We start from the raw sequence: 115,343 nt of genomic DNA, 5'->3' as shown, positions 1-115,343 counted from the left end.
GATCGAGAGCAGTACCTGCGCAGTATTGTGCAAACAGTGGCGGATGTGAACCAGATCATTATCACCTCGACCCATCGGCTGGAGATGCTCAAGTCTGCCTGTGATCGTCTGGTTTCCCACCCGGAGTATCGCTTTGCCTGGGTTGCGATGTTACGCACAACTGAGCAGGGCAAGTGTATTGAACGCCTGGTCAGTTCTTATGGCTCGACTGAGCAATTGGTTGCACTGACTCAGGCACCTGAAGTACTGGCCCAGATTCAACACGCGATTGAGTCTAACAGCCTGACACGTCTGTCACCCGAACAGTTTTCTGATCAGAACCTGAGCAGTCTGGCACTGACATCTGCTGTCCTGTTGCCGCTCAGGTCCGATGCCTTTTCAAGTGCTGACAGCATGCTCTGTGTGTATACCCATCGGCCCGAGGGTTTTGATGAAGATGAAATAGACATGCTCGATCAATTGGCGGGCGATCTCGGGTTTGCCATGCATGCCTTCATGCATCGGGAAGAAAGTGAACAGGCGGAGGCATCACGAATTCGCAATTATGAAGAAACCATTCAGGCGATGGTGGACATGATTGAAAAACGTGACACCTACACAGCCGGTCATACCCGTCGGGTCGCTCAGTATGCCGAGCTGATCGCCCGGAAAATGCAGCTGCCAGAAGAGCAGGTGCAGCAACTGGTTAAAGCATCCACCCTGCATGATATTGGCAAGATTATTATTCCGGATGCTGTGCTGCTCAAGCCCGGTAGTCTGACACCGCTGGAATATGAGTTAATTAAACAGCATGTTACCGTCGGCTATGAAACCCTCTCTGCAATCAAGATGTATCGTGATCTGGCTGAGCTGATGCGCCATCATCATGAACGTCTGGATGGCAGTGGCTATCCTCAGGGACTCAGAAATGGAGATATTCCATTGCCGGCACGTATTATGGCCGTGGCCGATTCCTTTGATGCCATGACATCCAATCGTATCTACAAGCCCCGCAAGTCAGTCGACAATGCCTTGCAGGAACTGCAACAGCTGGCCGGTAGCCACTATGATCCGGAAGTCGTCGATGCCGCTGTTACTGTCTTGAAAGATCTGGATCTGGAAAACCTGTACCAGGCCGAGCAACTGCCTGACTCAGATCTGGAACGCCAGCGTTTTGCCTACTTTTTCAATGATCAGCTGACAGGGCTGTATAACGCTGAGTATCTGAGATTCATGTTGCAACGAGACATGCATGTCCACTTTCAATCGCTGCAAATACTATTGCTGCAGGGATTTGCAGAATTTAACCATCGGCATGGATGGCATGCAGGTAATCAGCTGCTGAAAGACTTTGCTCAATGGCTGGAAAAACGCTGCTCTGGAGCTATGCTTTTTCGGGTGATGGGAGATGATTTTGTGGTAATCAATGCACCGGACGGCTGGCTCGATGGCTGCAATCTGTTAACCGATTCCCCCTTGCAGGGAACCGCTGTCGGTGTGCAGCAACAGCGCTTCAGTTGTGACCCTGCAGGGCTTGCCGCCCTGCAGGATTTCCTCAAGTAAACCGGAGGTTACAACAAGGCTTCCGCTTCTGCTTCGATTTCCTCTGCCGCAGCCATCATTTTGTAAGGATGGTCGGAGGCCAGCAGCTGCTTGCCTTTTTCGGTCGGAAACTCCACATCCAGATCCACCACTCGGCCATCACGGCATACGTTGATGATGGTATCCATACAGGAGCTGAGCAGCGAGTACTTCTCATCCGGTGCAGCGATGATGGTCTGCAGACCCAGGTCGGTCATAAAGCCGAGCGAGGTCACGGTGTTTTCAGAGTCCAGTTTGTTAAAGGCCTCGTCAAACACTGACAGGCTCATGCCCCCCACCGGTTTGCCATCACTGCCCTCTTTCAGGCGATAGGTGGCACCCAGCGCTGCTGCCATGGCAACATAGAAAGGCACCTGATGCTCACCACCGGAGCCGGTTTTGATACGCTGGGTCAGGGTGGTTTTGCGATTACCCTGAAGGTCTTTCACCACCAGCTCGAAGTTGTAGAAGTTACGATAGTCCTGCAACAGCGTGCTTTCGCCTTCGTTTTTCAGTACTTCGTGAATCTTGGCCAGCGCATCACGGTGACCCGAATCCTGCTCATGGTGAATGTCAAACAGTGAACCCACATTCGCCTGATCCATGCGCGTATAGGCTTCTACCAGCTCCAGAATATCTTTCAGTTCCGGGTTGGGCATCATCTCGAAACTGTACATTTCCTTGTGGAATGGACGGTTCTTCAGATGGCTGTTCAGCTCACGGATCAGTTCTTTGATCTTGTCGATCTGATCATTCAGATGCGCAACAAAGTCAGAACGGAATGCCGTTTCCGCTTCCAGACGCGCCCGCTCGGCTTTCTGGGTGTAAAGCGCCAGTTCCGATTCCTGCAAGGCTGTCACGGTTTCGTTAACGTAACGCTCCAGATCCTCATGAGTGGAGTCGGCACTGATGTTATCCAGTCCCTGATGGGTCATGCCACCGCCATGGTAACGTGCCTTGTACTGGGCAACCGCGTCACGGACTGCATTTTTCTTTTTCTCATGCAGCTGCAGCTCGCTTTGAGCTTTTTTTGCCGCTTCAAAAATCACACGCTCCAGTTCACCGTCACAACTCTCATCCAGGTAATCACGTTTTTCCTGGGCAGACTGTGCATCAAAGTTGGGATTTTCCTCACAACGGCTGCGTGCCTGCGCATGCTCGGACAACTCACGGTCCAGCACTTCGAGTGAGGCATTATCCTTGATCATGCCAGTACGGACTTTCTGCAGCTTGTCCATCAGCGACTTTTGACGTGCTTCCGTGGTTTTCTGCTGCTCGGCCAGTTCCGCAATACGGGTCTGAATACCGGAATCATCGTGATTGCGCATATCCACAATCGCCTGATGATAGCCTTCAATTTCGCTGTTGAGCTGGTCGCGCTGGTTAACCAGATCAAACACCCGCTCATTAACCTGCAACAGCCCTGAACCTAACTGAATCAGCGCATCACGCAACTTCTCCAGGGTTTCATGCTGCTTGCCCAGCGTGGTGAACTCCGCAATCATTTCATCGACCTGCTTGCCCTGCTGGGCCAGCTGATCACCACGGCGCCGGATACCCATGATCGGGCTGAGTTCATTGATTGCCGTGGTCGAACCTTCAGACTGCAGCATGCAGTCGTAGGTCAATGCGCGTTCATGACGCAGCAGTTCATTTTCAGTTTCGACAGCCATGACACCGCCCAGCGCGCGGTTCATGTAGGCGCGGGCATGCTCGTTGTCAGTTTCAATAAATTCCACCAGCGTGCCACGTTTGGCCCGATTCAGCCACTCATCGGTTTTGGTGGTGTTGATAATTCGGCAGCCTTTCAGGTGGCGGCCTTTACGACGGTAAAGTGTGATCGCTTCCTTGACGCGGTCTGGCGAAACCACCAATGCCTCGCGACGTGCGCCCAGGAAAGATTCAATGGCAATACGCCACTTGTCTTCGGTAATATCGACCAGCTCACAAATAGGCGTCGATTCAATACCATACTCCTGCAGCAGGCTGATCAGTTCCCGTGTGGCATGACGAACCGGCGCGCGGCCTTGCTGCAGCTGTTCAACGGCACTTTTCTGGCTCTGTATCTGGGTACGCAGCTCATTGATGCGAATCACGGACTCTTCATAACGTCGTGCAATCGCCTTGCGAACCGGATCAACCATTTCCCGCAGCTTGCCCAGTGCGTTATCCACCTCGACAGGGGACTCCGGCCACATACCGCTCAGGGTATTCTCACCCGAGCGCCAGAGCTGTACCGACTGCTCTACGACAGGACGGAAGTTGTCCGGCAGCACTGCCATCTGCTCGGAAAAGCCGACAGTGGTGCGCATCAGGTTATATACCTGCTGGATCTTTTCACGCACAACCGATACTTCATGCTGTCGTGCGGCAATACGCGACTCCAGCGCATTCACCTTGTGTGCCGAATCAGTGTTATTCAGTTCAGCACGGGCATTTGCCAGATCCTGCAGGGTGTTGTTCAACGCTTCACTGTTGGCTTCCAGTTCTGCCTGCAGCGTCGATTCCTGTTCGGTGAAACTTTCCAGCCGCTCTGCCGCTTCCTCTTTCTTCAGGTCCGCATGCTCAAAACGGCCTTCGTGAACGACCCATTCATACTCAACCGAGTTTTTGACGTTACGCGCAATGCCCTGACACAGCTCCTGAACCTTTTCCAGCTCAGCGATACGGTTCGCCACTTCCCGGGTCTTCTGCTCCATCGCCCGATATTCATCCAGCGATTTACGGAAAGCACCAACATGAACAATATTTTCGTCGAGTACAAACTCACGAATGAAGCGGGTTGGGCTGTCAATCGGCACAAATTTCAGTGCATTCTTGAAGTTTTTGACGAACTTTTCATCATCATTCGGCATCTGGGCATCATGGCTCAGGTGCGTCACCATTTCTTTGACAAAACGGCTGGCACGTTTTTCCAGCACCATATCCGGACACTGCTTCAGCAGGTTTTCACGCACTTCCGGCCAGGGCTTGGGCATCCGCCCTTCACCCTGTTTGACAGAAAAGTCATCCAGGGTCACGGAGAAGTCCGGCAGAATAAAACGGCCCAGAATATCTTCATCTGCACTGGCTGTGGATGCACTGATGGCGATACCGACGCAGCTTTCCTTGGCTGTTTCCGTATCGAAGAAGCTCAATGCCATATAGGTCAGCGAGTCTTCACGCGCATTGACCTTTTTGCCGAGATCATCGAGGAAACCCAGGCAGTAAGTCCGCAGCGAACGCTCGGATTTCTCTCCGGCTGACGCGTTGAAGCTGAGGTTGCGCTTGTGGCCGCCCATCAGAATGGTCTGAATCGCATCCAGCAGTGAAGATTTACCCGAACCGTTCGGGCCGACAATGGCAACATTTCCTTTGATCGGAATTTCGATCGCACCCAGTACGTACCAGTTCACCAGCACAATGCGATTAAGCTGTTTCATGGCTGTTCTCCTTCGTACCTGTGTCGGTCTCAGTGCTGGCACTTGCAGCAGAGGTATCTTCTACCTCGGGCTCAGCATCTGCCGTGTCATCTGACAGATCATCACTGGAATCGATATCACACAGAGCTTCCAGCTGACCGATATAGTCCTCAACCACTACCTGACGTATCACCGGGCTGATTTTTAACGGTATATTCTTGGGATCGGTTTCATCCGCCTTGCCGCGCTCCACAATGCCGTGGCGCGTAAACAGCGACAGTATTTCCTTCATGCGGGTTTCGTTGGGAATCTCTTTGCCGGTCAGGTTTTCATACAAACGCAGCAAGGCATCGGTGGTTATAAACGCTTTACCATCCTGGATTTCGAACTCTTCCAGCTTTTGTTCGTACATCTGTCGCAAACACAGCAGCAGCAAGGATTCATCCAGACGCAGCTTCAGCACCCGCTCATCACCCTGAGGAACCACACCCAGGTAGGCCTCATCCGGCTGATAGATCAGACTCCAGCCAATCGCCTCAAACAGATTGCGAAAGTAATCAACATGCGCAGAAATCAAAAAATAACTGTCGCGATGCAAGGGTCGGTCAGCATAGAGAAACTGGCTGACCAGCAACAGGTTGGCAGCACGTGTAAAGTCTTCGGCCTCATATTTTTCGGCACGCGACAATGCTTTTTGCAGATCACCTAACATCATGAATTCCTGTGAATTTCAAAACCACGACACTCCACCACATCGGCGACACACACATAGGTATCATCAAACTCAATGCGGTACTGGCTGGCCACCTGGCGGGCTTTCTTACCCAGCGACGGCAGATGGCGGATGTAACTGAAACAGATATAGTCTTCTACCGAGTCGATCGAAAACTCGGTGGCCTTCAGTGTCTGTCGTCCATCAAAGTGACGTGACAGATAGGCTTCGATTCGATCAATTTTTACTTCCCGGCGCTCTTTGTATTCCTTGAACAGGCGGCGCAGTTCCAGCACTTTCGGATCGATGCTGGTTCGGGTAATAACACGCGGTTTGGCTTCAACCCGACGACGTATTGGCGAACGCACACTGGACGGCGAAATAAAGGCCACCTCTTCCAGTGTTTTGGGTAACGGCAATTTGCCACGCTTTCGCTGCCCCAGCTCGGCAATCAGTCGAGACAGACGCGCCGCCATACCTGGCGTGGTCTTGTCCATGTAGCGAACGGTATCCGCCACACGTTTTTCCAGCTGGTAGCGGAAATCATCAATCGCAGCCAGGCGCTGATCAACTGATTCAAAAATACGGATAATACGGTTGATATGCTGATGCACCATGGCTTCAGCGCTGTCGTAGTCCAGCTCGTACTGCAACTGATAGTGCTGGCTGAGCTGCTCGATACGCAACAGATCAAACTGCAAGTCACGCAGCATGGAGATAATCTGGCGCCGGTAGCGGAACGGGTTATTGCGGGTCTTCAGCGTTTTATAGTCAGATACCAGAATCTGCTCTACAAACCTGTCAAAGAAACCACGCACAATCTCCTGCGGGTTTTTGCTCTCTGACAGGGTAATCTTCATCTCACGCAGACCCAGCAGCATATCGGTCAGGTGGGCGCTGAACTCTGCTGCCGTCTGAGCGGCCTCAGCCAGCGTAATACCTCGACCCACCGGGTCATTAATGGCGGCTTCCAGTGAGCTGAGTACGTTCAGTACCGCACCACCATAACTGCGCTTTTCCAACCGCGCAATCGAGACCAGCGCACGCAGCATGTAACTGACTGAAGGCGACAGCAGCACATATTGTCGATAGATGCGCTGTTCTTCTTCAAGCCAGCCACATTCGACCAGGCGCCGGTATATACGGTTAGTGTAGTCTGCACTGGAACGTGGTGGCTCGGCGTCGTCATCGCCTTCGGCTTCCCAGCGTCGAACCCCTATACGTACCACCGCATTCTCAATACTGGAACGCACCAGATCACGCGGGATAAATGGATCGATGAGATCTTCATCAAAGAACAGATCGGCCAGTTCCAGCAGAACCACCTGATATATCTGGCGATTCTGGCCGGATAATGGCAAGAATATGGCATCGGGTAATTTATTGAAGAGCATGCAGATCCCTGATTTATCAACTGACAGCCCCTGTTCGGAGCTGACAACCCAAGGGCTGATTCTAGCGGAATTTTGGTCGGGTTCCTAACCTTTCATTGCCACTTGAAGGCGTGCGTAGGCATCCAGCATTTTCTGATGACTGATAAAGCCTTTCAGCGATTCATCATGCGTGCCGAAATCGTCAAACAGCCCTTCGCCCTGCAAAAAGCCCTGTACCCGCACCAGCGTGTCTGTTCCATAGATACGCTCAAACACTGGCAGGAAGTCATCCAGCTCCCGCGTTTCATCCAGCTCAACAGACAGCACCTGATGCAAACAGCGATAGGTTTTCAGGGCATGTGCCGGAATATGAGCGAAGCCCAGCACCCACTCACAGAGTTCCAGACCTGATTGACGATCACCGGATGCCAGTGCCAAACGCATTTTCAGCTCACCCACACGCAACCAGGACCAGACCGTACCGGAATCCGGCACCACACCTATCAGTTCAGCCACCAGTTGCGGTTCTTCAAAGCCGGCATCGTCCAGCGCATCCAGCAGATCGGCACAGCCTTCCTGATCCAGATCACTGAGCGCCAGCAAGGCCGGACGTAAGGGCGTGGCTGCACTGTTGTTGTGCCAGATCAGCTCATCCACGGGATAGACTTCAGACATACCCGGCACCAGAATACGGCAGGTATAGATACCCAGGTGTTCATAGTCGGCAATATAGATATCCATATCAACGCGATGAATGCGGAAACACAGCTCTTCAAACTCGGCCTGCGTATCCCCTTCGATATTCCAGGGCGTATAAGGATAATCGGTTGTTGCCGAGAACATATCCCAGGCCACCACACCACTGGAGTCAACAAAATGGGTGACCAGGTTATCCGGATCTGCGGCTTCTTCGATATCCAGTGTCGGAATCGGAAAGTCCTGCAACTGGTCCAGTTCACGTCCCTGCAACATCTGCGTAATCGCACGCTCCAGAGCCATGGCAAATTTCGGGTGCGCACCAAATGAGGCATAACAACCGCCATCCTCCGGATTGATCAGGGTGACATTGACCAGCGGAAACTTGCCGCCCAGAGAGGCATCGCGCACCTCCACTACAAATCCCTTGCTGCGCAACGCGCGGATAGATGCCTTCACTTTGGGATGCTTGGCAATTTCCGATTCAGGAATCAACGGCAGGCTGATCCCTGAGGAGATAATGGTGTTCTTGATATGACGCTCGAAAATTTCCGACAAGGCCTGCACACGCGCTTCCCAGATAGTGTTACCCGCAGCCATGCCGTTGCAGTCGTAGAGATTACCGATGATATTCACCGGGAACCAGACAGTTTCACGCGTACGCTGCTTGACGAAAGGCAGTGCGCAGATTCCACGTGCAGCATGGCCTGAATTCAGATCAATCAGCGCTTCCGGGTGGATTTCGTTATTCAGGTCATAATGGTTACGTGTTCCTTCATCAAGCAAACCCTCTGGCCAGTCTGCACTTTTGACCGGAAACCAGCGCTCCTGCGGGTAATGCACAAACTCACCACTGGCGATCCGGGATCCCAGAAAGTAGTCAGCAAAGAAGTAATTGGTACTCAACCGCTCGATAAACTCACCCAGCGCGCTGGCCAGGGCGGCTTCACGGGTCGAACCTTTGCCACTGGTATAGAAGAGTGGACAGTGACGATCATGAATATGTACCGACCAGACATGAGGAAGCGGATTCAGCCAGTGGGTTTCTGCTATCTCGAACCCCAGTGCCTGCAGCGCGGAGGTCATTCGCTCGATAGACTCTTCCAGTGGCGCATCTTTTCCAAGAATCTGCGTCATTCATACTCTCCCAAGGGCAAATCGGGCCGCATAAACTGCCCATCACAGTCGTTACGGCTTCATCTTATTGATTGATCAAAGATTATACTGTAGTCAGGCACAACAAAAAAATGATAATTTTTTTGCATTGAGTGTTGACGACCACCCCTCTGATCATTAATATACGCGGCCTGAGTTGAGCGATTCCCCGATAGCTCAGTTGGTAGAGCAGTAGACTGTTAATCTATTGGTCGCTGGTTCGAGTCCAGCTCGGGGAGCCACAATGCAGATATGTCGGAGTGTAGCGCAGTTTGGTAGCGCATCTGGTTTGGGACCAGAGGGTCGGGGGTTCGAATCCCTCCACTCCGACCACTTTTCTGAAATACCCTTTCGATCTATCCAAACAACATTAGATTGTATTCTAAAATTTTGATAAACATATGTTTATTAAAGCGTATTAATTCATATCTGCATGCACAACTGGTAACTATCAATCCTTAATAGAGCCACCAGTGAAGCACAGCACACAGCATCAATAAAGCGCCTAATAAGAACCAAGCCCTTGCAACAAATCGATCTACAGACCTCACATAAGGATAGACAAGAGTCGTTGTTAAAAAAACACCTGATCTCTCTGTCAAACCAAGAGCATTTTCTTTTTCCAATGATTTCAAACTTGACTTGTGCGAACTGACTAAAACAGCAAAATAAAATGTCAGGTTTAATAAATGCAGCACCGGTGGTTTTTTTTCATCACGCTTAATTGCAAAGTGAATCCGTACAATCGAAAACGCAAGAGCAACCATCAATACGAATACAGGGACCGCCACAAACAGTGCAGAGTAAAGTATTAACTCTTCCGATATATAATTACGAGCAATGTCGGATAAACGCATGAATCAGCATCCCATTCAATTTTATATGCTAAAAATCATCAACACGCACATTCAATATCGTAGGTTATAAATTATCTCACCAATTCTTTCGCCTAATCCTCCACCGGCCTTGGACGAGGCATAGCCTACACCTGCAATTACCACAACAATACAACCAATCAATGCCCAACTAATAGGCCCCCCTAAAACACTTAGCCCCGTAATCGTTCCTTTAAATGCTAAGCCAGCTGTACCAGCACCAATACCACCAAACATAGCACCCATTATAAATCCACTTATCTGCCGATAACTTTCACGATGCCAATCACCATCGGCTTGACTGACGCTCTTTACCTTACCAGCCCGGATCGTTGCATCTGCAGCCAATGCTAAAGGTGTTGCCCCTTTCGCCATAAACTGTGTGAATCGTTTTAGTGTATGCGCCTGAAAAAGATCGGCCACTAACAGGCGAGGATCTATTTTGGCTCCCCGGCTTCTTAATGCCAGGGTAATACCCCGCTGTGAATTGTTGATTGCACTACCACGATTTCTGGCACGCAGGGCCGCAGGAGCCAACTGCTGCATTGCGGTTCGATATTCGGTAATCAAAACATCATACGCACGTATTGCATTACGCTGTGCTTCAGTTCCATCGATCAGATCAGAAGCGTGGCAGGCATGAGCAGAAAAATAGATAGCCGTCATGTTGTTACATCCCTTTAACTTAGTATTCTCCGTAAGGAGTCAAACTGATAACTTGGTCAGGTTGACTCATTTGTCTTAGGGTACGGTTATTTCGTACTTGATGCAAAAAAAAAACAGCCTCAAAGTGACCGTTCACCCAATATGAATGAGTAAGACTCCATCAAATCAAATATCATTATTCTGCTCCACTGGCTCATCAATCGGCTCTGCAATCAACGCCAGGCGTTCAGTTTCAAAATCCATGTGCACGGCTTCCAGATGCGGTAAACTCTTGCTGACTTTGGCGGACAGCTGACTGAAACGATCCACTTTGCCATACAGGCCCTGCTGGCCTGCCAGCGCTTTGACGGTGCTGTTGTAGTGGTTGCTGACCGTACTGAGCGTACCACCCAGCTTGCCAAGACGCTCAGCAACCAGACAGACCTGATTAAAGATATCACCGGCTCTTTCACTGATTTCACGCGCCTCTGCATTGCTGCGCTCGATCATCCACAGATTGGAGACCGTACGCAGAATCGGGATCAGGGTCGTATGAGAAACCAGCACGATGCCTTTCTTGTAGCCATACTCGAACAGGTCTTTATTGCTTTTCAGTGCTTCTATATAGGCGGGTTCTACCGGCATAAACATCAGCACAAAGCTGGGGCTGCGCATGCCAACCAGATTGGTGTAATCCTTGGAAGCCAGGTCATCAATATGCTTACGAACGGCTTTAACATGCTCGGCCATCGCAAGTTGATACTCTTCGGGTGTTTCTGCACTGATCGCACGATCATAGGCAACCAGCGCCACTTTGCTATCGATGATGATGTGCTTGCCATCCGGCAGTTTGATCAGATAGTCAGTCTGCTTCTGTTTGCCTTCTGCGTCCTTGAAAGCGCTTTGCACTTCATAATGCGCATCTTCTACCAGTCCGCTCATTTCCAGGGTACGGCGTAACTGCGCCTCTCCCCATGCACCCCGTTGCTGAGAATCACCTTTCAGGGCAGACGTGAGGTTATTGGCCTCTTTACTCATCTGCAGGCCTATCTCGAGCACTTTTTTAATCTCGGCATTCAGCGTGCTGTTTCCCTGAAGCGAAACATCATGCACTTCGTTAATACGCTTCTGGAAGCTCTCAATCTGCTCACGGAAGGGTTTGAGCATGCCATCAATGCTGGTTTGACTGGTTTGGGTGAAGGTTCTGCCCTTCTCCTCAAAAATTTTATTGGCGAGGTTTTCAAACTCTTTAGTCAAGGACTGACGTGTTTCACCCAGCTGTTTCAACTGCTCCTGGAAATGCTCTTCCCGGCGCTCAAGCGTGGTTTTCAGCTCGGTATAGTCTTTATTCAAGGCAAGATAGCGATCCTGCTGGCTGGACAGCTCCTGCTTTAACTCTTTCAATTGCATGACAGCATCGGCACTGGTTGCCTGCAGGCGATCACGCAGTTCCTGAACCTGCTCTTTCAGGGCACGGTTATCTGCACCAGCGCCCTCCAGCTGTTTTTCCGTCGCATGATACTGTCGCTGGGCATCGCTCAACTGCTGATCAAGCACTGTCAGTTCATTTTTCCGCTCCGTGACTTCATCCTGCAAACGCTGTTCTGATGCCCGGGCGGCGGCGTGACGCCCATACAAAAAAGCGGCCAGCAGATAACCCGCCAGCGCCACAATCACATAAACTACTGTTGTCCATTCAAATGTCTGCATACTGAATCCTGTTAACTTGTTCCCGTAAGCTCTTTACCAGCACTTCCGGCTCCTGCGCACCCGAAATCAGATACTGCTGATTGATAATGAATGCAGGAACGGAAGTAATGTCCAGCTCATGCCAACGTGCTTCATCATCCCGCACCTGCTGTGCATATTGACTGGAGACGAGCAACTGTCGGGCAAGGTGAGCATCCAGGCCGATGCTGTCAGCGCATCCTACCAGAACATCGATATCACTGATCACCGCATCAAAGCCGAAGTAGGCCTCAAACAAGGCCTTTTTCATTTCCGTTTGTTTGCCCCACTCTGCAGCCCATTTCACCAGTCTGTGTGCATCGAACGTATTGCGGGTATGGCGTTGCTGTAATGCCGAGAAATTCAATCCCAACTGCTCGGCAATTTGTTGCATCTGCGACTGTATCCGTTCCATTTCATCTGCACTACGGCCATATTTTCGACTCAATGCCTGCAGAATAGGCTCACCATCACCTTCTGGATCCGGGTTCAGCTCAAACGCATGCCACTGCACATTGAATGTCATTTCTTCCTGCAGTTGCTGCATTGCCAGCTCCAGGCGCGCAAAACCTATGGCACACCAGGGGCATGCGATGTCTGAGATAATATCGATTGAGACTGATTGCATAGCCGTTTTTCCTGTAGAATAAATGATTATCAGTATTGCGATAAAATACAGGAGGGACTTCTGCCATGATCCGCATACTGTTTGTCATCTCTATACTTGTCATTGGTGGTTGTGCGTCGACCCCTGATGACCTGCGCACCACACCGGAGCAGACCTTACTGCCTTTTGCGGCAACAGTCACTAGTGAACCCAACAATCAAACAGCCCGCTGGGGCGGTGAAATTGCACAGGTCCGCAATCTGGCACAAAGCAGCCTGATCGAAGTTGTCGAGTTTTCCCTGAACAGCCGTGGTCGCCCCATCAAAGCGGATACCAGTGGTGGACGCTTTCAGGTACAGGTTCCCGGCTTTATTGATCCGGCAATTTACGCCCCTGGACGGATGATTACTGCACTGGGCAGCTTTGCTGAAATCAATAATGGACTGGTGGGTGAGCAACCTTACCGTTTCCCGGTTCTGCACACTGACCAGGTACACCTCTGGCCGGAAGTTCAGGAACCCTCAACACGTGACTGTCACTGCGATCCCTTCTTTTTGCACCGCAGCTTTATGATGCGGCCTATTATTATAGTGCCTGCAAATTGATCAGGCCTGTGCAGGTGTGTCACCCAACAGGGTGCTGAACACACCTGCCCTTTTGTGTCTTGATTCCAGGATAAGGCTTGTCTAGAGTTCGACTCAGTTACCAGTTACCGACCGGGCGCACCCTGTTCACCAACATCAGCTGCACCCTGAATGCACAGCTTACCGGGCTAGTCGGCCATAACGGCATTGGCAAATCCATGCTGGTACGCAATATTCGCTGGATAGTTGAATACAGACTCTGTCGTCCCCACTCTTTACTTAAACAGACATCAAGGAGCCCACACATGAGTCGACATTTTGAGCAGGCAACGGGCCTGTGTGAATCACGTGATCCAGCCACAGAAGGGTTTGTGTTTAATCAGACAATGTTACGCATCAAAGACCCGGCAACCTCACTGGATTTTTACACCCGGGTGATGGGAATGACACTGGTACGCCGTCTGGATTTCCCGGAGATGCAGTTCAGCCTGTATTTTCTGGCGGCTGTTGACAGCGATCAGTTGCAGCAATGGTCCAAAGATATCACTGAACGTACCGTTCAGACCTTCAGTCGTCCGGCGATGCTGGAGTTGACGCATAACTGGGGTACAGAGTCTGATCCGGAACAGCAGTACCACAATGGCAATCAGGAACCACGCGGCTTTGGTCATATCGGTTTTGCCGTACCTGACCTGGCTGCCGCCTGTGAACGTTTTGAAGCGCTTGGCGTTACTTTTGTGAAGCGCCCTGCCGATGGCAAAATGAAGAATATTGCGTTTATTCAGGACCCGGATGGCTACTGGATTGAAATATTCCAGGGTTCCCAGGTGCCCGATGCACTGGCCGGTCATACGGCAGAGGTATAACCGACCCGACGGGAGGCACTCAGCCTCCCTTGAAGCCCTTGGCGACCACAAACACTTCCCGCGAACGCGAACGTGACGCCTCCGGCTTGCGAATAACCACTGTGTCAAAATGCTCTCTCAGACTTTTGATATAAGCCTCATAACCTTCACCATGGAACACTTTAGCCACAAAACTGCCTTTAGGCTTGAGCACCTGACAAGCCATATCCAACGCTAATTCAACCAGATACATGGAGGCCGCCTGATCAGCTGCCGCAACACCACTGATATTCGGCGCCATATCGGAGATAACCACATCCATGACCCCACCCTCAATGGCTTCCATAATGGCATCAAATACGCTCTGCTCAGTAAAGTCACCCTGAATAAAGGTCACGCCTGCCAGGCTGTCCATTGGCAGAATATCTGAAGCAATCACCTGGCCTTTGTCCCCAACCAGTTTGCTGGCCACCTGCGACCAGCCACCCGGTGCAGAACCAAGATCGAGGACTCGCATGCCGGGACGAATCAGCTTGTCTTTTTCATTGATCCCCAGCAGTTTATAGCTGGCCCGGGAACGATAGCCATCGACCTGCGCCTGTTTCACATAGGGATCGTTGACATGCTCATCTAACCAGCGGTTGCTGCTTTTTGATCGCGCCATGGTTACTGCTTCACCTTTACCGTCTTGAAAATGGCATTGTACGTGTCATCGCAAGGCAGGCCAATGCTCTGTTCACGACAACTGACTTTGAAGGGCGTCACAGGTATACTGCTGCTTTTAGATAACGATGAATCCCCACCGCCCGGAACTCCTGAATGATTCGCCTTACTCAACTGTCGCTGCCCCTTGATCATCCTGAATCGGCACTGCGCCAGGCCATTCTTGAACGTTTGTCACTGAAGAGTGAAGAACTGCTGGATTTCACGGTATTCAAGCGCAGCTATGATGCGCGTAAAAAGAATACTGAAATCACCTTTGTCTACATCATTCATTTGCACACGCAAGATGATGAAGCAGTCCTGACTCGCTTCAAGGATGACTCTCAGGTGATGCCTGCACCGGACACACGCTATCACCCGGTTGCCACAGCACCCGAAGGTTTGCAGGAGCGCCCGATTGTCATCGGCTTTGGCCCCTGCGGCCTGTTTGCGGCCATGATTCTGGCGCAAATGGGGTTTCGTCCAATCGTGCTCGAGCGTGGCCGGAATGTGCGTCAACGGACTCAGGACACCTGGGCACTCTGGCGTCAACACGTACTGTCTCCAGAATCCAACGTACAGTTTGGTGAAGGCGGTGCCGGGCTGTTCTCTGATGGCAAGCTCTACAGCCAGGTAAAAGACCCGAAATTCTATGGCCGCAAGGTCATGCAGGAGTTTGTAAAAGCCGGGGCACCGGATAACATCCTGTATGTCAGCAAACCCCATATCGGCACCTTCCGCCTGACCAGTGTAGTTGCCAAAATGCGCGCCGAAATTATTGAGCTGGGTGGTGAAATCCGCTTTGAATCCAAGGTCAGTGACCTGCTGATCGACCAGGATCAGATACAGGGCGTGGTGCTGGAAGACGGTACCCAGCTGCTCAGTCGCCATGTCGTGCTGGCTCTCGGTCATAGCGCCCGGGACACCTTCCGCATGCTGCATCGAAACGGTGTTTTCATTGAACCAAAACCCTTTGCCATTGGCTTCCGGATTGAACATCCACAAACCATGATCAACCAGGCCCGTCTGGGTAAATATGCCGGACATGACGCCCTGGGCGCAGCGGATTACAAGCTGGTTTACCATGCCAGTAATGGCCGGGCAGTCTACAGTTTCTGTATGTGCCCTGGCGGCCAGGTGGTTGCGGCGACCTCTGAAGAGGGTCGCGTGGTCACCAACGGTATGAGCCAGTACTCAAGGAAAGAACGTAACGCCAACGCCGGTATCGTGGTGGGAATCCACCCCGAGCAGGACTTTCCCGGCGGACCACTGGCGGGTGTTGAGCTGCAGGAGAAACTTGAATCCCTGGCGTATCAGTTGGGTGGGTGCAACTACAATGCTCCGGCTCAGTTGGTTGGTGATTTTATCAAAAACCAGCCCTCTACCGCGTTGGGCGAAGTTCAGCCCTCCTACCAGCCAGGTATTCAGTTGTGCAATTTGGCCGAAGCGCTGCCTGACTATGTGATTGAGGCGATTCGTGAAGCGCTGCCAGCTTTCGGCAAGCAGATTCGTGGCTTTGACCGTGAGGATGCGCTGCTGACAGGTATAGAATCACGGACATCCTCTCCGGTACGCATTACCCGGCATGCAGAAACCCTGCAAAGCCTGAATATTCGTGGGCTCTACCCTGCGGGTGAAGGTGCCGGTTATGCGGGGGGCATCCTGTCTGCCGGGATTGACGGGATCAAAGTCGCTGAAGCGGTCGCACTGGATATGCTGGATCAACAGGACTGAATGGCATGAAGCTGGATCTGGTAAAAAAGCTGCAGCAGAAAAAGTATCGTCAATCCCTGGGCTATTGTCTGGTCGAGGGCGAACACCTGATTCTGGAATTACAGCGAGCTGCCACGACCCACACAGCGTTACAAGCGTCCTGTCTGTATGTGACAGAGCGTTATGCCGATTGGCAGAGTCCCTTTGAAACACACCTGATCAGCGACAAACAGATGGCCAGCATCTCGGATACCGAAACACCTCAGGGTATCCTGGCGCGCGTACCGCTTGCGGCACTGCAAACACCGGGATCAGGTACTGAAACGGCTATTTATCTGCATGAGATTCAGGACCCCGGCAATCTCGGTACTATTTTACGGACACTGGGATGGTTTGGCGGGTTTCGCTGCCTGCTCAGCCCGGGTAGCGTCGATCCGTTTAATCCCAAAGTGATACGGGCCAGCATGGGCGCTATTTTTCATGTCCCGCTGGAACTGGATGTACCCCTGACCTCCCTTTCCTCACGTTTCAGCCGAATTGGCTGTCTGGATATGCAGGGGCACTCACTGACATCAGAGGCCTTCCAGTCCATAGACTGCTATCTGTTTGGTAATGAAGCACGCGGCGTTCCACCTGATGCCTTACAGACACTGAATGCTCAGGCCTTTACCATTCCGGGAGCCGGTCTGATCGAATCGCTGAATCTGGCGTCAGCTGTGAATATCTGTATTTACGAACGAAGACGCTAGGGTTTGCCATTCTGAACGAGCAGGTTACACTGAGATGACAGGAAGTATTTACTTGTCATTAAAGGCCTGCACCGAAGCCTATGGGATTCTCTTCACCGACTCGACATCGTTTGCGGTTACTGTCTTTTGCCGTACTGGCACACCTGCTGGGTGCTTATTCATCGCTTGATGCCTTGATGTCAACGCGCACCTCTCAAGGCACAATAGCCTGGATCGTTTCCCTGAACACCTTTCCCTATATCGCCGTACCTGCCTACTGGGTTTTTGGTCGTGACCGCTTTCAGGGCTATGTCATTTCCCGTCGTGATGATGATTCCAACCTGGCCATTACCATGGCGCCAAAGCTGCATGAGCTCTGGTCTCATCAGTTTGAGCCACCTGAAGAAAACAGCCAGCTGTCTGCGGTGGAACGCCTGGCCAAACTGCCTTTTCTGGCACACAACCGGGCTGAGCTGCTGATTGATGGCGAAGCCGCTTTTGACAGTATTTTTGAGGGCATCAGAACCGCCGAACGCTATCTGCTGGTACAGTTTTACATTGTTCGCGATGATCAGCTGGGTCGCAAACTTCACGACCATCTGGTCGAGCGCGCCCAGGCCGGTGTTGAGGTTTACTTCCTCTATGATGAGATCGGCAGTTACCAGCTGCCCTCCAGCTATGTACAAAGCCTGCGCGAAGCCGGTGTCGAGGTGCATCATTTCCACTCCACACGTGGACTGAGAAACCGCTTTCAGCTGAACTTTCGCAATCACCGCAAAATTGTAGTCGCCGATGGTGAGCGTGCCTGGATGGGTGGCATGAATGTGGGTGATGAATACCTGGGCATCAATATGGACCTGGGTCCCTGGCGAGATACCCATCTGAAACTGGAAGGTCCGGCGGCGCTAGCGCTGCAAATGGTCTTTGTGGAAGACTGGTATTGGGCAACCGAGCAGATCCCTGATCTGGACTGGCAACCGGCACCCCAGAACAGTCACAAGACGCTGCCAGTATTGATTCTGCCGAGTGGACCCGCTGACCGCTTTGAAACTGCCAGCCTGATGATGCAACAGGCAATTCAATCGGCCCAACAGCGCATCTGGATCGCCAGCCCCTATTTTGTGCCGGATGAAGGGGTACTGAATACCCTCAAGCTCGCCGCTCTGCGTGGTGTGGATGTCCGCATTCTGATACCGGAAGTTCCGGATAATCCGCTGCTCTATTACGCCGCCTATGCCTTTATCGGCCCACTACTGGATGCTGGCGTCGAGGTGTTCCGCTATCAGAATGGTTTCCTGCATGGCAAAGCCTTTCTGGTGGATCATCATGGTGCCGGGGTGGGCACCGTGAATCTGGATAACCGCTCATTCCGATTGAACTTTGAGGTGACTGCCATCGTGCTGGATGCAGACTTTGCTGCCGAAGTCGAAGCGATGTTTATTCAGGACTTCACCCTGTCCCGGCGTATGCTGATGGAAGATCTTGAGAATCTGTCGTTACGTCACCGGGTATTTTCACGTGGTGCCTATCTGTTTGCACCGGTGCTCTGATCACTTCAGCTGCTGTTGCATAAAGGCTTGCAACTGCGGCTCATGCACTTCACCCAGATGCTCATTCAACAGACGCCCCTGAGCATCGAAAAACAGCGTGGTTGGCAAACCACGTACTTGCATGGCTTGCAAGGCTGTCTGACGCGGGTCCAGCAACATATGCTCAAAGTTCAAGCCGGCCTGATCCAGATAGGTCTGAATGGTCTCAACGTTTTCACCCTGATTAATCAATACCACCGTCACCCCATCCTGTTGCGCATATTCAGCCAGCAAGGGCATTTCACGCACACACGGCGGACACCAGGTAGCCCAGAAATTGATCACCAGCGGCTGACCTTGATAGGTCTGCAGGTTGACCGGTTGACCGGTGATATCAGACAACACCAGATCCGTCGGCAAGGCTCTGGCAGCTTCGGACTCCTTTAACCCCCAGAGCACTGCACTCCCTAACAGCGCAGCTGCAACCAGACTCAATGGCAAACGCCATTTACGCACACGTCACCTCCAGTATCCAGGCAAGACAACAGACTCCGGCGGCCCGTCCCGCCGGAGTCTGTATTGTGACAGTTACGCAGCCGCCTGTCTCCTGGATGTACTTAACCCGAAATAAAGCTTGGCGCGATCCCCAGATCCCACAATACAACGGTAGACGCCAGCATGCTCACCAACACCACCATACCGACTGTCAGAATGGAGGTTGAGAACATGAAGCCTCTGTCTACAGGAATATTCATTAATTCAGGCACGCCTGAATAGAGAATATACACGGTATAGGCTAACGCCAGCAGACCTACGCCAACCACAAACCAGAGCATCGGCCAGAGGCCGGTAATACCAGCCAGCAGCAGCGGAGTCGCTGTACAGGTAGCCAGCACCATGCAGTGTTCCAGATCTGAATCCGCGCCGTAGGTTTTTTCCATCCAGTGGATGACATGTGCAATAAATGCCACACCCACCAATAGCGCGATATAAAACACAATGGCGATCATCAAGGCACTGGATGTCGTCAGTCGTACCGCATCCCCCATACCAATACTCCAGCCCACCTGGGTCGTACCGATAAAGAAAGACACTGGCGCGATGGCACACAGCCAGATTAACGCATGGGTATAACACTCGAGAATAGTGTAGTTACGCTCACGGATCGTTTTCCAGATACTTTGTTGGTGAAACATCACACCACTGATTTGATGCAATAACATAGTGTTTCTCCTTGGTGGCCAGGCCACCGTTTGTCCAGATACCCGATCTGGTTATAGTTATTTTGACAGCACGAACCCTGATAGTTTCAAAGCACTCCTTTCAGATAATGATCAATCAGTAACCAGGCAAACAGATAGAGTATGTAGCGTATGGAGAACCAGAATGCCGACAGCGGTGCAGCAGGATCCTGACCTCGCCAGACTTTCCAGTTCCAGTACATAAAACGAATATTCAGCAGCACCGCACCGAAGAGGTACACCAGGCCGCTCATGCCGGTTGCGAACGGCAGCAGGGTTGCAGCCACCGTCAGCCAGCCATACAGCCAGATTTGCAAGCGGGTAAAATCAACACCATGTGTCACCGGCAGCATGGGTACACCCGCACGGGCATACTCATCCCGTTTGTGTAATGCCAGTGCCCAGAAATGCGGAGGTGTCCAGGCGAAAATAATCAGCACCAACAGCAGGGCATCCGGTGCAATCTGTCCACTCATGGCGGTCCACCCCAGCAAAGGAGGAGCCGCACCAGCCAGACCGCCGATGGTGATATTTTGCGGGGTGGCATGTTTCAGGAACGCGGTATAGATCACTGCGTATCCCAATAACGCAGCAGCTGTCAGTTGAGCTGTCAGAGGATTTACACTCCACCATAACAGTGACAAGCCACAGGCTGACAGCAGGCTGGCGAACAGTGCTGCCTGCCAGGCCTGAATGCGTCCATCGGCCAAAGGGCGACGTGACGTTCTGAGCATCAGTTTGTCCAGACGCTGATCCAGCAAATGATTAAATGCTGCAGCACCCATCGCAGACAGACCAATCCCGCTCAGTCCCAGCAGCATAATGATCGGATCGGGCAGACCCGGTACAGCCAATGCCATACCAACCGCCGCACAGACCAGCATCACCAGGACCACACGTGGCTTACCTAATTCCAGATAGTCTTGAATCATCACCGTATAGCGATTCAATTCCTGTCGGGATGACAACAGCAGTTCTGAATTACGCATGGGCCACCTTCCTGTAAAGCATCGTTGTGGATCGGGATTCAAGGCAACCCAGTTGCCAGCCACTGCGAAGCAGTAACAACATCAGCGCGGCAGCACCGGCGGTATGCAACAGCGCCACCGACATGGGCAACGCATTCAGTACCAGAATGATGCCGAGTGATACCTGAAGCAACCAGGTCAATACTGATGCCAGTAGCCAGGGACGTGCTACTGGCTGGTGTCGGTAGATATAAAACAGCCACAAAAGCCCCAGACCCAACACCAGTGCACCTAGCCGGTGGGTGTAGTGAATAGCCGTACGCGCTCCCGCGTGCAGCTGTCCGTGCAGATAATTTGGCCCCACTTCCTGGGTCAGATGAAAGCCTTCTGCAAAGTCCATATAGCCTGGCCACCATTCATTATTGCAGGTCGGGAACCCGGTACAGGCAATGCCGGCATAGTTACTGGATGTCCAGCCGCCCAACGCCACCTGCCAAACCAGCATTCCGGCGACCACCCACCACAACCGGGGAGCCGAGCGAGGCACCGCAGCTGATTGTCGATAAGCTCGCAACCTGAGAAATAACCAGAAGAACAGCGCCAATACGCTGAATCCACCCAACAAATGCAATGTCACTACCTGAGGCCAAAGCTTCAGCGTGACAGTCCAGGCGCCAAAGGCACCCTGCAGACAGATAACACCCAGCAGAATAAAGCTGATCGCGGTGGGATAACCTGCCAGTCGACGATGCTTCCAGCCCAGCCAGGCCAGCACCAGCGCCAGCAAGCCCAGAGCTGAGGCGATATAACGGTGCGTCATTTCAACCCAGGCCTTGAACGGGTCCAGTGGTTTGTGAGGCGCAAAACCGGCCGCGCGCTCTGCATCCGGAACCACCCAGGCTCCATAACACCCCGGCCAGTCTGGACATCCCAGACCTGCATCAACCAGACGGGTCCAGACACCCACCAGAATCACAATCAGCGTGAAAACCACCCCTGAGCCCGCCAGGAGCATAGCCCGGTTAACAGATGGTGGCAGACTCTGATGTTGAGTTGTTTGCATGGTTTACCCCTGTGCTAGCCCGCTAAAGTATCCATCTATACACGCTCACGATTCAGGATTGCGCTTGAGCAAATGCTCAAGGTCCTTGTGCACTGCTCTAAGATCCACACCGGCCGGATAGCGTGTGACGATATTTCCCTGAGGATCCGCCAGCCAGACCTGATAGTCTTCAACACCCGGCAGTCTGGCTGACTGCCACAATGCCAGTGTTTCACCCGGCAGCAGTGTCTGCTCCTGTTCACTTAAACGTACTCTTTCCACCCGTGCCGCCTGACGCCCCATGGCCCGGTGCATACGCCACCAGCGATCGGCTTCGGCCTGACACGTCACATCACAAACGGCTGGAGCACTCCAGATTAACAGCCAGCGCCCCTCGGGATGATCTTGTAACGGCCATGCAGACAAGGGTGGCAGGTTATGCTGTAACTCGCCGCGCGCCACATGCCCTTCAGGAATGCCGACCTGCCAGTGCAACATTGCCCAGGCAACCGGCATAGGTGCCCCCAGAATCATGATCAATAACAGCAGCTGAATACGCGACTTCATCACCGAGCCTCCTGTTGTGCTGAACGTCCCCAGAGCTTGCGCTGCCCTGCAACGGCCACAATCAACGCCATCAATGCAAGGCTGAGCCACTGTACGGCATAGGCAATATGACGCTCCGGTGGCATTTGGCTGGGCTGCCACCAGGACACTGTATGGCCAGCCCCCTCTGTCTGATGCACGACGCCCTGAAACACTTCACCTGGCAGATGGGACCAGGGGCTTAAATCCAGTGACTGCAACCGGTTACCCTCAAGGTTGTCGCCCAGCACCCAGTACCCTGTTTCCAGTCGCTGCCATATACCGGAGAGTTGCACGTCACCGGCAGGTGTCTCGACCACAGGTTCAATGCGTCGATCCACCGCTGTGGGAATGAAACCGCGCTGAATAAGCCACCAGTGTCCGGTATCTGTTTGCAGCGGGGTCAAGACCGCAACGCCAACCTGCCCCTGATAAATACGGTTATCCAGCCACAGCGTCTGGTCTGCCAAATACTGCCCGGTTAATGTAAGGCGCGAGAGGTTCTCTGGCAGGTCTGTTGGGTTGGTCAGATGCTCAGCCGCTGCTTGCTGAGCCAGCAATTGAGTTTTTTCATCGGCGCGTTGCCACTGCCAGTGAGCCAGTACCAGACCCAGCAGTATCAGACTGATCCATAGGCTCCACCAAAACCATAACCCTGAGCGGGACCGGAAAGACTTGACCTGTGAACGCAATTTTGATCGACTGGCGTTCTGTTGATAAACCTCTTGGCTGGAGTGCTCTGTGCTCAAACTGGCGATTGCGGTAACTTTTCTGGCCATGCTGATCAGCCTGGCGGCAGGTGCAGGTTTTATGCTGAAGGATGCGTCACGCTCCCGACGTACGCTGACCTCTCTGACATTCCGTGTCATCCTGGCAGTTCTGCTGATGGCGCTCTTGCTGTACGGCTTCACCCAGGGCATTTTGACCTGACCTCAGAAGACATAAACAAACAGAAATAAACCAATCCACACGACATCCACAAAGTGCCAGTACCAGGCACCTGCTTCGAATGCAAAGTGATTGTCTGCGCTGAAATGGCCTTTCAACACACGTACCAGCAAGACTGCCAGCACAATGGCTCCAATGGTGACATGCAGTCCGTGAAATCCGGTCAACAGGAAGAAGGTTGATCCATAAATACCGGCCTGCAGAGTCAAACCCAGCTGAGTCCAGGCTTCGACGTATTCAATTCCCTGAATCACCAGAAATACCAGGCCTAACACCAGCGTGGCGATCAGCCAGTTACGCAGTTTCACGCGCTCACCGGCTTTCAGAGCGTGATGTGCAATGGTCAGGGTGACACTGGAGGAAACCAGTAACAGGGTATTAATAAGCGGCAGTGTCCAGGGATTGATGATCGCCTGAGGTCCTCCGATGGATGGATCCGGTGTTTGCATCAGTGGCCAGCTGGCACTGAAGTCTGGCCAGAGCAAGGCGGTGATACCCTTGGCCCCCTGCCCGTCCAGCCAGGGCAAGGCAAATACACGTATGTAGAAGAGTGCACCAAAAAAGGCTGCAAAAAACATGACTTCAGAAAAAATGAACCATCCCATACCCTGTCGAAATGAGCGGTCCATTTGACTGTCATACAAGCCCCCCATGGATTCATTCACCACATCACGGAACCAGCCATACATGACAAAGGCAATCCCGACCAGTCCGGCCAGCAGAAACGGCAGCCCACTGCCATAACTCATTAAGGCACCGGCACCTACCGCAGTACTGCCAAGTACCACTACTGCAATAATCGGCCATTTACTGGTTGGCGGAACATAATATTGACTAGTCACGGAAACCTCCCAGGGCTACCACTTCGTCCATCGGATAGAGGGTATAGGCCAGTGTCAGGGTACGGATATCTTTGGGCAGATCCGGGTCCACCTGAAACACCAGCGGCAACTGCATCGACTCACCCGGCTGAAGCCATTGCTGTTCGAAGCAGAAACACTCCATTTTGCGAAAATGCCGGGCACCGGCAGACGGGCTGACACTGGGTACAGCTCGGCCCGAACTCTGCTGTTCACCCACATTGGTAAACTCAAAACGCACCTGTGAAATTTGTCCCGGATGTACCGTAACCACCGGGTCCAGCGCTACCAGTCTCCAGGGCAATCCATTACCGGAACGTGTCACCAGTTGAACCCTGACTTCTCGCGAGTCGTCAACTCCCTGTGCGCTGATCACCTGTGCCGAATCAGCCGTTTTGCCATTCAGACCGGTAATCTCACAAAACACGTCGTACAAGGGCACTAACGCAACCGTAAAGCCCACCATGCCCAACAGCACCCAGAGCGTACGGATGACAGTGCGCTGAACCCCGGCCTGTCGCTGTTGCTGATCCATATCCCCCTCCTGTGCTCAATGACGGCTTGGTGAATCTGTTTGCGGGTCATAGGCTGGCGGTGTATCAAAAGTATGCAGAGGTGCCGGACTGGGTACCGTCCACTCCAGCCCTTCCGCGCCCTCCCAGGCTTTTGCAGGGGCTTTGCGTCCACCACGAACAGCCTTGATCACCACCCAGACAAAAATCAGTTGCGAGAAACCAAACAGAAAGCCGCCGATCGACGAAATCATATTGAAGTCGGCAAACTGCAGTGCATAGTCAGGAATACGCCGAGGCATCCCGGCCAGACCCGAGAAATGCATCGGAAAAAAGGTCAGATTCACACCTATCACCGATAACCAGAAATGCCATTTGCCCAGCGTTTCACTGGCATAGTGACCCGTCCACTTCGGCAGCCAGAAATACACCGCAGCCATAATGGCAAACAGGGCTCCCGGAACCAGCACATAGTGAAAATGTGCCACCACAAAATAGGTATCGTGATACTGGAAGTCTGCCGGGACAATTGCCAGCATGACCCCGGACAACCCGCCAATGGTAAACATCACAATAAAACCCAGTGCAAACAGCATCGGTACTTCAAATGTGATAGATCCCCGGAACAGGGTCGCAATCCAGTTAAACACTTTGACCCCGGTAGGCACCGCGATCAGCATGGTTGAGTACATAAAGAACAGCTCAGCCGTAAGCGGCAAGCCAACGGTAAACATGTGATGCGCCCACACCACAAATGACAGCAGTGCGATTGAAGCGGTGGCGTATACCATGGAGGCGTAGCCAAACAGGCGCTTGCGTGCGAACGTAGGGACAATCAGGGAGACAATACCAAAGGCCGGCAGAATCATGATGTACACTTCAGGGTGACCGAAAAACCAGAACAGATGCTGGAACAGCACCGGATCGCCACCACCTGCGGCATCAAAGAAACTGGTGCCAAAGTTAATATCCATCAGCATCATGGTCACCACCCCGGCCAGTACCGGCATGACGGCAATCAGCAGGAAGGCCGTGATCAGCCAGGTCCAGACAAACAGGGACATATCCATCAAGCGCATGCCCGGGGTACGCAGGTTGAGGATGGTCGCAATAATATTGATCGCACCCAGGATCGAGCTGATACCCGCCAGATGGATCGACATGATAAAGAAGCTGGTTGAGGGCGGCGCAAAGGTGGTCGACAGAGGTGCATAGAAGGTCCAGCCAAAGTTAGGCCCACCCCCTTCCATAAACAGTGTTGATAACAGAATGCCGAAGGCAACCGGCAGCAACCAGAAACTGAAGTTATTCAGGCGCGGCAAGGCCATATCCGGCGCACCGATCTGCATCGGTATCATCCAGTTGGCCAACCCGACAAAGGCTGGCATGATCGCACCAAACACCATGATCAGACCATGCATGGTGGTCATCTGGTTAAAGAATTCCGGCTGCACATACTGCATACCCGGCTGGAAAAGTTCAGCCCGAATCACCAGGGCCATGCTGCCACCGATAAACAGCATTACCAGTGAGAAAATCAGATAGAGCGAGCCGATCTCTTTGTGATTGGTGGTCACCAGCCAGCGCAACAGCCCGGTAGGCCCATGACTGGCGTGTGCTGCACCGCCTGCGGCGACATCACTGACACTGGAGTGAAGAGTTGCCTGTGAAGTTTCAGATGCCATCGTCCAGTCCTCTTGTTATTGTGATTCCAGCATGGCACGTATCGCCGATGGCTGAATCAGGTCACCGGTATCATTGCCCCAGGCATTACGTTCATAGGTAATAACTGCTGCCAGCTCTGCCGCAGACAGCGTACTGCCAAACGCTGGCATCGCTGTGCCTGTTTTGCCATACAGAACGATCTCCTTATGAGCCCGCAACCCGTCCGGATCCACTGACATACCAACACCAGCCAGTGCCGGGAACATCGGCGGCAAGCCTTGTCCCTGAGGCTGATGACAGGCAGCACAGTAGGTGTTGTATGTACCGGCACCACGCTCCATCAACTCATCCAGGGACCATTCACGGTCGGCACCCGCCACTTCCGCCTCTGCCGCTTCACGGCGACTGGCTAACCACAGCTGATACTCATCTGGTGATACCGCCTTCACCTCGATCGGCATAAAGGCATGATCCCGACCACAGAGTTCGGCACATTGCCCACGGTAAATACCTGGCTCATCCACCTTGAACCAGGTTTCATTGATAAAACCGGGAATGGCATCTTTTTTAACTGCCAGATCAGGCACCCACCAGGAGTGAATGACATCATTGGCCGTGAGCAACAAGCGGACTTTGACACCGGTGGGTACCACCATGGGTTCATCCACTTCAACCAGGTAAAAATCGCCTTTTTCTTCAGCTTCATAGATCTGCTCACGCGGTGTCGCCAGGTTGCTGAAGAAGCTGACATCCTCCTCCAGATACTCATAGCGCCAACGCCACTGGTAGCCGGTCACCAATACATCCAGTTCGGCATCCGAGGTGTCATACATTTTTTTCAGTGTTGCCGTGGCAGGAACCGCCATCAGCACCAGAATCACCAGTGGAACAGCTGTCCAGATAATCTCCACCGTGGTGTTTTCATGAAAGTGGGCCGGTTTGGCACCTTTGGATTTGCGGTACACGATCAGTGAATAGAACATCACCCCGAATACCACGACCGCAATTGCCACACAGATCCACAGAATGGTCATATGCAGGCTATAGACTTCGCGGCTGATTTCGGTGACACCCGGTGGCATATTAAAGCCGGATGAGGTGTTGATTGATGATGCCTGCGCCGTTGTCGATAGAACTATCAGACAGATAGACGCAGCATATAAATATGCATAAAGAATCCGGCCCATCAATCCCCTCCTTTATTTTTATATATCAGGATTCGAACCAAGTCGTTTGTAAACTGAGTATAGACAGGAAATAAAAAGGTGCAAAAATTTAATTAATTAGCGGCTAACCAGGCAACAAAACCCACCAGAAACACAAACACCAACGTCATGAATACTCCCACAACAATAAACTTCCAGGGCGATGTAGACTGGAAATCCTGCTGGCGGTTTGCCTCGGACTGGACACCAAAAAATGCCGCCAATACTGAGCGTATGACTTTCAACATAGATCACCTCAATATTATCCATATAATATGTGCAAGAAATAACATTAGCTAATTTAAATTATGCAGCGCAGCAATAATTATTGCACAAAACAGAAGGCTATTTCTGTTTTACATTTTTTAATCAATCAGATAAGCATAGTTTAAATATAAAAAAAGCCCGAATATTTATATTCAGGCTTTATAAATCAAACGACTGTGGTAATCAGCTGAATTTTTTAATAAAAAATGGTGCTATTACTCTGTAAAACGTGGGTTTTTTCGATGAACAACAGCATGTAACGCCGTATTAAATTCGAAGTACACCGTGAAGTCATCGTACACCCATCGACTGATCGGCGGCTGACCAACCGGTGCCAAACGCTCACGAGGTTCACCAAAACGTGCCAGCACCGCCTGCTCCGACAAGCCGTTCACAAACAGTCTGTCACCCGTTCGCACTTCAGGCTGAAACGTATTGATGGTCAACACCTCTGCCATCAGCGGTGTACTCACAAATACCAGCCATAACAACCCCAGCATCCCTGCGTGTCTGATCCGATTCATGTGCAGCTCCTTTATCAGTCAACATTCAGATTCTTGTTACCTGATTAGAACTCTAGCCTTAGGGTCAGAGCTTGACAACTTCAACTGCGCTGAGGTTGATACAGCTCAGACTTTTACTCCGGTAACGCCGCAACAACCATGATTTCAACCTTCCATTGAGGCCCTGCCAACTGTGCTTCAACGCAGGCGCGTACGGGAGGGCGACCGGGTGTCACCCAGGCATCCCAGGCCGCATTCATTTCAGCAAATTCAGCCATATCGGTAACCCATACTGTCGCAGACAAGAGGTTTTCCCTGGATGTACCTGCTTCAGCCAGCAGCTGATCAATATTTGCCAGAATCTGCTCCGTCTGTCCCCGCATTCCAGCGCTAGTATCGCTGGCCACCTGTCCTGCCAGATACACGGTATCCTTGTGGATCGTCACCTGACTCATACGCTGGTTACTGTGCAGATAGGTAATACTCATGCTGTTATTCTCCTGAAAGTAAATAAAACACAGGGATCATCCCTGTGTGAACCCTGATAAGAATGCGGCCAGATTATGGCCAAGTGAGGCCGTAGGATAGCCCCCTTCCTGTACCACCACTGTGGGCAGTTGCAATGCCGACAAGAGCTGCCCAATGGTTTGAAAATCATCTGTTTCCAAAGCCAGCCCGGCCAGAGGGTCATCCTTGTGTGCATCCAGCCCCAGCGCCACCACTACTGCCTGTGGCTGAAAGCTTTGCATGGACACCAGTAACCGCTGCAGTGTTTCCATAAACGCCTGCCCGCCAGCACCCAACGGCAAGGGCATATTTACATTGTACCCCATTCCATCGCCCGTACCCTGTTCATTCGGGCCACCCCAGAAAAAAGGATAAAACTCGGTGGTATCAGCGTGCAGCGATCCCGTCCACACATCAGCCCGATGGTAGAAAATATCCTGGGTACCATTACCATGGTGAAGATCAACATCGATGATGGCAACACGTTCATAACGCTCGCGTAAAACCGTCGCCGCCAGTGCTGAATTATTCAGAAAACAGAAGCCTCCCGCACTTTCAGGACCGGCATGATGCCCCGGTGGACGGCACAGGGCATAGGCGGCCTGGCTACCGGCATTAACGCTTTCAGCGGCTGCCGCCGCACTGGCGGCACTGGCCAGAATCCCGCTGAAGCTATCGGCAGTCATTGGCGTAGCCATATCACTGAGATGCCACCCGGCCAATCCGACCGGGTGGGAGGGATACTGGCTGGCCAGACCTGTTGGATGGGTATTGGGCGTCACTCGCTCCGAAGCGCCGGGCAACGCTGTCCAGCGAGCATAAATGGTTTGCAGAAATTCGAGATAACGCGGTGTATGAATCAGTGACAGTCTGGAGAGCAACTGTTCCCGCCATTCAGAATCCTGTAACCGCGGTGGCTCCTGTATGGATCTTCCCTGCTGTTGCAATACCTGACACAAAATATCCGCACGCAACGGCCCTTCAGGCGAGTCAATCACCTGACCCCGCATCAACATGGTTGCGGGTGCATGTAGCGCCTGATCTTCAGCATAATAACAGTGCATCCTGATTCTCCTCTGCCAAGGGCTTAGCCCGGGTTTTCCAACAACAGTGCAATCCCCTGACCGCCACCGATACAGGCAGCCGCTATACCATAGCGCCCACTCCGTGCAGCCAGAGTCCGTGCCAGCGTACCCGCCAAGCGAATTCCGGTGGCCCCCAGTGGGTGCCCCAATGCCAAAGCGCCGCCCTGAACATTAACCCTTTCAGGATCAATACCGAGCTTCTGGATTGCATAGAGTGGCACCACACTGAAGGCCTCATTTATCTCCCAGAAATCTATCTGATCAACCGTCAATTGATGCAGTTGCAACAAACGCTCCACCGCTGGCACTACACCCTGCCCCATCAGCTCAGGACGCGTACCGCGATCCATACATCCGAGTACTCTGGCTAATGGATCTTGTCCCAGAGTCTGTTGAGCGTCTTCAGACATCAACATCAGCAGCCCGGCACCACTGGTCAGCGGTGAGCTGTTCCCAGCGGTAATACTGCCCTGTTCCTCAAAAACCGGATTCAGGGCGGTCAGTGCATCAAAGGTCGTCGCCTCACGAATACAGGCATCCAGGTGATATGCGGGTTGATCCGGTGTATCGATTGGTAAAATTTCGCCAGCTGTAAATTCCGATTCACGCGCCTCAGCCGCCAGTCTATGTGATCGACAGGCAAACCGGTCCATCGCTTCGCGACTGATCTGACCCGCCTGGGCCAGTGATTCGGCGGTCAATCCCATGTTCATCAGTCGTGGTGCTTCATATCCTGATTGAAATCGGGGCTGGGTCAGAACGCCTTCCTGAAACAATCCAGGCCCCATGGGGACTCGCGTCATGTGTTCATAGCCACCGGCCAATGCAATATTGACCTGTCCTGAGGCGATACCAAAACTGGCAAGGCGTATCGCTGCCAAACCCGAACCACACTGCTGGTCCAGCATGCGGGTTGCACACTGATCTCCCAGCGCTGTCTGCAGTAACGGATAGCGCCCGCCAAAGCTCCACTGCTCTTTGACACCCAACGCGCACCCCAGCGTCAGCTCATCCGGTTGATCCGGCGCTACCTGAGTCTCTGCGAACAGGTTTTCCAGCAATGCATTCAGCAGCTCGGGGCCTGAAAGATCAGCAAATGCATCCAGATGTGGTTTTTTAGGGTTGGCACGACTGAATGCCGTGCGTCGATAGTGACTCAAATAGACAGGCTTCATAGTGGCTCCAGTGTGCACCAGCGGCTGATAAACAGTGCATAGGCTTTCAGTGTATGGCGGATAGATTCAATATCGACGCACTCGTCAACGCCGTGAATATTGCGTGCGACAGGGCCATAGCAGGTACCTGCCGTCCGGCTGTAAAAATGGAAAGCTCGCAAGTCGGTGGTACAGGTCGACAGATACTGATCCGGAGACTCAAGGGTCAGGCTACGATGACAATCAGCCAGAAGCCCGATCCCGCCATGCTGCAGATCTACCAGATGTCCCTCAGAACGAAAACCATGAAAGCGCAACAGGGGCTTGGCATGTGCAGCAGCACTTTTTTTAACATCCACACTTTCAACAGCATCATGCACTTTTTGCATGATTTCATTGACCGACATACCCGGCGGGAAACCGATACGCCCTTCCATTTCAGCATGCGACGGAACGCTTGAGGGCCAATTTCCGCCCTGAATACGGCCAATATTCAGGTTAAAAGGACGGGAAATTGCATCATAAGGCGGTGCTTTATAATGCGTGTTCAGTTCGTCTTCGAGTCGCTTCAATGCCGGGATATACCGCTGCAACTTCTCAATCGCATTTTCACCCGCCGCAGTATCGAGCACATGTACCGGCTTACCTTTAACCGTTAACTTGAACCACAGCACTCCGACTTGTCCGGCATAGATCTGTGGTCCGAAGGGCTCGGGAATCAGGACAAAATCTCCTCCATAGCCCTGCTGCAGGCAGGAAAGAGCTCCATTACCTGAACACTCTTCTTCAACCACCGCCTGCAAGGTAATCGGTGAGGTAATCTTGTAACCGGCTCGCTGTACCGCATGAACAGCATAGATCATGGCCGCCACGCCCGACTGCATGTCTCCGGCCCCACGACCATACAGCCAGCCATCCTGAATCCAGGGTTCATGGGGTGGACGGGTCCACATATCAGCGGGATCTGCGCTGACAACATCCAGATGACCATTGAATACCAGTGACTGGCCTCTGGCCCCCGGATTCATCTGCGATACCAGGTTATATTTATCCTCGTGGTTCCATGGCACCGGAGCATAGAGTGGATGATCACATAATGCGGCATGTTTCATGGCAACACGTGTTACGGGCAACTGTAGCTCACGCAACTGACGTTCAACCACGTCCAGCACGCCCTGCTCCTGATTCAGCACACTGTATTGCTTTACCATCGACTGGGTGAAATCCAGCACATCAGCAAAAACAGCATCACAACTTTGCAAAATAGCGGTTTCATGAGCGGGCAACATCAGGCGACCTCCTCCGGAAAAATCAGATCGGCATCGGTTACGCTGCGTAAATAGTCGGGTGTGACCCCTTCCGCCAGCTCCTGTACGCTGAGCCCATTCGTGGTGACGTCGAGCACAGCCAGATCAGTGATAATCCGGGAGACACAGTGATGCGCGGTTACAGGTAGACGGCAATGACGCAAAATTTTGGACCGTCCCTGCTTGTCACAGTGAGTCATCAACACCACGATACGTGGCGTTTTCTGAGCCAATTCCATTGCGCCCCCTATGCCGGGTGAAAACTTACCGGGTATTTTCCAGTTCGCCAGGCTGCCCTGCTGATCCACCTCAAAGGCACCGATCATGGTCAGGTCAATTTTGCTGCGCCGAATCATGGCAAAAGACACCGAGCTGTCGAAAAAGCTGCTACCGGGTACAGTAGAAATATAGGCACCGGCAGCATCAATGAGCGCCGGGTTCATCTGTTCACGCGGCGCTTGTTTCCAGGCACCCAGCACACCGTTTTCTGAATGGATCAGGACATCCAGGTTATCCGGCAGGTAATCCAGCAATTGTGTTGGCAAGCCGATTCCGAGATTCAGAATGCTGCCGGGCAGCACTTCACGAGTGGCACGCTTCAGCAGGGTTTCAATGTTTGACATGATGCTCCATGACTGCGTATTCAGACGTTAATCGGGGCAGTACCACCAGGTGGTCTACAAAGGCGCAAGCTGTATGTATCTGGTTGGGTGGCAGTGCTCCCGGATCAAGGCACTCCGGTGTTTCCACGATGACCTGATCGGCAGCCATTGCCATCAGCGGATTAAAGTTCATGGCACTGCCGTCATACACCAGATTGCCAAAGCGGTCAGCACGCGCTGCATGTAACAGTGCCACATCTGCTTTCAGTGCCATTTCCACTTTATATTGCTGCCCCTGCCAGTTCAGTAACTGCTCTGGCCGGGTAATCTCGGTATCCAGTCCTATATCGGTCAGAAAGCCAAAACTGCCTGCACCTGCGGTACGAATTTTCTCGGCAAGCATCCCTTGTGGATGAAACTCGACCTGCAGTCGACCTGCATTCATCCATTCAATCGCTGTTTTGTTGAGCCCGATATGGGTTGTGATCAAGCGTTCTACCTGTCCCTGCTCAATCAACTTGCTGATACCGATTCCGGCCTCATTGGCATCGTTTTTGATCAGCGTCAGCTGCCGCTGCCCTTGGCGCAGCAACTCGTCAATCAGACTGAATGGTGTACCAGGACTGCCAAAACCACCGATCATAATGACCGCTCCGGAAGGAATCGCAGCTATGGCGTCTTCTATTTTTTTGATTTTGTTCACAAGCATTTCCCTGGGGCTGTTGGGTACGCGATATTTGAATCTGATTAAAGCTGCTGGCTGAAATCCTTCAGTGCCTGGTCCAGGCATTCCATCATTTCATCCAGCTCCACTCGTGTCGTGATCAAAGGCGGTGTCACCAGGAAATGGTCACCGGCCATACCATTCAGGCAGCGACGGGGGTAGATCAGCAAGCCGCGTTTTTTGGCGCATTCAGTGATCCTGCTGAAGGCATTAAAACTGGCAGGAAACGGAGTTTTGCCAGCATCAGGCTGAACCAGCTCGACACCCTGCAGGAAACCTATACCGCGCACATCACCAATCACCGGATAGCGGACTTTCATTTGCTCCAGACACTCACGCAAGTAACGGCCTTGTTCACGAACATTGTCGAGAATATTTTCGTCCTGCATGGCCTGGATAACGGCCAGTCCGGTGGCGCAGGCCAGTGGATTACCGGCATAGGTATGGCCGTGCATAAAGCCTCCCGCAGACTGCACTGTATCCACCAGATCAGCTTTCGCCATGATGGCGGCAACCGGGTAGTAACCAGCCCCCATTCCTTTGGCCAATGCCAGAATATCCGGGCAAATGCCCCAATGCTGCCAGGCAAACCACTCTCCGGTTCGACCGATACCACTGAGCACTTCATCCATGATCAGCAGGCAACCAAAGCGATCACAGAGTGCACGAATTCCTTGCAGATACTCGCGATTCAACATGCGGGCACCGGTACTGGCCCCGCCAACAGGTTCCAGTACAAATGCCGCGATACTGCCCTCAGGTGCAGCCGCCATCGCGGCTTCGGTCTGCTGCAGCAGCCGGGTGACATGAGTGCTGATGTCCACCTCGGTATATCGGTAAAAGTCGGGCGATGGCACCTTGATGGAGGGAATCAACAAATCTTCAAATGGCTGTTCAAGGGGTTGATACCCGGTGAGTCCGAGTGCTCCCAGCGTACTGCCATGATAGGAAGGTCGCAGCGATACAAAGTGCTTGCGTTGTGTTTCTCCACGCACATAAAAATACTGACGGGCCAGTTTCATTGCGCTCTCGACAGCCTCTGAACCGCTACCGACCAGAAAGACGCGCTGCAACCGGTCTTCGGTCAACGCCACCATGACATCCCCCAGGTCAACCGCAACCTGACTCTCAAACTGGGTACGGTAGCTGAAGGCCACCTTATCCAGCTGAGCTTTCATGGCCGCAGTCACACTTGGGTGCTGATGCCCAAGACTGCAGGTAATCGCACCTGAGCAGGCATCGATATAGCGTTTTCCCTGGGTATCCCACAAATAAATGCCTTTTCCATGACTGACCAGTGGCAAGGTCACGCCGGCCTGATAAAACAATGCGCTGTTGCTCATAATATCTCGACTCATCCAGTCTCAGTGTTGTGAACTCAAATGCTTTCTGAGGAAGTTGCGTGTGCGTTCATGGTCCGGGTTGGAAAAAAACTTATCCGGTGTTCCCTCTTCAACAACCACACCGCCTTCCATAAACATGGCCCAGTCTGATACATCACGGGCGAATGCCATTTCATGCGTCACTATCAACATGGTCATGTGCTCTTTTGCCAGATCACGCATGACCAGGTTGACTTCCTCCACCAGCTCCGGGTCCAGCGCTGAGGTGGCTTCATCAAACAGCATCACTTTGGGCTGCATCGCTAACGCTCTGGCAATGGCTACACGCTGCTTTTGCCCACCGGAAAGACGCGACGGATAGACATCAGCCTTGTCTGCCAATCCCACCCGGTTCAGGTATTCCCGACCCAGCTCTTCAGCCTCTTTTCTGGCCATACCTTTCAGTTTGCGTGGTGCCAGGGTGACGTTATCCAGCGTTGACAGATGGGGGAAAAGATTAAAATGCTGAAAAACCATGCCCATATTCTGACGGATATGATTGATATGACGCTCAAACGCCAACCCCTTCATATCGGGTCGGTTAACCTGCACACCATCAAGACGGATTACGCCATCATCAATCACTTCCAGGTGGTTTACAGATCGCAGCAACGTGCTCTTACCCGATCCTGAAGAGCCGATAATCGACACGATTTTGCCTTTAGGCACAGTCAGGTTGATTCCCTTGAGTACTTCCAGATCGCCAAACTTTTTATGTACATTGACGATCTCAACCATGGGTGTATCTGTTTTTGTCTCAATAGTCATAAGTGTTCCAATCGCTCAAATTGTTGAATTCAACGCCGATCTGCCGTCATCCGCTCAAAACGTGCCTGTCCGAACTCCATGATCAAATTGAGGAGGTAGTAGACAATCGCAATGACAATGAAAAACTCAAACGGCCGGAACGAGACACTGATAGCGTACTGTGAGGCATACACCAGTTCTGCAACACCTATCGCCGAGAGCACAGAGGTATCCTTGACCATCAGAATCAGGTTATTACCGATCTGTGGGACCGAACGAATAAATGCCTGAGGTACGATGATGTAAAACAGCGTGCGCAGATGACCAAACCCCAAAGAGCGGGATGCTTCATATTGACCGGCACTCACTGAACGAATGGTGGCGATAAAGATGTCTGCGTTATAGGCCATGTAATGGAACCCCAGACCGAGCACACCTACCATGAGTGCAGGAATCAGTATCCATTCGCCAAGGCCGAAATAGAGAAAATACAGCTGCAACAACAGCGGCGTTGTCATAAAGAGCCAGATCAGGAATCTGATTGGCCAGCTCACTACTTTATTGGTATAGACTGAAATCACAGCAACCAGTAAACCACCCAGCACTGAGAACAACGCCACCACCAAAGCGATCAATGAGGTCACTCCCACACCAGAGAGCAGTGTCGGTGCATAGGCAATGACCGGTGAAAAATCCAATTCCATCACTGAACCCTCTTCACGAGTGTGGTGTAACGGGTGGCACGTCGGTAAGCCAGCTCAACAATACCCATCACGGCATAGACAATGCAGATATACATCACCGCAGTCAGGGTAAATATTTCAAAGGGTTTGTAGGTTGAACCGATGAGTCGTTGCGCCTGATAGGTCAATTCCACCACTGAGATAATCGATACCAGCGAAGAGTTTTTTACCAGTACTATTGCCAGCACACCGACTGAGCGGATCATCAACCCGGCAGCCTGGGGTAACACAACGTATGTCAGGGTCTGCAACCGCCCAAAACCTAATGAACGGGAAGCTTCATTCTGGCCACTCTCAACGGACTCCAGTGCGCCACGAATTGCTTCGCTCATATAAGCACCAATATTGAAGGCACCGACCATGACACCACAGGTAAAGGGGTCCATCGTCAGACCGATGGTTGGCCCTCCGTAAAACACCAGCAGCAGTTGTACAAAGTAGGGCGTACCACGAATGACACTGACATAGCCGCGTGAAAACCACTGTAAGGGTTTGATCTGCAAACTACGCAGAAACACCAGAACACATGCCACGCCAAAGCCCAGAATAATGGCGCGGATGGAGATATCAATTGTGATCCAGGCTGCTTTAATCAGCAGCGGAGTCACCTCAACCATCAGGTTAACGTCCATCAGGCGGTCCTTTCAGAAGATCCAGTTTTACATACACTGAGGAAAAACAGGGGCAGGCTGCTGCCCCTCTGCGGTTTAATCGATATCCGCGCCTTCACCGATCCACTTATCAACAATACTCTGATAGGTGCCATCAGCCTTGATCTCTTCCAGAGCCGTATTCAGGGCTGCCAGAAGTTCAGGTTTGTTTTTCTGAATGGAAATTGCTGCAGGCCAGCGTGGCAGCTCACCTACATCAACCATTTTGATTGCCAGATCACTTTCAGCCAGCGCAACATATACCGGTACATCATCAGCAATAATGGCATCTACACGTCCGGTAGTGAGGCCGGTCAACATATCCGGTAATCCCTGAAACGTCTGATTACGCCACTTGCCCTGCCCGTTTTCGACAGCCCACTGGTTACCCGTTTCACCGATAGTTGAGCCAACACGCTTGCCTTGCAGATCATCCAGACTGTTAACATCGTCATTGTCACTACGCACCCAGACTGACAAGCCTGAGCTGTAGTAAGAATCTGTAAAATCCACTGCACGCTGGCGCTCTTCGGTCACGCTCATGCTGCAGATACAGGCATCGAAGCGCCCGCCTGCCAACGCCGCCACGATGCCACTCCAGGGAGACGTCTGAATATCCACATCGACGCCCATACGTTCAGCCAGTGCTTTAGCAATATCAACATCAAAACCCACCACATTGCCGCTGGTATCAACAAAACTGAAAGGCGGATAGGCTCCGGAGTTGGCAACCTTGAAAACATCGTTACGAATTTCCGGAAGATCACGTGCGCTGGCATGCGTTGACAGAAAAGCGGTTGAACCCAGTACCAGCGCAGCGGCCAGTAGCGATTTACCCAAGTGCTGTTTGATCATCTTCATTTTTCTATCCTGTATTTTTACTGTTTTCATGCTCTCCATCCTTCATAGAATTCAGGCTAACACGTTGATGTTTATGAAGTTTCACCCAGAGCCATAAAAATGACATAAGTTGAGTGTAGGTAAATTAATATTAATTTCAATATATAATGTTTTTTCATTAAACTATGATTATTAATCATGGCTATAGTCAAAAATGACCCGCTGGAGATTTGGCAAATGAAAGAGATCAATCTCAACTCACTGAAATCTCTTATGGTTTTTAAAACGCTCTATGAATCTGATACCGCGACCCGTGCAGCCAAAGCACTTGGACTGACTCAGTCGGGTGTCAGCCGGTCACTGGCACAGCTGGAAGAAAATATTGGTATGCCGCTGTTCATGCGGCATAAAAATCGCTTGATCAAACTTCCTGAAGCAGACGAGTTGTATCAGGAAATCATGCAATTGATGGGTAACCTGGATGAGATGAAACACACCATTGTGGCACTGCGTGAATTTGGGGTCTCCAGAATGCGGCTGGCATCTGCGCCAGCACTGGGGTTTGCATTTATTCCAGAGGCCATTGCACGGATATTGCGCATCAATCCAAAGTACAGCATCTACTTTGATATTATGCCCAGCCCGGATGTCGTACGTGCTATCGAATCAGGGCATTTTGATGCTGGTTTTGTGACTCTGCCAATTAACAGCGAGCGCCTGATCGTCGATGAACTCTTTGAAGTTGAAGCTGTGTGCCTGGTACCTGCAAACCACCCACTCGCCTCAGCAGAGCAGATAGAGATAACTGACTTCCGCAATCAGCATCTGGTTATCCCCAATCAGCCCAATCTTGCTGCCGATCAGGTACTGCGACTGATTTCACAACACAAAATACGTATTGCCGGAAAAACCGAAGCCAATATTGCGGCAATCTGCAGTCTGGTTGCCAATGGTGTGGGGTTAAGCCTGATCAATCCCATCACCGCGTATGACACGGTGGCAGTGCAACGCGATATAGTCGTCAAACCTTTTCGCCCGGCCCTGCATTACCGCTTTGGCCTGGCTTATCGACGCAGCTGGGCCGATACACAACTGATTCACCTGCTCAAGGAGAATCTACCAGAAACCCCCAGATACCTGGGTCCAACACCTGGCTAGTCTGTGTTTCAGACCAGCCACCGGGAGATATCAACGGTATCAATCTGCTCAGGCCGCATATATTCGCGGGCATAATCGAGGTAAACCCCTGAACGCAGAAACAGCTCGAAGACACTCGCATCAAGATGTTTTTCCGCCACCATATTGGCCATGATGCCCAGTGACTGGGACAGGGTTTTACCCTGTTTGTAGGGCCTATCGATGGCGGTAAGTGCTTCAAACACATCAGCAACGGCCATGATGCGCTCCTGCAGAGTCAACTCAGACGCCGGTAAACGTCGGGGATAACCCGTGCCATCGACTTTTTCATGATGATTCCCGGCAATGGCAGGCACACGAGCCAGATAATCAGGTAAAGGCAGAGCCTCCAGCATAATAATGGTCTGTACGATATGTTCGTTGATCTTGAAACGTTCCTCTTCGGTCAGGGTCCCCTTGCGAATCGTCAGATTGTGTAACTCGCCCTGATTATAGGCTACCTCCGGTACCTTCATGTCGAAGCCCCAACGGTTCCGGGGATCATCTGCTGCAACCGGCGGCGTACGTCCACTCCAGGGGAAGACCTGTTCAGGTCGATCACTCAACAATCGCTCTTCAACCGGCAAATGCTCTGCGGGTTGGTCTGCCAGGCGATTCTGCTCATCCTGGGACAGGCCTGAACGGCTGCTGAAATGTCGGGTCCAGCGGCGCTCAGCTATCTGATGCAAACGTTGTATCGCATCATCCGACATAAATTCACCGCCCTGGTTGGCCTGAGCGATATATTCAAAATCCTCTTGTAATCGCTGCTGCAAGCTGTCGCGTTGCTGCATCAGCTCTTCTCGATCACCTCCAGCCAGGCAACCTCGTAAGAAAGTGATTTCGGCATCACGGTGCAGTACTTCGAAACGGGTGCGGATTTCATGAATGCGGTTATAGATGGTTTCCAGCTTCGTGGCTTTGTCTACAACATATTCCGGACTGGTGATTTTGCCGCAGTCGTGCAGCCAGGCGGCAATGCGGAAGGCTTCCAGCTCAGCATCATTCATCTGATAGTCACTGAATTCAGGCAGATCACTGGCTTGTGCTGCATCAGACAGGCGAATCGCCAGCTCAGGAACCCGTTCACAGTGACCACTGGTGTAAGGTGATTTGGCATCAATAGCATCTGCAATCAGGCGGATAATGCCATCGATCAGTGCTTTTTGCTCTCGGAGCATCTGACGCGTCTCCACAGCAACCGCAGCCGCCCCGGAGATATCATCAATAAATGCCCGCAACCCTTCAATATCACGTAATGTCCCCGTATCAGCATCAATCAGCAACACACCTAACAGGCGGTCATAACGATCCTGCAAGATCGAGCAGACATGAAAATCACACCCTGCCTCACGCACTTTGGCACGGACGTCATCAGCCTGCTGATGACGGTCCGAAACTTCAATCCAGTCAGGTAATGACTGATTACCCATGCTGTTAGTCAATTTAAGCACCTGACTTTCGGCATCATACAGGTAGATACTGCCAGACCTGTGACCCACCGCCTTGACGAGCTCTTCAAGCACTGACTGTAACAAGCGCTCCGGATCGCGTTCACGATTGAGTGTCATCGACAGTGATTTGAAATGACGTATTGTCGAAGACATATCATCCAGTACCCGTGCCAGCGCATCAACCTCGCTGATTCGGGTACGCACGGTCACTGGATTGGAGAAATTCAGATTCGCAAACGCCCGTACCTGATCAGCCAATGCCGCGATGGGATTACCAATACGCTGACCTATTGCCCAGCCAGATAACAACAGTACGAAAGCCAACGCAAAAGCCCACTGTACCTGGCTGAGAAAACTTTTCTCCACTTCTCCCAATAATTCTGGACCGGGTATCGCAATCAGGATCTGCAAGTCATCATCACCCAACGCAACCAGGGGCGAGATCAATCCATACCAGTCCACGCCCTCATGCACAAACCTGACCAGACCTTGCTCCGATATATCCTGCGCCACCAGTTGCTGCAGAACAGGAACATTGATTTCATGCAAGTAAGCCAAACGTGCTTCTCGGGTATCCGTCAGGATAAAACGGTCAATATCAGGATAGGCAAGCAACAGCGCATCCTGATTGATAATCGCTATTTCGGTACCGGGTGTCAGTCTGAGGGCATCCATCTGTTCGCTCAGATCCATTGCAGTCGCATCAATACCCAGTACTACTCCATCAGCGGCAGCATAGGACATGGTCACACCGACTTCCTGAGTGGTATAGAACAGATAGGGTGGCGTCAAGGTTACCTGATCATCGATCAACGATTGCTGATACCACAAGCGTGAGTGTGGATCAAAGGTATAGAAGGGCATGGATCGACGCTCTACCAGTCTGAGCCGGTCATCATAGAATCGCCAGACACCCTCACGTTGCCCTGAATCATTGAGAAACACTGTCTGCAACAGATAGGCACTGTGTTCAGGAGCCGTAAAAAACTCAGGCAAAGCGGGATTGCGCAGATGTCGCAGGAGTAAAAAATCCCGATTCTCATAACCGATATAGGCAGCGCTGAGCAGTGGATTGGCATTCAGGACTTCGGCCAGTGCAGGTACACGCTGCAAACGTGATGGCTCATCTGTCAAACCGACCAGCGGATCATGCTGAAGCATCCGGATCAGCATCTGATTGGGTTCCATGAGCCGCTGGATACGCTCATTCACTGTTGCGGTGAGTTGCCGGCTGGCCTGATCCGCAACCGCCAGTATACCGGCCTGCATACCACGATAGCCCTGAAAGATCAGTACCGTTGCCAACAACACCATACTCAGTGTAATGGTTGTCGCGATCAATATCCTGAGTGAAATTCGCTGCATTGCCCATCCCTTCTGCATAAGCACCCCTTGAAAACTAAACGATTGCTTTCAATCGGTTTCAGGCGGGGGCAGTTGCAGTATAGACAGGTTTAGGACAAGTGTTGCCAGGATGGTAAATGTTGGCTTTATCCTGCCAGCATATTCACAAAACCGTCATAGATAAACTGAATAGCCAAGGCAGCAAGAATCACACCCAAAAAGCGACGCAGGATCTCATCACCTGTTTTGCCGATGACGCGTTTTACATAGGCTGACAACAACATTAGCACCAGTGTTAAGGTATAGATACTGATCACTGCAGCCAGCACTGAAACTTCCTGAGCGGCCGTTTCGGTATTGGAAAACAGCAGGATCGACAGTGTTAACGCCCCCGGCCCGGCCAGCAGCGGAATCGACAAAGGATACACGGATACATCCTTTTTCTCTTCCGACTGAGCCATTTTTACTTCACGCGTAATCAGGTTAAACGCCGTAAAGAACAGCAGCAAGCCACCTGAGATACGCAGGGCATTGATATTGATTCCCAGGCTATCGAGAATCGCTTCGCCAAAGTTACCAAAAACAATCAGCAACGTAGCACTGATCAGCGTCGCCTTGACGGCCATCACCACCCGATGACGACGATCACCTTCCGGTAGCAAGGCATGAAAAATCAATGCGGTCCCGATCGGATCGATGATGACGAAAAAGCCGGTAAAGGCGTTTAGAAAAACGGTCAGTTCCATGTATCAGAATACTCTTTTAGTCAGATGATCGGTGATCAGGTTGAACATAGACCTGGGCAGCCCCTTTCCAGCCACAGAACAACTGTACCCACTGTAAACACATCAGCAATAACAGCGCATGCAACCAGTGGCCGCTTAAATCATGGACCCAGGCCAGTACCACAGGACCAGTGGATGCCAGCAGGTAACCCAGGCTCTGCGCCATGGCAGACAGGGCTGTGGCCTGTACGCCATCCTGGGTCCGTAATACAAAGAAAGACAGCGCCAGACTCAAGGCACCACCGGCTCCCATGCCAACCAAGGAGGCCCAGAGCATCGGTGCCCATTCGGGTGCCGCCCAGAGCCCTGCCAGTCCTGCAAAGGATAGCAGGAAAATCAGCACTACCAGACTGCGCTGATCACGCATACGAGCAGCCAGAATGGGAATAAACAGGTTAAACGGGATACTGACCAGATTGATCATTGCCGTTGCCGTACCGGCCTGCAACGGATCCAGACCACTTTCCATCAGAATTTTGGGTAGCCAGGTGACCACCGCATAAAAAAAGAAAGACTGTAACCCCATGTAGAGTGTCACTGCCCAGGCAGTACCACTGCGCCAGAGTGTGACACGGGCACCGGTGACTGGCTTGACCCGCTCGCGCAACTGCAACAGAGGCAACCAGAACAGACAGGTCAACAAGGGCAAGATAGCCCAGATCATCACCGGCGCTTTCCAGTCGCCAAACCATTGCATCATGGGCACCGCAACAAACAGCCCCATACCGGCACCCAGACTGAGCGTAATCGAATAGAGCCCGGTCATCAGTCCGACCCGCTGGGGAAAAAATACCTTGACCAGTACCGGAATCAGCACGTTCAGCAACGCAATCGCAGACCCCAGCAACAGGGTTCCCACTATCACCCAGCTGTAGTGTGGTACCAGACGTAATACCACCCCCAGCGCAATCAGCAACAGCCCTGCAATGACCAGCGTAATGGATGAGAACAGCCGGGTTAGTGCCGGAACCAGAATGGAAATGACGGCAAAGCAGATCAGTGGCAGAGTCGTCAATAAACCAAATTCACCGGCAGTCAGCCCCAGCGCTGTACGTACTTCCAGAACCAACGGCGCAAAAACGACCAGACCGCCGCGAAGATTGGCTGCTGCAAGCAACAGCGCCAGCAACGCCAACACGACGATCACGGGTCGGGTATTCTGCAAGGGTGAAGTGAATCGATTGATCGGTGACATGCTCTGTTCGCCAAAAAAGCTCAATCCTACCCAAAAGCCGGACACGCGCCCAGTGCTATTTTGTCTCCCTTACACCTCGCAACCACCCTGCAAGAGTGATTGATTTTGCTCCATGAAAGTGTCATAAAAGCGGTAATTGCCACTGTCTGGGCAAATGTTCAACCGGCTCAGGCACAGGTTTACTCACACTGCTTGAAAACACACGGGAGTTACAATGATTAAAAAAACACTACTGTGCAGTGCTATTGTTGCTGCGACGGCCATGACCAGTCTTGCACATGCAGAAGTTAAACTGGGTTTCCTGGGCGGTTTTACAGGGCCTATCGAAAGTCTGGCACCTCCGATTTATCAAGGTGCCCAACTGGCGATCAGTCAAATCAATGAACAGGGTGGTATTCTGGGTGGACAGACACTGACCATCTCATCTGCTGATACCACCTGTACAGACGCCTCCGCTGCAATCAACGCGGCTGACCGCATGATCAATACCGAGAATGTAGTGGCGATTGTTGGAGCACTTTGCTCAGGTGCAACTATTGCGGCAGCAAACAATGTTGCGGTACCGGCCGGAGTGGTGATGGTTTCTCCAGCCTCTACATCCCCGGCAATTGCAGAAATCAACGACAATGATCTGGTATTCCGTACCACTCCATCCGATTCTTATCAGGGTGAAGTACTCGCACGTCTGCTGCTCTCCAAAGGCATCAAGGAAGTGGTTGTAACCTATGTGAACAACGATTATGGCCAGGGTCTGGCCAATGCTTTCTCAGCCACCTATGAGGCCGAGGGCGGCTTCATCGCAGCCAATGCGGCGCATGAAGACGGTAAAGCAGATTATCGTTCAGAGCTGGGCAGCCTGGCTTCCAGCGGCGTCGACAACCTGCTGGTGCTTGCCTATGCCGATACATCGGGACAAACCATCCTGCGTCAGGCCTATGAAAGTGGCAACTTCACTCAATATATCGGGGCAGACGGCATGGTCGGCGACGCACTGGTCAATGCAGTGGGCGCTGACGTTCTGGAAGGCATGATCGCCACCCGTCCAGGCAAACCGGATATTCCCGGTACGGAAGCCTATGCTGAAGCGGCCAGAGCAATCGGCATGGACCCCAATGCCGTGTTTGCCAGCCAGGCCTATGACGCAGCCTTCCTGTTAGCCTTGGCGATTGAGAAAAACGGCTCAGCCGAACGTGCTGGCTTGAATGAAGCCCTGCGTGCTGTCGCACTGCCACCAGGCGAAGTGATTCTGCCGGGTGAGTGGGAAAAGGCCGTGCAGCTGCTGGCTGAAGGCAAGGAAATTAACTACGAAGGAGCGGCCGGAACCCAGGATTTCGATGAGCGCGGTAACGTACCGGGTGTAATTGAAGAGATGGTGGTCCGTGACGGCAGCTTCCAGACCGTAGGACTGATTGAGTAATCCGTCTTACCGGGCCCACTGATGTGATGCATCAGCGGGCCCTCTTCACATTTCAGTGGTGATGCTGCACCTTCTCCGGAAACAAGCCATTCGGCGCGTAACGCAGTACCAGTGTAATAATCAGACCAATCGTAAACACCCTCGCCTGTAGTGCTCGACTGGTGAAATCAGAAGGTGCCTCCCAGGCAAACCAGAGATCTCCCAGATAGCTGATGCTGTTCAAAATAAACAGGGCCACCGGCTCTGACATCACCCAGATCACATAGACAAACACGGCTCCAAACAGGGTACCCAGATTATTTCCCGGGCCACCCAGTATCACCATCACCCAGACCAGGAAGGTGTGATTCAGTGGCAAATAGCCATTCGGATCAAAAATACCGTTGAACGTCGCCAGTGCAGCCCCGCCAATACCCATCAGCACACACCCCAGAATGAACACTTCCAGGCGACGCTGATTCACATCCTTGCCCATGGCAGAAGAAGACAGCTCGTTGTCTCGGATCGCACGCATCATACGGCCCCAGGGACCGTTATAGGCGCGGTGCAGCAGGTAGAAAATGATTGCAATCAGTACCGCTGTCACCGACAGATACAGGGATCGAGCCATGACAAAGCCCACCTCTCCGGCCCCCGGAACAGGCCAGGGCAAAGGTGACACGGTTAAGGTACCGCGCGTCAGCCAATCAGAGTTTTTCAGAAAGGCTTTGATGATTTCAGCCACCCCAAGTGTGGCAATCGCCAGATAGTCGCTGCGCAGTCCCAGACAGATATGACCGATAAAATAGGCAACACCGCCTGCCAGCACACCTCCAACCAGCCAGCCAGCCCAGACAGGCAGACCAAAGCCACCGATAAAGCCATACTGGGACACGATACTTTGCGACACGGGTGCAAAACCGTTCACCACCCAGAGATACAGTGTTGCCAACACCATCAAAATAATGGGCACCCGGATACTGCGCGGCACCGACAGGCGGTGCAGCTGCAAGACAGCCGCTACCAGAGCAATGGCCGCGAAGAGTTTCAGGAACGCCATACCCAGCTCACCAGAAAGCTCTGACTCCCAGAAACTCTGATTGACCGGGAAGGTCAGCAACATGGCCGAAAAGCCTCCCAGCGCGACAAACCCCATAATACCGGCATTAAACAAGCCGGCATAACCCCACTGAATCGTTAAACCGAGTGCGATAATGGCGTAACAACTGGCTTCCACCAGCACACGCACACCATAAGCCGTTCCCATTACCTGTATCAACAGCAATACGGCAACAGCCAGCGCCACCATCAGCAGGGTTTCTTTCATTGGCAGTTTCATCAGCATCAGAGCACCTTCCCTTTAAACAGGCCGGTTGGACGCCAGACCAGAATGGCCAGCAGGATAAAGAAAGGTACGGTAATTTTGTATTCACTGGACACAAATGCCATGTTGGCAGGCAGATCGAACCAGAGATAATCGCGCCAGGGACGCAGTATTACCGCCCAATTGAACACTGACAGGGTTTCTGCAAATCCTATGACAAAACCGCCTGCCAGGGCACCATAGGGATGCCCGACTCCACCGACGATTGCCGCCGCAAAGATAGGCAGCAACAGATGGAAGCTGAGATCGGGTTTGAGAGACACATCCAATGACAAGAGAGTACCAGCAATCGCCGCCAGTGAACCGGCAATAATCCAGGTCACTTTGACCACGGTATCCGTGTTAATCCCCGACACCCGCGCCAGATCCGGGTTGTCCGACATGGCACGCATGGCCTTGCCCAGCCGGGTGCGAGTCAAAAACAGATGCAGTGCAATGACAATGACGATCAGCAACAGGATCAACAGAATCTGAGGATCGGTCAGTACCACTGGTCGATTGGCCAACTCAAACGGCAACTCTATACGATGAATCCCTTTACGGTCATCTATGTACATACTGCGTGCGCTGGTGCCCATAAACATGCGGATCAAGCCTTGCAGCATCAGGGTAACACCCAGTGAGGCCATCACGATAACAATCGGTTTGACACCATGACTGCGCAACGGTTTGTAGAACGCCTTGTCTATATACACGGCTGACAAGGCGGTCAGTGCCATGGCCAACGGCAGCATCACAAAGGCGGTAGGCAGGCCAATCGCAGGCCCCGCTGCCGGAAACAGGCTGGTCAGAAAAAAAGCGAAGAAGGCTCCCAGGGTCATCAGATCGGCATGGGCAAAGTGAGCAAACCGCAGGATACTGAAAATCAGGGTGATACCCACCGCCCCAAGCGCGTAGATCGAGCCAATGGTCAGCCCGGAGATCACCACATTATTAATGAAAAAAACCAGTTCGTTCAAATTTGTATCCTCAACTAGCCGCCCAGGAAGGCTTTAGCCACTTCAGGGTTATTGATCAGATTTTCACCCGTATCGGTGAAGCGATTTTGTCCGGCGACCAGAACAAATCCCTTGTGCGCTATTTTTAATGCCTGCTTGGCATGCTGCTCAACCATCAGCACACCCACGCCGGCTTTATTGATAGAGATGATGCGTTCAAAGATTTCCGCCATGTACAAGGGAGACAGACCGGCGGTCGGCTCATCCAGCAAAATCAGGCTCGGCTCTGTCATCAGCGCACGCCCCATCGCAACCATCTGGCGCTGACCACCGGATAACTCTCCGGCAGGTTGACGGCGCTTGTCCGCCAGGGGCGGGAAAAAGCTGTAAACCTGCTCCAGCATGTGGACAAAATTATCCCGCCGGATAAAGGCCCCCATCTCCAGATTTTCCTCGACTGACAGCGAAGGAAAAATGTTTTTTTCCTGAGGCACAAAGGCCATCTTGCGTTTGACCAGCTCGACAGGATCGGCGTTGGTAATTGACTCACCACGCAGACAAATCTCTCCTTCACTGACCCGTAACAGGCCAAAAATTGCTTTGAGCATGGTCGATTTACCTGCCCCGTTCGGGCCGACAATCACACCAATTTCATCTGCTTCCAGTGACATGTTCACACCATTGAGGATATTCATCCCGCCATAGCCGCCATGCACATTCGTTGCTTCAAATAATGCCATGTGTTCAGTCTGCCTGCTCAGTGTGCGTCATTACCAAAATAGGCTTCAATGACCGCCTCATTCTGCTGAATCTCTTCAATCGTGCCCTGCACCATGACACTGCCTTGTGCCAGGACAATCACCGGATCACAGAGCTGGGCAATCATATCCATATCATGCTCGATCACTAAAAAGGTGTAGCCCAGCTCCTGGTTCAAACGCTGGATATTGCGAATCAGGTCCTGCAACAACGTCCGGTTAACCCCGGCGGCAATTTCATCTAACAGCACGACCCGGGCATCCACCATCATGGTACGCCCTAATTCGAGCAGTTTTTTCTGTCCACCCGACAGGTTGCCTGCCAACTCATTGCGCACATGTTTCAGGCCGATAAACTCAATCACATCCATCGCTTTCTGACGTACCTGAGCCTCCTCCTGCTGCACACGAGCCGGGCGCAGCCAGGTATTCAGCAGACTTTCACCTGCCTGAGGAGGTACCATCATCAGGTTTTCCAGCGCCGTCATATGGGAAAATTCCTGAGCGATCTGGAAGGTACGTAACAGACCACGATGGAATAGCTGGTCAGAGGGAATAGCGGTGATATCTTCACCATCAAAAATGATCTGGCCCGTATCAGGCGCGAAAGTACCTGCAATCAGATTAAACAGGGTCGACTTACCTGCCCCATTGGGACCGATCAGTCCGGTAATGGAACCCTTGGCCACTTCAATCGAGCAGTTGTTGATCACCTGCAGAGCACCAAAGGCCTTATTGACCTGACGCACCTCGATAATAGATCCCATTTATACTCCGGCAAGTTGTCATTAATCCCGAGTATAATACGTCAGAGCGAAATTGACTTAAAGCATCCCGGCATGCGGCCGTACTGAGTTTCAAACATACTGGCCAGCACACCATCCGCTGCTCCAGGCCCACTGAAAATTGAATCCTCCCAGCCAGCCTGTTACATCAAGGACTTCGCCGATGAAGAACAGTCCTGGCTGTGTTTTGACTTCAAAGGTTTTGGAAGACAACTGATCAGTACAGACTCCACCACGTGTGACTTCAGCGGTCTTATAGCCTTCAGTCCCCGCCGGGACACAGGACCAGTTCTGGAACATCTGTACCAGACTGTTAATATCTGCACGACTCAGTTCAGCCACTGGCCGTCCTTCAAGCTGCTGTAGTTCCGGCAATGCTAACCAGGCCGTCACAAAGCGTTTTGGCAGCAGGCGACTCAGCAGCGTTTTTAATTCCGCTTTCACGCCGCCCTGTTGCCAGGTGCGTAACTCGGTTTCCAGATCCGTATCTGGCAGAAAGTTAATGCACAATGCATCGCCCGGATACCAGTAATTGCTGATTTGCAGCGCAGCAGGCCCACTCAGACCCTTGTGCGTAAACAGCAGCGCTTCACGGAACAGCTGCTGACGACATTCGATAGTGACAGGCATGGAAACACCCGCCAGCGATTGAGCCAGGGTCAGCCAGGAACCTTTCAGTGTGAAAGGCACCAGGGCGGCCTGTAATTCAGTCACCTTGAGGCCAAACTGACATGCCACTTCATAGCCATACCCTGTGGCACCCAGGGTCGGAATTGAAGGCCCCCCCGTGGCAATCACCAATGACTCGCAATACACCGGCCCAAGACTGGTCAGCAGCTCAAATCTGGCGGTTTCAGGCAGCTCAGGCGGACTATCAGTATCAGTTACACGCCGAATTCGACTTACGGCACAGCGGGTCTGAATCTCTACCTGTCCAAGTTCACACTCAGCCAGCAGGATTTCCAGCACGTCCTTGGCTCGATTATCACAGAATAATTGCCCCAGTGTTTTTTCGTGGTAAGCCAACTGATAGCGCTGAACCAGCTCAATGAAGTCCTGTTGGGTATAGCGCTTCAGTGCAGAAATACAGAAGTGCGGATTAGCGGATAAGTATTGAGCAGGAGTCACCTGAAGGTTGGTGAAGTTACACCGGCCACCACCAGACATCAGGATTTTTTTACCCACCTTGTTGGCGTGATCCACAACCAGTACCTGACGGCCCCGTTGTCCGGCAGTGGCTGCGCACATCAGACCCGCAGCTCCCGCCCCTATGATCACTGTATCCACATAACGCATCACTTACCCGCCACTGTCGCCGAAAAGACGGCATCATAGCATGACTCTCCGGCGGTTAGGATCGACCCGCCCACCAGAGACGGGCCTTCAGTCCCCAGCGGCTGGTCAGACCCACTTCTGTGAAGCGAATCATGCCGTCAGCATCAATGATATACATCACCGGCACACCGCGAACGCCCAGTTCCGCAGCTAGCTCGCCCTGTGCATCATTCAGAACAGGCAACTGTAATCCCTGGGCCGCCAGAAACTCCCGAACGTCCTGATCATTGCCGGACTGTATTGCCAGTGTCAGCACCTGATGTCGCTCAGCCAGAGGCTCAATCATCGGCAATTCAATACGGCAGATCCGACACCACTCGGCCCAGACCACCAGCAACAGCGGCTCGCCGCGATACCCCTCCAGAGACACCTGGTCACCCTGCAGCGTCACACCTTGAAAATCAGGTGCCGGACCGCTGGCAACACCAGGCGACTGCCAGCTGCGAATGACGATAAACAGCAGCACAACCAGCAGTATTTCCAGCCCCCAGCGTAATGCTCGTGGCAAGGCTTTATAAGACTTCAGCATCTGTTTTCCAGTTATCCATCGATTATCCCGGTATGAGTGAGATCGCCACCAGACATAAAAGTGCCGCCATTCCTGAATCAAATATTCGCCAATGTTTCGGTGAACGTAAATAGGCTGCCAGCCGTGGAGCCAATCCGGTCAACAGGGAGAACCACACCAGTGATGCCATGCAGGCACCGATCACAAATGCCAGTTTATGCTGTTGTGCCGAACCAACACTGCCGATCAGCACCACGGTGTCGAGATACACATGCGGATTCAGCAAGGTAATTGCCAGAGCGGTCAATCCGATCTGCCAGGCACTTTGTCGCTGTACCGACTGATTACCTTGCAACCCGCTACTGCCCTTCAGCGCACGCTGTGCCGCACGGAAGGCAAGCCACAGCAGCAGGACTACACCCGCCCAGGTCAATACCGGCACCAGCGGCGGCATCCACTCGCGTAAATGGTGCACACTGTAAACGCCCAGAATGATCAACACCGAATCGCACAGAATACAGACCGATGCGATCACGGCACGATGTTGCCCACGCATGGATTGACTCAGCACCCAGGCATTCTGGGCACCAATGGCAACGATGAGTCCCAACGCGACAATAAATCCGGTGGCCCAGGCCATCATACACTTTAGCTCCAACTGAATGTTTTAATAAGACTGGGCAAGCCTAACGAAGCGGCGTATCATTAATCAAACGAATTATTTTAAAGGATTATTAAATTTACTTATGATCGACTACCGACTTCTGCAAGCCATGGCGGCAGTACTTGAACAGGGGGGATTTGAAAAAGCAGCCCAGGCACTCAATCTGACGCAATCCGCCGTCAGTCAGCGCATCAAACAACTGGAGCAGCAACTTGGCCAGCCGGTTCTGATTCGCAGCCTGCCACCACGCGCAACCGCTCTGGGACAACGCCTGCATAACCATTTGCAACAGGTGCGGCAACTGGAAGCCGGGCTGGAACTGTCTGCCAACCCGGACGACCTGATTATCCGTATTACAGTTAATGCCGACTCACTGGATACCTGGTTACCCGCAGCACTGGTACTGAATACCTACCCGCTGCTGCGCTTTGAAGTATCGGTAGAGGATCAGGCGGTCGGACTCCGGCGCATGAAGCAAGGGGAAGTCATGGCCTGCCTGTGCGCCAGTGCTGATCCGGTCAACGGTGGTGCAGTGATTCCGCTGGGTGTGATGCGCTACCGGGCACTGGCCAGTCCGGAATTTATACAGCGCTACCAGCTGTCTGCCGGTGAGTCCGCTCATCTGCAACAGGCCCCCTGTCTGGTATATAGTCGCGATGACCGCTTACAGCATCAGTTTCTGGCAGATGTTGCCGGTATCGAACCCCTCTATACCCATCATTTACCCTCATCGGAAGGATTTATTCGGGCCGCCTGTGCGGGGCTGGGCTATGGCATGATGCCAGAGCTGCAGGTTCGACCGGAACTGGAGCAAGGTCTACTGGTTGACCTGGTACCGGGCTACAGTCTGGATGTGCCGCTCTACTGGCACTACTGGCAAATGGAAAGCCCGGTGATGGAAACCCTGCGTCACTCCGTGGTCACAGCGGCACGTCAGGCGCTTTACTGAGCCTCGCGACATGCCTGAAGCAGGTCCTGAAACAGGCGTCGCTGCCGCGACATAAAGATCAAAAACTCCGGATGCCACTGTACGCCTAACAGGTAGCGTTGATGTGGATCTTCGATGGCCTGCACAATGCCATCCAGATCCCGCGCAACCACCTGCAGCCCCATCCCGACCCGGTCGATAGCCTGATTATGCAGACTGTTAATACGACAAGGACCGGTGCCCAGCAAGCGGGACAACAAGCCGGGCTGTTCCAGTATCAGCGTTTTCAGCGGCAGCAGTGTACGCCGGTTGGATGTGCGCCGACGGCGACGCTGTATATCCTGATGCAAGGAGCCACCGAGACAGGCATTCAACAATTGGGCACCACGACAAATACCCAACAGAGGGATGCCCCGATTCAACGCATGATCAATAACCGCACTCTCGAGCGTATCCCGGGCAGTATCATACTTGGGGACCACCTCTGGCTCGGCAGCATACAGAACCGGATCGATATCATGCCCCCCTGTCACCACCACACCGTCAAAAACCATATGCGACAGCCGCGCATGCTGACTGGGCCGCAACTGCAATGGTGTACCGCCATACCAGCGGACCATCAACGCCACCAGGCTACGCGGTCCAAACGCACCCTTTTCAGGCCCGGTAATCGCTATAACAGGTTTACCCAAACTCAGTTCCTCTCCTTTAGACGTTTCAGGTTACAACGGCCAGAAAATCAGCAATAAAGGCAAACTGACAGCACAAACACACAGTTCTATCGGCAAGCCCAGTCGCCAATAGTCACCAAAGCGAAACCCGCCAGGTCCCAGAATCAAGGTGTTGTTCTGATGACCAACGGGGGTCAGGAATGCGCAGGAAGCACCGATCGCCACCGCCATCAGGAACGCATCTGCATTCAACCCCAGTACAGCTGCGGTTCCCATCGCGACAGGACACATCACTGCTGCGGTTGCCGCATTATTCATCAGATCCGAAAGGAACATGGTCACCAGCAGGATCAGCCCCAGTGCAATCACCGCATGCCCCTGTGCCAGATAATCCAGCAAGCCTGCAGCAATCAACTCCGCCGTTCCGGTAGACTCCATGGCACCTGCCACGGGTATCAACGCTCCCAGCAGTACAATCACCGGCCAGTCCACGGCTGTGTAGACTGAACGTAAGGGCAAGGTACGCAATAACATCGACAGCAGCACACCCAAAGCAAACGCAATGGCTGTCGGGACAACACTGAAAACGGCCAGCCCGATCACCAGTACAAAAATGCCACAGGCCAACAGAGCTTTCTGTCGATCCGGCAGATTGAGATCTCGTTCAGCCAAGGGAATACAGCCATAATCAGCGGCAAACTCATTCAAAGCATCATCCGGGCCCTGCATCAGCAGCAGATCACCCGCCTTGATTGTCATGGTACGCAAGCGCGCATGCGAGCGTGACCCTTCACGTGAGACGGCCAGCAGGTTAATACCATAACGGGTTCGGAGACGAATGGCCTTGGCTGAGCGCCCCACCAAGGAGGACTCTTCACGCACGACCAGCTCAATCAGACGTATCTCGGAAGCTTCTGCTGCGCCTGACTCGGCCTCGGCATCCGCCGTTGCCGGGTCAACTGACTGCGCCGCAGATTCCGGCGGTGTTGTGGATGGATCCGTTTCAGAGTTTTCCGGCACTGACGTGATATCCACGGCTTCTTCCAATGCCAACCCCAATTCACCAAGTACATCCGGCAAAGATTCCAGATCGGCTTCTACGATCAGAATATCGCCCGCCTGCAACTTGCGGCCATCACCAGGCGCATTGATTTTGACCTCATGACGGACCAGTGCCAGAACCTGTGCATCAGCCGCATCCAGCGCCTGCTCAAAGGCGCGTATGCGCATCCCCTCAGCCTTGCTCTTCTCGGTTACCCGCACTTCAGTCACATAGGCGCCTGTATCAAAGCTGTCGTTGGCTGCCGTTTTCCGAACCGGCACCAGGCGCCAGCCCAGTAAGGCCACAAAGGCGACGCACACCACAGCAACAGGCAGCCCGACCCAGGCAAAGTCAAACATCGCGAAGGCTTGTGCATCCGCCATATCTGCACGAAAGCCGGATACGATCAAATTGGGCGGAGTTCCGATCAGCGTAGTCATCCCTCCCAGGATGGTACCGAACGCCAGAGGCATCAGGACTTGTCCCGGAGATAACTCGAGTCGTTTGGCAACCTGCAGTGCCACCGGCATCAGCAATGCCATGGCACCGACATTATTCATAAAACCGGACAAGCAGGCGCCCAGTCCCGTCAGCGCGGCAATACTCAGGGTCACACCAGACTGTTGAGGCAACAGATGCCGGGTGAGCCAGTCGACGGCACCGGATATCTGCAATGCCCGGCTAAGCACCAGCACACAGGCCACGGTAATGACAGCCGGGTGGGCAAAACCACTGAAAGCGTCGTTGGCATCCACCAGACCGGCCAGAACACATGCCAGCAGAGTGCCACCAGCAACGATATCGTGACGCCAACGCCCCCAGAGAAACAGCGTCAGGGTCATCAGCAAGATGAGTAAGATCAGGCTCTGATCCTGAGTCATGCTGAAGTGATCGACCACGCCTTACAAGCGTGGGTCCGTAGCCTGCAGGATTTTGCGCCCCTGATGCCGCTGGTGAAATGCCTGCAGCTCAGGAAATTCAGCAAAATCATTCATTTGTCGAAAGAGTACCCAGTCAACCAGGCAATAGAGGCAGATGGCGGGAAAGTGCCAATACTCGAAAGCACCCAGCTTGACCTGCTCTTCCAGCACCTGCAGCGTTGACTGGATACGCTCACGCTGTAAGTTAAAAAACAGAGCATCCTGTTGAACATCTATCCCGGAACGCGACAGTAACAGCAACTCGACATAGGAGTCATTGGCAGCATTGATCAAGGTAATGGCATTCTCGTCATCAGCCGTTGTGACCTCTTTGCCCAGCTTGTGATTCAGGTAGTTATAAATCACTCTGGAATCAAATACTGCCTGCCAATCATCCACCAGCATCGGCACTTTCAACGCCGGGTTGATGCTTTTTAGCGTAGCTCGACCTTGCTCACTGAAGATATCGATATGAATAAATTCATGTGGCACATTTTCCAACCAAACGCGTAAACGCCGAACATAGGGTGAGGTGGTTGAACCATAGAGCTTCATGTTTGACATCCTGTTGTTGTCACAGAGGTTATTTGCTCTCAGCTTAGTTGCTGAAAGCATCGCTTGACAAGTTTTTGACCACGGAAGGGTTTCTTTAATCCGAATGCCTGACGAAACGGCTGCATTCCGCTAAGATGCTGTTTTTACGTTCAGGCTGGAGCTTTACCATGGCACACCGTCCACTCATTCAGTGGGTACTTCTGTTTTCACTGGCCATCATCTGGGGCAGCTCCTTTGCGCTCACCAGCCTGGTGGTTCAGGAGCTCAGCCCGGCCTCAGTGGTATTTCTGCGCAACCTGCTGGCCTGTCTGCTGCTGTTTCCATTAGCCCTGCTATTGCGCCGCCCACAAGCCCGTGGTCTGCGCCTGTGGTTATTCCTGCTCGCCATGGCACTGATCGGCAACGCCCTGCCCTTTACTCTGATCAGTTGGGGTCAACAACGTATCGACAGTGCACTGGCTGGTATTCTGATGGCTGTAATGCCACTGGTGACGGTTGTTCTGGCGCATTTTTTCATACCCGAGGAACCACTGAGCCGTCAGAAACTGGGCGGTTTCATGATAGGTTTTTGCGGCATCCTGGTGCTGATCGGCCCCAGTGCAATCAGCGCTTTCCGCTTCAGTGGCGAAACACTGATGGCACAGCTGGCCGTCCTGATGGCTGCTGTCTGCTATGGCATGAATACCATTATTGCCCGCCGTAAACCTCACAGTGATCCCTGGAGTTCGTCTGCTTCAATTCTGCTGCTGTCCTCCATGACCCTATGGCCTCTGGCCTCATTTACATCCGGTTTCAGCCAGCATACAGACCTGCAAGGGCTGCCCAATCTCAGTAATCTATCCGGCTTTTCTCAATCCACCTGGATAGCCATTGCCCTGCTGGGCTTTATCTGTACCGGGATCGCCACCGTTATCTATATGAAACTGATCAGTCTTGCAGGTCCCAGTTTTGTTTCCCTGATCAACTATCTGATTCCGGTCTGGGCACTGTTACTCGGTGTCACCTTTATGAATGAGACACCGCAATGGAACCACCTGCTGGCACTGGTTCTGATTCTGGCGGGTATCGCATTGTCCCAACGACGTCAGTTGCGTTCTGCCATACAGCCCGAATAACACCTAAACCTTTACTTCCAGAGTTCACTGACCGGTGTATCGGGGCTGAAACGGTAACTGATCTGTGCCATTAACAACTCAGCAGTCGCCATGGCATCGGTCAGCGCATGGTGCTGTCGGTAATAGGGCAAATGATAACGTTGGCGACTGTCGACCAGACGGATTGAAGGCGGCTCAACCCCTTTCAGTCGCTGCCAGAAACTTAGTGGTTTGGCTCGATGTACGCGCGCCTCCAGTTCCATGGTATCAATCACAGGAAAGAGAATGCCCTCATGCAGGCGTTTTTCCAACGCAGCATTCAGAAAGGGCCGTTCGATACTGCGGAAATGCACGACCACCACACGTCCAGCCAGCGCTTTTAACAGATACTCGAGAATACGCATCAGGTCAGGCGCACTCTGGATATCTGAATGGGTAATGCCGTGCACCACCACTGACTCCTGAGGCAACACAGTGCGCGGCCTGACTATCCAGTGGCGAGCACCCTTGCAATGAATGCGCTGCAGGTCAAAAGGCACCAGACCTATGCTGACAATACCGTCACGCTGAGGATCAAAACCCGTGGTTTCAAAGTCCAGCGCCACCATGGGCACCGCCTTTAACGGTGTATCCGGCGACACCACTCCGGCAGCATAAAAAGCTTTGAGACGCTCATCCTGCGTATCCAGCATCCTCTTCCGGTAAACTGCCTGCCAATCGACAGGAACAGATTCGGATGACTTTCGGGAGCCAAGGTAAAACATGACCTGCCTCCCCTAACGCCCGGCCTGGTAGCGAAACTTCATGAATTTTTGAGCATTACTGAGGATCTGGAATGCATCCTTGAGATTTTTGCGTTCAAACTCGGACAGGTCTTCCGGTGCAATACTGTTATCCGGAGTATCCCCCTGCTCCAGCGACAATGCCTGATGGCGTATGCGCACCATTGAAATCAACTCCAGTGCATCGCGCAGATCCTGCCCTCGTCCACGTGGCAAGATATCCGCCTCAATCACATCATCAAGACGCAAAAAGGAATTACGTGCCTTGGAGCCAATCGCCAGTGCATGGACTCGTACCAGGTCAGCCAGAGGTGCAGTACCCCGGCGTTTCATATTAATGGTGTTGTTTTGTCGACCATCCTGCTCCATGACAAAATCTTTGAAGAACCCCAGCGGCGGGGTACGATTCAGGGCATTGCGCGCCATACACGCGAGAAAACGCTGGCTTTGTCGCGCCTTGCGCAGAATATGCTGATTCAGCTGTTCAGCCCACTCTGTTGCCCCCCACACACCTTCCAGGTCAAAGAAGATAGAGCTGTGCAGCAGCCCTTCAGGAGAGGGACTGTCGATCCATTGATCAAAGTATTCCTGCCACACGCGCCGCGGCTGACGCCATTGCGGATTCGTGGCCATGATATTTCCGCTGCAATAAGGATAGCCACAGGCAGCCAGTCCATCACTGACAAATTTGGCCAAGGCGGCAAAGTAGGCGTCATGCTGCTCCGGATCAAAGCGATCATCCAGAATCATGGCATTGTCCTGGTCTGTGACAATCAGCATTTCATCCCGAGCCATGGACCCCAGTGCCAGAAAACAATAGGGAATCGGTGGCGGGCCCAGTTCTGCCTCGCCCAGCTCCAGTAAACGCTGCTTGAAGCTGCGGCCAATAACGGCCATGGCACTCCCCACCATTCGGGAGTTAGCATCCTCGTTTACCATGCGCACGAAGCATGCCTGAACATCCGTGACCAGCGTCGCCAGCTCTGCCACAGTCTGCTGACGAAAGATATTACTGACCACAAACAGGCTGTTCTGCGATTCGTAACGAATAATGTCAGAAATTGCAATCACACCGACCGGCCGCTCTCGCTGCATCACCGGCAGATGGTGCAGGTTATTGCGCAGCATCGCCAGCATGGCTTCAAACACATACTGCGTCGACTCAACGGTGATCAACTCTTCAGTCATGATCTCTGCCACCGGCGTTGAATAGGATAAACCTTCGGAAACAACCCGGGTACGCAAATCACGGTCAGTAATAATGCCGGCAATACAGCCAGCCTTTGCATGTTCAGGCGGGTGCAAGATCAATAATGAGGAAATAGACGCTTTGGTCATGCAGCGTGCGGCATCCTGCACACTGGCAGTCGTCAAGATGGACACTGGATCACGTGTGATCAGAGCGGTGACAGGCGATGTCATCAGCTCATTGGCATCCTCTCGGCTGGAAACCGCCTGACGCAAACGCGTCCGGTCCTCAATCTCAACAGCATCTGCAAAGGACTCATACTCATCAAACAGCTGGTGAAATACCGCTGCCGGAATAAAATAGATCAGCGTATCTTCAATTGCTTTGACCGGAAAGCGTATCTTCCCGTCACGCAACAGTCCGAACTCACCAAAGAAGCCGCCTTCGGACAAGCGATTATAGAGTTCACCGTTGCGACGAAACACTTCGACAGCACCGGAACGTATCACATGCAGGGCATCAACAGCCTGTCCCAACGCCAGAATTTGGGTATTTGCCTTGAAATAACCGATTTCCACCTCACTGACCACACGCGTCAGTGCTTCTTCAGGCAAGCTGTCAAACGGTGGATAGCGCTGCAAAAACTCAAGCACTTCAAGCGGTTCAACCTGCATAAGACCTCAATAACTCAGTCAAGCGAATGGATTTGAGAGCATCCACACCCGATTCAATCGATCCGTGGATGCTCTCTGATGGATTATCTTAGCCTCGCGGCTCAGATGACAAGCCTTTCAACATCGCCACACAGGCCACCAGCAGCACAATGGTGAAGGGGAAACCTGTAGAAACGGCCATGGCCTGCAACGCCGCCAGACCACCACCCAACAGGAGTGCCGCAGCAATCAGGCCCTCAAAGGTACACCAAAAGACACGCTGTGGTGTTGGAGCATTGACCTTGCCGCCAGCCGCAATCGTGTCAATAACCAGCGAACCGGAGTCCGATGAGGTCACAAAGAACACCACCACCAGAATAATCGCAACAAATGACGTAATCTGCGCCAATGGCAATACATCCAGCATATTAAACAGCTGCAAAGGCAGTGCAGCATCAGCGGCAGCTGTGTAGCCACTCAGGTACTGGCTGATAGCGGTACTACCAAATACGGTCATCCAGAGCACGCAGGCTGCGGATGGAATCAGCAAAACTGAAATCATGAACTCACGTACCGTGCGGCCACGGGATACCCGGGCAATAAACATCCCGACAAAAGGTGACCAGGAGATCCACCAAGCCCAGTAGAAGGCAGTCCAGCCAGAGGCAAAGTTGCTGTCTTCACGACCCACCGGATTCGCCAGAGCAGGTAAATGCTGGAAATAGGCTGCCAGATTGGCAAAAAAGCCTGTCAGTATCGCCAGAGTCGGTCCAGCCACTATCACAAACAGCATCAGCAACAGTGCCAGTGTCATATTGATTTCTGACAAGCGTTTGACACCCGCCTCCAGACCCGCAACCACAGACACTAATGCAATCAGCGTAATACCGAAAATAAGCAGAATCTGAGTTGTCGTGCTTTCCGGCACACCAAACAGATAATTCAAACCGGCGGCAGCCTGCGAGGCACCCAACCCTAGTGATGTTGCCAAACCAAACAGGGTGGCAAAGACGGCAAGGATATCGATGATATGGCCTGGCCATCCCCAGACACGTTCACCCAGCAAGGGATAGAAAACTGAACGTATCGTCAGTGGCAGTCCCTTGTTAAAGGAAAACAACGCCAGTCCCAGCGCCAGCACTGCGTAAATCGCCCAGGGATGCAGTGCCCAGTGATAAATTGTAGCGGCCATGGCCAAACGTTCGGCTGCCTGCGGATCACCGGCAGCAGCGCCCAGAGGTGCCCAGTCAGTTCTTGCGCCTACTTCACCGCTGATTCCGCCCATTGATGAAGAGAAGTGCGACAGAGGTTCGGAAACACCAAAAAACATCAGCCCGATGCCCATGCCTGCAGCAAACAGCATGGAGAACCAGCCCAGATACGAAAAGTCAGGTTTTGCTTCTGTACCACCCAGGCGCACCTTGCCCAGCGGGGAGACAATCAGAAACAGACACAGCAGAACAAAAATATTGCCTGCACTGATAAAAAACCAGTCCAGGTTTGTGGTCAACCAGTTACGCAGACTTGTGAAGCTGGGCTCCAGATAACCTTGAAACGTTAATGTCAGCACAACAAATGCGATAACGGTGAGACCGGAGATTAAAAAGACACGGTTATGAATATCGAGTCCGAAAGGGCCAATTTTCAGCGCGATATTATCCTGCCCAATCTGATAATCAGTATTGATCGGATTGACCTCGCCATCAGGCACCATCGGATCTTTTGGGTCATGTTCACTCATGGTGACAGGCACTCCATTTAAGGTTATTGCGTTTTCCCGTTGCCCGCTCGAACACGCAACTCGTGCAATGCAACAGAATCGGAAGCGGGCACTCGGTCATTACTGGACAAAGACTTACACCCTTTTTTACCCTAACAGCTTGAGCCTTCACATGCCACCTGACAGCGCCCTGCACATGCTTATTTCCGACAGGTCAACTCAACTTTAAAGCCCTGCCCCGAACCGATTATTCTTTACGGAACTTTCTACTTATGTAGAATGTCACTGAGTATTCATACAATAAGAGTGGCCTGCTATCTGGCAAGGGCACGTTAAAACGACCGGAATCTAAACAGGATAAACCATGCAATTAAGCGTCTTGGTTATTTACCTTCTGGCCGCGCTGACACCCTGGCTGTACAGCAAACACAAGGCCCGTACCCCGAACCTGCTGGCATTATTGCCTGCAGCACTGACTCTGTGGTTCGCATCACATATCCCACTGATTGCCAGTGGTGAAATACTGGTACACGAGTACGCCTGGATACCGGGTCTGGATATTTCCCTGACCATGGTACTGGACGGACTCTCGTTAATGTTCGCCCTGCTTATCTGCGGCATCGGTACATTTATTGTGCTGTACGCTGGCAGCTATCTGAAAGGGCATCAGGATCTGCCACGCTTTCTGGTGGTACTGCTGTCATTCATGGCCTCCATGCTGGGCCTGGTACTGGCGGACAACCTGATTACCCTGTTTGTATTCTGGGAACTCACCAGCATCACCTCATACATGTTGATCGGCTTCAACCATCAGAATGCAGAGGCTCGCAAGGCCGCACTGCAGGGTCTGATCGTGACCGTCGGTGGCGGACTGGCACTATTGGCGGGTCTGATCATGCTGGCCGGTGCCGGTGGCAGCTATTCGCTGCAGGAAATTTTCAACAGCACCGAGGTACTGAGTGAGCATCCTCTGTATGTCGGCATGATGGTCTGTCTGTTACTGGGTGCGTTCACCAAATCGGCCCAGTTCCCGTTCCACTTCTGGTTACCCAATGCGATGGCGGCCCCCACGCCGGTCAGTGCGTACCTGCACTCAGCAACCATGGTCAAAGCCGGTGTTTACCTGATGGCACGTCTCTATCCGGAACTGGGAGGTACAGACCTCTGGATCAATACCCTGACCAGCTTCGGTGCACTGACCATGCTGACAGGTGCCTTTATGGCGATTCGCAGCACGGACCTGAAAAAACTGCTCGCCTATTCCACGGTGATGGCCCTGGGTACGCTGACGTTGCTGCTGGGGCTGAGCACTGAACTGGCGATGCTGGCCTTTGCTGCCTATCTGCTGGCCCATTCACTGTACAAAGGCGCATTGTTCATGCTGGCCGGAATCGTCGATCATGAAACCGGTACCCGCGATGTCACACAGCTGGGCGGACTGCGCAAGCTCATGCCGGTAACGGCACTCTGTACGCTGATTGCCGCGTTCTCACTGGCTGGTCTACCACCCATGTTTGGCTTCGTTGCCAAAGAGTTACTGCTGGAATCCTTGCTGGAAGGTCCTGTAGGCTTGCTGATTGTACTAATGGTCATCACTTCGGCAATTCTGGTGGTGGCCGTGGCCGCCGTGATCGCCTTGCGCCCATTCTTCGGTCGATTCATTCCTCAGGCACGTACCGTACACGAAGCGCCGAAGCTGATGCTGGCGGGCCCGGTGGTGCTGACCACCCTGTCGCTGCTGGCCGGACTCTTGCCCGGCTATGCGGGTCACTACATTACCCTGCCTGCCTCAATGGCCGTTGCCGGTCAGCCGGTCGATGGCTACCTGTCGCTTTGGCATGGCTTTAATCTGCCGCTCTTGCTGTCGGTCATCAGTCTGGCGACGGGGTACTTCCTCTACCGCTACTGGGATACCCTGCGCGATACGCTGCGCCTGTTCAACCCGCTGATTGAACGTGGACCCGAAGCTGGCTACTTCCGTTTTATGCAAGGCATCGTGCTGATTTCCGAATGGCAAACACGGGTACTGCAAAATGGCTCCATGCGTAATTATTTGCGCACCATTTTGCTGACATTTATCGGTATCACAGGCTACACCCTGTTCTGGCGTTACGAAGTTCACTGGAACTGGGACCTGAGCCTCTATCTGCATGAAGTTGTCGTGGCACTGATACTGGTTTCAGCAGCGGCAGCAGCCAGCATTACCCGTTCACGACTGGGTGCGGTAGCATCCATGGGTGCGGTGGGCTTTTCGGTTGCCCTGATCTTTATTCTGTTCAGCGCGCCGGATCTGGGTATTACACAGATACTGGTGGAAACCCTGACCGTGATTCTGCTGGTACTGGTGCTGTTCCGCTTGCCCGGTTTCTCCAGCACCTCCACGCCGGCAGAACGAGGCCGTGATGCCTTTGTTGCCCTGCTGACCGGCGCACTGATGACGCTGCTGATCATGATCACCATTGACGTCCAGCTGTTCCCGTCGATTTCTGATTACATGATCGAAAACAGCCAGCCACTGGCGTATGGTCGCAATATCGTCAACGTCATTCTGGTGGACTACCGTGCTCTGGATACGCTGGGTGAGATTTTTGTTCTGGCCCTGGCCGCTCTGGGTGTCTATGCCATGATCAAATTCCGTCCTGATACCCAGCCGGGTGCCAACCATTACGCTGGCACACTGATCCTGCCGCCCAAACAGGTTCCGGAAAAGGACATAGTGCATTCACTGGATGAACGCCAGCAGATGAAAGCCCAGCAACAAAAAGCCCAGGCACAAATGGATAGCCAGACCAAGGAGACTCACTGACATGATGAAACCCGGCACGCTTATCCTGCATGTTGCAGCACGTTTTCTGGTGCCGCTACAGCTGCTGTTCTCAGTGTTTCTGCTTTTGCGTGGTCATAATGAACCCGGCGGTGGCTTTATCGCCGGCCTGGTCGCCTCAGGTGCCTTTGCGCTGTATCTGTTCACCTTCGGAGCAGTGATGACACGCGATCTGATGCGCATAGATCCACGCAATCTGATCGGCATAGGTTTATTCCTGGCCATGATATCTGTCTTTCCGGCCTGGTTTCAGGATCAGGCCTTCCTGACATCCCAATGGTGGCCGGTGATGCTGCCTGGAGGTACGGAAATCAAACTGTCAACGCCCCTTATTTTTGATATCGGGGTGTATTTCACGGTGTTCGGTTCGGTGATGCTGATGCTTGTCGCCCTGACTGAAACCGAAGAACGCTGAGATAAGGAGCGACTATGGAACCGATTATGGCCATTGTGGCCGGTTGTCTGTATGCCGCCGCCATTTACATGATGCTCAGACGCAGCATCGTCAAACTGGTGATCGGTCTGATGCTGCTGTCGAATGCAGCCAACCTGCTGATTTTCACGTCCGCAGGTATGACACGCGGCGCCCCACCGCTGATCCCGGTTGGCGCCATGCAGCCTGAAGGCATCATTGCCGACCCGCTGCCACAAGCGCTGATTCTGACAGCGATCGTTATAGCCTTTGGTGTACTGGCCTTTGCCGTTGTACTGATTCACCGCGCCTATAACATTATCCACACCGACAACCTGGATCAGATGAAGGATACCGACACGTGAGCCCTGAAGTCGCACTGCCGATTATTATCCCCCTGCTGACAGGCACGCTGACTTTGCTGGCCTGGCGCTCTAACAGTGTTCAGAAAATACTCTCGGTTATTGGCAGTATCGCCCTGCTGATAGCCAGTATCTGGCTGCTGGCCAGTGTGCGTGAAACCGGCCATGTGGTCATGTATATGGGTGGATGGGTCGCGCCCTATGGTATTACCTTGGTCGCTGACATGCTCAGTGCCATCATGGTGGTACTGACCGGCATGATGGCAGTGGCCATCGCCATTTTCTCACTGTCGTCTGCCTCTGCAAGTCACGAGCGTTTCGGTTACTACCCACTCATGCATCTGCTGCTGGCCGGTGTCGCAGGCTCCTTCCTGACAGGCGATATTTTCAATCTCTATGTCTGGTTTGAGGTGATGCTGGTCGCATCTTTTGCGCTGCTGATACTCGGTGGTGAACGTGCGCAGATGGAGGGTGCGGTCAAGTATGTTACCCTGAACCTGCTTTCTTCCGCCATTTTCCTCAGCGCCATCGGTCTGCTCTATGGTCTGGTAGGCACGCTGAACATGGCAGATATCGCACTGAAGCTGTCTCAGGCTGAAAATTCGGGCCTGGTGGATGTTATCGCAGTCATGTTTATGGTGGCCTTTGGCATCAAAGCAGCAGCCTTCCCGCTGTTTTTCTGGCTGCCTGCATCCTACCACACTGGCCCGGTTGCCGTTTCTGCGCTATTCGCCGGTCTGCTGACCAAGGTAGGTGTCTATGCGCTGTTCCGGGTATTCACGCTGATTTTCAACCAGAGCCCGGAATTCACTCATCAGTTGCTGCTTTGGGTCGCCGCACTGACCATGATTACCGGGGTTCTGGGTGCAGCGGCCCAGTTTGAATTCCGACGGATACTGTCTTTCCACATTGTCAGCCAGATCGGCTATATGATTCTGGGGCTGGCGCTGTTTACACCGTTGGCCATTATCGGTGGTGTGTTCTATATCATGCACCACATCATCGTGAAGACCAATCTGTTCCTGATCAGTGGTATCGCACACCGACTGCTGGGCACCTACGACCTGAAAAAACTCGGTGGGCTGTACAAAACCCGCCCCTTTCTCAGCGTCATGTTCCTGGTACCCGCGCTGTCACTGGCCGGACTACCCCCGCTGTCCGGATTCTTTGCCAAGTTCATTGTCATCCGTGCCGGGGTTGAAGCTGAGGCCTGGGTGGTCACAGGCGTGGCACTGCTGGTTGGTCTGCTGACACTCTACTCAATGATCAAAATCTGGGCTGAAGCCTTCTGGAAAAAGCTGCCGGAAGAAACCGATGGCAGTGGCCTGCAGCAAGCGATGACACCCTCTCTGGCAGCACTCTACCTGCCGGTCATTCTGCTGGCAGCCTGCACCCTGTTTATCGGTCTGAACGGCCAACCCATCTATCTGATGGCTGAATTTTCAGCACAACAACTGATGAATCCAGCCGGTTACATTGAAGCGGTGCTGGGGGTGAAACCATGATGGCATTTATGTGGAACCTGTTGCTGGCACTGATCTGGGTGGTACTGACAGGTGACCTGAGTGGTATTAACCTGTTTGCCGGCTTGATTGTGGGCTATCTGGTACTGGGATTAATGCAACGCCAGGTACCAATGTTGCGGGGTTACACCAGTCGACTGCCACGACTGATTCGCTTCATTTTCTTCTTTTTCAAGGAGTTGATTGTCGCAAATCTGAAAGTGGCTTTTGATATCGTCACCCCTATCTGGCATATGAAGCCGGGTGTAATCGCCATGCCCCTGGAAGCACGAACAGAAATGGAGATCACCATGGTCGCCAATCTGATCTCCCTGACGCCAGGTACCCTCAGTCTCGATGTTTCAGATGATCGCCGGGTACTGTTTATTCATGCGATGTTCCTCGATGATGAGCAAGCTGTCCGTGACAGCCTCAAAGAGATGGAGCGTCGGGTTCTGGAAATCCTGCGCTGACGGTTTTACAGGAGGAACTGTGCAATTTGTTATCTATTTGACCTTTGCCACACTGAGTCTGGCAATGATTCTGATCTTTATCCGGTTGATCCTGGGTCCGACATTACCGGACCGTGTGGTCGCACTGGAGTTGCTGGCATCTGTGATTGTCGCCATGATCGGTGCCTATGCCATTTATACCGATACCGCCAGCTTTATTGATGTTGCGATTGTCGCAGCCTTGACGGCATTTTTGGCAGCCATAGGCTTTGCCCGCTTTCTGGAACGAGGAGGTCCACGTGATGATTGAGTGGATTATCAAATTTTTGATGTTGACCAGCTCTATTTTCATTCTGCTGGCAGCGATAGGTGTGCTCAGACTACCGGATCTGCTCACCCGCATGCACGCCAGTACCAAAGCCGGTGCACTGGGTATCACGCTGATGATGATTGCCGCCAGCTTTCACTTTTTCGATACCGTCGTCATGGCCAAAAGCCTGGCTGTCATCATCTTTATTCTGATCACAGCCCCGATTGCCGCTCACGCCATAGGACGTGCGGGTTACTTTGTCGGCGTACCTGTCTGGTCAAAAACGGTCAAAGATGAATTGATCAACTGTTATGATCCAGACTCTCACCGCTTGCTGAGCGGCCTGGAAACTGAGGAAGAGCTGGAAATCTATCGCCAGAACCTAGACTACAAACCTCGTATCCGGGTTACACGGCGGGAAAAGAACGACTGATCCCGCCGTAACTTGTCGGCATCAGGACTGATACAGCTCCATCAGTATCCGGGTCAGGCCGATCGCATCTTCTGCACCGGCAGTCTCGCGAATGGAGTGCATGGCAAACTGCGGCACACCGACATCCACTGTCGGGATGCCCGTTTCAGTTGCTACAATTGGGCCTATGGTGCTGCCGCACCCCTGATCACTGCGTACGACGAAGCTCTGAACCGGCACTCCCGCACGGTATGCCAGGTCGCGGAAGCGGGCACTGGTTTCACTGTTGCTGGCATAGCGCTGATTGGAATTGATCTTGATCACCGGCCCCTGATTCAGGCGAGGCCCATGATTATCATCATGACGATCGGCAAAGTTCGGGTGTATTCCATGTGCGTTATCTGCTGACACAAACAAGGAGTTCGCCAATACTGCATAGCGGTTACAATCAGCCGGTAATACCCGATCCAGCCACTGTGTCAGCATCGGTCCCTGAGCACCACAGGCACTGGCACTCCCTACCTCTTCATGATCATTACAGATCAGTACCTGTCCGTTACCCGGCCGGGACTCAATCAACGCCTGCAAACCAATAAAGCAGCTCAGCAGATTATCCAGCCTGGCTGAGCACACCAGCGCATCATCCAGCCCGACCAGCGCCGCTTTCTGGCAATCATAAAAGGCCAGTTCATAATCCAGTACTGCCGCCACATCAACCTGTTCGGCCAGCAGCTTCTGCTGCAAGAGTGCACGGAAGTCCGGCTTTTCAGTCGCCTGACCCAGAATCGGCGGCAGATAGGTCTGTGCATTGATGCTGCGAGCCGCATTGGCTTCACGATCCAGATGAATAGCCAGACTCGGAATCACGGCAATCGGTTTTTTGAAATCAATCAAGTGACTGCTGAGTTGCCCTGAAGACTGACGGACAGTGACCCGCCCTGCCAGCGAAAGGTCACGGTCAAACCAGGGGTTCAACAACACGCCACCATAGACCTCCACGCCGAGCTGAAAGTAGCCCTGACGCAACAGTTCCGGCTGTGGTTTGACCTTGAGGCACGGTGAGTCTGTATGCGCACCGGTTAACCGCAAGCCCGCGGCAAAGCCCTGAGCTTCAACCGGCTGACGCCAGGCGATAATTGACGAGCCATTACGTGTTGTATAATACCCCTGGCCAGGTTGCAGCACCCAGGGATCACTTTCTTTGAGGGACATAAAGCCTGCCTGATCCAGTCGCGCGGCGATACTGGCGACTGCATGAAAAGGCGTAGGTGACTGGTCGAGAAAATTCAGTAGTGCCTGATTAAAATCAGCCGTGTTCAATCGGGTATTCACAGGGTACTCCTGCCGAAAATCAATATTTCTCTTAATTTTACATTACTCCTGCCGATGACTACACTGGCAAATCCTGTAATATAAGAACCATTTGACAAGGAACCACGTATCTTCACTGATGTCTTACTCCGAAGATGGAACAATCAGGAATTATCCAGACCATGACCAGATTTAGACTCAAAACCCTGCTGACCGGCATTACCCTGGCAGTTTTACTCGCCATCAGCCCGGTGCATGCACGTTATGCTGCAGAGCCTCAACATGAAGAGGCACTTCTGGATGTTATTTCAGCCCTGCAGTACAACCACTACAGTGGCAAAAAGATGGACGAGCAACTCTCTTCCGATATTTTTGACCGTTATCTCAAAGACCTGGATCCATCCCGTATCTATTTCTACGCTGCCGATGTACGTGAATATGAGCATGCACGCGAAGCGATCGGGCTGGAAATACTCATGGGCAACAGCCAGACTGGCTTTGCTATCTATAATCGATTTCACCAGCGCCAGCTGGAACGCCTGACCTTCATGCTGGACCTGCTGGGCGATGAAAACCATATTTTTGATTTCAACTCTGATCTCACCATCGAAACAGACCGTTCCGAAGCCAGCTGGATTCAGACACCTGAAGAGATGGACAGGCTCTGGTACAAGCGTCTGAAAAATGCCCTGATCAGCCTGAAACTGGCAGACCAGACTCTGGCTGAAGCACGTGAGACATTGATTCAACGTTACGAAAGCCAGAAAAGCCGCCTGCAGCAAACCAACAATGAAGATGTGTTCGAGCGCTATGCCAATGCCATTGCGCACGAATTCGACCCGCACAGCCAGTACCTGTCTCCACGTAATCAGGAAAATTTCCAGATCAATATGAGCCTGTCACTGGAAGGCATCGGTGCCGTACTTCAAGGTGAAGACGAACACACCAAGGTTGTGCGTCTGGTACCTGGCGGTCCAGCTGATCTGGCTGGCCAGCTGCGCCCTTCTGATATTATTGTCGGTGTCGGGCAGGATACAGAAGGCCCGATTCAGGATGTTGTTGGCTGGCGTCTGGACGAAGTGGTCAACCTGATCCGAGGCCCCAGAGAGAGTGTTGTCCGCCTGCAGATTATTCCTGCCGACTCCATTGACCGCAGTGCACGCCGTGTTATTACCATTGTCCGGGACAAAGTGCGCCTGGAAGAACAGGCCGCACAAAAGCGCATCATTGACATCACTCGCAATGAACAGCCCTACCGTATCGGTGTCATAGAGATTCCGGCCTTTTACATCGACTTTGCCGCGATGCAGGCGGGTGACCCTGAGTACAAGAGCACCACGCGTGATGTTGAGCGACTGATCGAAGAGCTGAAACAGGAAAATATCGATTCACTGATTGTCGATCTGCGTAATAACGGTGGCGGCTCGCTGCGTGAAGCCAATGAACTGACCGGTCTGTTCATCAGCCGGGGACCCACCGTACAGATTCGTGATGCCAGTGGACGTGTCGATATTCTTGGCGACTTTGATCCAAAAGTAGCCTGGAGCGGTCCCATGGCCGTGATTGTCAACCGACTCAGCGCCTCTGCTTCCGAAATCTTTGCCGGTGCCATTCAGGACTATAATCGTGGTTTGGTCGTTGGCAGCCGCACTTTCGGTAAAGGTACTGTTCAAACTTTGCTGCCACTTGAACATGGCCAGATGAAGCTGACACATGCCAAGTTCTACCGTATTTCTGGTGAAAGTACACAGAACAAAGGTGTGGAGCCTCATATCCACTTCCCGACACTGTTCGATGAAAAGGAAATCGGTGAGAGTGCGCTGGAAGGTGCACTGCCTTGGGATACAGTTCACCCGGTACGCCATGGCCGCTTCCCCAGCCTGGCGCCCTTCCTGGATGATCTGACTCACCGGCATGAAAACCGTATTGCCAACAATCCGGATTTCATCTTTATGCAACAGCATATCGAGCGCAGTCGCGAACAACGCCAACAAACCAGTGTTCCACTGAATATCAGTGAGGTCCGCGCCCAGCGGGATGAAGTGGAACAATGGCAGATCAATACCGAGAATGAACGGCGTATGGCTAAAGGCGAACCACCTATTCGCCAGCTCAGTGAACTGGATGACCTGCTACCCAAGGACAGCCAGGGCCGTCCGGTTAACCCCGAAGCAGAATCGATACTCCATGAAACCGCTGAAATCATGGTCGACTTTATCGATCTGCACCTGTCACATACCGCTCAGACATCCGGCAAAGTTGTGAATGGCAACTGACGAAAAAGACCAGTCACCCGCTGAATCAGCGGGTGGCAAGCAAGCGAACAAAAAAAAGCTGATGCTGTTCATCACAGCCCCTGTTGCTGTGATCTTAGTTGGCACTCTCGGCTTTTTCGCCTTTGGTGCGCTACAGAGCCAACATGAACGCAACCAGGTCGACCTGGAAAAATTCGGCTTTGATCTGCGCGGCACCTCCCAGTTCGAAAGGTCTGAAGGCATACTTGGGGAAACCCAGCTGCCATCTACATTCGGGACTGAAAACCTCACGCCCGCTGAGCGAGTGGTCCACAGTCTGGTTCGGGATCGGGAAAATCTGATTATAGAAAACCGCACACTCAGACAACAGATTGAAGCGCTGGAAGCACAGCTGCAAAGCTATGAAGAAGATCGCCGTATGGCCGAATACTTCATGCCGGAAAATTTCAATCAGGAACTGCAGCGTGTCGAGCGCATGCTGTTGACCTACCTGCGTCAATCTGCAGATGCACAACGCTTCAGCAATTTTCGTCTGGAAATCATGGCTGCCGCCGGACGCATGGAGTATCAACGCTTTGTTGAAGCCAATATGCTGATGCTGGATGCCGTGCAACGCACTGAAATCGTTGTCGATTTCCTGCCTGCATTCATGTTCTGTGTGGGTGATGCCATCGACCTGGCTGCCAACAGCTTCAATGAGGAACGCGAGATTCGTGACTTCTTCGGCAACCCTGAGCAACAACGTCTGTCACCCGAGATACAGGAAGATCTGGATATTGTACTTCCTCCCTGTCAGCGCGAGTTGCGACAAGGACTGAACACACACATGGCACACCTGCTCGACTGAGCATTTTTTATCCAGGTGCTGTTCACCCGAGACAATCCCCTGTATAATTTGACCTCTTTTTTCGTAGTCCTGATACTTCACCAGTAGCGTATCAGGAAAGCGATTATTGCTAACCGACCCTGTATAACTGGTGATACAGGCTGGAAGCTGCAACCGCAGCGAACTATAGGACAATTTCATGAGCGAAAGCTTTGCTGATCTTTTTGAAGAATCCCTGCAATCTCTGGATATGACTCCGGGCACACTGGTTACCGGTGAAGTTGTCGATATCGACAGCGACTGGGTGACCATCAACGCCGGTCTGAAATCTGAAGCGATCATTCCACGCGCTCAGTTTCTGAACGACAACAACGAGCTCGAAATCAAACTGGGTGACACTGTCAAGGTTGCACTGGAAGCCGTTGAAGACGGTTTCGGTGAAACTCGCCTGTCACGCGAAAAAGCCAAGCGTTCAGAAGCCTGGGAAGTTCTTCAGAGCAAATTTGACGCCGAAGAGACCGTTAAAGGTTATATCTCTGGCAAGGTCAAAGGCGGTTTCACTGTCAGCATCAACAATATCCAAGGCTTCCTGCCAGGCTCTCTGGTTGACGTGCGTCCAGTACGCGATGTCGATCACCTGGAAGGCAAAGAGCTGGAATTCAAACTGATCAAGCTGGATCCTAAGCGTAACAACATCGTCGTTTCACGTCGTGCCGTTATGCAGGAAGCCAACAGCGCACAGCGCGATGAACTGCTCGCGACTCTGGATGAAGGCCAGGTGGTTAAAGGTTTCGTTAAGAACCTGACCAACTACGGTGCCTTTATCGATCTGGGCGGTGTTGATGGCCTGCTGCACATCACTGACATGGCGTGGAAGCGTATTTCTCACCCAAGCGAAATGCTGAATCCAGGTGATGAAATCTCTGTTCGCATCATCAAGTTCGACAAAGACTCTGGCCGTATCTCTCTGGGCCTGAAGCAGCTGTCTGAAGATCCATGGGAAGCGATCAAAAACCGTTACCCAGCTGGCTCTAAAGTCGCTGCACGTGTAACCAACCTGACTGACTACGGCTGCTTTGCTTCTATCGAAGACGGCGTTGAAGGTCTGGTACACGTTTCTGAAATGTCCTGGACCAACAAGAACATCCACCCATCCAAGATCGTACAGATCGGTGATGAAGTGGAAGTGATGATCCTGGATGTTGATGAAGAGCGTCGCCGTATCTCCCTGGGTATCAAGCAGTGCACCGTGAATCCTTGGATCGCCTTCTCTGAGAAGTATGCGGCCAACGACAAGGTTCAGGGCACCATCAAAACCATCACTGATTTCGGTATCTTTGTCGGCCTCGACAACGATCTGGACGGTCTGGTTCACATGTCTGATATCTCTTGGGAAGCCGATGCTGAAGCAGCTCTGCGTCAGTACAAGAAAGGCGACGAAGTTGAAGCGGTCATTCTGTCTATCGATGCTGAGAAAGAGCGTATCTCTCTGGGTATCAAGCAGCTGGAAAGCGATCCGTTTGCTGAGTTTGCTGCCGCTAACGACAAAGGCACTATCGTCACTGGTACAGTTACCAGCGTTGATGCCAAAGGTGCTGTTGTTGAACTGGCCGAAGGCATTGAAGCTCAACTGAAAGTATCTGAACTGTCTGCTGATCGTGTCGAAGACGCTACCAGCGTACTGAAAGAAGGTGATTCAGTTGAAGCCAAGATCATCAACGTTGATCGTCGCAACCGCGTCATCAGCCTGTCGATCAAGGCTAAAGACCAGGCTGATGAGAAAGCCGCTATCAGCGCTGTTCGCAACCAGGAAGTCGAAGTAGCCGGTCCGACCACTATCGGTGATCTGATCAAGCAGCAGATGGCTAACCAGAACAACTAATCAGCCCTTCCAGGCTGTGCCGTTAAAAAAAGCACCTTCGGGTGCTTTTTTTGTAATATCGGCCCGGCAAGGGACAAACAGAGCAGAGACAGCTCAATCAGCCTCGGAAAATAATCCCCTCTTCCATGACAAAATCCACCAGATCATCTTCCTCAATCTCGTCATCCTTCACCTGAAAAACATTCAGTACAGACAGACCTGATGAAATCATGGAATCAGCTGAACCACTCATCAGTGGATGCCTTTCCGGCAAAGGCTTGCCTTCATACACCAGCCGATAGGCGCAACTGGGTGGCAGCCAGTGAAATGCAGGAACATCTTCAGGGCGCAACTGCACACAGGAAGGAACCAGCACCGTACGCTCCGAGTAACGCGTACAGCGACAGGTATCTTCATCGAGGAGGTGACAGACGACTGAGGTATAAAACACCTCATCGGTATCCTCATCTTCTATCTTGTGCAGGCAGCAAAGCGCACAACCGTCACACAAGGACTCCCACTCGTCCTGTGTCATCTCATGCAGCTGCTTACGCTGCCAGAACACCTGCTGAGCCACCGTCAGCGTACCCCTGTTTCCGGACGTTCACGATACAGGTCCAGCAGGTAATCCTCTTTCGGTGGCGGCATCTGCAAAAAGAAGCCTTTGTCACGGATAGCCTCAAGGACCTTTGCCGCATCAACACGCGCCAGAGTACGGCCCGGCGTCATCGGCATATCCATCACATGAACAGCCTTGCCAAATCGCTCCATCAAGGCTTCCGGAACAGGTTTCAAGCCATCACGCTTATCCACGTACAGATACATTTCATCCTTGCGGGCACTACGGTATATCGAACAAATCAGCATGCATTTTCCTGCGTTTGAGTCTGGGTATTTTCAGGCGTTGCCACTGCGGCAAGCAGACGGTCTCCAATCAGGGCCTTGCGCCAGCCTTGAAGGGTTTCCGGTAAATGATGACGTCCCTGCGCATCCTTGGAGTTGATCAGCTTTTCCAGATCACGGCGACGAATCAGTAATTCAGGCATGATCTGTTCCTGTTTGGCCACATCCCGTCCGATCGCCTTGAGACGTTTCAATGTCTGACTGTGGTAAACATGCAAAGGCAGATGAATTGGTGCAGGGGGGGCCTGCTCTGCAGACCGCTCTGCATTCGCCAGGATATCAAGAATACGCTGACCATCCTGCTTCAGATTTTGCCGACGCAAAACACCCAGCGCATCCAGTGCAGCCAGACTGGTTGGCCAGGCCTCAATCACCTTGAGTAACGCTTCGTTTTTCAGCACCAAAGGGCGACAGAGATTACGCTGACGGCAGGCCTGTTCTCTCCAGGCAGTCAAATCACGTACACCCGCAAGTTTTACGGGTGAACTGATATTCAACTGGGTAAATCGCTGATAATAATGCGTGCCTTGCGGATCACTGTCGCGTGACGACGCACTCAACAGATGACATTCATCCAGCGCCCAGTCATAACGACCCAACTGCTCAAGTTCAGCCTTGAGCTGCCAGGCAATCGCAGGCAAATAAGCCACATCCAGCGCAGCATAGTGAATCTGCTCTTCACTCAAAGGACGTTGCAACCAGTCTGAGCGCGTATGACCTTTTCCCAGACTGATCTGCAAGGCTTTCTCAACTATGCGCTGCAAGCCCATACTGAACCCCCAGCCAGCAAAAGCGGCTGCAACCTGGGTATCCAGCAATGGCTCAGGCACGACACCATAATGGTGACGAAACAGCTCCAGATCCTCACTGGAAGCATGCAGCACCTTGAGTATACGGGTGTCGGCCAACAAAGCGGCAAACGGAGCCATCTGCGTCACACTGAGCGGATCGATCAGGTAGCAGGCATGATCATCTGCGACCTGAATCAAACCTGGAATCGGATAGAAGGTATCTACCCGCATAAATTCGGTATCCAGCGCAATCAGTGGCAACTCCGCCCACTGCTGACAGTAGTGAGCCAGTTGATCGTTATCGGCAATCCAGACAGGCTGACGCGCGCTGGCTTCAAGTTGGCTCAACAGATAACCTGGCACATTTGCAGTCATGATACGTCCCGATTGATCACACGTCGGCCCGCCAGTGCGTGCGCCAGTGTACCACCATCAACAAACTCCAGCTCGCCACCCACAGGGACACCATGTGCAATCCGCGTAATACGAATATCCTCACGAGCAATTTGTCCCGTAATGTAGTGTGCTGTCGCCTCACCTTCGACTGTCGGATTGGTTGCCAGAATCAACTCGCGTATTCCGCCCTGCTCAATACGATCCAGCAGTTGCGGAATCCCCAGATCTTCCGGCCCGATGCCATCAATCGGTGACAGATGCCCCTTGAGTACAAAGTACACCCCCTGAAACCCGCCACTCTGCTCGATAGCGAGCAAATCCACCGGGGATTCCAGTACGCAGACCAGCCCCGCATCTCGCTCGCTATCGCTGCAAATATCGCAGACCGGCGTTTCTGACAGGGTACGGCACTGCTGGCACTCACCTATCTGCTCAACAGCTTGCAGCAGGGCTCCCGCCAGTTGACGGGCATTATCACGCTCACGCTCCAACAGGTGCAATGCCATGCGCTGGGCTGACTTTGGGCCCACGCCCGGCAAGCAGCGCAACGCATTAATCAGTTGCTGTAACAGTGGACTGAATGACATTAGAAAGGCATCTTGAAACCAGGAGGCATCTGCATACCACCTGTAATTTTAGCCATACGCTGCTGCGAATCTGCCTCCACTTTGCGCACAGCATCATTTACTGCAGCGGCAATCAGATCTTCCAGAATTTCTTTATCTTCTTCCATCAGACTGCTGTCGATGGCGACACTTTTAACATCATGACGGCCAGTCATCACGATACTGACCAACCCTGCACCAGACTCACCACGTACTTCAGCATTAGCAATTTCCTGCTGTACGCGCTGCATCTCTTCCTGCATTTTCTGGGCTTGCTTCATGATATCGCCCATACCTTTCATCATATTCTGTTCCTCACTTAATCTATGGGTCTGACTGAGGCGGTATCCAACTCAGCAGAAAACTGTTCTATTATACGCTGAACCAAAGGGTCCTTCTGCATCGCCACTACCGCTTCAGCCTGACGCTCTGCTTTTTTACGATTACTGTATTGGGCTGGTGTTTCGCGGGTTTGTTCCGCCTGGACAAAACTGATCTGCAACTCAACACCCAGATGCTGCTGCAAGGCATCCTGAATACGGGACTGCTGGGTGGCATTCATCAATGCACCCTGCTCTGAGGTGAAATGAAAGATCAGTTGCTCGGCATCACTCAGCTCCAGCGACAGGTTCCGGCAGATACTGGCTGTCATACCCACCAACGGCAGCTCAGGCGCAACCGTAACCCAGTCATGCAGTGCCAGTTTCGCCAGCGTTGCTGCTGGGCGCACCTCAGCAGCTTCATGCTTTTTTGGCTGGGGATCTGCCTCAGGTGCCGGGTGTTCGGTCTCAAGCGGGGGCTCAGCCTCAAGATAAGGCGGTGCATCTTCCCAGGGCGGGACATCATCGACCGCCACAGGCTCTTTTGTAGGCACAGCCGCAACGACAGGCTCAGCAGCCCTGGGCGCCTCTGAAACGGCCGCTGGCACGGATTCAACCACTGATTCGACCACGGGGACGGCAACAGCTGCCGGGACAGCAGGCTGCGCTGCAACAACGTCAGGCCCGGAAGACGCAGTAGGCACTACCGATGCTGGCCGGAACGCCAACATCCGCAACAACACCATCTCCAGCCCCTCTCGCAGATCCGGTGCATAAGGCAAATCTTTCCGCCCCATCAAGCCGATCTGATAAAACAGCTGTACATCTTCAGGCCGCAACAATCCAGCCAGCTCCATGATCTGCTGCTGATCACCGAGACTGTTATCTATCGCGCCCGGCAACACCTGTGCCAGCGCGACACGGTGCAACAGGCTCACCAGATCAGCCAGAACAGCGGCATAGTCCGGACTGAATTCAGATAAAGACTGCACAGCGTCCATGACACCCTGGGCATTCTGCTGAGCCAGTGCAACCAGTAACTGGTACACCAGCCGCTGGTCAATACTGCCCAGCATACTGCGCACATCACTCTCACTGACACTGCCGGAACCAAAGGCAATTGCCTGATCCGTGAGACTCAAGGCATCACGCATCGAGCCATCGGCACTTCGCGCCAACAACCACAAGGCAGGCTCATCAAAACTGATCTGCTCTTCAGTCAGGACATAATTCAGATGTTCAACAATGCGTTGCGGGCTGAGATTTTTCAGGTTGAACTGCAGGCAACGTGATAACACTGTCACCGGCAGTTTTTGAGGATCTGTCGTGGCCAGCAGGAACTTGACGTGCGGTGGTGGCTCTTCCAGTGTTTTCAACAACGCGTTAAACGAGCTGCTGGAGAGCATATGCACCTCGTCGATGAGATACACTTTGTAGCGTCCGTGGCTGGGTGCATACTGAACATTTTCCAGCAGTTCACGCGTGTCCTCGACCTTGGTGCGTGAGGCAGCATCCACTTCAATCAGATCGACAAACCGACCTTCAGCGATCTCTCGACAGGCTGTGCACACACCACAAGGCTCAGAGGAGACACCAACCTCACAATTCAATGCCTTGGCAAACAGTCGCGCAATGGAGGTCTTGCCAACACCTCGCGTCCCTGTAAAGAGATAAGCATGGTGCAAACGGTCATTGTCCAGTGCATTGACCAGCGCGCGCAGAACATGCTCCTGCCCTGCCATTTCACTGAATTTTCGTGGACGCCATTTGCGCGCCAATACCTGATAGCTCATAGAGGGTCCGGCTCTCTCTCAAGTCACCCTGATAAAGGCGCTATCCTAGCACGATTTTGCTAATCACGTCCTGCCAATCAGCGGTTCAATATACGCTGAACAGTGACTCATTCAGCCACAGGTGCAACAGTACACTGGCGATATACCCCAACAGAATCACAGGCATCCAGCGCAAATGCCCCATAAAGGTATAGATTCCACGCGCCTGCCCCATCAGAGCAACCCCGGCCGCTGAGCCGACCGACAGCAAACTGCCTCCGACTCCGGCTGTCAACGTAATCAACAACCAGTGGCCATGCGACATATGCGGCTCCATAGTGATCACCGCAAACATCACCGGAATGTTATCGATCACAGCCGAAATGATTCCCAGCGCTATATTGGCATAGGTTGCATCCCACTGATCGTAGAGCACTTCGGACATCATCGCGAGGTAGCCCATAAAGCCGAGGCCACCCACACACATAATGACACCATAAAAAAACAGCAGAGTATCCCACTCAGCGCGCGCCACACGGCTGAACACATCGAACGGCACCACACTGCCCAGACGCTCAAGACGCTTCTTATCGCCCGCATGCTCAGCCATCAAACGCTTTTTCGCCAGCGAGCTGGGTAATGTCATGCGCAGGAAATAACCGAAGAACTGCAGGTATCCCAAGCCTGCCATCATGCCAAGTACAGGCGGCAAATGCAGCAGTGTGTGACAGGCAACGGCAGTCGCAACAGTGAGCAAAAACAGACACAGGATACGACGGGCACCACGCTTCAACTCTACCTCTTCATCCACCACGCTGGGCTTCTGATTGCCAACAAAGATGCTCATGATGATAGCGGGAATAAGGAAGTTCACCATGGATGGCAAGAACAACACCAAAAACTCGTCAAAACGTACCAGACCAGCCTGCCATACCATCAAGGTAGTAATATCCCCGAACGGACTGAAAGCACCACCGGCATTGGCGGCAACAACAATGTTGATACAACAGAGATTGATAAAACGGTTATCCCCCTCTCCCACCTTCATCACTACCGCGCACATCAACAACGCAGTAGTCAGGTTATCGGCAATTGGAGAGATGAAAAAAGACAGAAATCCGGTCATCCAGAACAGAGTGCGGTAACTGAACCCTTGTCGCACCATCCAGGAACGCAATGCATCAAACACACGACGCTCTTCCAGTGCGTTGATATAAGTCATCGCCACCAGCAGAAACAACATTAACTCGGAAAATTCCAGCAGCGTCACTTTGAAAGCGTCTTCCGGCACCCCTACCAAATCTGCCTGAACATATACCCAGCCGGCAATCGCCCAGATAATACCTGCAGCAACCAATACAGGTTTGGATTTGCGCAGATGCAGCTTTTCCTCCCCCATCACCAATATGTACGCCAGCACAAATACCACCAACGCAACATAGCCTGCTGTAGAGGCAGTCAGATCCAAAGGACCTGTTGCGGCAAAGACGGGAGAAATAGATAAAACTGCAATTAAAAACAGAGAGATAGAGAGGGTAATGCGTCTGAAATTCATGGTCTGTCACATCGCATTGCGTTAGGTCGACTGTACCGAATGCACTGTCGGGATGGCTGCTCAGTATAGTGCAACGCACAACAGACCACTATGCGCCAAAAGGGTTATTTTTATAGTTCTTTAGACCATAAATGCATAATACAAGATAGATTTGAACAACACATAAATAACACAGCATTACATCTGAAAAGCGACAAACTGATACAGAAATGAAGTAAAGGCAGGCTTGTGAATGGAGGCGGCTCCACCAGCCACATCCCGGCACACGAGTCGACCGCTGTGGCTGCTCCCTTCCGGGCCTGACCAGGTTCACGGTGTATCGTTGCGAGAGGACCGGCAGAGCCACCATAACGCGCTGACTGAATGAATCAGTCGGCGCGAAGTATAAGCAGGCCTGCGGCGGATTGCAAATGCTTTCAGGTCCCGTCACTGCCATCAGCATTGTCATCAAACTGCATTTCAGCCCGGCACCATCATGTTACACTACCCCTTTGAGCTCATCAGTTTTATCAGGGTTTACATATCATGGCGGGATCACTGAAAGATCAGTTATTCAAAGCGGGCCTGGCTAGCAAAAAACAGGTCAAGCAGGTCGAGCTGGATCAACGCAAACAGTCCAAGCAAGGCAAGAAAAACAAAGCACAAGATGACAATCACACTGCAGCAGCCATCGAGGCCGCACGGTTGGAAAAGCAACAGAAAGACCGCGCACTGAATGAAGCGCGCCAGCTTGAGCAGGCGCAACGCGCAGCACAGGCAGAGATACGCCAACTGGTTGAACAGCATCGCATCGCGCTTCCGGCCCAAGGCGATATTCGGTATCAATTTTTGAGTCTGGGCAAGGTTAAACAACTCTGGATTAATGCCGAACTTCAGCGGCAGCTGGCAAACAAGACGCTGGTACTGGTCTGCGTCAACAACCGCTTTGAACTGGTTCCCCAGGCTATTGGTGAACGTATTATTCAGCGCGATCCAGATGCAGTCATCCAGGAAGATACCGAACGACGTGATAAAATCGCCGCAGAAGAAGCAGAATATGCTGAATATCAAATACCTGACGATTTAGACTGGTAAAAAATACCCATACTGCTATGGTTGACTTAAAGGTCCGGCATTCATGAGGTCAGCATGCGGTCATTGTCTGCAGCTCAACTCAACCTGCTACTGGTTGAGCCATCGCAACTACAGCGTAAAATCATCACTCAGCAGCTGAATGCTGCTGGCGTAATGGCCATTGATGGTGTCGACTCGGTTGCAACCGCAATCGAGTCAATCCGCCGGATCAAGCCCGACCTGATTGTCAGTGCACTGCATTTCAGTGATGGCACGGCTTTGGATCTGCTCAGCTGGATTCGTCATACGCCCGGATTTACCGAACTGCCCTTCATGCTGGTTTCCAGCGAAACCCGCCGGGAACAACTGGAAACCTTCCGTCAATCCGGTGTCATCGCCATCCTGCCCAAACCCTTCACCAGTCAACACCTGAGTTCAGCTATTGCCGCTACGCTGGACCTGCTGTCGGCAGATGAGCTGTCACTGGAATACTATGATACTGAAAAGCTAAGGGTACTGATTGTCGATGATAGCCGCATGGCTCGCAATCTGATCCGGCGCGTACTCACCAACCTGGGAATTCATCATTTTGCCGAAGCAGCAGATGGCTCAGAAGCCATCAGCATTCTCAGCCAGGAAGGTTTTGATCTGGTGGTGACAGATTACAACATGCCGGAAGTCAACGGATTGCAGCTCACCGAACATATACGCGGTCATGAAGAGCTGGCACACCTGCCTATTTTGATGGTGACTTCTGAATCCAATCAGACGCACTTGAGCAATGTTGCACAATGCGGTGTCAATGCCATGGTCGACAAGCCTTTTGAACCAACGCTGGTGAAACGGTTACTCCAGCGCATGCTGGAGTAACCTGAGCACTCATTCAGATGTATAACGACGCTTGACGCGCCGTGTCAGACCACTGAGCAGTGTATAAGGTATGGTGCCGCAGTAATCTGCGACTTCATTAACCGGGATGTTGGCACCCCAAAGCTCAACACGATCACCCACACGCGCTTCCGGATGCAGTGAAAGATCTACCGTGGCCATATCCATGGATACACGCCCGGCCAGGGCTGCACGACGTCCGTTTAACCAGACCGGCGTACCACTGGGAGCATGCCTGGAATAGCCATCCGCATACCCCACTGCCAGGGTTGCGATCCGCGTGGGTACTTCCGCTATCCAGCTGGCACCGTAACCCACGGCATCACCCGCAGGCACCTCGCGAATGGCAATAATCTCGGTGCTCAGGGTCATACCAGGTTTGAGCTGCGCAGCCACCGGCTGAGGCTCAGCGAAAGGACTGGCACCATACAGCATAATACCTGGCCGCAACCACTGATGATGCGCCTGAGGCCAGTGCATCACACCTGCCGAATTACACAGACTGCGAGCGATATTCATGCCGCTCAACGACCGATCTATCTGCTGCAGCTGACGCAGGGTATCCGGTCGCTGCGGCTCATCTGCGCAGGCAAAATGACTCATTGCGACCACGGACTCGACTGCAGTCAGCGCTTGCAGGCGCTCCAAAGCGCTCTGCACATCATCCGGGTGAACCCCCAGACGATGCATTCCTGAATCTATTTTTAACCAGACATGCAAACCGCTGACATCAGTACGCTGCTGCAGAAAACGCTCCAGCAGCGCAAGCTGTTCCAGACTGTGCATGGCCGTCCAGAGCTGATGTTGACAGATCAGCTCCAGTTCTTCCGCTTCAAAAAAGCCTTCCAGTAACAGAATGGGGCGGGTAATCCCGCCTTCACGCAACTCTAACGCCTCTTCTATGGCTGCCACGCCAAAAGCATCAGCCTCAGTTTCCAGTGCTCGGGCAACCCTGACGGCACCGTGACCATAGGCATCCGCCTTGATAATAGCCACAGCATGCGCATGTGCCGCCTGAGCGCGGGCCAGACAATAGTTATGACGTATAGCGGACAAATCCACGTCAGCGATCAAATTACGTGCCATTTCTGCTCCTGAACACTCAACAGCCCGACGCTATCAGTCTGCCAATACCATCACAGCTTCTACTTCAATATCTGCATCCTTTGGCAACGCCTTCACTGCATAGGCAGCACGCGCCGGGAAAGGTGCACTGAAATAACGCTGCATGACTTCATTCACCAATGCAAAGTTACCCAGATCACTCAACAAAATGGTAAGCTTGACACAATCAGACAATGAACCACCTGCCGCCTCAGCTACCGCTTTCAGGTTTTCAAATACCTGAACTGCCTGAGCTTCAAAAGACTCAGTCACCATTTCCATGGTGGCAGGTACCAGCGGGATCTGACCCGACAGGTAAACAGTGTTACCTGCCTTGACTGCCTGGGAATAGGGACCAATAGCAGCGGGGGCTTTGTCTGTATTGATAATAGTTTTAACGGTCATAACACACTCCTGAGAATTAAACATGGATAGTACTGCCAAGCAGCCAAGGGTTAGCCTAGCAAAGGCACACGAAAAATACTGCCTCAAAAACGACATAAGCCGAAAGATGCACTATACTAATGCATCTTCATCAGAGATATAATTCAAAATTTGATGCATAATAGATTTTTTCTTCGAAAAAAGAATTTAAATAGGAAATCTCCCTGTGTCCAGAACACTCAGAACCGGCCAGAGAAAACTTGATCGAATTGATCGTAATATACTGAATATATTACAAAAAGAAGGCAGGATCTCTTACACAGATCTGGCTGATCGGGTCGGCTTGTCCACCACGCCCTGCATGGAACGTGTCAAGCGACTTGAACGCGACGGCCTGATCACAGGCTATCACGCACAGGTCAACCCGGCACTACTGGGTTTTGACCTGCTGGTATTTGTGGAAATTTCGCTCTCCTATCAGTCAGCCGATGCCTTCGAGCGTTTCAGCAAAGCCGTTTCAGAACTTCCTTATATCCTCGAATGCCATCTGGTATCCGGCGATGCCGACTACCTGCTGAAAGCGCGCCTGCAGGACATGACCCAGTATCGCGCCTTGCTCGGTGATATGCTGCTGAAATTACCCGGCGTAAAGAACTCCAAAAGCTATATAGTCATGGAGAGTGTCAAAGAGGGACTCGCACTGCCGATCGAACACCCTCATACACTCCTGTAACAGCCCCTGTAATAGCGCAGAGACGACATGGACGTAATAACCTTACACTTTACATTTGGCAATTTCCGCCCATACGGGGATAATAGTCGGCTTATTTTACAGTTGCGCCGTCAGCTTCAATGGCTGGCAGCTCCGATATGCATTAAGACACCATGAGATCCCATATGAATGCCCGCGCAGAAATGCCCGATGTCGCCGCCCACACAGCTCCGGTGACTCGTGAAACCCTGGATTGGGTCGGCATGAGCCACATTACCCTTCCTTTAAATGTCGCACAGCCTGACGGTCGATTACAGCCGGTAATTGCTCATCTGGACATTCATGTCGATATTGTCAATCCCGAAGTAAAAGGGATTCACATGTCGCGCCTGTATCTGCTGCTGAACCGCTTTGCCGCAGAACAGACACTGACGCCTGCCGCCATGGAAACACTTCTGACTGAGGTCTGCGACAGCCATGAAGGGATCAGCGAATCAGCCATTTTACGCCTGACCTTCGATTACCCGCTGAACCGCCCTGCGTTAAAGAGCGACTACAGCGGCTGGAAGCCCTATCCCACGACCATTGAAGCTATCAAGCGCAATAATGAGTTCAGTCTGGAGCTATCTGTCTCTGTACCCTATTCATCAACCTGCCCTTGTTCTGCAGCGCTGTCACGGCAACTGCTACAGGAAGCCTTCAGGGACGACTTTGCCAACGAAGAGCAGATTAGCCGCGAACGCGTGGAAACCTGGCTTCGATCTGAACGCGGCAGTGTTGCCACACCCCATAGCCAGCGTAGCTATGCGCGCATACGTGCCCGAATAAACCCTGTCGATCACACCCTGCTGCCATTACTGGACCTGATCGACCGCACCGAACAGGCGCTGAAAACCCCCGTACAGACAGCCGTTAAACGTGAAGATGAGCAGGAATTCGCTCGCCTTAACGGCGCCAATATGATGTTCTGTGAAGATGCCGCACGACGACTCAAGTCCGCCTTCAATCAGGCCGAGCAGTACCTGGATTTCTGGATTCGTGTAGAGCATCACGAAAGCCTGCACGATCATGACGCCGTAGCGATTGTCAGCAAAGGCATTCCAGGCGGATACACACCGCTACTGCAACGCTGATCGACACAGACAATGGCTCTGGAACTGCGCCACACCGTCACTGCGGAAGAAGCTGGCACCGATGCGGCCAGCCTGCTGTGCCAGCTCAGCCAGCTACCCAAGCAGCGCATCAAGGACGCCATGGCCAAAGGCGCCGTTCAGCTTCAGCGACGGCAACGCAAACGCTTGCGGCGGGCAACAGAAACGCTACAAACCGGTGATCAACTCTCACTCAGTTATGATACTGACATTCTGGCACGCAAGCCACCTGAAGGGACACGTTGCATTGCACGCCAGAAACACTACAGCGTCTGGTTCAAGCCAGCAGGACTCATGTCTCAGGGGACCGCTTTTGGAGATCACCTGTCACTGCTACGCCTGGCCGAGCAACAGCTCAATCGCCCGGTTTTTCTGGTACATCGACTGGACAGAGAAACCGCTGGACTGATGCTGATTGCACACACCTCTGTAGCTGCCGCCACGCTGTCGCGACTGTTTGAACAACACCAGATCGAGAAAATCTATCAGGCACGCGTTCGCGGTGAAACACCCGCAGAAGGCCGCATTGATCTGCCTCTGGATGGTAAAACAGCCATCACACACTATCAGCGCCTAAGCTATGACGCCTCACTGAATCAGAGCTGCTTGCGCATTCGACTGGAAACCGGCAGAACCCACCAGATACGCCGACATCTCGACGCCATAGAGCACCCGATTATCGGTGACCCTCGCTATGGTCGTGGAAACAAGAATAATGAAGGCCTGCAACTGCTGGCAACCGAACTGCATTTCCAGTGCCCGGAGCGTAAACAGCAGATCAAGTATTGCCTGGACGGTTACAACAAATGAAAAAAACCGCCTCCCGAAACCGGGCAGGCGGCAACCTGGATGGTTTAAAAAAAGCTGCGTATCAGTCTGCCTGACGACGCAAAAATGCCGGAATATCCAGAAAATCCATATCATCCGTTCCGGTTCTCTTCATCTCTTCAGGTAATGGCGCCATCACCTCAGGCTTTTTCACAGCCTTGGCAACAACGGCAGGCTTGTCATCACGACGCCCGCGAACACTTGGAAACTCCAACTGCCCATAATCAGCACCCTTGCGAACCGAGCTCACAGTACTGCGTGTATCACCACCTGATACCTGTGCAACTTCCTGAGCCTTGCACAGACCAGTTGCCACAACAGTTACCTTGATCTCATCGCTCATTTCCGGATCGATTACAGTACCGACAACGACTGTTGCACCATCGGAGGCATAACCTTCAACGATATCCCCCACCTCGGAAAACTCGCCGAGACTGAGATCCAGACCACCGGTAATGTTGACCAGAATGCCGCTGGCACCTTTCAGGTCTATATCTTCCAACAGCGGGCTGTTGATTGCTGCTTCAGTTGCCGTTACCGCACGCGATTCACCACGACCATAACCTGTACCCATCATGGCCATACCCATTTCAGACATCACCGTCCGCACATCCGCGAAGTCGACGTTGATCATGCCTGGACGGATAATCAGATCAGCAATCCCCTGAACTGCGCCCTTCAGCACATCATTGGCTGCCTTGAAAGCATCAATCAGACTGGTGTTACGCCCCAGAACAGGCAGCAGCTTTTCATTTGGAATAATGATCAGTGAATCAACATTTTCCTGCAGCTCACGAATACCTTCCTCGGCAACACGCTGACGCTTGCGCCCTTCGAAGGCAAACGGCTTGGTTACAACCGCCACCGTCAGGATACCCATTTCTTTGGCCACCTCTGCCACTACAGGTGCCGCACCTGTTCCAGTACCGCCCCCCATTCCGGCAGTAATGAACACCATGTCGGCCCCTTCCAGTGCCTCGGCAATACGCTCACGATCTTCCTGAGCCGCCTGGCGTCCAACATCCGGGTTGGCACCCGCGCCAAGCCCCTTGGTCAAACCACCGCCGATATGCAACGCGGTACGGGTTGCCGATTTCGCCAGCGCCTGTGCATCAGTATTCGCGCAGATGAAGTCAACACCCTCAACATCAGTTGTCAGCATATGTTCAACTGCGTTACCACCGCCACCACCGACTCCGATAACTTTAATCACCGCGCTTTGCGGCAAACTCTCTACCAGTTCAAACATAGTCATCCCTCCAGGAAATTCCCCGTTCTATGACGGGTTTGCCAAATCAAAAATTACTTTGCAACCAGCTTTTCATACGACCCAACACATTACCGACCGGTACCGTCGCCTTCGGGTGTCTGGCTGCCTCCGGCACTGTCAGTCCAGATTCATTCAAATTACTTTGCGCCTGACGCGCATAGTGGAGCAAGCCGATACTGGTGGCATAAATGGGATTGTGCAGCAGTGTTTCCATCCCGCGAACACCATCCGGTACAGCCAGACGCACCGGCATATGGAATATCTCTTCAGCCAGCTCCACCGCGCCTTCCATACGCGCACATCCACCGGTGAGCACCAGCCCGGCGGCAACCAGCTCTTCATAACCTGAACGGCGCAGCTCCGCCTGAATCAAACCCAGCATCTCTTCATAACGTGGCTCAATGACCTCGGCCAGCGCCTGACGGGACAGATTGCGTGCAGGCCGGTCACCAACACTGGGGACACGAATCATCTCATCGGCACGTGATAACTGAGACAAGGCACAGGCATACTTGATTTTGATCTGCTCAGCATGCTGAGTCGGCGTACGCAGCGCCATGGCAATATCACCGGTAATCTGATCACCACCAATAGGGATAACTGCTGTATGACGAATAGCCCCCCTGGTAAAGACAGCAATATCAGCCGTACCTGCACCGATATCGACCAGACAAACACCCAGATCCTTTTCATCCTCAGTCAGCACGGCATAACCCGAAGCCAGCTGCTCCAGTACCACACCATCCACTTCCAGCTCACAGCGACGGATACATTTTTCCAGGTTGTGCACAGCATTGCTGGCCCCCGTCACCAAATGTACTTTGGCTTCCAGACGAACACCTGACATGCCCAGCGGTTCTTTGATACCGTCCTGGTTATCGATCATGTATTCCTGCGGCAGGATATGCAGCAGTTTCTGATCAGCAGGCACGGCAACCGCGCGAGCAGCTTCGATAACCCGTTCAAGATCCTGCTCAGTGACTTCACGATCACGTACGGCAACAATACCGTTGGAATTAAGACTGCTGATATGACCGGCGGCCATCCCGACTGTAACTGAGTGCACCTTGCACCCCGCCATTAATTCGGCTTCTTCAACCGCACGTCGAATCGCACTGACCGTGGATTCGATATTTACGACTACACCACGTTTCATTCCAGTGGTTGGATGATTGCCCACACCGACAATTTCAATGCTGCCGTCGACACGCAACTCACCGACCAGGCACACCACTTTTGATGTTCCGATATCCAGCGCCACGATCATATTGTTGGCAGTCAACATAGTGCTTACAGATTCCTGATAGTTCGCTCAAAAAATACGGCGAGGTCTACTAACCATCCTTCCGAATATTAGACTGCAAATCACAGACCAACTTTTCAAGCGATGATGATAAACATCTTATCGGCTTATTATCGCTGAGCTTTAATCACTCTTTCAAGATTTTTTTATATGAACAGAACGGCAATTTTTTGCCGCCAAAAACTGCATTTTTATGTAATTTCAATCAGATAAGGCAAGGCAATGTGAATGTTATTGCCGCTCAAAAAATAAACAGCGGCATTTTTTTCATCATCGAAATCTTAATTTAAATCAAGATTAAATTTTGAATAAAAGGCGATATTTCAAGATTAAGTTTTGATTTGTCGCTATTATATCAAAAATTAATCTTGATTTTTCATCAAATATCATGATGGAGTTTTGATTTTAGAGAGCTCACGAAATATGATTTAAAGCAAGAAAAAAATGGATCAAAAAATCCAGTGAGCCGTAAAAACTCACTGGAGAAAACGTTTTTTACCAGTACCACCAAAGCACCGGAATAGAGATCATCGTCAGTCCGCCACAGACAAACACATTGGTCAGATCACCCAAGAGGCGCTTGATAATGACCAGATGCACCACCGGGAACGTAATAAAGACACAACTCAATGGAATCCACCAGTCCAGACGGGAGAAACCATACGCCAGCGAACCAATCAAGGTCAGTGCTGCCAGATTACCCAACACCATGACGATCACCAGACCATTGGCATTCTGCAAAAATGAGGGCTTGTCAGCCTCAGGCAATTTATTCAGCGCACCCGCGCTCAAGGCCGCTGACATGGACACCAGTCCGGTCAGCAGGAAAATCAACAATGCATCAGTCATGAAGGCTCCCGTGTAAGATCCAATTTTGTCAGCCGGTTATTGTACGACAAAGCGGGATGAAACCCGAAAAAATGCTACACTGCGCGTTTACCCTTCGGTTCAACCTCCTGAGTGATCGGAACACACCATGCCTGAATTTCTCGTCGATGAAGCTGTTGAAGACTATGCCTATGTCAGCACCCAAGCCGAACCTCCACTACTTCAGGAGCTCATTGATGCAACAAATGAACAGATGGGCTGGCCACAGAAGCTTTCCGGACGCCTGGTCGGACGCACATTGAAAATGCTGGCTGCGCTGACACGCCCCAAACACGCATTGGAGATCGGCATGTTCACCGGCTACTCCGCGCTCTCCATTGCCGAGGGTATGCCTGATGACGGCAAACTCATCTGCTGCGAAACCAATCCAAGAGCCATCGAAATGGCACAGCGGTTCTTTGATCGCAGTGAACACGGGCATAAAATCGAAGTCATTTTTGGTCGTGCTGCCGATACACTGGAACAGCTGGATATGGAGCTGGACTTCACCTTTATTGACGCGGATAAACGCAGTTATCTGCACTACTATCAGGCGGTCAAACAACGAACCCGCTCCGGTGGACTGATTATTCTGGACAATGTGCTCTGGTCGGGTAAGGTATTACAACCCGAGTCTGAGCTGGATGACATCCTGGTTGAAACCAATCGCCTGATCGCCGCCGACCCGGAGGTGGAAAACGTGTTTCTCACCGTGCGAGATGGCATGAACATTGTCAGAAAACGCTAAACACACATCGCTTTCAGCCTGAGAGGGAGCTGCTGTGGCAAAAAAACTGCTACTGTTATCTGGCCTGATACTGATACTGCTGGCAGGATCACTGGTGGCAGCCTACATGCTGACGCCACAGCTGTCCCGCTGGCTTATCAGTCAATGGCTGGAGCAGCAGGGGTTCGATGCCATTGAGTTTCAGATGCAGCCTCCTCACGGCAATCGACTGATCATAAACCAGCTGCAACTCACTCATCTGGATGGCCAGCGACTGACCCATCTGTATATCCATCAGGCAGAACTGAGGTATACACTGGCAGAGCTGCTCAAAACAGCACAGCTCTCAAGCATAGCGATTGACCAGCTTCAGATTGCCATTCAGATTGACACGACCCTGCCGCAACGCCTGCAAACACTTCAGCGTGAAACACTGGACCTGCCCGCGCAACAGCTGGAGACGTTTTTTGACAGGCTCCCGACTGAGCAGCTACACATTGCCGAGGTCACCGTTCACTATCAGGCAGATGACAGCCCGGCACTGGGCGCAACCGGCACCCTGCAGTTGAATAGTCAGACGCTGGACTCAAGCTGGTATCTCACCCTGGATCAGCAACGTCTGGCGGATTTAACGCTACGCGTTCACCGCGACGCCTCTCTATCTCTGCATTTGACCGACACACAACACAGCCTGTATCAGGCCTCTGGCAGCCTCGCCTATCAGGAGCAGCAGTGGCAACTCAACCTTGGCCATCAAGTGTTCAGCACGCCACTGCTGAGATGGTTACAACAACACTTCAACCTGAGCTACAACTGGCACCCGGGACTGCAAGACCCACTCTCCTTTACCACCGAGTTTCGCCTGCCTCGTCAGCTACCGCTAGCACCTGCGGCACTGCTGCAGACACTGACCGGTGATCTCACCCTGGCCACCCGACTGGAACCACGCTGGATTGACCAACCACACCCTCTCGCACTCAATCTGTTGGCGCAGATAACTCTGCAGCAGGGACAACTTTCTGGAGAGTTCAGGGTTGATAACCCCTTAGCACCAATTACCTTTCGTGGAACCATGACACCCGACGGCAAGGCAGATATACAGTGGCGTATTCCAGAAACATCTGCCCCTGAATTACTGGATGGGCTGCGCCCCTATCTGGCCGATCTGCCACCACAAATCCGCCTGCACACGGGTCGTTTCTCGGCTACAGGTACGGCCAGGATAGAACCGGAGAGCTGGCAAATCAGCGGTCAGGCACAACTCGCTGATGCCAACCTGAGCCACGCCAACACACAGATTGAAGGGGTAAACTGGAACAGTCGATGGCAGTGGGATCATCGTGGTCACTGGCACAGTACCGGTGATGTTCAGCTGCAGCGCCTGAATATCGGCCTGCCTGTCAGCCTGACCCCGTTGAACTATCGACTGGAACATCGCGCGCAACAACTGACGCTGCAACTGTCCGCATTCAATGCTCGGCTGTTAGGCGGCCAAGTGTATGTGCCTGCGCTGAGCTTTGACCCTCGCGCACCGGAGCTGTTATTTCTGGTCAGCCTGAGACAATTTAATCTCGGTGCAATTCTGGAACTTTATGCCGAGCAGGGGCTCTATGGTGAAGGCTTGATTGACGGGCAACTACCGGTGCGTTACAACGCCGAAGGACTTAGCATTCAGGGCGGGAATATCGGCACGGTCGCTCCAGGCGTGATACGCTATCAGCCGAATGAAAGTCTGGATGCCATGGCCCAGGGCAATATAGGCTTGCGTCTGGCACTGGATGCACTCAGCGACTTGCAATACCAGTTACTGGATCTGGATGTGTACTACCAGCCGAATGGCGATCTGACGCTGCGTTCACGTCTGCAAGGGCATAACCCTGAATGGCAACAGGGCCGGCCAATTGACCTGACGCTGACAATTGAAGACAACATACCGGATTTGCTGCGCGCCCTGCAGATTACCGGCAGAATTACCGACGCGCTTGACCAGCATTTTCAACGCCAGTAACACCTACTGTTTGGTTCAGGTTAAGGCGCACCGCGTCAGAATAGGACATTCAATGATATGACGACAGACAACGAGGCCTCTATGACCGCTTTCTTATCACGATCAGTGCTGCTGATGCTGCTGATCCCCTTAGTGGCAGCCTGTACGCCAACGGTACAAGTAGCCGCACCCAAGGACCCGATCACAATCAATCTGAACGTCAAAATTCAGCATGAGATTCTGGTCAAAGTCGATCGGGAAATTGATACCTTATTGCAAGAAAACAGCGACCTGTTCTAGGAGATTACCATGTTACATTCAAGCCAACGTTATCTATGGGTTCTGTTGCTCCTGTTGCTGTCGCTTCCCGCCTGGGCTCAGTCACTGGACCAGGCCAAGTCACAGGGACTGGTAGGTGAACAACTGAACGGCTATGTCGGCATTGTTACCCGCAGCCCCAGCAATGAATTGCGGGCACTGGTCACCGATGTGAACCAGAAACGTCGAGCGCTCTATCAACGCTCGGCACAGGATGCGTCCGTCGCACTGGATGTCTTTGAAGCCCGTGCTGGACAGCGCCTGCAAGAACGCGCCAGACCCGGCGAATACATTCAGGATGCCAATGGTCAATGGCGTCGTAAATAACCCCAACCCTGTATCAAGGAGTCCGACTTGCTAAGCTATCGCCAACTCAACCTGCTGGGACTGATGACCTGTATCACCGCGATGGCGTTTGCGGTCGGATATCTGCAGAACCACCTTGAACTCGATCCCTGCCCTCTGTGTGTACTGACCCGTATTGTGGTTATGAGTATGGCGGTGGTCTTTTTCATTGCCCTGATTCATAACCCGGGACAACTGGGACAGCGTATTTATGGCGGTATCAACCTGCTGATTGGCCTGACAGGTTTTGCCATTCAGCTACGTCATATCTGGCTCCAAAACCTGCCACCTGATGAGGTGCCTGCCTGTGGACCCGGGCTGGAGTTTTTACTGCAAACCCAGCCCGTCTTTGGAGCACTGCGGCAAGTGCTGCAAGGTTCTGGTGACTGTGCTGAAATTGACTGGGTATTTCTCGGGATGACCATCCCGATGCAAACAGCCCTGCTGTTCATCTTCCTGTTGCTGCTGGTAGGTATACAGCTGAAAAAGCGCCAGCGTAAACTGTTCAACTGAGCAGATGCTGAATAGCCTGCGCCACCCGGCGGTACGTGATCTCTACTGGGCAATCAACAGCCCGAGCCTGATCAACACCACAGGCGTGACGCACTGGCAGGATCACAGTGATGCGTTTCGACAACTCCTGCAACAGCTGGATCAACAACCAGCCCCCCTGTTAGACCATCTGCAACAGGGGCACGCTGCAGGGCGTCCACTCAGATTAGGACTCTATTTTGAGCGCCTTTGGCATTTTTACCTTCATCAGCATCCCGACTACCAACTCCTCGCCCATAACCTGCAAATCCGGGATGCCGATCAACGCACCCTGGGCGAGCTGGACCTGCTCATCCAGCGTCAGCATCCACCCTGCACGCTGCATCTGGAACTGGCTGTCAAATTTTACCTCGCCCTGCCCGATCCCGATACTGCAAACGCATTGGCCCGATACATTGGTCCAGGCCTGAAAGATCTGCTGATTCGAAAATACCAGCATACCTGTCAGCACCAGTTGCCCCTGTCATCCCGGCAGGAAGCACAGCCACCACTGGCACATCTGAACATACAGGTCGATCAGGCTCAGGCACTGTTCAGAGGGCGTTTGTTTCAGCCCTGGGCAGAAGATTCCGGCCTGCAACCTGCCTGGCTGGCTCAACACCAACTGCCTCGATTACCCGGGGATTCAATCTACCTGCGCCTGGAGCGACGCCAATGGTTTGCTGAACAGCTCCTGCCAGATGCCCCACTGACATCGCTGTCGCATCAACTCGACACACTACTTGAGCGCCCTGTACAGGTCGCACGAATAGATCCGGCCACAGGTCAGGAAAGGCAGCGTCTGTTTATCGTACCGGATGACTGGGAAGCACGGGCGCGCCAATGTCTGACTCACTGATGCATTAACCCCTGCAAGCGGTCCAGCGCAGCTTCATGTGCTGCAGTACAGGGCTGAGCAAAACTCAACCTCAGCGCCTGGCGAAAATCACCGCTGGCGGAAAAGAGTGGCCCGGGCGTGAGTGCCACATTCTGCTGCAGCGCACGTGGATAGAGGGCCAGCGTATCAATCGGGCACTGCCAGGTTACCCAGAGACACAAGCCCCCCTGAGGTCGGTCAAACACTATTTGATCCTGCCAGCGCCTCTGAATTGCCGAAATCCAGTCTTGCGCCTGACCATAGAGTTCAGTGACCCGATGACGCAAGTAACGGTCATACTCGCCAGAGTTAAGATAATCATACAATCCCTGCTGCACATAGTGACTGCTGGCCAGCTGTGTCATCAACTTCAGATAGACGATGCGTGCATGCCAACGTTTACTGATAGCCCAACCCAGACGCAGATCACGTGACAGCGTCTTGGAGTAGGAGCCACACAGAATTACACGATCCTGAGTATCCCGTGCTTTCAGGGGAGAAAGGCGCCCGGCAAAGCTTAATTCTCGATAGATATCATCCTCAATCACCACCAGATCATAACGCTCAGCCAGCTCCAGCAAGCATTGTTGCTCACCCGCCGGCATGAGCGTGCCCCCCGGTGTTGCAAAGCTGGGAGTCACCACACAGGCACGTATCGGCCAGTGCATCAAGGCACGCTCCAAGGCTTTCAAGTCCATACCCACACCGGACTTGACCGGAATTTCAATCACTTTCAACTGTAAAGTCTCCAGCAATTGAATCACCCCATAAAATCCAGGACTCTCTACCGCCACCAGATCTCCCGGCTGACAACTGGCTTTCAGTGCCAGATAAAGGGCATTCTGACAGCCACTGGTAATGCACAGTTGGTCTGCAGTCACCTGACAGGCATCTCGCTGATAACGCTGTGCCAATAACTGGCGCAAGGGTAAAAAGCCTGCTGGTTCTTCGTAACTCTGGTGAGAAACACCGCGGGACTGGCGCAATGCGCGGGCAATAGCCCGGTTAAGCAACAAGAGTCCGGCAGGCAGATAGGGTGCCTGCTGCCCCGGCAGCAGATCAAATGCGGCGCCCTGCATCATGATATCCGTCAGCAGCTCACTGCTGGTCACCGGTACAGGCTGCGGAATCAGTGTCGACTCATCTGACCTGTCGGATACCCGCACAGCAGCAAGCGGGGCACAGACAAAATAGCCGGAACGGGGACGTGCCTCGATACGCCCTTGTGCTTCCAGACGCTGGTAGGCATGTATGACCGTTGCCTTGGAGACACCGCGCTCCCGGCATAGCATGCGTACTGAAGGCAATCGTTCTCCCACCTGCCAGCGCCCTGTCTGCAACTGCTGTAACAACCAGGATTCCAGTGCCAGATAGGCATACTCTTGATTCATACCGAGGCTCCACACATCACATCTGTACCTATTATTTATTATTTTTTTGTGCCTGTCCTTATTTTTACTTAACCCCTAAGATTTCTGCGGTATCTGAGGAGGCACTCCATGTCAAAACATTCCCTAATTCCACTCTACCCCGTGGCCGATGCATCCGGACTTGAAGGAGGTAAAATTCATGTTCGTCTCACCGAAGGCCGCTTTCAGACACTCAGACGACTGATCAGTTGGCCGCTTCTGGCGCTGTTTTTTGGCCTGGTTTGGGTTGAAGCCGATGGCACACCCTGGCTGCTGTTTGACTTTCCACAACGTCGGATTCTCTTGTTTGGCACGGCTTTTTCCTGGTATGACCTGCATATTCTCACCGGATTAATGATCAGCGGAGCCAGTTTGCTGTTTTTCGTTTCCATGCTCTGGGGGCGTGTCTGGTGCGGCTTTGCCTGCCCACAAACAATCTGGACCTGGATTTTCATCCGCATTGAACGCTGGACAGAAGGACGTGCATCAGTACGCCAGCGTCAGGACGCACTGCCGTTGCGTGGCAAGCGCCTGCTGCGCAAAATCCTCAAGCACAGTATCTGGCTGCTTGTCGCCCTGCTGACAGCAGTCACCTTTACCGGCTACTTTGTACCGGTTCGGGACATACTGCCCGCTCTGACCGGGTCGGAAGTCTCGCTGCCACTGCTGACCTGGCTGGTCATCATGACCCTGCTGACCTACACCAATGCGGGTCTGGTCCGTGAGAAGATCTGCCTGCATGCCTGCCCTTATTCACGCTTTCAAGCGGTGATGATGGATAATCAATCTCTGAAAGTCAGTTATGACAGTAATCGAGGTGAACCTCGCGGTGCACTGAAACAGTCTTCCAGTCAGACGGGGGACTGTGTCGATTGCAGGATTTGCGTACAGGTATGCCCAACCGGAATCGATATACGTGATGGTCTGCAGGCCGCCTGTATCGATTGCGCCGCCTGTATCGATGCCTGTGATCAGATCATGCACAAACTGCACAAGCCAATAGGCCTGATTCGCTTTGCCAGTGCTGAAGCTGCCAACAAAAAGCCATCAGGTCTGTGGCGTCCACGGCTGTTCGGCTATCTGGCGGTATTGCTTATCGCATTCAGCGCAACAGGCTATGCCTTTTTTGAGAAGAAGGATCTGGTTATTGAAGTACGTCGGGACCGGGACAGCCTGTATCGTGAGTTCAGCGATGGCCTGGTGTGTAACTTTTATCAGATCAAAGCAGACAGTTTTCAACCGTCACTGACTCAGGTCAGGGTCGAGGTCCGCGGACAGGATGACCTGATTCTTCAGGGGCCGGCCAACCTGACACTGGATAACCAGGGTGACTGGACCGCCTACCGGGTCTGCCAATATCACCCGGAAGGCGGTGTATTGCCGATTAGCTTCGTGTTTTCAGATCAGCTGCGTGAGTGGACTCGTCCCTCCAGCTTGATCACCAACACAGACTATCAGCAACACTGATCAGAACTGCACTTTCACCCCGACATAAGCCGAGCGTCCCATGCCCGGGACGCCGATGCCCCAGGGAATGCCGTTGATCGCCATGGTACTCCCCTGCCCGGTATAAGCTCCGCCGGTAGGCAGTACATAATAGCGATCAAACAGGTTTTCGATGCCAAAATCCAGCCGTACCTGATTCCAGGTATGGCTGGCACGCAGGTTAATCAGGCTATAACCGGACGTGCTGATTTCGTTACGAACAGCCGATCCGGATGATTTTTCATCCACTACAATCCATTCCAGCGCATTGTCCCAGCCTTGCAACTGATGTGTCAGTGTAAAGCGACCATTGAGTGGCATGATGTTATAGAGTGCATCCCCGGTATCACGGTTCTTGCCCTAGGTATAGTTGACCACACTGTTCAGTCCCCAATTCCCCCATGTATTGGCCATCAAAGGCAGCTGCATGGACAGGTCAATACCATAAAGACGCGCTGACTGATTGGCATATTGCAGTACGTTGAACTGGTTTTCGCTCCAGCCAGGACGACGTACAGCATCGATATAGTTATCCACATGAGTATAAAAAGGTGTCGCCGCAACTGACCAGCGTCGATCCTCTGCATGCCAGTCAAACGTTGCCGAGGCGGTATAGGCTGTTTCAGGTTTCAGATCAATGCTGCCGACATAGCCATTACCATCACCGACAAAGTTGTTCATGGTGGCTGCCATCGGCCAGGTTGACCAGGTATAGCGCTCATACAGATTCGGAGAACGAACCTTGCGCGCCAGTCCCAGCTCAATATCCAGACCAGGGCTATGCTGGTAACGCGCCAGCAGTGCCAGATCGAGGTTATGATCGGTTTGTGAACGCGATTGCGCATTAAAGGCTTCAGACTCAGCTAACTGATTACCGGGCATGTTCGCAGCCGCATAGCCCTGTACCGGATCGGCATCCATCTCGACACGCTCATACCTGACGCCCATCAGACTGGTCCAGGCTGCGTTGTGCCGGGTTTCCACTTCACCGTATACAGCGGCTCGATCACGCTGACCATTATTTATATTCAGGAAGGTACCAGGCCCCATACCACCACCGGATGCGGTCCAATAGTCATCCAGACGATAACGTTGCAGGTCAGCTCCCACGCGCAACACCTGCCGGTCATTGACATTCACATCGGCGGACAGACTTACCCCGGTGTTATCACTTTCAGAGTACATCGGCATCCCGGCAGCGCAGGTGCCTGCGGGATCACCGTGAAAGCGAATCGGATCGCAAGGGTTACCCGCACCGGACAGCGTGCCATACCAGAAACGCTTGTCTGCACCAAAGTCCATAAAATGATCCACCTGTTCATGATAAACCCGTGCCTCCATCGAACCCCATTCAAAGGGACGACTCCAGGACGCATTCACCAGTTTCTGGGTATTCTCCAGCAGATCCATACGTTGATTGGGGAACAGCTGTTCCGGCATATCCTGATAGCTGAAGCGAACATCAAACAGGTTTTCATCCAGTTTGAACGCAATACCCAGGGCATGATTCTGAGTCTCGTAAGCGGTTGATCCCACCTCATCACGCGCCAGGGTATGTCCAGGCCGTCCTGTATCCACAAACGACTTAAAGTCACCACCGGCTTTATAATTGTCCGCCTGACTCCAGGCACCGCTGTAATCGAGGCTCAGGGTATCCGTGGCATAACGGGTCGACAGGTGCGTACCAACAGCCCGGTTGTTGCTGCGATAAAAAGCGCCTATTTCAGTCCGTGTCAGCGCCGCTTCTCCCGGCAATGCAAACTCGGGGGTAGCCCTTTCAGCAACAATGGAACCGCCAATACTGTCACCGCCAACACTGACTGGCGCAATACCGGCATAGACTTTCAGCACTGCAAGCTGGCTGGGGTCAACATAGGATAACGGCGGATTCATGTGGTTGGGACAGGCTGCGATCAGATCCATCCCATCCACCTTGATGCGTACACGATCATCGGCCAGGCCACGAATAGCTGGCAAGCTCGACACCCCTCCAGCACCATATAGACTCATGCCCGGAATATTTCGTAATAAGCTGGCCGTATCATGTGTTGCAGCACGCAACAGCGCCAGGGCTGATGGCGATGACTCGACTGATGTATCCAGTGGATTCGCTACAGGTTTGGTGACTTCCAGCAGCATGGCATCATTGGCACTGGCATAACACCAGGGCAGTACCAATACACAGGTGATCGCAACCGCAAGCGGCCTGGGTGTAAAAACGGCAGGGTTCATATCAGCTCCTCTGGACTCTCTGTTCGATGAATGGCGAACCTTTAAAAAACCCTGCGAAGTCTAATGGAAATAGATGCGACTGCATTGAGACATAATGTCGCAGCATATTTGGCATCACGGAGTGATCAAATGGGGATTGCAAAGCGCCCTATGGCTGTGCAAAGTAGATGTTTTACCGCACCCGGACGCTTTTCTAATGCCTGCTTCAGTCTTTTCCTCGATTAAAGGTGATCTCTCTGGTGGCATTACTGCCGGTATCGTTGCACTTCCTCTGGCATTGGCTTTTGGCGTCGCCTCAGGTGCAGGCGCGGCCGCAGGACTCTATGGTGCCATTGCACTGGGACTGATTGCCGCGCTGCTCGGTGGCACACGCGTACAGATCTCCGGGCCTACCGGCCCGATGACGGTTGTCTTTGCATCAGCCCTCGGTGCCTTTGGTGGCAATCTGGAAGTGGCGATGGCCGTCGTATTGATAGGCGGTCTGGTACAGATCGGCCTCGGCCTGTTACGCACCGGATCACTGGTACACTTCATTCCTTACCCGGTGATATCAGGCTTCATGAGCGGTGTGGGTGTGATTATCGTGTTACTGCAGCTAGGCCCATTAATCGGAGTACCCGCAGAGTCTGCTCCACTGCAAGCACTGCTGCACCTGCCGCAACTACTCACTGCCGTAAACCCTCAAGCACTGACGCTGGGTGTGCTGACCCTGGTGATTCTCTTTCTGACACCGATGCGTATCAGTCGCGTGATCCCCTCACCTCTGCTGGCACTGGTATTGCTCACCAGTGTCAGTCTGCTGCTGCAGTTTGAGGTTGCTGAAATCGGCCATATTCCTGTCGGACTGCCGGAATGGCGACTGCCCCAGTTCTCCCTGCAAGACTGGAGCCTGATTATCAGCCTTGGCCTGACACTGGCCCTGCTGGGCAGTCTTGACAGCCTGCTGACATCGCTGGTCACGGACTCAATTACCCACACTCGCCACCAGCCCAATCGTGAGCTGATCGGTCAGGGTCTGGGTAATATGCTGTGTGCATTTATTGGTGGACTACCCGGTGCCGGTGCCACCATGCGTACCGTCATCAATGTCCGCTCGGGTGGAACCACGCGGCTCAGCGGCGTTATTCATGCACTGCTACTGCTGACGCTGCTGCTGGGTCTGGCGCCTCTGGCCACACATATTCCCCTGGCTGTTCTGGCAGGCATTCTGATCAAGGTGGGGATTGATATACTCGACTATCGCCTGTTCAAGCGACTGAAAACAGCACCAAGATCCGATATTTTGATCATGCTTGCTGTTTTTCTGCTGACGGTACTTGTTGATCTGGTCATGGCGGTTGCCGTCGGCGTGATCCTGGCGATGGGCATGCTGACCCGACGGGTAGCCCGGGATGCGGATATACGTTTTGATGACGGTAACGGGCATCAGTCACATCAGCTGGAAAAAATTGGCCCAGGAGTCCGGGTCATTCATGTCAAAGGTCCACTATTCTTTGGTTCAGCCAGCCAGATGCTGGACCGTATCGAGACAGTCGATCAGGTTATCGGCACCCGTCATATCATTATTGATTGCCGCAAAGTCAACTTTATGGACCTGACCGCTATTTTTGCGCTGGACAGCATGGTCGAAAAACTGGAACAACACCATCAGGTTCGGGTGGTGACAACACCGGCCCTGCGGACGCAACTGCTACAGCTCAATACACCCCATCTGGATGAACGGCATCTGTACACCAACCTCAAAGCAGCTCAACGCTGAAAACCATCTACGACCATTTTTTACCCACTTAGATGAAAAAAAGGTTAAAATCTGCGCCTGAATCTGACAATCCGGGGTGAATTTTCCCGGTCGGCTCTGGTGTTGTTCGCCGGGTCCGATACAACCTATGCAGGATTACTTGGTAATGTGCCCACATTCACTTTCGTTACATACGCTTGAACACCATGATGCCTTCATTGAGCGTCATATCGGCCCTTCAGTCGAAGAGCAGCAGGCCATGCTGGAAGCGACCGGCTTTCAGACACTGGAAGATATGATTCAACGCACGGTGCCGGCTTCGATTCGTTGCGATATCCCTGCAGAGCTGGATACCCCGCGTACGGAAACCGAAACTCTGGAACGCCTCAAGGCGATCATGAGCCAGAATATCGTCAAGCGTTCCATGATCGGCATGGGCTTCACCGATGCCATCACCCCGAATGTCATCCTGCGTAACGTATTGGAAAATCCGGGCTGGTACACCGCTTACACCCCCTATCAGCCAGAAATCTCTCAGGGGCGCCTGGAAGGACTGCTGACCTTCCAGCAGATGATTATGGATCTGACCGGCCTCGAACTGGCTAACGCTTCACTGCTGGATGAAGCCACTGCCGCGGCTGAGGCAATGACATTGTGCAAGCGCATGTCCAAAGCCAAACATGCCAATGTCTTTATCGTCGATGAACAGCTGCATCCACAAAATATCAGTGTTATCCAGACACGTGCCGAACCGCTGGGCATTGAAGTCGTGATCGGTGATGTAGCCAGTCTGATGGCACAACACAACTATTTTGGTGTGGTCGTCCAGTACCCGGACACCCTGGGTGAAATCAAGGACTATCAGGCGCTGATTCAACAGGCGCATGAGCAAAAAGCACTGTTCTGTGCGGCAGCCGATATTATGGCACTGGTTCTGCTGAAGTCACCGGGAGATCTGGGTGCCGACGTCGTGTTCGGTTCATCGCAGCGTTTTGGTGTCCCCATGGGCTATGGTGGTCCATCTGCCGCCTATTTCGCTACCCGTGATGCCTTCAAGCGATCTGTACCGGGCCGTATTATCGGCGTATCAGTGGATAGCCGAGGCAAGCCTGCCTTGCGTATGGCAATGCAAACCCGTGAGCAGCATATCCGCCGTGAAAAAGCCATGTCCAACATCTGTACCGCCCAGGCATTGCTGGCCAACATGGCCGCTTTCTATGCGGTCTATCACGGACCGGAAGGGCTGAAAATCATCGCTTCACGTATTCATCGTCTGACCAATATCCTGGCTGCCGGACTGAGTAGCAAAGGCGTCACCATCGTCAATACCCACTGGTTCGACACTCTGACCCTGGAACTCGGTTTTGCACGCGATGCAGCCTATGAGCGCGCTGCCGAGCTGGGAATTAATCTGCGCAAAATTGGTGACACCCGACTGGGCATTACCTGTGATGAGCGTACCACGCGTGAAGAGATTCACACCCTGTGGAAAGCGCTGCTGGGCGAAACCCACCATCTGGATATGGAAGCACTGGATTACCAACTGATCGAAAACGGCACCCCTGCCCTGCCCGCATCCCTGCTGCGTGAAAACGAGATTCTGACCCATCCGGTGTTTAACACGCATCACAGCGAAACAGAGATGCTGCGTTACCTGAAAAAGCTGGAAAACAAGGATATCTCACTGGCACACAGTATGATTGCACTGGGCTCCTGCACCATGAAGCTCAACGCGACGGCGGAGATGATTCCTGTGACCTGGCCAGAGCTGGCCAACATGCATCCTTTTGCACCACGGGAACAGGCTCTGGGGTATCAGCAAATGATTGATGAGCTGGATCAGATGCTGCGTGCAATCACCGGTTTTGATGCCATCTGCATGCAGCCCAATTCAGGTGCTCAGGGTGAATATGCCGGTCTGATGGCGATTCGCAACTATCTGCGTGCCAAAGGTGAAGGGCATCGTAACGTGTGCCTTATCCCCACATCTGCCCATGGCACCAATCCCGCGTCTGCGGCCATGGTGGATATGCAGGTCGTACTGATTGACTGTGATGCCCAGGGTAATGTGGATGTTGAGGATCTGCGTAACAAGGCTCTGGCACACAAAGATGACCTGGCTGCGCTGATGATCACCTACCCCTCCACTCACGGTGTATTCGAGGAAGAGATCAAAGAGATCTGTGCCATTGTGCATGAGTGTGGTGGTCAGGTGTATATGGATGGTGCCAACCTGAATGCGCAGGTCTGCATCAGTAAACCTGCCGAGATCGGTGCCGATGTATCACACATGAACCTGCACAAGACATTCTGCATCCCGCACGGTGGTGGTGGCCCCGGTATGGGACCGATTGGTGTCAAAGCCCATCTGGTGCCTCATCTGGCCAACCATCCGGTGGTACAGGTCAACAATGATAATCAGAACAATACTGCCGTCTCGGCCGCGCCCTGGGGCAGCGCCAGTATTCTGTCAATCAGTTGGGTGTATATCAGTCTGATGGGTGGCATCGGCTTGCGTCAGGCCACCGAAGTGGCGATTCTCAGTGCCAACTATATTGCCAACCGCTTGAATGAGCACTTCCCGGTACTCTACACAGGCCGTAATGGACGCGTGGCGCATGAGTGCATTATTGATTTGCGCCCATTGAAAGAACGTACCGGCATCACCGAAGAAGATGTTGCCAAGCGCTTGATGGACTTTGGTTTCCATGCACCAACCATGTCTTTCCCGGTACCCGGAACCCTGATGATCGAACCCACCGAATCGGAATCCAAAGCCGAGCTGGACCGTTTTATCGAGGCGATGGTACAGATACGTCAGGAAATTGCGGCAGTGGAAACAGGTGAAATGACGGCTGAACAGAGTCCGTTACGTCATGCACCACATACACAGGCGGATTTGATGGATGCGAACTGGGATCGGGTTTATAGCCGTGAGCAGGGTGCCTTTCCAGCAGAATGGCTGAAAGATGCCAAGGTATGGCCTAGCGTCAATCGCATTGATAACGTCTATGGTGACCGTAATCTGTTCTGTGCGTGTGTGCCGGTAGAGGACTACCGTTAAGTCAGGAAGACAGCCACCAGGTCTTCGTCCGCCACCCGAAGGTGGCGGACGAATCTTTCAAGCCATCAGAGTGCTTTTTCCAGCTCCGGAACAGCTTCAAACAGGTCAGCAACCAGACCGTAGTCCGCCACCTGGAAGATCGGAGCATCTTCATCCTTGTTGATTGCCACAATCACCTTGGAATCTTTCATACCCGCCAAGTGCTGAATAGCACCTGACAAGCCGACACCAATGTAAAGCTCCGGCGCCACAACCTTACCGGTTTGCCCAATCTGATAATCGTTCGGTACAAAACCGGCATCAACAGCTGCACGCGTAGCCCCTACCGCGGCACCCAGCTTGTCAGCCAGTGCGTCGAGCATGGCGAAGTGTGCCTTGTCGCCCATACCACGACCACCCGCCACGATCACCTTGGCTGTGGTCAGTTCAGGACGGTCCGATTGAGCCAGCTCTTCAGAAACCAGGCGACTCAGGCCGGTATTGCTGACCTGGCTCAGGTTTTCCACAGTCGCAGAACCACCTTCAGTAGCCGCCGGATCAAACGAAGTGCCACGTACCGTCACAACTTTGATCGGGTCCAGTGATTGCACAGTAGCAATCGCATTACCTGCATAGATCGGACGCTTGAAGGTATCAGCCGCTTCGACTGAAACGATCTCGGAGATCTGTCCCACATCCAGCAACGCCGCCAGACGCGGCATAAAGTTCTTACCATTCGTCGTTGCAGGTGCCAGAATATGGCTGTAATCAGCCGCCAGGCCCTTGACCAGATCCGCCACATTCTCGGCAATCTCATGATCATAAGCCGCATCATCAGCCACCAGAACCTTACGCAGACCCGGTACTTTGGCCGCAGCATCAGCCACCGGTGTGCAACCACTGCCAACAATCAATAAATCAATGTCGCCACCGATCTGAGTCGCTGCTGTCACGGTCGACAGGGTGGCCGACTTCAGAGCGGAATTGTCATGTTCAGCAATCAATAAAATAGCCATTAGATCACCTTCGCTTCATTCTTCAGTTTATCTACCAACTCGGCGACACTGGCCACCTTGATACCAGCCTGACGCTCAGCAGGAGGCTCAACCTTCAGCAAGCGGGTATTGGCTTTCACTTCAACACCGTAATCAGCCGGTGTTTTGGTATCCAGCGGCTTTTTCTTGGCTTTCATGATATTCGGCAAAGATGCGTAACGCGGCTCGTTCAGACGCAGGTCAACCGTCAGTACAGCAGGCAACTTGACTGCCAGGGTTTGCAGACCACCATCAATTTCACGTACTACCTGAGCTTCAGAATCGCTCAGCTCCAGGCCGGAAATAAACGTACCCTGAGACATACCCGTCAGGGCAGCCAGCATTTGTCCGGTCTGGTTGTTATCTGTGTCAATGGACTGTTTACCCATGATCACCAGACCCGGCTGCTCTTCTTCAACAATCTTGGCCAGCAGTTTGGCAACTGTCAGAGACTCCAGCACCTCATCGGACTGTACCAGGATTGCACGGTCGGCTCCCATCGCCAGAGCGGTACGCAACTGCTCCTGCGCATTCTGGGGACCCATGGACACAACCACTACTTCAGACGCCTTGCCTGCTTCTTTCAAGCGTACGGCCTGCTCGACAGCGATTTCACAGAAAGGGTTAACCGCCATTTTGACATTTTTCAGATCGACATCAGTGTTATCCGGTTTGACACGGACCTTCACGTTATAGTCGATTACACGTTTAACTGTAACGAGAACCTTCATGAATAGATTTCCTTCAGTTTAGCCAGCTGAATGCATCACGGACTATAGCAGAATTCGCTGATTGCGCCACAACCCGCCTGCTATAAGAAAATTTTATCAGATAAGGGATTTCACTTATACTATAGATCGACTCTGATGATATCGTCTCAGGTAAACTGTGTCCCGGACACACATGACTGGATGATTATTGCCAAAATGCACAGCTGATTTGCAATCTGACTGACAAAAAAAGGCATTATCAGGGCATAATTTGCTGAAAGTGTTCTAAAGTGACCACGCCTTGTAAGGCTATAATGAACCTGTCTGAGAATAATATAAGGAGCCAGAACTGTGGAACGTGAATCGATGGAGTTTGATGTCGTTGTCGTCGGTGCAGGTGTCACCGGATTGGCAGCGGCCTGTCGCCTGATGCAAAAAGCACAGGAACAAGAACAGGAACTGACCGTTTGTGTCGTGGAAAAAGGGTCTGAAGTCGGTGCACACATTCTTTCTGGCGCCGTGATGGAAACGCGCGCACTGGATGAACTCTTTCCCGACTGGAAAGAGCGTGACGCGCCCATCACCTGTGAAGTCACTGCTGAAGATACCCTGTTGCTGCTGAATGACAGCAAAGGGGTCAAATTACCAGGCTTTGCCGTCCCCAAGCCCATGCATAACAAGGGCAACTATATCGTCAGCCTGGCCAATGTGACCCGCTGGCTGGCGGAACAGGCCGAAGCGCTGGGTGTAGAAGTTTTCCCGGGTTTCCCGGCCTCTGAAATCCTGTACCACGAAGATGGCAGTGTCAAAGGTGTTGCCACCGGTGATATGGGCATCGGAGCCGATGGTGAGCCGAAAGACAGCTACACACCCGGTATGGAACTGCACGCCAAATACACCCTGTTTACTGAAGGCGTTCGCGGACATCTCGGCAAGCAGTTGCTGAACGCCTTCGCCCTGGATCAGGGCAAAGACCCGCAGCACTATGCTATCGGCATCAAGGAACTGTGGGATATTGATCCGGCCAAAAGCAAACCGGGACTGGTAGTACACGGTTCAGGCTGGCCGCTGAGTGATGGCGCCAGTGGTGGTTTTTTCCTCTATCACGACGAAAACAACCAGGTAGAAGTCGGTCTCATCGTCGATCTGAACTACTCCAACCCCTGGCTCAGCCCGTTTGATGAGTTCCAGCGTTTCAAGCATCACCCGGAAATCCGTCAGTATCTGGAAGGCGGCACACGCGTTTCCTATGGTGCACGAGCCATCACCAAAGGTGGACTCAACTGTCTGCCGAAAATGACGCTGCCCGGTGCATTTGTACTTGGCTGTAATGCCGGCACCCTGAACTTCGCCAAGATCAAAGGCATTCACACCGGTATGAAATCCGGCATGCTGGCGGCAGAAGTGATTGCAGACGCGCTCAAGGCTGGTGATGAAGGTGGCAAGGATCTGACGCAGTACGATGATGCGTTCAAAGCCTCCTGGCTGTACGATGAACTTTACCGTGGCCGCAACTTCGGTCCTGCCATGCACAAGTTCGGTACCTTCCTCGGCGGCACCTTCAACTTTGTCGACCAGAATATCTTTGGTGGCAAGATCCCGCTGACCCTGCATGACACCCACAAAGACCATGAGATGCTCAAACCTGCAGCGGAAGCACGCAAGATTGAATATCCCAAGCCCGATGGCAAGCTGTCTTTCGACAAACTGTCATCCGTCTACCTGTCCAATGCCACGCATGAAGAAGATCAGCCCTGCCATCTGCGCCTGACAGATCCGGAGCTGCCGATTCGTGAAAACCTGCCGAAATACGCTGAACCAGCACAGCGTTACTGTCCTGCAGGGGTGTATGAAGTCGTGGAGGATGCGAACGGGCCGCGTTTCCAGATCAACTTCTCCAACTGTGTACACTGCAAAACCTGTGACATTAAAGACCCCGCACAAAACATCACCTGGGTAACTCCTGAAGGTGGTGGCGGTCCCGTCTATCCCAACATGTAAGACAGGAAAAATCGCCTCGCTTCGTCAATGGCAACAGACGAAGCGAGGCACTGTTCCTGACCCTGTTACATCACTTTCTTCAGTGCACGTAATGCAATTTTGCGTTGCTCAATCAACGTCGCACTCTGCAATCCAGACATAAAGGCCAAGGCAGCCTGATGCCCCGCATCAGCAGCCGTCAAACCAGCCAGCACACGTCGGGACACATGTAAGTCATTCACCTGTCCCAAGGCCCGAACTGCAACCAATACCGCCTCATAGAGCGTCAGGGTCTTCTGGCCAGGTAACACACCCATAAAAAACTCCAGAGCGTAACGCAGTGGCTTCAACGCGATGCGTAACGCGTGTAATGCAGCTTCATCCCGGGTTTTCAATGCCTGCCGATAGCGCTTTCGCACCCGCTTACGCAACGGTTTCAATTCCTGATCAATAAATCTGGACAGTGACAGATCCTGATCCGAGCTCGCTGCCAAAGCATGCAACTCCAATACCAGGGTTAAAATCAGCTGCCCTTGGCGCTGCAGGTCCGGATGGTCCATCAACGCCATGCGTGCCTGATCTCGCTGAGCACACACCAACTGATGCAAGCTCTGTAATGGCCAGTCATCTGCACCTGGCAAGATCAACACACCAGGCAGAACTTCATCACTCATCACATCCAGATCCCGCAGATCGGAAAATAGCCGGGCATTATCAGCCAGAACACTATTCCAGTGTGCGCACCAGCTTTCCGGCAACACCGGTGCAAACAAACGCAGTAACGACCGCAAGCGTCGCTGACTGATTCTCAACTGATGTACAAACTCCGGATCATGGCTGACAGACGCACCGGTTACATTCCCCTGCCATTGAGCCACACAGGCAAACGCCAGCGCCTTAAAAGCCTCAACAGGATTTTGACGCTTATGCAGCAAAACCGATGGCATCGTCACCGGCACTTCCGGCTCTGAACGATACAGTCGATAGCCGCGTTCGGCCTTGGAAACATCCGACGGTAGCAAGGGCAAGGTTGCAGACAGTTCCACAGCCAGTTGCAACAGATCTTCGGGTGCCCCTGAAACCAGTTCCAGCTCCAGTTCGCACAGCGGTTGCTGGTGCCCCCCAGCCAGTATGTCGCCCTGATCCAGCATTAACAGAATTTCCGCACCACTCTCACGCTTCATAAACAGTGTCTGACGGGTGAAGAGTGTCGTAAACACCGGCTGTAATTGAGATTGCAACTGCGAAAGCAATTTACGCAACGGCTTCAATTCGATATCACTGAAGTCAAACTCACCGGTATAGGGCTTCTCCCATTCAGGACGCTGACTCAAACCACCCACAGAGACCGAGGAACACTTGACCGTTTGCAACCAGACATCACCTTGCTGCCGGGTTCGCAGCGCAATCTGACGCTGTTGTAATTGCAGATCGGCTGTATCGAAATAGGTATTATCCAGTGTCTTCGGAGCACCCACCGTCTCCGCTGCCTGCAACAGGGGATGTGCTCGCAATGCTGGCACGCACGCGGATGGCAACGACAATTTCAACTCGGTTTCTTTTCCCATGAGCACTCCGAAGATCATCTGCAGCATTTGTCTTGACTATGATCATTATAAACATTAATTATTGTGGCGAATCGGTATTCACGCAAAATTCACGCTAGAATATAACTACATAGATCATTAACAGTTAAGGAGCCAAGCATGACTCAAATGGATATCGGTATCACCAAGGCAGATCGCGAAACCATCGCAGAGAGTCTGAAACACCTGCTGGCTGATACCTATACACTGTATCTTCAGACCCACAACTTTCACTGGAATGTGACCGGTCCGCAGTTCCGTGAACTGCATCTGATGTTTGAAGAACACTACAATGAACTGGCGCTCGCCGTGGATGATATTGCCGAGCGTATCCGTACACTTGATGTCGCAGCACCCGGCACCTACAAGGAATTTGTGCGCTTGAGCAATATCAAGGAAGTGGAGGGTGTACCGACTGCTCAGGAAATGGTTGACCTGCTGACACAAGGCCATGAAACCGTTGTCCGTACCTGCCGTGATGTACTGAAACACGCTCAGGAAGGCAATGATGAATCTACCGCAGCGCTGGCTTCTGACCGCATGCGCGTACATGAAAAAACCGCCTGGATGCTGCGTGTTCTGAACAAGTAATCACCTGCCAAACGACTGGCTTCGCACTGCGAAGCCAGTACCTCTGCTGATGACAAAACTCTTTTAAACACTCACTCCTCCTGTTAAATAACAAAACCAAAATCGTTGTTGATTATTGTTCTCACTACGCTTAGTATTCACCTGTGCGCCAACGGGGGAGCTCTATTGAAGGGTCAATAGAGTTACGCACATAAAACATGATGTTTATACTTTTGAGGATGCAATGGTTAAACGTTTAGTACAGAAGTCAGCCTCTGTCGTTTTTGTTGCCAGCGTTTTGACATGCAGTAACGCATATTCTAACGATAGAAATATCAACGACATCGAAAAAGCATTACAGCTTCAATCCACCTACTTAACCGAACTAATTCCTGTAATTAGCCATATTTATAATGTTGAAATCACACTAACATCAGAAAAAGCAGGGCCAATTACTACCCCCAACATACATGGAAATTACTCTGTCACGGAAGTACTGCAACTGATCTTGCGCGACTCTGGCTACTACTACATTCAACAGGGAGTCAATCAATTTGAGATTCGCAGGAGAGAAGAAAGGAACGGCTATACATTAGGAACTCTATATATACATGACCGAAACAGCCATGAAAATGGTACGACTCGCATAGATAGAGAGCATATTGAGTCCGGCACGACAGGAAACGCAAACCTGACTGATGTGCTTACAAGAACACCTGGTGTCAGTCTGAGTGGAGACTCACGACGATCTACAGGAGCCGGGGAAATCACACCAGACAATATCTCCATACATGGATCTCCTTTCTTTCAAAATAGATTCCAGATTGATGGTGCAGTCATCAATAATGACATTGATCCTGCATACGATGATAAAGGTGACTTAAAAAGGCTGGGAAGCCATTCTCAAGGCTACTTTGTAAACCTGAAAAATCTCGAAAGCATTGAGATAATGGATCACAACATCAGTGCACAATATGGTGGATTTACAGGAGGTGTTGTCGATGCACAGTCACGGAAATATAGTGGCAATGATAGCTTCTGGATGACTTGGAGACATACCAGTGACACTCTCACCAGTTTCCATGTCGACCCATCGATGGCAAGTGAGTTTGAACAAGGCTCCATTCCTTCCGGGAAAAGTTTTACTTTAAATCAACCGAGATTCACAAAGAATTTTTTTGATCTTGGCGGAGATCTAGGACATACCGACAATATTGGAACTAATTTCAGTATATTCCATAAAAAATCTGAAATCCCTCTTTATGATTATCAACCCTTTATTTATGAAGTAATTGATGGTCAATTAACAGAAAGTATTGATGAAAACCCAAACATAGATCAATACAGGGAAAGTATTGGATTCAACACAAAAACAACGATAACTATAGATGATTTTTCTGAAGTAGACCTAAACCTTAGATACAACACCAATAAATCAAGAATGTCCCTTGGTGGACACTCAAACTCATCTTTTGATTATTTTAATGATGCTATGGGAGCAGGACTAAACTATCAGTCTGAATTACCCATAGGAAATCTATTCCTTAAAACAAACTGGGATACCTTCAAAAATGAGCGCACTGTAAATACTCAAAACCCTGAATTATTAGTTATATTACGAGGCGATCAGAATATAACTACAGGTGTGCCTGGCCCAATGAGTCAATCACAAAATACTTATAGTCTTAATCCACATATAGAATTAAACTCAATTGAATATGGCTCACTGACAAACAATATAAGATTCGGCTTTGATATTTCAAAAACCGATCTGGAAGAGATACGTTCAGAGAAATCAACAGAGTATACCTGGGCATGCCTGCCATGGGGAAGCGTTTGCTCAAGCGCAGATCAACTTTATCTTTTTAGCCGCTATCAAAGACTACCCTATGATATCAATGTAACTCAAAACCAATATGGATTTTGGGCTGAAAACAAGATGGAATACAATCAATTCTCTATAAATCCAGGACTCAGAATTGATCATAATAGTTTCTTGGGAAATACAAATTTCTCACCCAGGTTCAACATAAGCTACGATATTTTTGGTGATAACAGAACTAATATTTATGCCGGTGCAAACCGTTACTATGGACGTTCATTTCTTGAGCTTCAAGCTGCACAACTACGCGACAAGTACACCTACTCTGAAACCTGGCCTCTGCCCAATATCATGCCTGACTTCAAAACAGAAAGCCGGGGTACGACAAACTGGGATGGCTTGTTAAACGTTAAAACGCCTTATAACAATGAGTTCTCTATTGGTGCCTCTCACATATTAGGTAGCTGGCAGCACAATCTTGCCTTTGTAACACGTCAAGGAAGAGATCAGTTCAGTTATATTTATGATTCTGAAACCAGGCAAAACCGCTTTGGAAATCGTGGAACATCTGACACTCAGACACTGACACTGACTTCAGCTTTACATAAGCCGATTCACTTCGCCAATGCAAACTGGACCCCCAGATTCATGATCGAGTGGCAGGAAACACTGACAAATGCTCGCAATCTAAACCCTGGCTCAAATAGTGGCTATCTTGAAGGTGTAGGAAATGATGGGTTTGGTGTCGATAGAACAGACCGAGTGATCCTTGATGGTCGTGTTATTGATGTCAATGACCTACCGGCCAATGCTTTTAACATTCCTTGGCGATCCAGCATTCAACTTGCCGTCGATGTTCCCCAATATAACCTGAATATTAACAACTTTTTTGATATCAAAGCTGGTCACAATGCTATTGAAAGCACATCGCCCAATAGAGCCATCGACCCAAACACCGGCGAAATGCTCTACAGCTATGAAAAAGTATCCTACTCCAAACGATTGAATTGGGATATGAATATCAGGTGGAGCCCAGCGCTAGGAAAAAGTCAGCCATATGTTCAACTTGATATTTTAAACGTTTTGAATGATAGCAACGTTTCCAAAGCCACAGGTGGAACGCGTTACTATGACACTGGAAGACAGTTCTGGATAGAAACCGGAATACAATTTTAAATAAAGGAATTGAATGTGAAAAAATTAATATCTCTTTGCTTTGTGTTGACTTTTTTTATTTCCGGATGCAATAGCTTTCAACATAAAAAAGCCGATATCGATTACCCAAAACCTAATAATGAAGCAGATAAGGTGCTTACATTTACAGCGACTGAGTTTGCTGAGAATCCTTTAATAGGGCATTTTTGGAGCCCCAAAGAACAAAAATTTCTCGGTTGGAGAGAGGCTCTGAGTGACCTACCTGAAGGCGGCTGGCTAATGATTGGTGAACAACATAATCACCCTGATCACCATAGTACTGAAACCTTTTTTATTCGCTTGCTTGCCCATGCTGGAAAATTGGGTAATGTCATATTTGAAATGGTAGATATTGAACAGCAAAGTCAGTTTGATCAATGGTTAGGTAATGGATCTAACGCTTCTGGTCATGATCTTCACTGGAACCCAAACAAATGGAACTGGATGGATTACCGGGATCAGGTCAGCTTCGCTTTGGATCTTGCTCCCCGTGTATTGGCTGGGAATATTTCAGATAGTCAGGTGGCAAAAATTATGAAAGGAGATATAGCGGTTGAATCACATAGCACAAAACATAGTGAACTTCTTATAAATACCATCATACAAGGACATTGTAATAAAATTAGCAGTACCCAGGCACAACCTATGGTGGATGTGCAGATTGCTCGTGACCAATTTATGGCATCACAGATGCGTGAGAATACATCACCTGGGAAGATAAATCTGCTTATTGCAGGTGCTGGGCATATCAGAAGTGATATAGGTGTATCAAATTGGATTGATAGCGATATTAAAACCAAGTCAATCATCCTGCAACAGGTCGGTGAATCAGAGAACCCCAATAGTTACATGAAAAGCCATATTAATGAACAACCTGTTGCAGATCTTATTTTATTTGTACCAGCCATCCCATCAATAGATTATTGTCAACATCTTTCAAGCTTACTTTAATTTCAGGATATAGGCAGTTTAGATAAATGCTCATTTTTTCTAGAGGTAAATATTTGTTATCGATATTTACCATTATACTCTTTATGATACCCGCCGGGGTCTCTGCCGAGGTGCTGAAAAGCCCCTTTGACAACCGCGAATTCGACGCCTTCGTCCTGCCCAACCAGCTGAAAGTGTTGCTCATTTCCGATCCGGAAGCCGAAAAAGCCGCCGCATCCATGGATGTCGCCGTTGGCTCCGGAGCTAATCCTGAAGCCATTCCCGGTCTGGCGCATTTCCTTGAACACATGCTGTTCCTAGGCACCGAAAAGTATCCCGAAGCCGATAGCTATCAGTCTTTCATCAGCGCCAACGGTGGCTCTCATAATGCGTTTACCGCCTATGAAAACACCAACTACTTCTTTGATATCCGCCCCCAGGCACTCCCTGGAGCGCTGGACCGCTTTTCACGCTTCTTCATCGATCCACTCTTTTCACCTGAGTATGTCGAGCGTGAACGCCATGCCGTGGAGTCCGAATTTCAGGCCAGACGTCGTGATGATCGACGTCGGGCACATGAAGTCTCCAAGCAGGTCATGAATCCAGCCCACGGCTGGAGCCGCTTTGCGGTCGGGGATCTGCGCTCTCTATCAGATCAGGAAGACCTCGCGATACGTGATGCCCTGATCGACTTCTACCATCAGTACTATTCTGCCAACCTGATGAGTCT

General features: G+C 52.2%; 107 protein-coding genes, 2 tRNA genes and 1 other RNA gene (1 of these 110 running past the window's edge). 42 read left to right on the top strand and 68 right to left on the bottom strand.

The genetic code is table 11. The annotated features are described in order from the left end of the window. Positions 1 to 1,542 carry the 3' portion of an HD domain-containing phosphohydrolase gene (locus ADINL_RS16005; RefSeq protein ID WP_051632722.1) on the top strand. Its footprint begins 1,143 nt before the window's first position, so only the last 1,542 of its 2,685 coding nucleotides appear in the window; the start codon falls outside the window, past its left edge; its stop codon occupies positions 1,540 to 1,542. Between the two features lie 8 nt (positions 1,543 to 1,550). On the opposite strand, the gene ADINL_RS10585 is transcribed toward ADINL_RS16005, so the two are convergent. From ADINL_RS10585 to ycaO, 4 genes are all read right to left on the bottom strand, one after another. After that, complete coding sequence (locus tag ADINL_RS10585) at positions 1,551 to 4,982, bottom strand: SbcC/MukB-like Walker B domain-containing protein (RefSeq protein WP_036547580.1); 3,432 nt, start codon at positions 4,980 to 4,982, stop codon at positions 1,551 to 1,553. Next, on the bottom strand, positions 4,969 to 5,673 hold the full coding sequence (locus ADINL_RS10580) for a DUF4194 domain-containing protein (RefSeq protein ID WP_036547577.1): 705 nt from the start codon (positions 5,671 to 5,673) through the stop codon (positions 4,969 to 4,971). Before ADINL_RS10580 ends, ADINL_RS10585 begins: the two co-directional genes overlap by 14 nt. After that, positions 5,673 to 7,067, bottom strand: a complete 1,395-nt coding sequence (locus tag ADINL_RS10575) for a Wadjet anti-phage system protein JetA family protein (protein WP_036547574.1) — start codon at positions 7,065 to 7,067, stop codon at positions 5,673 to 5,675. Before ADINL_RS10575 ends, ADINL_RS10580 begins: the two co-directional genes overlap by 1 nt. An 84-nt stretch (positions 7,068 to 7,151) precedes the next feature. Further along, entirely contained in the window at positions 7,152 to 8,879 is a 1,728-nt protein-coding gene (gene ycaO, locus ADINL_RS10570) for a 30S ribosomal protein S12 methylthiotransferase accessory factor YcaO (RefSeq protein WP_036547571.1), read from the bottom strand. 184 nt (positions 8,880 to 9,063) lie between these two features. Here ycaO and ADINL_RS10565 point away from each other — a divergent pair. Continuing rightward, positions 9,064 to 9,139, top strand: a tRNA-Asn gene (locus tag ADINL_RS10565). A 14-nt stretch (positions 9,140 to 9,153) separates the two neighbouring features. After that, positions 9,154 to 9,230, top strand: a tRNA-Pro gene (locus tag ADINL_RS10560). A 125-nt stretch (positions 9,231 to 9,355) separates the two neighbouring features. On the opposite strand, the gene ADINL_RS16370 is transcribed toward ADINL_RS10560, so the two are convergent. From ADINL_RS16370 to ADINL_RS10545, 4 genes are all read right to left on the bottom strand, one after another. Continuing rightward, positions 9,356 to 9,754 carry a hypothetical protein gene (locus ADINL_RS16370; RefSeq protein WP_152547663.1) on the bottom strand — a complete coding sequence of 133 codons (399 nt, stop codon included), beginning with the start codon at positions 9,752 to 9,754 and terminating at the stop codon, positions 9,356 to 9,358. 51 nt (positions 9,755 to 9,805) lie between these two features. Then, a complete protein-coding gene (locus ADINL_RS10555; protein WP_036547569.1) occupies positions 9,806 to 10,438 on the bottom strand; it encodes a hypothetical protein in 633 nt (210 codons plus the stop codon). A 165-nt stretch (positions 10,439 to 10,603) separates the two neighbouring features. Continuing rightward, a complete protein-coding gene (locus tag ADINL_RS10550; protein WP_036547566.1) occupies positions 10,604 to 12,127 on the bottom strand; it encodes a DNA recombination protein RmuC in 1,524 nt (507 codons plus the stop codon). Continuing rightward, positions 12,114 to 12,773 (bottom strand): DsbA family oxidoreductase, encoded by a 660-nt coding sequence (locus ADINL_RS10545; protein WP_036547563.1) that lies wholly within the window; start codon positions 12,771 to 12,773, stop codon positions 12,114 to 12,116. The genes ADINL_RS10550 and ADINL_RS10545 overlap by 14 nt, the downstream gene beginning before the upstream one ends. Positions 12,774 to 12,838: 65 nt before the next feature. On the opposite strand from ADINL_RS10545, the gene ADINL_RS10540 reads away from it, so the two are divergent. Together ADINL_RS10540 and gloA are read left to right on the top strand one after the other, a co-directional pair. Then, positions 12,839 to 13,357, top strand: a complete 519-nt coding sequence (locus ADINL_RS10540; protein WP_051632721.1) for a Slp family lipoprotein — start codon at positions 12,839 to 12,841, stop codon at positions 13,355 to 13,357. A gap of 77 nt (positions 13,358 to 13,434) precedes the next feature. Then, positions 13,435 to 14,202: a lactoylglutathione lyase gene (gene gloA / locus ADINL_RS10535; RefSeq protein ID WP_338036394.1), complete on the top strand. Its 768-nt coding sequence runs from the start codon at positions 13,435 to 13,437 to the stop codon at positions 14,200 to 14,202. 19 nt (positions 14,203 to 14,221) lie between these two features. On the opposite strand, the gene rlmE is transcribed toward gloA, so the two are convergent. Continuing rightward, a complete protein-coding gene (rlmE, locus tag ADINL_RS10530; RefSeq protein WP_036547557.1) occupies positions 14,222 to 14,845 on the bottom strand; it encodes a 23S rRNA (uridine(2552)-2'-O)-methyltransferase RlmE in 624 nt (207 codons plus the stop codon). Positions 14,846 to 15,000: 155 nt separating this feature from the next. Here rlmE and ADINL_RS10525 point away from each other — a divergent pair, with 155 nt between their 5' ends. The 3 genes from ADINL_RS10525 (at position 15,001) to cls (ending at position 18,874) form a co-directional block, all read left to right on the top strand. Next, positions 15,001 to 16,617 carry an NAD(P)/FAD-dependent oxidoreductase gene (locus ADINL_RS10525; protein WP_036547555.1) on the top strand — a complete coding sequence of 539 codons (1,617 nt, stop codon included), beginning with the start codon at positions 15,001 to 15,003 and terminating at the stop codon, positions 16,615 to 16,617. A 5-nt stretch (positions 16,618 to 16,622) separates the two neighbouring features. Then, the gene (locus ADINL_RS10520; protein ID WP_036547554.1) at positions 16,623 to 17,345 is read left to right on the top strand and encodes a TrmH family RNA methyltransferase; all 723 of its coding nucleotides are present in this window, start codon (positions 16,623 to 16,625) and stop codon (positions 17,343 to 17,345) included. An 80-nt stretch (positions 17,346 to 17,425) separates the two neighbouring features. Then, a complete protein-coding gene (gene cls, locus ADINL_RS10515) occupies positions 17,426 to 18,874 on the top strand; it encodes a cardiolipin synthase (protein WP_036547552.1) in 1,449 nt (482 codons plus the stop codon). Here cls and ADINL_RS10510 read toward each other — a convergent pair whose 3' ends face one another. The 6 genes from ADINL_RS10510 to ADINL_RS10485 all read right to left on the bottom strand — a co-directional run bounded on the left by ADINL_RS10510 (position 18,875) and on the right by ADINL_RS10485 (position 23,438). After that, positions 18,875 to 19,369, bottom strand: coding sequence for a TlpA family protein disulfide reductase (locus ADINL_RS10510; protein ID WP_051632720.1), 495 nt, complete (start codon positions 19,367 to 19,369; stop codon positions 18,875 to 18,877). It lies immediately after the preceding gene. 101 nt (positions 19,370 to 19,470) lie between these two features. Continuing rightward, on the bottom strand, positions 19,471 to 20,076 hold the full coding sequence (locus ADINL_RS10505; RefSeq protein ID WP_036547550.1) for a Yip1 family protein: 606 nt from the start codon (positions 20,074 to 20,076) through the stop codon (positions 19,471 to 19,473). An 86-nt stretch (positions 20,077 to 20,162) separates the two neighbouring features. Further along, positions 20,163 to 21,026 (bottom strand): heme o synthase, encoded by an 864-nt coding sequence (gene cyoE / locus ADINL_RS10500; protein WP_409670533.1) that lies wholly within the window; start codon positions 21,024 to 21,026, stop codon positions 20,163 to 20,165. Between the two features lie 49 nt (positions 21,027 to 21,075). Continuing rightward, positions 21,076 to 22,125, bottom strand: a complete 1,050-nt coding sequence (locus ADINL_RS10495) for a COX15/CtaA family protein (protein ID WP_036547544.1) — start codon at positions 22,123 to 22,125, stop codon at positions 21,076 to 21,078. Positions 22,126 to 22,170: 45 nt separating this feature from the next. Beyond that, positions 22,171 to 22,671 (bottom strand): hypothetical protein, encoded by a 501-nt coding sequence (locus ADINL_RS10490; RefSeq protein ID WP_036547540.1) that lies wholly within the window; start codon positions 22,669 to 22,671, stop codon positions 22,171 to 22,173. Continuing rightward, positions 22,671 to 23,438: an SURF1 family protein gene (locus ADINL_RS10485; protein WP_161667747.1), complete on the bottom strand. Its 768-nt coding sequence runs from the start codon at positions 23,436 to 23,438 to the stop codon at positions 22,671 to 22,673. The genes ADINL_RS10490 and ADINL_RS10485 overlap by 1 nt, the downstream gene beginning before the upstream one ends. On the opposite strand from ADINL_RS10485, the gene ADINL_RS10480 reads away from it, so the two are divergent. Continuing rightward, positions 23,431 to 23,619: a DUF2909 family protein gene (locus tag ADINL_RS10480; RefSeq protein ID WP_036547535.1), complete on the top strand. Its 189-nt coding sequence runs from the start codon at positions 23,431 to 23,433 to the stop codon at positions 23,617 to 23,619. The genes ADINL_RS10485 and ADINL_RS10480 overlap by 8 nt on opposite strands. 2 nt (positions 23,620 to 23,621) lie before the next feature. Here the strand turns inward: ADINL_RS10480 and ADINL_RS10475 are convergent, their stop codons facing one another. From ADINL_RS10475 to ADINL_RS10400, 17 genes are all read right to left on the bottom strand, one after another. Then, entirely contained in the window at positions 23,622 to 24,479 is an 858-nt protein-coding gene (locus ADINL_RS10475) for a cytochrome c oxidase subunit 3 (RefSeq protein WP_036547531.1), read from the bottom strand. After that, a complete protein-coding gene (locus tag ADINL_RS10470; RefSeq protein ID WP_036547529.1) occupies positions 24,472 to 25,032 on the bottom strand; it encodes a cytochrome c oxidase assembly protein in 561 nt (186 codons plus the stop codon). The genes ADINL_RS10475 and ADINL_RS10470 overlap by 8 nt, the downstream gene beginning before the upstream one ends. 15 nt (positions 25,033 to 25,047) lie before the next feature. Next, positions 25,048 to 26,694: a cytochrome c oxidase subunit I gene (gene ctaD, locus ADINL_RS10465; RefSeq protein ID WP_036547526.1), complete on the bottom strand. Its 1,647-nt coding sequence runs from the start codon at positions 26,692 to 26,694 to the stop codon at positions 25,048 to 25,050. Between the two features lie 15 nt (positions 26,695 to 26,709). Then, complete coding sequence (gene coxB / locus ADINL_RS10460; RefSeq protein ID WP_084154479.1) at positions 26,710 to 27,861, bottom strand: cytochrome c oxidase subunit II; 1,152 nt, start codon at positions 27,859 to 27,861, stop codon at positions 26,710 to 26,712. A gap of 92 nt (positions 27,862 to 27,953) precedes the next feature. Then, positions 27,954 to 28,127, bottom strand: coding sequence for a DUF2970 domain-containing protein (locus ADINL_RS16260; RefSeq protein WP_084154478.1), 174 nt, complete (start codon positions 28,125 to 28,127; stop codon positions 27,954 to 27,956). A 234-nt stretch (positions 28,128 to 28,361) separates the two neighbouring features. Beyond that, the gene (locus ADINL_RS10455) at positions 28,362 to 28,670 is read right to left on the bottom strand and encodes a hypothetical protein (protein WP_036547524.1); all 309 of its coding nucleotides are present in this window, start codon (positions 28,668 to 28,670) and stop codon (positions 28,362 to 28,364) included. Between the two features lie 113 nt (positions 28,671 to 28,783). Next, positions 28,784 to 29,137: a RidA family protein gene (locus ADINL_RS10450; protein ID WP_036547520.1), complete on the bottom strand. Its 354-nt coding sequence runs from the start codon at positions 29,135 to 29,137 to the stop codon at positions 28,784 to 28,786. 36 nt (positions 29,138 to 29,173) lie between these two features. Continuing rightward, positions 29,174 to 30,220, bottom strand: coding sequence for a histone deacetylase family protein (locus tag ADINL_RS10445; RefSeq protein ID WP_036547518.1), 1,047 nt, complete (start codon positions 30,218 to 30,220; stop codon positions 29,174 to 29,176). Positions 30,221 to 30,243: 23 nt separating this feature from the next. Next, entirely contained in the window at positions 30,244 to 31,416 is a 1,173-nt protein-coding gene (locus ADINL_RS10440) for an acetyl-CoA C-acyltransferase (protein ID WP_036547515.1), read from the bottom strand. Further along, positions 31,413 to 32,684, bottom strand: a complete 1,272-nt coding sequence (locus ADINL_RS10435; RefSeq protein WP_036547513.1) for an ArgE/DapE family deacylase — start codon at positions 32,682 to 32,684, stop codon at positions 31,413 to 31,415. Before ADINL_RS10435 ends, ADINL_RS10440 begins: the two co-directional genes overlap by 4 nt. Then, a complete protein-coding gene (locus ADINL_RS10430; RefSeq protein ID WP_193364963.1) occupies positions 32,684 to 33,325 on the bottom strand; it encodes a 3-oxoacid CoA-transferase subunit B in 642 nt (213 codons plus the stop codon). The genes ADINL_RS10435 and ADINL_RS10430 overlap by 1 nt, the downstream gene beginning before the upstream one ends. After that, positions 33,312 to 34,013, bottom strand: coding sequence for a CoA transferase subunit A (locus ADINL_RS10425; RefSeq protein WP_036547508.1), 702 nt, complete (start codon positions 34,011 to 34,013; stop codon positions 33,312 to 33,314). The genes ADINL_RS10430 and ADINL_RS10425 overlap by 14 nt, the downstream gene beginning before the upstream one ends. 38 nt (positions 34,014 to 34,051) lie before the next feature. Beyond that, on the bottom strand, positions 34,052 to 35,386 hold the full coding sequence (locus tag ADINL_RS10420) for an aminotransferase family protein (RefSeq protein ID WP_239644373.1): 1,335 nt from the start codon (positions 35,384 to 35,386) through the stop codon (positions 34,052 to 34,054). Between the two features lie 6 nt (positions 35,387 to 35,392). Continuing rightward, positions 35,393 to 36,148, bottom strand: a complete 756-nt coding sequence (locus ADINL_RS10415; protein WP_036548645.1) for an amino acid ABC transporter ATP-binding protein — start codon at positions 36,146 to 36,148, stop codon at positions 35,393 to 35,395. Between the two features lie 59 nt (positions 36,149 to 36,207). Next, on the bottom strand, positions 36,208 to 36,861 hold the full coding sequence (locus ADINL_RS10410) for an amino acid ABC transporter permease (protein ID WP_036547502.1): 654 nt from the start codon (positions 36,859 to 36,861) through the stop codon (positions 36,208 to 36,210). Beyond that, positions 36,861 to 37,532 (bottom strand): amino acid ABC transporter permease, encoded by a 672-nt coding sequence (locus tag ADINL_RS10405; protein WP_036547499.1) that lies wholly within the window; start codon positions 37,530 to 37,532, stop codon positions 36,861 to 36,863. Before ADINL_RS10405 ends, ADINL_RS10410 begins: the two co-directional genes overlap by 1 nt. A 75-nt stretch (positions 37,533 to 37,607) precedes the next feature. Further along, on the bottom strand, positions 37,608 to 38,411 hold the full coding sequence (locus tag ADINL_RS10400) for a transporter substrate-binding domain-containing protein (protein WP_051632719.1): 804 nt from the start codon (positions 38,409 to 38,411) through the stop codon (positions 37,608 to 37,610). A gap of 177 nt (positions 38,412 to 38,588) precedes the next feature. Between ADINL_RS10400 and ADINL_RS10395 the strand changes: the two genes are divergently transcribed. Further along, on the top strand, positions 38,589 to 39,548 hold the full coding sequence (locus tag ADINL_RS10395; protein WP_239644372.1) for a LysR family transcriptional regulator: 960 nt from the start codon (positions 38,589 to 38,591) through the stop codon (positions 39,546 to 39,548). An 8-nt stretch (positions 39,549 to 39,556) separates the two neighbouring features. Here ADINL_RS10395 and ADINL_RS16655 read toward each other — a convergent pair whose 3' ends face one another. The 3 genes from ADINL_RS16655 to ADINL_RS10380 all read right to left on the bottom strand — a co-directional run bounded on the left by ADINL_RS16655 (position 39,557) and on the right by ADINL_RS10380 (position 44,344). Then, positions 39,557 to 42,385, bottom strand: coding sequence for an HD domain-containing phosphohydrolase (locus tag ADINL_RS16655; protein WP_051632717.1), 2,829 nt, complete (start codon positions 42,383 to 42,385; stop codon positions 39,557 to 39,559). A 125-nt stretch (positions 42,386 to 42,510) separates the two neighbouring features. Then, positions 42,511 to 43,110 carry a MarC family protein gene (locus tag ADINL_RS10385; protein ID WP_036547494.1) on the bottom strand — a complete coding sequence of 200 codons (600 nt, stop codon included), beginning with the start codon at positions 43,108 to 43,110 and terminating at the stop codon, positions 42,511 to 42,513. A 16-nt stretch (positions 43,111 to 43,126) separates the two neighbouring features. Further along, a complete protein-coding gene (locus tag ADINL_RS10380; protein WP_036547491.1) occupies positions 43,127 to 44,344 on the bottom strand; it encodes a CynX/NimT family MFS transporter in 1,218 nt (405 codons plus the stop codon). A gap of 214 nt (positions 44,345 to 44,558) precedes the next feature. Between ADINL_RS10380 and ADINL_RS10375 the strand changes: the two genes are divergently transcribed. Continuing rightward, the gene (locus tag ADINL_RS10375) at positions 44,559 to 45,761 is read left to right on the top strand and encodes an ABC transporter substrate-binding protein (protein WP_036547489.1); all 1,203 of its coding nucleotides are present in this window, start codon (positions 44,559 to 44,561) and stop codon (positions 45,759 to 45,761) included. 52 nt (positions 45,762 to 45,813) lie between these two features. On the opposite strand, the gene ADINL_RS10370 is transcribed toward ADINL_RS10375, so the two are convergent. The 7 genes from ADINL_RS10370 to ADINL_RS10340 all read right to left on the bottom strand — a co-directional run bounded on the left by ADINL_RS10370 (position 45,814) and on the right by ADINL_RS10340 (position 52,091). Beyond that, entirely contained in the window at positions 45,814 to 47,085 is a 1,272-nt protein-coding gene (locus tag ADINL_RS10370) for a branched-chain amino acid ABC transporter permease (protein WP_036547487.1), read from the bottom strand. Further along, entirely contained in the window at positions 47,085 to 48,083 is a 999-nt protein-coding gene (locus tag ADINL_RS10365; RefSeq protein ID WP_036547486.1) for a branched-chain amino acid ABC transporter permease, read from the bottom strand. Before ADINL_RS10365 ends, ADINL_RS10370 begins: the two co-directional genes overlap by 1 nt. A gap of 14 nt (positions 48,084 to 48,097) precedes the next feature. Continuing rightward, the gene (locus ADINL_RS10360; RefSeq protein WP_036547484.1) at positions 48,098 to 48,802 is read right to left on the bottom strand and encodes an ABC transporter ATP-binding protein; all 705 of its coding nucleotides are present in this window, start codon (positions 48,800 to 48,802) and stop codon (positions 48,098 to 48,100) included. A gap of 17 nt (positions 48,803 to 48,819) precedes the next feature. Then, positions 48,820 to 49,587, bottom strand: a complete 768-nt coding sequence (locus ADINL_RS10355; protein WP_036547481.1) for an ABC transporter ATP-binding protein — start codon at positions 49,585 to 49,587, stop codon at positions 48,820 to 48,822. A gap of 90 nt (positions 49,588 to 49,677) precedes the next feature. Next, positions 49,678 to 50,901 (bottom strand): BaiN/RdsA family NAD(P)/FAD-dependent oxidoreductase, encoded by a 1,224-nt coding sequence (locus ADINL_RS10350; protein ID WP_036547478.1) that lies wholly within the window; start codon positions 50,899 to 50,901, stop codon positions 49,678 to 49,680. 55 nt (positions 50,902 to 50,956) lie between these two features. Next, a complete protein-coding gene (locus ADINL_RS10345) occupies positions 50,957 to 51,469 on the bottom strand; it encodes a protein disulfide oxidoreductase (RefSeq protein ID WP_036547475.1) in 513 nt (170 codons plus the stop codon). Between the two features lie 22 nt (positions 51,470 to 51,491). Continuing rightward, complete coding sequence (locus ADINL_RS10340; RefSeq protein WP_204368235.1) at positions 51,492 to 52,091, bottom strand: LysE/ArgO family amino acid transporter; 600 nt, start codon at positions 52,089 to 52,091, stop codon at positions 51,492 to 51,494. Between the two features lie 103 nt (positions 52,092 to 52,194). On the opposite strand from ADINL_RS10340, the gene ADINL_RS10335 reads away from it, so the two are divergent. Further along, positions 52,195 to 53,061: a LysR family transcriptional regulator ArgP gene (locus ADINL_RS10335; RefSeq protein ID WP_036547472.1), complete on the top strand. Its 867-nt coding sequence runs from the start codon at positions 52,195 to 52,197 to the stop codon at positions 53,059 to 53,061. Here the strand turns inward: ADINL_RS10335 and ADINL_RS10330 are convergent. From ADINL_RS10330 to ADINL_RS10320, 3 genes are read right to left on the bottom strand one after another with little or no spacing between them, the layout of a single operon-like run. Next, complete coding sequence (locus ADINL_RS10330; protein WP_036547468.1) at positions 53,055 to 53,732, bottom strand: gamma-glutamyl-gamma-aminobutyrate hydrolase family protein; 678 nt, start codon at positions 53,730 to 53,732, stop codon at positions 53,055 to 53,057. The genes ADINL_RS10335 and ADINL_RS10330 overlap by 7 nt on opposite strands. A 30-nt stretch (positions 53,733 to 53,762) precedes the next feature. Then, the gene (locus ADINL_RS10325) at positions 53,763 to 55,634 is read right to left on the bottom strand and encodes an SLC13 family permease (protein ID WP_036547465.1); all 1,872 of its coding nucleotides are present in this window, start codon (positions 55,632 to 55,634) and stop codon (positions 53,763 to 53,765) included. A gap of 21 nt (positions 55,635 to 55,655) precedes the next feature. Beyond that, complete coding sequence (locus tag ADINL_RS10320) at positions 55,656 to 56,228, bottom strand: glutathione S-transferase family protein (protein ID WP_036547464.1); 573 nt, start codon at positions 56,226 to 56,228, stop codon at positions 55,656 to 55,658. A gap of 167 nt (positions 56,229 to 56,395) precedes the next feature. Between ADINL_RS10320 and ADINL_RS10315 the strand changes: the two genes are divergently transcribed. Then, the gene (locus tag ADINL_RS10315) at positions 56,396 to 57,343 is read left to right on the top strand and encodes a DMT family transporter (protein ID WP_036547461.1); all 948 of its coding nucleotides are present in this window, start codon (positions 56,396 to 56,398) and stop codon (positions 57,341 to 57,343) included. 11 nt (positions 57,344 to 57,354) lie between these two features. Here the strand turns inward: ADINL_RS10315 and ADINL_RS10310 are convergent, their stop codons facing one another. The 3 genes from ADINL_RS10310 to ADINL_RS10300 all read right to left on the bottom strand — a co-directional run bounded on the left by ADINL_RS10310 (position 57,355) and on the right by ADINL_RS10300 (position 61,687). After that, positions 57,355 to 58,086, bottom strand: coding sequence for a 3'-5' exonuclease (locus tag ADINL_RS10310; protein WP_036547459.1), 732 nt, complete (start codon positions 58,084 to 58,086; stop codon positions 57,355 to 57,357). Positions 58,087 to 58,098: 12 nt separating this feature from the next. Further along, entirely contained in the window at positions 58,099 to 59,967 is a 1,869-nt protein-coding gene (locus tag ADINL_RS10305) for a DUF294 nucleotidyltransferase-like domain-containing protein (RefSeq protein ID WP_036547456.1), read from the bottom strand. 88 nt (positions 59,968 to 60,055) lie between these two features. Next, positions 60,056 to 61,687 (bottom strand): BCCT family transporter, encoded by a 1,632-nt coding sequence (locus ADINL_RS10300; RefSeq protein ID WP_036547453.1) that lies wholly within the window; start codon positions 61,685 to 61,687, stop codon positions 60,056 to 60,058. Positions 61,688 to 62,030: 343 nt separating this feature from the next. Here ADINL_RS10300 and ADINL_RS10295 point away from each other — a divergent pair, with 343 nt between their 5' ends. From ADINL_RS10295 to mnhG, 7 genes are read left to right on the top strand one after another with little or no spacing between them, the layout of a single operon-like run. Then, positions 62,031 to 64,472, top strand: a complete 2,442-nt coding sequence (locus ADINL_RS10295) for a putative monovalent cation/H+ antiporter subunit A (RefSeq protein ID WP_084154475.1) — start codon at positions 62,031 to 62,033, stop codon at positions 64,470 to 64,472. 1 nt (position 64,473) lies between these two features. After that, positions 64,474 to 64,905: a Na+/H+ antiporter subunit B gene (locus ADINL_RS10290; RefSeq protein WP_036547450.1), complete on the top strand. Its 432-nt coding sequence runs from the start codon at positions 64,474 to 64,476 to the stop codon at positions 64,903 to 64,905. A gap of 14 nt (positions 64,906 to 64,919) precedes the next feature. Next, a complete protein-coding gene (locus ADINL_RS10285; RefSeq protein WP_036547448.1) occupies positions 64,920 to 65,267 on the top strand; it encodes a Na+/H+ antiporter subunit C in 348 nt (115 codons plus the stop codon). Next, a complete protein-coding gene (locus ADINL_RS10280; RefSeq protein WP_036547446.1) occupies positions 65,264 to 66,769 on the top strand; it encodes a Na+/H+ antiporter subunit D in 1,506 nt (501 codons plus the stop codon). The genes ADINL_RS10285 and ADINL_RS10280 overlap by 4 nt, the downstream gene beginning before the upstream one ends. Next, positions 66,766 to 67,239, top strand: a complete 474-nt coding sequence (locus ADINL_RS10275) for a Na+/H+ antiporter subunit E (protein WP_036547442.1) — start codon at positions 66,766 to 66,768, stop codon at positions 67,237 to 67,239. Before ADINL_RS10280 ends, ADINL_RS10275 begins: the two co-directional genes overlap by 4 nt. 19 nt (positions 67,240 to 67,258) lie before the next feature. Continuing rightward, positions 67,259 to 67,528: an MrpF/PhaF family protein gene (locus ADINL_RS16255; protein WP_036547439.1), complete on the top strand. Its 270-nt coding sequence runs from the start codon at positions 67,259 to 67,261 to the stop codon at positions 67,526 to 67,528. After that, positions 67,521 to 67,961, top strand: a complete 441-nt coding sequence (mnhG, locus tag ADINL_RS10265) for a monovalent cation/H(+) antiporter subunit G (protein WP_036547436.1) — start codon at positions 67,521 to 67,523, stop codon at positions 67,959 to 67,961. The genes ADINL_RS16255 and mnhG overlap by 8 nt, the downstream gene beginning before the upstream one ends. 21 nt (positions 67,962 to 67,982) lie before the next feature. Here the strand turns inward: mnhG and ADINL_RS10260 are convergent, their stop codons facing one another. Then, positions 67,983 to 69,272: a M18 family aminopeptidase gene (locus tag ADINL_RS10260; protein ID WP_084154473.1), complete on the bottom strand. Its 1,290-nt coding sequence runs from the start codon at positions 69,270 to 69,272 to the stop codon at positions 67,983 to 67,985. Between the two features lie 161 nt (positions 69,273 to 69,433). On the opposite strand from ADINL_RS10260, the gene ADINL_RS10255 reads away from it, so the two are divergent. From ADINL_RS10255 to rpsA, 3 genes are all read left to right on the top strand, one after another. Next, complete coding sequence (locus tag ADINL_RS10255) at positions 69,434 to 71,527, top strand: carboxy terminal-processing peptidase (protein ID WP_036548632.1); 2,094 nt, start codon at positions 69,434 to 69,436, stop codon at positions 71,525 to 71,527. Beyond that, the gene (locus tag ADINL_RS10250) at positions 71,517 to 72,353 is read left to right on the top strand and encodes a hypothetical protein (RefSeq protein ID WP_036547432.1); all 837 of its coding nucleotides are present in this window, start codon (positions 71,517 to 71,519) and stop codon (positions 72,351 to 72,353) included. Before ADINL_RS10255 ends, ADINL_RS10250 begins: the two co-directional genes overlap by 11 nt. A 178-nt stretch (positions 72,354 to 72,531) precedes the next feature. Next, positions 72,532 to 74,214: a 30S ribosomal protein S1 gene (rpsA, locus tag ADINL_RS10245; RefSeq protein WP_036547429.1), complete on the top strand. Its 1,683-nt coding sequence runs from the start codon at positions 72,532 to 72,534 to the stop codon at positions 74,212 to 74,214. 97 nt (positions 74,215 to 74,311) lie between these two features. On the opposite strand, the gene ADINL_RS10240 is transcribed toward rpsA, so the two are convergent. From ADINL_RS10240 to ffs, 8 genes are all read right to left on the bottom strand, one after another. Then, complete coding sequence (locus ADINL_RS10240; protein WP_036547426.1) at positions 74,312 to 74,770, bottom strand: YcgN family cysteine cluster protein; 459 nt, start codon at positions 74,768 to 74,770, stop codon at positions 74,312 to 74,314. Between the two features lie 2 nt (positions 74,771 to 74,772). Further along, positions 74,773 to 75,060, bottom strand: a complete 288-nt coding sequence (locus ADINL_RS10235) for a YcgL domain-containing protein (protein ID WP_036547424.1) — start codon at positions 75,058 to 75,060, stop codon at positions 74,773 to 74,775. Then, complete coding sequence (gene rnd, locus ADINL_RS10230) at positions 75,054 to 76,262, bottom strand: ribonuclease D (RefSeq protein ID WP_051632716.1); 1,209 nt, start codon at positions 76,260 to 76,262, stop codon at positions 75,054 to 75,056. Before rnd ends, ADINL_RS10235 begins: the two co-directional genes overlap by 7 nt. Then, complete coding sequence (recR, locus tag ADINL_RS10225; RefSeq protein ID WP_036547421.1) at positions 76,259 to 76,870, bottom strand: recombination mediator RecR; 612 nt, start codon at positions 76,868 to 76,870, stop codon at positions 76,259 to 76,261. The genes rnd and recR overlap by 4 nt, the downstream gene beginning before the upstream one ends. Then, positions 76,870 to 77,193, bottom strand: a complete 324-nt coding sequence (locus tag ADINL_RS10220) for a YbaB/EbfC family nucleoid-associated protein (protein WP_152547662.1) — start codon at positions 77,191 to 77,193, stop codon at positions 76,870 to 76,872. The genes recR and ADINL_RS10220 overlap by 1 nt, the downstream gene beginning before the upstream one ends. 14 nt (positions 77,194 to 77,207) lie before the next feature. Beyond that, complete coding sequence (gene dnaX / locus ADINL_RS10215) at positions 77,208 to 79,001, bottom strand: DNA polymerase III subunit gamma/tau (protein ID WP_036547418.1); 1,794 nt, start codon at positions 78,999 to 79,001, stop codon at positions 77,208 to 77,210. Positions 79,002 to 79,086: 85 nt separating this feature from the next. Next, on the bottom strand, positions 79,087 to 80,535 hold the full coding sequence (gene nhaD, locus ADINL_RS10210; RefSeq protein WP_051632715.1) for a sodium:proton antiporter NhaD: 1,449 nt from the start codon (positions 80,533 to 80,535) through the stop codon (positions 79,087 to 79,089). A gap of 242 nt (positions 80,536 to 80,777) precedes the next feature. Further along, an RNA gene (gene ffs / locus ADINL_RS16250) (signal recognition particle sRNA small type) lies at positions 80,778 to 80,874 on the bottom strand. A gap of 186 nt (positions 80,875 to 81,060) precedes the next feature. Between ffs and ADINL_RS10205 the strand changes: the two genes are divergently transcribed. Both ADINL_RS10205 and ADINL_RS10200 read left to right on the top strand, forming a co-directional pair. Further along, complete coding sequence (locus ADINL_RS10205) at positions 81,061 to 81,609, top strand: DUF2058 domain-containing protein (RefSeq protein WP_036547415.1); 549 nt, start codon at positions 81,061 to 81,063, stop codon at positions 81,607 to 81,609. 54 nt (positions 81,610 to 81,663) lie between these two features. Beyond that, positions 81,664 to 82,458, top strand: a complete 795-nt coding sequence (locus tag ADINL_RS10200) for a response regulator (protein WP_036547412.1) — start codon at positions 81,664 to 81,666, stop codon at positions 82,456 to 82,458. Between the two features lie 9 nt (positions 82,459 to 82,467). On the opposite strand, the gene alr is transcribed toward ADINL_RS10200, so the two are convergent. Together alr and ADINL_RS10190 are read right to left on the bottom strand one after the other, a co-directional pair. Continuing rightward, entirely contained in the window at positions 82,468 to 83,562 is a 1,095-nt protein-coding gene (gene alr / locus ADINL_RS10195; protein WP_036547409.1) for an alanine racemase, read from the bottom strand. Between the two features lie 33 nt (positions 83,563 to 83,595). After that, positions 83,596 to 83,985 carry a RidA family protein gene (locus tag ADINL_RS10190; RefSeq protein WP_036547406.1) on the bottom strand — a complete coding sequence of 130 codons (390 nt, stop codon included), beginning with the start codon at positions 83,983 to 83,985 and terminating at the stop codon, positions 83,596 to 83,598. Positions 83,986 to 84,190: 205 nt separating this feature from the next. Between ADINL_RS10190 and ADINL_RS10185 the strand changes: the two genes are divergently transcribed. The 3 genes from ADINL_RS10185 (at position 84,191) to ADINL_RS10175 (ending at position 86,637) form a co-directional block, all read left to right on the top strand. Beyond that, positions 84,191 to 84,697 carry an Lrp/AsnC ligand binding domain-containing protein gene (locus tag ADINL_RS10185; RefSeq protein ID WP_036547404.1) on the top strand — a complete coding sequence of 169 codons (507 nt, stop codon included), beginning with the start codon at positions 84,191 to 84,193 and terminating at the stop codon, positions 84,695 to 84,697. Positions 84,698 to 84,861: 164 nt separating this feature from the next. After that, a complete protein-coding gene (gene folE2 / locus ADINL_RS10180) occupies positions 84,862 to 85,809 on the top strand; it encodes a GTP cyclohydrolase FolE2 (protein ID WP_204368234.1) in 948 nt (315 codons plus the stop codon). Positions 85,810 to 85,821: 12 nt separating this feature from the next. After that, complete coding sequence (locus ADINL_RS10175; protein WP_036547401.1) at positions 85,822 to 86,637, top strand: RluA family pseudouridine synthase; 816 nt, start codon at positions 85,822 to 85,824, stop codon at positions 86,635 to 86,637. Between the two features lie 61 nt (positions 86,638 to 86,698). Here ADINL_RS10175 and ftsZ read toward each other — a convergent pair whose 3' ends face one another. The 3 genes from ftsZ to ADINL_RS10160 form a co-directional block, all read right to left on the bottom strand. Continuing rightward, positions 86,699 to 87,904: a cell division protein FtsZ gene (ftsZ, locus tag ADINL_RS10170; protein ID WP_036547398.1), complete on the bottom strand. Its 1,206-nt coding sequence runs from the start codon at positions 87,902 to 87,904 to the stop codon at positions 86,699 to 86,701. A 46-nt stretch (positions 87,905 to 87,950) separates the two neighbouring features. After that, positions 87,951 to 89,210, bottom strand: coding sequence for a cell division protein FtsA (gene ftsA, locus ADINL_RS10165; protein ID WP_036547396.1), 1,260 nt, complete (start codon positions 89,208 to 89,210; stop codon positions 87,951 to 87,953). Between the two features lie 513 nt (positions 89,211 to 89,723). After that, on the bottom strand, positions 89,724 to 90,077 hold the full coding sequence (locus tag ADINL_RS10160) for a hypothetical protein (RefSeq protein ID WP_036547394.1): 354 nt from the start codon (positions 90,075 to 90,077) through the stop codon (positions 89,724 to 89,726). 127 nt (positions 90,078 to 90,204) lie between these two features. On the opposite strand from ADINL_RS10160, the gene ADINL_RS10155 reads away from it, so the two are divergent. The 6 genes from ADINL_RS10155 to ADINL_RS16000 are packed head-to-tail and all read left to right on the top strand — an operon-like array spanning position 90,205 to position 94,862. Continuing rightward, the gene (locus tag ADINL_RS10155) at positions 90,205 to 90,843 is read left to right on the top strand and encodes an O-methyltransferase (protein ID WP_036547392.1); all 639 of its coding nucleotides are present in this window, start codon (positions 90,205 to 90,207) and stop codon (positions 90,841 to 90,843) included. A gap of 34 nt (positions 90,844 to 90,877) precedes the next feature. Next, positions 90,878 to 92,830 carry an intermembrane phospholipid transport YdbH family protein gene (locus ADINL_RS10150; protein WP_036547389.1) on the top strand — a complete coding sequence of 651 codons (1,953 nt, stop codon included), beginning with the start codon at positions 90,878 to 90,880 and terminating at the stop codon, positions 92,828 to 92,830. A gap of 57 nt (positions 92,831 to 92,887) precedes the next feature. Then, positions 92,888 to 93,109: a YnbE family lipoprotein gene (locus ADINL_RS10145; protein ID WP_239644370.1), complete on the top strand. Its 222-nt coding sequence runs from the start codon at positions 92,888 to 92,890 to the stop codon at positions 93,107 to 93,109. 9 nt (positions 93,110 to 93,118) lie between these two features. Beyond that, a complete protein-coding gene (locus ADINL_RS10140) occupies positions 93,119 to 93,454 on the top strand; it encodes a YdbL family probable chaperone protein (protein ID WP_036547386.1) in 336 nt (111 codons plus the stop codon). Between the two features lie 27 nt (positions 93,455 to 93,481). Further along, complete coding sequence (locus tag ADINL_RS10135) at positions 93,482 to 93,985, top strand: disulfide bond formation protein B (RefSeq protein ID WP_036547382.1); 504 nt, start codon at positions 93,482 to 93,484, stop codon at positions 93,983 to 93,985. 4 nt (positions 93,986 to 93,989) lie between these two features. Continuing rightward, entirely contained in the window at positions 93,990 to 94,862 is an 873-nt protein-coding gene (locus ADINL_RS16000) for a DUF1853 family protein (RefSeq protein ID WP_051632714.1), read from the top strand. On the opposite strand, the gene ADINL_RS10125 is transcribed toward ADINL_RS16000, so the two are convergent. Then, on the bottom strand, positions 94,856 to 96,271 hold the full coding sequence (locus ADINL_RS10125) for an aminotransferase-like domain-containing protein (protein ID WP_036547378.1): 1,416 nt from the start codon (positions 96,269 to 96,271) through the stop codon (positions 94,856 to 94,858). The two genes, ADINL_RS16000 and ADINL_RS10125, sit on opposite strands and share 7 nt — an antisense overlap. A gap of 108 nt (positions 96,272 to 96,379) precedes the next feature. On the opposite strand from ADINL_RS10125, the gene ccoG reads away from it, so the two are divergent. After that, positions 96,380 to 97,756, top strand: a complete 1,377-nt coding sequence (ccoG, locus tag ADINL_RS10120; protein WP_051632713.1) for a cytochrome c oxidase accessory protein CcoG — start codon at positions 96,380 to 96,382, stop codon at positions 97,754 to 97,756. Here ccoG and ADINL_RS16815 read toward each other — a convergent pair whose 3' ends face one another. Continuing rightward, positions 97,757 to 98,095, bottom strand: coding sequence for a TonB-dependent receptor (locus ADINL_RS16815; RefSeq protein WP_204368233.1), 339 nt, complete (start codon positions 98,093 to 98,095; stop codon positions 97,757 to 97,759). It lies immediately after the preceding gene. A 39-nt stretch (positions 98,096 to 98,134) separates the two neighbouring features. Next, the gene (locus ADINL_RS10115; RefSeq protein WP_204368232.1) at positions 98,135 to 100,006 is read right to left on the bottom strand and encodes a TonB-dependent receptor plug domain-containing protein; all 1,872 of its coding nucleotides are present in this window, start codon (positions 100,004 to 100,006) and stop codon (positions 98,135 to 98,137) included. A 94-nt stretch (positions 100,007 to 100,100) separates the two neighbouring features. Here ADINL_RS10115 and ADINL_RS10110 point away from each other — a divergent pair, with 94 nt between their 5' ends. Continuing rightward, a complete protein-coding gene (locus ADINL_RS10110; protein WP_204368231.1) occupies positions 100,101 to 101,765 on the top strand; it encodes a SulP family inorganic anion transporter in 1,665 nt (554 codons plus the stop codon). A gap of 145 nt (positions 101,766 to 101,910) precedes the next feature. Next, on the top strand, positions 101,911 to 104,808 hold the full coding sequence (gcvP, locus tag ADINL_RS10105; protein ID WP_036547371.1) for an aminomethyl-transferring glycine dehydrogenase: 2,898 nt from the start codon (positions 101,911 to 101,913) through the stop codon (positions 104,806 to 104,808). Between the two features lie 65 nt (positions 104,809 to 104,873). On the opposite strand, the gene ADINL_RS10100 is transcribed toward gcvP, so the two are convergent. Together ADINL_RS10100 and ADINL_RS10095 are read right to left on the bottom strand one after the other, a co-directional pair. Continuing rightward, entirely contained in the window at positions 104,874 to 105,803 is a 930-nt protein-coding gene (locus ADINL_RS10100; protein ID WP_036547369.1) for an electron transfer flavoprotein subunit alpha/FixB family protein, read from the bottom strand. After that, a complete protein-coding gene (locus ADINL_RS10095) occupies positions 105,803 to 106,552 on the bottom strand; it encodes an electron transfer flavoprotein subunit beta/FixA family protein (RefSeq protein ID WP_036547367.1) in 750 nt (249 codons plus the stop codon). The genes ADINL_RS10100 and ADINL_RS10095 overlap by 1 nt, the downstream gene beginning before the upstream one ends. 345 nt (positions 106,553 to 106,897) lie before the next feature. Between ADINL_RS10095 and ADINL_RS10090 the strand changes: the two genes are divergently transcribed. Beyond that, positions 106,898 to 108,532: an electron transfer flavoprotein-ubiquinone oxidoreductase gene (locus ADINL_RS10090; protein ID WP_036548620.1), complete on the top strand. Its 1,635-nt coding sequence runs from the start codon at positions 106,898 to 106,900 to the stop codon at positions 108,530 to 108,532. A 65-nt stretch (positions 108,533 to 108,597) separates the two neighbouring features. Here ADINL_RS10090 and ADINL_RS10085 read toward each other — a convergent pair whose 3' ends face one another. After that, entirely contained in the window at positions 108,598 to 110,079 is a 1,482-nt protein-coding gene (locus ADINL_RS10085) for a CYTH and CHAD domain-containing protein (RefSeq protein ID WP_036548618.1), read from the bottom strand. 138 nt (positions 110,080 to 110,217) lie between these two features. On the opposite strand from ADINL_RS10085, the gene ADINL_RS10080 reads away from it, so the two are divergent. The 4 genes from ADINL_RS10080 to ADINL_RS10065 form a co-directional block, all read left to right on the top strand. After that, positions 110,218 to 110,688, top strand: coding sequence for a Dps family protein (locus tag ADINL_RS10080; protein ID WP_036547364.1), 471 nt, complete (start codon positions 110,218 to 110,220; stop codon positions 110,686 to 110,688). Positions 110,689 to 110,911: 223 nt separating this feature from the next. Further along, entirely contained in the window at positions 110,912 to 113,665 is a 2,754-nt protein-coding gene (locus ADINL_RS10075) for a TonB-dependent receptor (RefSeq protein ID WP_036547361.1), read from the top strand. Between the two features lie 15 nt (positions 113,666 to 113,680). After that, entirely contained in the window at positions 113,681 to 114,634 is a 954-nt protein-coding gene (locus tag ADINL_RS10070) for a ChaN family lipoprotein (protein WP_036547358.1), read from the top strand. Positions 114,635 to 114,744: 110 nt separating this feature from the next. Further along, positions 114,745 to 115,343 (top strand): insulinase family protein (locus tag ADINL_RS10065; protein ID WP_239644369.1); only part of this gene is annotated, 599 nt, incomplete at its 3' end.

Origin of the sequence: Nitrincola lacisaponensis (assembly GCF_000691225.1) — a bacterium.
Lineage (GTDB): Bacteria > Pseudomonadota > Gammaproteobacteria > Pseudomonadales > Balneatricaceae > Nitrincola > Nitrincola lacisaponensis.
Note: the sequence above shows the minus strand (reverse complement) of the source record. Positions and strands in the feature narration are given on the sequence as shown.

Bases quoted from the DNA above. Each gene is read 5' to 3' on its own strand.
- ADINL_RS10125 (WP_036547378.1), bottom strand. From the start codon at position 96,271: ATGAATCAAGAGTATGCCTATCTGGCACTGGAATCCTGGTTGTTACAG.
- ycaO (WP_036547571.1), bottom strand. From the start codon at position 8,879: ATGACGCAGATTCTTGGAAAAGATGCGCCACTGGAAGAGTCTATCGAG.
- ADINL_RS10115 (WP_204368232.1), bottom strand. From the start codon at position 100,006: ATGAACCCTGCCGTTTTTACACCCAGGCCGCTTGCGGTTGCGATCACC.
- ADINL_RS10275 (WP_036547442.1), top strand. From the start codon at position 66,766: ATGATGGCATTTATGTGGAACCTGTTGCTGGCACTGATCTGGGTGGTA.
- dnaX (WP_036547418.1), bottom strand. From the start codon at position 79,001: ATGAGCTATCAGGTATTGGCGCGCAAATGGCGTCCACGAAAATTCAGT.
- cyoE (WP_409670533.1), bottom strand. From the start codon at position 21,026: ATGATTCAAGACTATCTGGAATTAGGTAAGCCACGTGTGGTCCTGGTG.
- ADINL_RS10090 (WP_036548620.1), top strand. From the start codon at position 106,898: ATGGAGTTTGATGTCGTTGTCGTCGGTGCAGGTGTCACCGGATTGGCA.
- ADINL_RS10325 (WP_036547465.1), bottom strand. From the start codon at position 55,634: ATGACTCAGGATCAGAGCCTGATCTTACTCATCTTGCTGATGACCCTG.
- nhaD (WP_051632715.1), bottom strand. From the start codon at position 80,535: ATGAATTTCAGACGCATTACCCTCTCTATCTCTCTGTTTTTAATTGCA.
- ADINL_RS10140 (WP_036547386.1), top strand. From the start codon at position 93,119: ATGTTACATTCAAGCCAACGTTATCTATGGGTTCTGTTGCTCCTGTTG.
- ADINL_RS10250 (WP_036547432.1), top strand. From the start codon at position 71,517: ATGGCAACTGACGAAAAAGACCAGTCACCCGCTGAATCAGCGGGTGGC.
- ADINL_RS10525 (WP_036547555.1), top strand. From the start codon at position 15,001: ATGATTCGCCTTACTCAACTGTCGCTGCCCCTTGATCATCCTGAATCG.
- ADINL_RS10505 (WP_036547550.1), bottom strand. From the start codon at position 20,076: ATGTTATTGCATCAAATCAGTGGTGTGATGTTTCACCAACAAAGTATC.
- ADINL_RS10450 (WP_036547520.1), bottom strand. From the start codon at position 29,137: ATGAGTATTACCTATCTGCACAGTAACCAGCGTATGAGTCAGGTGACG.
- ADINL_RS10075 (WP_036547361.1), top strand. From the start codon at position 110,912: ATGGTTAAACGTTTAGTACAGAAGTCAGCCTCTGTCGTTTTTGTTGCC.
- ADINL_RS10340 (WP_204368235.1), bottom strand. From the start codon at position 52,091: ATGATGGCCTGGGCCACCGGATTTATTGTCGCGTTGGGACTCATCGTT.
- alr (WP_036547409.1), bottom strand. From the start codon at position 83,562: ATGGCACGTAATTTGATCGCTGACGTGGATTTGTCCGCTATACGTCAT.
- ADINL_RS10470 (WP_036547529.1), bottom strand. From the start codon at position 25,032: ATGGATCAGCAACAGCGACAGGCCGGGGTTCAGCGCACTGTCATCCGT.
- ADINL_RS10430 (WP_193364963.1), bottom strand. From the start codon at position 33,325: ATGTCAAACATTGAAACCCTGCTGAAGCGTGCCACTCGTGAAGTGCTG.
- ADINL_RS10350 (WP_036547478.1), bottom strand. From the start codon at position 50,901: ATGCGTTATGTGGATACAGTGATCATAGGGGCGGGAGCTGCGGGTCTG.
- ftsA (WP_036547396.1), bottom strand. From the start codon at position 89,210: ATGTTGACTGCCAACAATATGATCGTGGCGCTGGATATCGGAACATCA.
- ADINL_RS10300 (WP_036547453.1), bottom strand. From the start codon at position 61,687: ATGAGTGAACATGACCCAAAAGATCCGATGGTGCCTGATGGCGAGGTC.
- ccoG (WP_051632713.1), top strand. From the start codon at position 96,380: ATGTCAAAACATTCCCTAATTCCACTCTACCCCGTGGCCGATGCATCC.
- ADINL_RS10410 (WP_036547502.1), bottom strand. From the start codon at position 36,861: ATGGAATTGGATTTTTCACCGGTCATTGCCTATGCACCGACACTGCTC.
- ADINL_RS10305 (WP_036547456.1), bottom strand. From the start codon at position 59,967: ATGCAGGTTGAACCGCTTGAAGTGCTTGAGTTTTTGCAGCGCTATCCA.
- ADINL_RS10175 (WP_036547401.1), top strand. From the start codon at position 85,822: ATGGCTCTGGAACTGCGCCACACCGTCACTGCGGAAGAAGCTGGCACC.
- ADINL_RS10400 (WP_051632719.1), bottom strand. From the start codon at position 38,411: ATGAAGATGATCAAACAGCACTTGGGTAAATCGCTACTGGCCGCTGCG.
- cls (WP_036547552.1), top strand. From the start codon at position 17,426: ATGGGATTCTCTTCACCGACTCGACATCGTTTGCGGTTACTGTCTTTT.
- ADINL_RS10285 (WP_036547448.1), top strand. From the start codon at position 64,920: ATGGAACCGATTATGGCCATTGTGGCCGGTTGTCTGTATGCCGCCGCC.
- ADINL_RS10455 (WP_036547524.1), bottom strand. From the start codon at position 28,670: ATGAATCGGATCAGACACGCAGGGATGCTGGGGTTGTTATGGCTGGTA.
- ADINL_RS10435 (WP_036547513.1), bottom strand. From the start codon at position 32,684: ATGTTGCCCGCTCATGAAACCGCTATTTTGCAAAGTTGTGATGCTGTT.
- ADINL_RS16815 (WP_204368233.1), bottom strand. From the start codon at position 98,095: ATGCCACTCAATGGTCGCTTTACACTGACACATCAGTTGCAAGGCTGG.
- ctaD (WP_036547526.1), bottom strand. From the start codon at position 26,694: ATGGCATCTGAAACTTCACAGGCAACTCTTCACTCCAGTGTCAGTGAT.
- ADINL_RS10200 (WP_036547412.1), top strand. From the start codon at position 81,664: ATGCGGTCATTGTCTGCAGCTCAACTCAACCTGCTACTGGTTGAGCCA.
- ADINL_RS10355 (WP_036547481.1), bottom strand. From the start codon at position 49,587: ATGGGATCTATTATCGAGGTGCGTCAGGTCAATAAGGCCTTTGGTGCT.
- ADINL_RS10145 (WP_239644370.1), top strand. From the start codon at position 92,888: ATGACGACAGACAACGAGGCCTCTATGACCGCTTTCTTATCACGATCA.
- rpsA (WP_036547429.1), top strand. From the start codon at position 72,532: ATGAGCGAAAGCTTTGCTGATCTTTTTGAAGAATCCCTGCAATCTCTG.
- ADINL_RS10405 (WP_036547499.1), bottom strand. From the start codon at position 37,532: ATGGACGTTAACCTGATGGTTGAGGTGACTCCGCTGCTGATTAAAGCA.
- ADINL_RS10385 (WP_036547494.1), bottom strand. From the start codon at position 43,110: ATGGAACTGACCGTTTTTCTAAACGCCTTTACCGGCTTTTTCGTCATC.
- ADINL_RS10345 (WP_036547475.1), bottom strand. From the start codon at position 51,469: ATGCTGAAGTCTTATAAAGCCTTGCCACGAGCATTACGCTGGGGGCTG.
- ADINL_RS10155 (WP_036547392.1), top strand. From the start codon at position 90,205: ATGCCTGAATTTCTCGTCGATGAAGCTGTTGAAGACTATGCCTATGTC.
- ADINL_RS10110 (WP_204368231.1), top strand. From the start codon at position 100,101: ATGTCGCAGCATATTTGGCATCACGGAGTGATCAAATGGGGATTGCAA.
- ADINL_RS16260 (WP_084154478.1), bottom strand. From the start codon at position 28,127: ATGTTGAAAGTCATACGCTCAGTATTGGCGGCATTTTTTGGTGTCCAG.
- mnhG (WP_036547436.1), top strand. From the start codon at position 67,521: ATGATTGAGTGGATTATCAAATTTTTGATGTTGACCAGCTCTATTTTC.
- ADINL_RS10220 (WP_152547662.1), bottom strand. From the start codon at position 77,193: ATGATGAAAGGTATGGGCGATATCATGAAGCAAGCCCAGAAAATGCAG.
- ADINL_RS10190 (WP_036547406.1), bottom strand. From the start codon at position 83,985: ATGACCGTTAAAACTATTATCAATACAGACAAAGCCCCCGCTGCTATT.
- ADINL_RS10370 (WP_036547487.1), bottom strand. From the start codon at position 47,085: ATGCTGATGAAACTGCCAATGAAAGAAACCCTGCTGATGGTGGCGCTG.
- ADINL_RS10440 (WP_036547515.1), bottom strand. From the start codon at position 31,416: ATGAAGCCTGTCTATTTGAGTCACTATCGACGCACGGCATTCAGTCGT.
- ADINL_RS10205 (WP_036547415.1), top strand. From the start codon at position 81,061: ATGGCGGGATCACTGAAAGATCAGTTATTCAAAGCGGGCCTGGCTAGC.
- ADINL_RS10585 (WP_036547580.1), bottom strand. From the start codon at position 4,982: ATGAAACAGCTTAATCGCATTGTGCTGGTGAACTGGTACGTACTGGGT.
- ADINL_RS10520 (WP_036547554.1), top strand. From the start codon at position 16,623: ATGAAGCTGGATCTGGTAAAAAAGCTGCAGCAGAAAAAGTATCGTCAA.
- ADINL_RS10445 (WP_036547518.1), bottom strand. From the start codon at position 30,220: ATGCACTGTTATTATGCTGAAGATCAGGCGCTACATGCACCCGCAACC.
- ADINL_RS10295 (WP_084154475.1), top strand. From the start codon at position 62,031: ATGCAATTAAGCGTCTTGGTTATTTACCTTCTGGCCGCGCTGACACCC.
- ADINL_RS10235 (WP_036547424.1), bottom strand. From the start codon at position 75,060: ATGCTGATTTGTTCGATATACCGTAGTGCCCGCAAGGATGAAATGTAT.
- ADINL_RS10415 (WP_036548645.1), bottom strand. From the start codon at position 36,148: ATGGTTGAGATCGTCAATGTACATAAAAAGTTTGGCGATCTGGAAGTA.
- ADINL_RS16000 (WP_051632714.1), top strand. From the start codon at position 93,990: ATGCTGAATAGCCTGCGCCACCCGGCGGTACGTGATCTCTACTGGGCA.
- ADINL_RS10395 (WP_239644372.1), top strand. From the start codon at position 38,589: ATGGCTATAGTCAAAAATGACCCGCTGGAGATTTGGCAAATGAAAGAG.
- ADINL_RS10375 (WP_036547489.1), top strand. From the start codon at position 44,559: ATGATTAAAAAAACACTACTGTGCAGTGCTATTGTTGCTGCGACGGCC.
- rlmE (WP_036547557.1), bottom strand. From the start codon at position 14,845: ATGGCGCGATCAAAAAGCAGCAACCGCTGGTTAGATGAGCATGTCAAC.
- ADINL_RS16655 (WP_051632717.1), bottom strand. From the start codon at position 42,385: ATGCAGCGAATTTCACTCAGGATATTGATCGCGACAACCATTACACTG.
- ADINL_RS10555 (WP_036547569.1), bottom strand. From the start codon at position 10,438: ATGACGGCTATCTATTTTTCTGCTCATGCCTGCCACGCTTCTGATCTG.
- ftsZ (WP_036547398.1), bottom strand. From the start codon at position 87,904: ATGTTTGAACTGGTAGAGAGTTTGCCGCAAAGCGCGGTGATTAAAGTT.
- ADINL_RS10360 (WP_036547484.1), bottom strand. From the start codon at position 48,802: ATGGCATTATTTGAAGCAACGAATGTGCATGGCGGCTATGGCGGGATG.
- ADINL_RS10315 (WP_036547461.1), top strand. From the start codon at position 56,396: ATGGCACACCGTCCACTCATTCAGTGGGTACTTCTGTTTTCACTGGCC.
- ADINL_RS10085 (WP_036548618.1), bottom strand. From the start codon at position 110,079: ATGGGAAAAGAAACCGAGTTGAAATTGTCGTTGCCATCCGCGTGCGTG.
- ADINL_RS10095 (WP_036547367.1), bottom strand. From the start codon at position 106,552: ATGAAGGTTCTCGTTACAGTTAAACGTGTAATCGACTATAACGTGAAG.
- ADINL_RS10160 (WP_036547394.1), bottom strand. From the start codon at position 90,077: ATGACTGATGCATTGTTGATTTTCCTGCTGACCGGACTGGTGTCCATG.
- ADINL_RS10540 (WP_051632721.1), top strand. From the start codon at position 12,839: ATGATCCGCATACTGTTTGTCATCTCTATACTTGTCATTGGTGGTTGT.
- folE2 (WP_204368234.1), top strand. From the start codon at position 84,862: ATGAATGCCCGCGCAGAAATGCCCGATGTCGCCGCCCACACAGCTCCG.
- ADINL_RS10580 (WP_036547577.1), bottom strand. From the start codon at position 5,673: ATGTTAGGTGATCTGCAAAAAGCATTGTCGCGTGCCGAAAAATATGAG.
- ADINL_RS10490 (WP_036547540.1), bottom strand. From the start codon at position 22,671: ATGAAGTCGCGTATTCAGCTGCTGTTATTGATCATGATTCTGGGGGCA.
- ADINL_RS10080 (WP_036547364.1), top strand. From the start codon at position 110,218: ATGACTCAAATGGATATCGGTATCACCAAGGCAGATCGCGAAACCATC.
- ADINL_RS10380 (WP_036547491.1), bottom strand. From the start codon at position 44,344: ATGTCACCGATCAATCGATTCACTTCACCCTTGCAGAATACCCGACCC.
- ADINL_RS10550 (WP_036547566.1), bottom strand. From the start codon at position 12,127: ATGCAGACATTTGAATGGACAACAGTAGTTTATGTGATTGTGGCGCTG.
- coxB (WP_084154479.1), bottom strand. From the start codon at position 27,861: ATGGGCCGGATTCTTTATGCATATTTATATGCTGCGTCTATCTGTCTG.
- ADINL_RS10255 (WP_036548632.1), top strand. From the start codon at position 69,434: ATGACCAGATTTAGACTCAAAACCCTGCTGACCGGCATTACCCTGGCA.
- gcvP (WP_036547371.1), top strand. From the start codon at position 101,911: ATGTGCCCACATTCACTTTCGTTACATACGCTTGAACACCATGATGCC.
- ADINL_RS10320 (WP_036547464.1), bottom strand. From the start codon at position 56,228: ATGAAGCTCTATGGTTCAACCACCTCACCCTATGTTCGGCGTTTACGC.
- ADINL_RS10335 (WP_036547472.1), top strand. From the start codon at position 52,195: ATGATCGACTACCGACTTCTGCAAGCCATGGCGGCAGTACTTGAACAG.
- ADINL_RS10290 (WP_036547450.1), top strand. From the start codon at position 64,474: ATGATGAAACCCGGCACGCTTATCCTGCATGTTGCAGCACGTTTTCTG.
- ADINL_RS10100 (WP_036547369.1), bottom strand. From the start codon at position 105,803: ATGGCTATTTTATTGATTGCTGAACATGACAATTCCGCTCTGAAGTCG.
- ADINL_RS10495 (WP_036547544.1), bottom strand. From the start codon at position 22,125: ATGCAAACAACTCAACATCAGAGTCTGCCACCATCTGTTAACCGGGCT.
- ADINL_RS10545 (WP_036547563.1), bottom strand. From the start codon at position 12,773: ATGCAATCAGTCTCAATCGATATTATCTCAGACATCGCATGCCCCTGG.
- rnd (WP_051632716.1), bottom strand. From the start codon at position 76,262: ATGACTGCAAATGTGCCAGGTTATCTGTTGAGCCAACTTGAAGCCAGC.
- ADINL_RS16370 (WP_152547663.1), bottom strand. From the start codon at position 9,754: ATGCGTTTATCCGACATTGCTCGTAATTATATATCGGAAGAGTTAATA.
- ADINL_RS10575 (WP_036547574.1), bottom strand. From the start codon at position 7,067: ATGCTCTTCAATAAATTACCCGATGCCATATTCTTGCCATTATCCGGC.
- ADINL_RS10420 (WP_239644373.1), bottom strand. From the start codon at position 35,386: ATGAGTCGAGATATTATGAGCAACAGCGCATTGTTTTATCAGGCCGGC.
- ADINL_RS10425 (WP_036547508.1), bottom strand. From the start codon at position 34,013: ATGCTTGTGAACAAAATCAAAAAAATAGAAGACGCCATAGCTGCGATT.
- ADINL_RS10310 (WP_036547459.1), bottom strand. From the start codon at position 58,086: ATGTTTTACCTTGGCTCCCGAAAGTCATCCGAATCTGTTCCTGTCGAT.
- recR (WP_036547421.1), bottom strand. From the start codon at position 76,870: ATGTCATTCAGTCCACTGTTACAGCAACTGATTAATGCGTTGCGCTGC.